This window comes from Rossellomorea aquimaris (genome assembly GCF_001877785.1).
In the GTDB taxonomy this organism is placed as follows: Bacteria; Bacillota; Bacilli; order Bacillales; family Bacillaceae_B; genus Rossellomorea; species Rossellomorea aquimaris_A.
In genome coordinates, this window is the sequence record NZ_MINN01000117.1 from 230685 (window position 1) to 346027 (window position 115343).

Below are 115343 nucleotides of genomic sequence, written 5' to 3' on the forward strand. Positions count from 1 at the left end.
CTGCATAAAACTGAAGCCGGCCCTCATTGAATTAGCCATCATCCCTAGCGTATCGATCAGCTGAGAGGGTAATGACTGCAATCTCTTTTTTCGTTTATTCTGCATAAAGACTTTAGGTAGCAAGTAGCCGACCGGCAGGCTTATGACGGTTAGGATCCAAGGGAACTGCAGCAGCATCAGCACGAATCCGGCCGCTCCCCCAACGATCAAGCGGATCGCCATGAATTCAGGGGGAGTAAGGGAACTCCCTGCCTGTACGAGCAGCATTTTTGTCTTATCGCCGAATTTTATGCCTTCCAGCGCCCGGGCCAATGCTGCAACCAATCTACCGCCTGCAGGTTTTTTACCAGTACCGGTCTCTTCCTTATTTTCTTCAATAAGGGGGGAAGAGGTCAGATACTTCTCTATCCTTTGACGATGACGCTTTTTTTTCATGACTGCCGAACCGATCAGGTAAAAGACGGTCGTAGTCAAGAGTAGCGTCGCAGCGGCCAGCGTGATCTGTTCCATCCTACCACTCCCCCCTGAACCAGGAAGGCGATACGGACAGTCCTTCTTCCTCCAGCTGGCTGATGAACTTCGGCCTGATTCCGGTGGAGAAGAATCTTCCCTGGCCGCTTCCGGTCTCTTTATACAAAAATAAATCCTGCAGGACGATGGTATCGCCTTCCATTCCCTGCACTTCTGTAATATGGGTGATCTTCCTTGATCCATCCTTCAATCTCACCTGCTGAACGATAAGATCCAGCGCATTCGCAATTTGTTCCCTGATCGCACGAACAGGCAGGTCATACCCCGCCATCATGACCATCGTTTCAATCCGGGACAGCATATCGCGAGGGGAGTTCGCGTGTCCGGTGCTCAAGCTGCCATCATGTCCTGTATTCATCGCCTGAAGCATGTCGAGTGCTTCCGCACCCCTGACCTCTCCGACGACGATGCGGTCGGGACGCATCCGGAGCGCGTTCCGGACCAGATCCCGGATCGTGATTTCCCCTTTTCCTTCAATGTTCTTCGGCCTCGCTTCAAGCGATACGATATGATCCTGGGACAGCTTCAGCTCGGCTGCATCCTCTATAGTCACGATTCGTTCATCTTGAGGGATAAAAGAAGACAGGATATTCAGAGAAGATGTCTTTCCTGACCCTGTACCCCCGCTGATAAAAATATTCATTCTCCCCATGACGCAAATCTTCAGGAATTCAGCCATATCGCTGTTCAAGCTGCCAAACTCGATTAAATCATCCACAGTAAACGGGGTCTCGGCAAACTTTCTGATCGTGACAGTCGGGCCAATCAAGGAAAGAGGGGGGATAATCGCATTGACACGGGATCCGTTCGGCAGGCGTGCATCCACCATCGGAGAGCTTTCATCCACCCTCCTTCCTATCGGAGAAACGATTTTTTCAATGACTCTCTGCACATGGGCGTCATCCCTGAACGTGACTGAACTCCGGATAAGCTTGCCGTCCTGCTCATAATACACCTGCTTCGGACCATTCACCATGATCTCCGAAATGGAATGATCCTCAAGGAGAGGGGTGATGGGACCATATCCAAGAAGTTCATCCTCCACGGATTCGATCAGCATCTGCTTTTCTTCAAAGGTCATGCGGCCGCCTTCTTCTTTGATAAACTCTTCACTTAACTCTTTAATGATCAGCTTTTCCTGTTCTTCACTATGTCCGGTTTGCTTTTTCAATTCTTCTATAATGAAGTGGTGGAGTCTCAAACCGGTCTCCCAAAACTCACTTGCTGCCTGTGCCCTGACTCTCCCCTTTTCAACCCGCTCCGCACTCGGGGATTCCTTTGTCACAACCTTATTGAATACGGCCATCTACACCCTCCCCTTCATCGGTACGAGGCTTCTCATTCTTTTAGACTTTTTTGAAGGCTCCTGCAGCTTTGCTTCCGCTGCTTCCACCGGCTTTTCTGCCAATGTGCGTGCAAGATTTAAAAAGCCTTTTCCAATCGGGGTTCTTGGCTGGGAAATCACCACGGGCGTCCCCAAGTCGATGGATTGTGATACCAATTGCCCCTGTTCAGGCAGGGAAGCAAAAATCGGAATATCCAGGACCCTTTCCATTTTATGCTGATCGATCTGTTTCCTGGCTGTCCGGGTTCGTATCACCTTTATCTTTTCATGCAGCTGAAAAGCCTCCAAGGCTTCAATGAAGAGCCGGCTCCTTTTAAGTACCGGGATTTCATCTGTCACAAGCAGGAGGCATTCGTCTGAACGCTCCAGACATTTCAAATGGATTTCCGACAGGTATGAAGGGGTATCGATGAGGAGTATATCAAACCTCATCCTCATTTCTTCAATCACTTTTTCTATATGGATCTCTGATATCATTTCAAAAAATTCAGGCCTTGAAGGCGCCGGCATTACCGACACACCGCTTTCATGGACAGCCAGATAGTTATCAATGGAATAACTGTGGCGCTCATATTCCTCTTTCACCCACTCATAAATCGTCCCGCCCGGTTTCTGATCAAGCTGTATGACGACGTCCCCAAACTGCAGATTCGCATCCAGCACGCCGACCTTTTTTCCCATCCTGGCAAAAGCCGCCGCCAGATTGACGACAGCAGCCGTCCTCCCGATCCCGCCTTTCGGACTGCAGACGGAGAGGACCCTGCAGTTTTTTGCCAGATGATAGCTGACCCCTTCTTCCCTAAGCTTTAAATATTTCACCGCTCTTTCAACTGCACCTTTTTTCTCTTCCAGATCCGAGGAGAACCGCAGGATATCAGATGCTCCGACATTCATGGCTTTTCGTGTATTTTCCATGTTATCCGGCACGATCAGGATGATATAAAGATAAGGAAAAAGAATGGACATCTCCTGACAGAGATCATATCCGTTTTGCAGCGTATTCGCCTTGATGAATAAAATGGAATGATCCGTGTCTTTGATCCGGTGAATCAGATCGTCCAAATGCGGGAATTGAAGAAGTTCATAGGAACGCTTCTGCAAAATCAGCTCGAGATCACCGGGCGCGGCATTCGTATCACAATAATAAAACCAATTGATCATTGTTCCTCACTCTCGCCTTCCTTAATGATTTCCCTTGTAAACGAAATGGCTTTATCCTCGACCGTCCCGTCGCCCTCTCCGCGCATCATGAAATAAAATCCGTCTTTATCCCTGGAAGCCAGGCTCAGTTCAACGCCTTGTTCCGGTGTCACTTCAACAGTGATGGTCTCATAGCGGAGAGCTTCATCTTCCCCGTCAGCCGATTTCCCTGAACCGAGCACTTTGACGTTTTGAAGGACGAGTTTTGCTGTCCGGAATTCTTTCTTTGTCTTTTCATCCTTTGCAGATTCATAAGCAATGATATCAATGTAAGAATTGGGCTCTACGTATCCTGAGACCCCTTGCTCCAAAGCGGTGACTTTTAACGACATAGCCCGTTTCCCTTCTTCCACCTCAAGCATTTTATTATTCATTTGGCGGCTTTCAATTCCTGGCTCTTTCTCTGCCTGCTTTTCATCCTCATTGTCCGCTGCTGCAGTAGTAGCCGCCGGAACAGGCGCTGAAGGCGGGAACACAACGACGTATGCAGCCAGGGCTGCAATGATTCCAAATAGTAAAGATAAGATCCATAATCGTTTCGTTTTCATAACATCCTCCCGCAGCATTTATTCAACCAATTTCACACCATAAAGTCCGTAATCGGGGGCTCCTTCATCCCCTTCCCCCGCGCCGATGGTCTTGATGAATTTTCCGATGACGCGTTTTGGTTCCCGGACATCCTCAAGCCAATAGGCAGCCAGACCGACAGCATTCAAGGTATCCCTTCCATTCGCACCGTCCCACGTGTCGATCACAACAATATAGATCACCCTGGAACATTTCCCGTCTGCCGTATCGGGGATTTGGCAATGGGGCTTCCCTGCATCTTGATCGATCAACGTTTGAAATGCGCTTTTTACCGGTCCCCATTTCTGCCCCGGCTCAGTGACCACAGTCTCAAGGCCGCCAACGGAAACTTCCACGCCGTTGATGATATTGTCTGCAAGATTCGCAGCCCCTCTTCCATCAAAAGCCAAATAACCGCAGTTCCCGCGATGACTGCCTGTCTTGTCGCATTTCAGTTCGGTATTATGAGGGAGCGAGTCCTTTTCGACTGCGATCGGGGTGATATGGAATCCTTTTTTAAGCGGCGCGGCAACAGCTTTAGCCGAGGCCTCTACCACTGTACTGTCAAATCCGAAGAACTTGGCAAATGTCAGCGGGACACTCACCTGCTGAGTGGCTTTGATAGACCGGCTGGTCGTCGCAATCGATCCCCCTTCCAATGTCTGTCCGTTTTTCAGGGCGAGATCCTTTGCCACTGTCACCGCAACTGCCTCCCCTTTGCTGGCAACCACCTGAACGCCTCCCAATACGGAAGCATCCAGCGCTTTCTGCAGGGAACTTTTTGCCGAATAAATCTTGCCGCCATCCAGGGCCAGACCGGTGAAACCCAGTAATACCACCAGGAAGAGCGCCGTCGTGACAGCGATATTACCTGTTTCATTTTTTAGTAAAAATATCATTCTCTTCATATCATTCAATCCTCATCACGGTCGTATCATCCACTTGAAGGGGACCGACCAGGGACCCTATGACCGGCGTCACAAACGTGATGGGATAAATAATCCTTACAAACGCTTCACCGCCGGCTTCCGAAACCTGTACCTGACCGGATGACAAGCCGATGCTTGTGCCATTCCTCACGGCTGCATCCACGGCATTTTTCCCGACGCTTGCAGCACGGGCCGCCTCCCTGCCGGCATGGTCCACGGTGAGGTACGCATGAAAATACCTTCCGAAGTCTATGATCCCGAAAATAAGGAGCAACAAAAGCGGCAGCACCATAGCATATTCAACGAGCGACTGGCCTTTTTCATTTCTCACATGGCAACACTCCATACAAACGTTAATAATGTACCAAGTACAATCGGGACTCCATAAGGGAACAGGATGGGAGATTCCATTTGAGGTTTAATGAGGATCCTTCCTTTTGTCCCCATCAGGAGGGCCGGAAATATGTAGAGGGATTTGAGAGATTGCAAGAGGCCCCTTTTTTGGATGATCAATCCGATCGAGATGAGTCCGCCTAAAAGTGCAACAGATACAAAGCTTTGAAGCGTGAACGACGCTCCCATAAGTGCCCCGACGGCCCCCATCAGTTTGACGTCCCCCGCTCCCATTCCTCCAAGTAAAAACGGGATTAGCAGAGTTGCGATACCGGCCAGCATCCCCAGGCTGCTAAAAAAAAATCCATCCCACCCCTGAGTAATGGAATAGAAGATGAGACCGGATAAGATGGCTGGAAACGTAACGATATTTAATATTTTCCTAGATTTCAGGTCCGTGATCAGGGAGACCAGCAGGGCTGAAACGAGAATGCTATAAATAAGAATCAATTTGGTTCACCTCTGGAATGTGGATTGGGATAAGCCCTGTTTTTTAGGCAGGGCTTTGGTTTACTATTCTTCGTTTGTTAATAATCCGCCGAATAATTCGTTAATTTCTCCTTCTAGAAGAGCTAGCGCTGCAACAACTATGACTACAACACCTGCAACCACCAACCCATACTCAGATAACCCTTGACCCTCTTCTTCCACTGCCAGCTGCTTTAGTTTGTTCATCATTTTAAATTCCTCCTATTAATTGTTTGATATATTATCCGGATGTTCTTTTTTAAGAACAACCTTATAGCTCTATAATAGTTCATTATAATGAACGTGTAAATACTTTATATTCAGAAAAAAATCGATAAATAACGACAATGTTCGCTATTGAGAATAATGGGTTTCTATTGTATATTGAGACTATATGCCTACAAAAGGAAGGAGTGAAGTCATGCCTCTACCGAAAGAAGACACACTATATCGAACGCTCCCCTATTCAATTATAGTGGCGGATACATTTGCCGCACGGTTTAAAGGGCTGATGTTCAGGAAGGATCCCATTGTAAATGAATGTCTGTTGATCGCTCCTTGCAATTCCATCCATATGTTCTTTATGAACTTTTCAATTGATGCTGTCTTTCTTGATGAACAGCATAGAATCATTAAACTGGCAAGAGATTTACAGCCCTGGTCAATAGTAAAACCGGTAAAGGAAGCCCGTTCTGTTTTAGAGCTGCCACCCGGGAGTATAGTAAAACTGGATTTAATGATTCAGCAGGTTATTGAATTGCCATAGGGACAGGGGGACAGGTCCACTGTCCCACCTCTCTCTCCCTTCTATTTAAACCCTGGCAATCACACTTTTCGAAACCCCCGTTATCCTTGATAACTGCCTGATTGACACCCCTTCTATTTCTTTCATCTCCTTTATTATTTGATTCCTTGTGGATTTGTCCAGTTGCTGCAACATGCTTATACTGGGTACGCCTGCAAGACTTAAAAGCTTCAGGACCTCAGCATCGGTTCTTCTGCTGATATAACTTTCTTCAAGGAATTGATCATCATTTTGCTGCTGCATATATTCTTGAAATAGGCTTTTGGAGTTTTGGAGGTTTGGTGAGAACAGGAGAAGCGGGGCTTGAGTATCTATGAAGGTTTCTTTTTTGAGGTATTCGTGGAAGCTTGTCCATTTGCTTTCGTATATATTAGCGGCGAGTCCGGCTTTCAGTGGGTTTTGGTGGATGTATCGAAGAACTTTTTTGAATGACATTTCGGTTTCAATCGTTTCGCTTTTGAACCTCTCTTGGAACAGATGTCCGCAGCGTTCATATTTATTATTATACCAGTATACATAACTTGAGCTGATTCTCTGGAGGCAGTCTGATATGCTTTCTCCATTTTCTTTCATCAAGAGATGCACATGGTTATCCATCAGACAATAACCATAAAGTTCATAATCACAAATATCTTTATACTTTTTCAGTCTCTTAAGGAATGCCCCCTTATCCTCATCTCCTTCAAAAATCATCTGTTTGTTGATTCCTCTCAGCATAATGTGGTAAATTCCTGTGCCACTCTTCCGTCTTTTCGTCCTTGGCAATGGACCATCTCCTTTGTTTGTTTTGGTGGGACAGGGGGACAGGTACCGCGTCCCGAAAAGGACAAGGTACCTGTCCCCTTGTACCACCTTAACTCTATTCGACATAAATAGAGAAAATCCTCTTTAATGGGACAGAGGGACAGGTTCACTGTCCCTCTGTTGTGCCAATTTAGCGATGTGCCTCTAAACAAAATGGGACAAGGTCCCTGTCCCCCCGTCCCACTATTCCAGTGCCTTCCTGAGTGGTTGTTTTAATGCTCCGGCCATTGTGCGGGAGTATAGGGTGGAGATATGGTGGTAATCGCGGTATACCAGGACGTTCCCGATTACTGGGGGACATGATTTATCATCACAGAAGTACTGGGATAGGTCGGCGAAGGTGACGTTTTCCGGGATCCCTTCGGTGTTTTCCCATGGTATGGCTTCTGATAATACTTTATCCCTTGGCATTGAGCAGTCTTCAATATCTTTCTTCTGCTCCACGCACGTCGGCGGGTCTCCTTCCATCGCCGGGTTGTCACGTACAGCAAACACTTCGGAGATCCCCTCAAGTTTTCTCCACTGCTCCATATACCCTTCAGGAACTTGATCACCGGCCCCGACATTTGCAGTTGTGAAGACCAGGTCAGGCGGATCTTTTTTCAACATTTCCAGCACTTTCTCATTCCAATCCATGCAAGAAGCATTCAACAACCCGTCAAAATCATCAGATGAAAAGCGGCAGGCATCCTTATTGTAGATTTCGATTTTCAGCTTCATTTTCTTGGCGAGCTCTTCAAGCGCCGGGTACCAGTGGCCTGAATGAGATCCTCCAACCAATGCGATCGTGTGAGCAGGGTTCTTTGTTTCACCCCGTGAACACTTCGTCACTCTTTCCTCTTCAATGCCTGAAAAACACTCCGGGTCATCGTAAAAAGCAGGCAGATCCTCTTTCACTGCCAGCGAAGATGGAACCGGCTTTTTACCCGGAGCCGGCTTCACGCCGTCTGAAATGGCCATGGCCCCGGGATATTTCTTTATGTCATATTCCTTATGATCCTGTCCGGTAACATAATAAGCCCATACACTATTGACGAAGAATAACGGGACCAGCAGACTCACTAGCACAACCGCAAGTTTTCTTTTAGATTGTTTGATATTGATATTCCGGATCGGTGTTTCAAGCATTTTTACCGATAGGAAGGATAACACAAATGCCGCTGCCATGAGCGCAGCTCCACCCAATAAAGGTACTTTTTCCACATCAAAATAAGCAAAGTAGAAAATCAGCAGCGGCCAGTGCCACAAATAGAACCCGTATGACATCCCGCCGAAATACAGGAACGGCTTGGAACCAAGCAGCTTATCCACCCCATACCGTGTGCTGTTTTCGGCTGCAATGATGACAAGGATCACACCTCCGGTAGGCAGCAGCGCTGCATAGCCGGGAAACACGGTTGAAACCGGAAGGAGAATCCCCGTGAAACAAATGACCGCCAAACCAAGCCACCCCATCACCGTACTCACTGATTTATTCAGTCTCAAGTAAGGCAGGAGAAGTGCCAGGATACCGCCCAGGCTGAACTCCCAAACCCGGGCAAATGTGTCGAAGTAGGCCCATGGCTGATTCACCGCAGTTTTGTAGATGGAATAACCGATCGATGAAGTGAAGAGTGCTGCGAGCACGCCCAGCATCGTCTTCCTCACCGGTGTCCCAAGCACTTTTTCCGCTAAAAAATATGCCAATAAAACCACAAAAGGCCATGTTAGATAAAACTGCCCCTGTAGAGATAACGCCCAGAAATGCTGAAGCGGGCTCGCCTGATTGTTCTGGGCCAGGTAATCCACTGCGCTATTGGCCAAATACCAATTTTCAAAATATAACGCCGAAGCAAAGATCTCCCCGATGATCTGTTTCCACTGGACCTGCGGCATGATCAAAATCGACACAACCGCAGTGAACAAGAGTACCGCGAATGCAATCGGAAACAATCTCCTTGCAAGTCCGAGCCAATAATCGATCAAGTGAATGCGCCCGGCCTTCTCCATCTTCGACAACAAAGAAGTCGTGATCAAATAACCGGAAACAATAAAGAAAACATCCACCCCGCCAGAAACCGACCCGACCCAAATATGATAAACAGCAACCAGAAACGCAGCAACCGTCCGCACCCCCTCAAGCTCTGGCCGAAACCTCTTCTCAGGCGCCCTCAAATCACCCATCCAAACCAACTCCAATCCAAAGGCGGGACAGGGGGACAGGTACCGCGTCCCACTGCACCGGCATGGGCAAGCACTTCTGCCCACTAAAATCCTTCTGTTTTCTAATTGATAACTGCGGCAGCCAAAATCCGGCCCCGCATTAAAGTTAGTACGTATTATAGTAAACGCATGTAAACGGTTGGCTTCACTCACGTTAGTTTTATGTAAATATTCGATTTCAGATCTCAGTATTCATTTTTGGCAATCAAGAGGGGATTTAACCATTTTTCGTGCGGGACAGGGGGACAGGTACCACGTCCCACCTTCCACCTCCCGCGTCACTTCAACAAAAACCATTTAAACATTCGGTTAACCCCATCCGCCCCTCTCTTACACCCTTAAAGAATTTCAATCAAACGTTTGTTTAAACGGGACAAGGTGCCTGTCCCCCTGTCCCAAATGTCGAAAAATATTTTTTGGCATGGCCTTCTGAAGCTATTCCCAATTATTTGCCGGGTCATTATAATTATTTCAGGAAGTGGTTTCCTATACTTATATTTTCTTGAAGGAGAAATGGACATGATTACGAAGAAGACTTTAACGGCTTCTGTATTGGCAACATCCCTATTATTTTCGGGGACTGCAATTATCCAGCCTGGATATTCGGTGGAGGCCGCTCAAACAATCAATTACCAGGTGGAGCTCGATAAATTCGCATCACATTATGCGACTATCATCCGTACACTGGAAAGCTATACAAAGAAAATCGATGCTGCAAAATCCGAGAATGAAATGATGGATCTGTACGATGGATACATGGGGTATTTTGACGCGGCACTGGAGAAAGAAGCTCCCGTTAATGTTAAAAACACAGCCATCGTACAATTGGATGAATACATTTATAGCAGTTTAATAGAAGTATATAACTCCGAAATCGATACCATTGATTTTTATAACGGCGATTTATCAGAGGAAGATTACAACGACGCCTTGGAAGCAATGGAGGCCAATGTCTCAGAGCAGGAAGCCCTGTTCAAGAAGACAGCAAAAAGCTACAAATCAAAGCACGGGGTGACATTCAGTAAAGATATGTATTACCTCCTTGATGAAAACCCGCCTGCAAAACCAGAACCACCGGGTAAAACCAGTACATATAAAGTTAAAAGCGGGGATACACTTTCCGCGATTGCAAAGAAATATGGTACGACCGTAAGCAGTTTAAAAAAGCTCAACAACTTAAAGAGCGACCGCATTTATGCCGGACAAGTATTGAAGGTTTCCGGAACTGCTGCTAAGCCAGTCAATAATGACAGCAAGGCTCCTGCAAAGACGACATCGTATAAAGTCAAAAAAGGCGACACCCTTTCTGCCATCGCCAAAAAATATAGGACCACCGTCAGCAGCCTGAAAAAACTCAACAACCTGAAAAGCGACATGATCTATGTAGGGCAGACACTGAAAGTTTCCGGGACTGCCGCTGCTGCCCCTTCACAGAGCAAGGGCACAGCACCAAGTAAGTCCAAAACCACTACCTACAAAGTCAAAAAAGGCGATACACTCTCTGTCATCGCCAAAAAATATAAGACGACCGTCAGCAGCCTGAAAAAGCTCAACCACTTAAAAAGCGACATGATCTATGTAGGACAGACACTGAAAGTTTCCGGGACTGCCGCCGCTCCTTCAAAGAGCAAAAGCACAGTACCGAACAATTCCAAAACCACTACCTACAAAGTCAAAAAAGGCGATACACTCTCTGCCATCGCCAAGAAGTACAATACAACCGTCAGCAAACTAAAAAAAGCCAACAAACTCATCAGCGACCGCATCTACGTCGGGGAAACCCTGAAAATCCAATAAAGGGACAAGGGGACAGGTCCGTTGTCCCGCTTTTGAAGCGGGACACGGTACCTGTCCCCTCGTCCCTATTTGAGAGGAAAGCGTACGGTGACGGTGGTGCCGATTCCTTGTTGACTTTCGTATTTGATGGTGCCGTTATATTTTCCTACAATGTTATAACAAATCATGAGGCCGAGTCCCGTTCCCTTGCTTTTTAATGAGTAGAAAGGAGTTCCGAGGCTATTTACTTCTTCTTGGGTCATACCTTTACCGTTATCCATCACTCTTATTGCCACATGTCCTTTTTCTTCTTCAACCGTTACGTAGACGGCTGTACCATATGGAGAGGCTTCAATGGCATTTTTAATTAAATTTATGAACAATTGCTTTAGTTCAATATGATTAGCATTTACATAACAACCTGCTTCTATAGAGAGATCAATATTGTTATCGTTCAATAATCCATACGTGTTCAATAATTCTGTTACATCTCTCATTACCATTTCAATATCCACAGAATTCGTTAACTTTTCCTGATCCGGTTTGGCCATGGCGAGGAATTGCGTAATCACATGCTCTGCCGTGTGAAGCTCATCGATCATCAAGGAGAAATTCCTTTTAAAATTTCCGTTGAGATCGGGATCTTCCTTATAATATTGTAAAAACCCCTTTACCACAGTAAGCGGGTTCCTTATTTCATGAGCTACGGCTGCGGCCATCTGCCCCGTCGTTTTCAGACGTTCAGCCTGCTGTATTTGTTCAAAATAGAGACGCTGCTTCTTCATTCTTTCATTCGACAAATGAAAGACATAATAAAGAATGACTTGACTCGCGATGAAATTCACAATGTTCTCCGCTATATCTGAAATGAGATAAGGATAGTTTCTCCCCTGATCGATGATGATAGTATAAATGAAAGTAAACGCAATCAACATTGCATTTAGAACCAGTGAAAAATAAAAAAGCTTTCGATCGAAAAAGAGGATGGAGAGTGCCGGGATAAAACAAAGCAGCACAAATCCAGACCATACCTCAGGATATAAGTAAAAGAGGCTGTATAAATAGCCCGTAGAAGCGAATACCGTTATATATCTCATTATAGTATTCTCATAGCGGGGATATAACAGCAGGCAGCCAGACACAACCGCCACCATCAGCCCATGTGCGATAAAACGCATATTCACTGTGTTATCAATCACTACACCCAGCACCATCAAAGCTATAATCACTGAAACTATCAAATAATAATTCTTCTTATGCAGCCCATCCTGAAATTCCTTCATTGCGTTCCCCCACCAGCTTAACTATCAATATCAATATCAATATCAATATCAATAGTAACTATCTTACAAAAACCGGAAATAGTCAATGGGGAGCCTGGTGGGACAGTGGGACAGGTCCCTTGTCCCACTCTGCTACTCTGCTACTCTATACTTCCCTACGGGACACCGTACCTGTCCCCTTGTCCCGTCCTACTCTGTTCTTCCCGCTGGGACACCGTACCTGTCCCCCCGTCCCGCCACAATACAAAAAGGCCAGTTCCCGAGAGAACTGACCTGTGGATTACGCTTTGGAGCGGGTGATGGGAATCGAACCCACGACATCAGCTTGGAAGGCTGAGGTTTTACCATTAAACTACACCCGCTTATATAATTGTAAATTGGCAGGGGCAGTAGGAATCGAACCCACACCAAAGGTTTTGGAGACCTTCGTTCTACCGTTAAACTATGCCCCTGTGATGTAAATGTAAATTATGCGTTATTCGCTCCGAGCGTTTGCTCCGCTTTTCGCTTCGCAAAGTTTAAGGAGGCTTCTTTTTACTCCGCTAACGCTCCGTAAAAAAAGCTATATGGAGGGGGGCAGATTCGAACTGCCGAACCCGAAGGAGCGGATTTACAGTCCGCCGCGTTTAGCCACTTCGCTACCCCTCCATGAGAGAATAAAAAAATATGGCGGAGGAAGAGGGATTCGAACCCCCGCGGGCTTTAACACCCCTGTCGGTTTTCAAGACCGATCCCTTCAGCCGGACTTGGGTATTCCTCCGTGTGATTAACTGCTAACTTACAAAATGAGCACCGTTATGTTTTGACTGCCTATATTAAGGCTTGCCTGCTTTTGCTTAGTGATGCTCCGCTTCGATTCATAAGGTGTATCCCTTTCGCTCTGGAGCTTGATGCTCCCCTTTCGCTTCGCAAAGGTTAAGAAAGGATTTTCCGCTGTCGCTTCGTGATGATTAAGGAAGAATCTTTTTACTCCGCTCACGCTCCGTAAATTTTAAGGACGAATATTTTGCTCCGCTGCGCTATGCAAGTTTATGGAAGGATCTTTTTACTCCGCTCACGCTTCGTAAAAAATCCATGGTGGAGGATGACGGGATCGAACCGCCGACCCTCTGCTTGTAAGGCAGATGCTCTCCCAGCTGAGCTAATCCTCCAGATTCATTCATAAAAAATGTCGTGGCAGAACCAATTGTCATGTTCTGTCTTTTTATCAAGACCTTTATTAATCTATCAATTCTTTGCCTGATTGTCAACTTCAAAAATAAAATACTGTCGATCATTTTTATCTATGAAAAATCCGGAAGCCTTTGAAGTGAAAATGGGACAGGGAATACCCGTCCCCACTGAGGCATCATAATTTGTCCATTAGAAGTATGATGCCATAAAAAGCTTGAGCTGACTGTATTTATGCCTGCTTAAATTAATGATGGTCGGGCAGTTTTTAAGCCGGACATTGTATGACTTCATGAATGTATCCTGTTCGATGGATTCTATCTTGTCTATAGGTACTAAATAGGATTGATGCGTCCGATAGAACATATCATCCTTCAGCATATCTTCCAGACGGTTTAGGCTTTCACTGCATACAATGACGGACTGATCATCCAGGTGGATGAGTGTTTTCTTCCCTTTTCTCTCTATGTACAAGATCAGGGAGGTATCTACCAGACGAAATCTCCCCTGTTCCTTCACCCCGATTTTTTTCATACGGACCCCGGTAGAATGTATTCTTTCCAATGTCTGTTTAAATCGTACCAGATTGATGGGTTTGGTCAGGAAATCTTCAGGGTAATATTTATAGCCCTGAAGAGCAAAGTCCGGATTAGCACTCATAAAGATGATTTTAATCGAAGGTGCTTTTTCTTTGATATATTGAGCGATATCAAAACCATTTGCTACAGGCATATTAATATCCAGCATAACAACATCCACTGCCCCTTTTTTATCGACTAAAGAGAATAGGTCAGTGACGTCTGTAGTCGAAAGAACCAGTTTCGTTTCAGGAAGTTTTTCAGTAATTTCCCCTACTTGCTCAAGAATCATTTCTTCATCATCAATCACAGCAATCTTAAGGTAAATAACAATCTACTCCTTTGATTGTTTTTGAGGCAGGTCAGGTTCATAAGCAAACCAGAAGCAGCTGCTGATAGAAGTGATAGAGTTGAAGAACAGGGCTGCTGTTGCAATCAAGTACGTCAAGATTTTCATTTTGAATTTTCCTCCTTCGTATATCATTTATATTGAAAACCCTCTCCATAGGAGAGAATTTTTTCCCAAGTAGCAGTTAATGTAAAGCTTTGTATGATCAAGGAAAGCCAGATGCATTGCTGAAAATCCGATATATATGGTAGATAACCTGCTGAAAAGAGAATTCCGAAAGTCAGCAATGACAAGATTTTTAACTTTTGCTTTTCCTTTGAATTAAACAGATCCTTTTTCTTGTGCAATACTGGTGCCCTCATAAAAATAATGAATGCACTGCAAATCAGCAAAACCAGTAATACCTCTGGAAACTTATCAAAAATAGTCGTGTGTGCTGCCAATAGAGACAGTCCGATCACTTGAAGCAGACTGATCAGTAAACATTTAAAATAGCTTTTTGCGTGGGCTCCGCCTGAAAACATGCGAAGTGCTGCACCGCTCACCAATATAATGAACGCCTCTGCCGCCACCCCCAGCGGAATAGCTGCAGCGACAGTCAGGAAAATCTGAATAAAGCCGGATATCATCCATTCAAGCCCATATCTGATTTCATCTTTTTTCTTTCCCAGATCGGGATTATGAAGAATGATTGCTTTCGTAACATTCACCGAAATCATATTAGGTGTAAAAATTCGCATGTTACCCTCCAATTGGGATTTTCACTACAAATGTGACGGAATGATCCACGATTTCCGGATAAATATACCCTTTATATTTATCTACAATGGATTGCACGATCGCCAAACCCTGCCCCTGATTTCCTGTCCCTTCCTTAGTGGAGAATCCCTCTTTAAAAATGCAGGTGATATTTTTTTCGAGTTCCTCAATATTTGCAGAATTACTGATTTCAAAGAAGTATTCCTGATCTTTTTTACCAATCGACACAGTCACATGTCTCTTACACTCTTCAACTGACTCCACCGCTTCAATGGCATTAAGAATGAGGTTACCCAAAATTTTATTCAATTCAAAAACCCTGCAGGGGATATCCTTTAACTGGTCAGAAATATGGTAATGAACAATGACATTCTTTTTTGAAGCCAGTTCCTTATAAGAAAGGAGCATGCCGGCAACAGCGTCGGAAGCAAGCGGCAGGACATCGCTGACACTTGATGTTTCCTCTAATACTTCATCCAAATAATCTTTACATTGATTGAAATGCCCATTATCCAACATCTTCTTGACAGCTAATAAGTGGTGCACAAAATCATGCCTTTGAAGTTTCACGCTGCTTATATATTGGGTCAAATCTTCTTCATACTGCTGATTCAAACGAATTGACAAAGACTCAAGATTCGAGTTCAGCAAATAGCGGATCACGTAGAAGATTAATATCGTGATGAATACTAAGAATACTGCAGACCAGACAGCCGAGGCAGAAGCTGAATGATGTTTAAAAACAATTGCGTAATAGAGGAACAACATACCGAATAATAAAAATAAAACGGAAAAAAATTTGGCATTGTTCCCTTTCCGCACTATGTTGTCATTGTGCGGCTGGATATGAAGATTGAACTTCTTGATAAGAAAATAAACGAGCAGCATGATCATCATGTGCGGAACAGCTACTAAAAGAATCGGCAATTCTGCAACGTCTATCGTTGTCATTGCCTGCAAAGGATACCAGAATAAGAAACTGATAAACTCTGAAAGAAGCAAAATAATCGCACCCGCCACTAACGCCAGTAAAGACTGGGGAATACCTGCTTGAACAATAAAAGTCAAAAGTATGCCAAGAGAAACAATTAAAATAAGCAAATAGACATAGGGTTCTGTGATCCCTTTCAGCATAGTCAAAATGACACTTCCATAAAAGCTTGCCACAAGCAGCGGATAAACCTTTCTTTTCACCGATATACCCATTAGCGTATACCCGACCAGTATAATCAAGAAGGTTTCTATCGTCCCGCCAAATAACTTAATGAATAAGGCCAATATACCCTCTCCTCGCCCTCGTTAAATTTACCATAATTTCAAATTTATAGTAACATAAATTTTTTCAATTATTTTTATTTTTTTACAAAATCGCACAAAATAAGAGCGGTTTCACACCATATTACTTAGTAATTCGACCAAATAGTCTTTAAAAACTTTTTTTCGGGAAACTTCTGTTAACATTTTAATTGTGAAGGACAAAGCGGAGGGGATAAATGTGAAAAGCCTGGAGGATTCCTTGCTGAATACAATTGAAACGACGATTATTAAAATGATCGCCAATGAAATGCCGAATAAAGAAATTGCCTCTGAATTGAATTACTCGCAGCGCACCGTGGAGTATCACATAAATAAGATTTCAAAGAAATTAGACGTACAGACAAGAGTGGGAATCATCGTCCAAGCCTATAGAAACAAGATCATTACATAAGGCGGTTCAATCCCCCATACACACAAGAAAACACACGTTTCAGTAAACGTGTGTTTTCTTGTGTGTTGGGATAATGATTAAAAGCTCGACACTTTAGCCCCTGACTGATCCTTCAAGAAAATTTCTTCCAGGGATGGTTCATCCACATTAATCCGGTATAAATCTATATTCTGTTTGGTAAAAGCCCGGACGATCTGCGGGATTTTCTTTTCAGATTCTATAACCATGGAGGTCACATTCCCCTCCGTTTCAATTTCTCTTCCGACTGTTTCAAGATATTGATTGATCAGATGTCTGTTGCCATTTTCCAGCGAAGAATGTTTGATTTCAACCTGGATTGAAGAAGAGTAATGAGCCCTTAAATCCTCCAGTGTCCCCTCATTTATGATTTTACCGTCTTTCATGATCGCCATGCGGGAACAGATTTTTTCAACTTCATTCAAATTATGCGAAGTCATGAAGATGGTCTTTCCCTCTTTTTTCAAGTTCAAAATCAATTGCTGGATGCTGAGCCCTGATTCTGCATCGACCCCTGAAGTTGGTTCATCCAGGAAAATCAGATCGGGATCATGGGCGATCGCCTGAGCAATGCCCAGCTTTTTCTTCATTCCAAATGAGAACTTCCCGGCCTTGATATTTGCATGTTCCAAAAGGCCGACACGGTCAAGGATCTCTTTCCCCTGGGATGACGTTATTTTCTTCCCGTTGATCTTAGCAAAATATTTTAAATGTCCAAGCGCCGTTAATGAATCATAAAACGTGGAGTAATCCGGCAAGACACCGATACGTGAATAGACTTTCTCGATATTGGTTTCCCCAAGCAGTTTAAAATCCCCGGCAGTCGGTTTTATGATCCCCGTGATCATATTGATGAAAGTAGATTTACCTGCACCATTACGCCCAAGGAATCCATATATCTGACCTTCCTCTACATGTAAATTGACATCGTTGACGACCGTCTTAGCACCGAATTGTTTCGTAAGCCCGTTTGCCTCGATCACATTCATTATAAATCTCTCCTCTTGAAAATTTCCCTTGCTATGACGAACAGGATGACGGCATAGACGAGATTGATTAAGATATAGTAGCTTCCCAGCGTTGAATAGTAATAGGGAGTAAAATACTTAAACCAGTTCGTATATATACTGTCTGCATAAATTGCCCAGAAGCTGACGGCAGGGAATATCAAGGCAAATACGATCCCAAAAAACATTGACATACCCGGCTTCGGCAGTACGATGGAAAAGATAAGGTTCAGCCCTAAAGCGACGGAGAGAAACAGCATGCAATCCACGACGCCAAGCCATAAGAATTCTTTTGAAACAAACGATACCAGAATATATGAGACCGTTATACAGAAAAGCCAAAACAGCCATACCCCAAGATATTTCCCTAATAGAATTTTGGTACGCGTTGTCTTCGTTACCAGAAACCTCATTGTCCTGCTGCTGATTTCACGGTTCATCACATCATGGGATAAACCTGCTATAAATAAGAACCCTAATCCAAATACAATCATTAACGTCCCTATTGCATATCCGTCAGTACCCCCGCCTAAATCGATTTGCTCAGCCACCGTTGTCATCAGGTCAGCAAGTAAAAAGCTGATTCCAAAAATAATGGCGATGACGACGATTGATTTCACACTCTTAAAATGCCCTTTAAATTCATTCATGCATATTGCCCACATTCATTACCACTCCTTTCTAAATCTAGTATACTAATGGTAAATTAAGATAAGTTTAACTCATCCTTAACATTACCTTAAAAAGGAGCAGAACGATGGAAAATGGAAAAATCCTGATTGTCGATGATGAATTAGAAATATTGAATATGATCAAACTGGTGCTGCAGAAAGAAGGTTTCAAATCAGTTGAAACCTGCATGACCGGAAAGGAAGCCATCCAGTTAGTTGAATCGAAAAACTATGACTTAATCATACTGGATGTGATGCTGCCGGATATGTATGGATATGATATCTGTTCGGTGATCAGAAAGACATCGAATGCCCCCATCTTTTTCATTTCGGCCCGCAACACCGACCTCGATAAGTTAACCGGGTTTACTCATGGAGGCGATGATTACATCACTAAGCCTTTCAATCCACTTGAAGTGGCAGCACGGGTAAAAGTTCAATTGAATCGTTATCTTGCCTCTCAAGGGAACAGGAACGACGGTGAAATACTTGATTACGGTCATTTTAAACTCGATACAAGATCTGCCGAACTATGGGTCAAGGATCAACATATTCCCTGCTCCGCTCAAATCTACAATCTGCTGTTGTTTTTCTGTAAAAACCCGGACAGGATTTTTACAAAGGAACAGCTTTATCATCAAGTGTGGAAAGATGACCTGATGATGGATGATAACACCGTCATGGTTCACATCAGAAAAATACGCGAGAAAATTGAAGAGAACCCGAGCAGGCCCTCTTTTTTGATAACGATCAGGGGGCTTGGCTATAAACTTGTGAGTGAAAAGAGCAAAAAGCGATGAATGTAAGAAAAAAATTGACCGTCCATTTCTTATCACACTTCATCCTTATGCTGGTCATCATCATCATCTTGATTACCACCGCACTGGTTACTATGTCATTCATCATTTCCCGATCAGAGATGAAATCGGATTTCACGCGTACGTCAGATGACTATTTGGAACATGCCATTGTGATAGATGAGCATGAAGTAAGAATGAATCAAGACGTGAAAGATTCGGTCAAGAAGAAAGACGGATGGCTGCAGGTCCTCGATCAGGATGGACGGGTTATCGGACAGTACAACACCCCGGATGATCTGCCTGAAGAATATAATTTGAGTGACATTCTGGTACTGGAGGAAATGCATTACAGAACGAAACAATGGGAAATCAACACAACTAGCGGCACAACGAGCACAATCATTTACGGGGAAAAAGTACAGAGTCATGAACTATTGGATAAAGTGACTTCTATGGAGGACTTTCCGGTCATCACCAATGAAGTAAAGAAATACCTGGATAAAAACAATGCCTGGATACAGGTCTATGATTCCGAAGGAGAAATCAGCGATTATTATGGTGCTCCGGACAGCCTAAACTATTCGTTTAACAAACTGGTTAATAGTTTACAAGAACCATGGAATTCAAGATATGATGTCTCACTTTACACACCTGAAACCAGCAGTTCTTTATACGTAATCGGAACAGATAATCCATACCATTCCCGCCAGTCCATAACAGATGGGATCGTCAATCAATCATTTATCAAGGGGTTCTTGATTGTATCAGCCATCCTTATTTCGTTGATCGTTATCCTGGGCTTGTGGTACGGAAAAAAATTCGGCGTTCCATTATTACATACCCTTAAATGGATCAATGATCTATCCCAAGGGAAACATGCAAGCCCCCTCAATAAGAAAGGCAAAAGTCCTTTACTGAATAAATCAGGCAGATTAAAGAAGAAGTATTCTTTCTTTAAGGATGTCGTTCACTCTTTGGAGACACTCACATCAAGTTTACAAAAGAACGAACAGCTTCAGCAAAAGATGGACAAAACAAGGGAGGAGTGGATTACCGGGCTCTCACATGATTTAAAAACACCGATCAGTTCCGTTTACGGCTACTCCACCCTTCTCGCCTCCGATTCCTATACATGGACGCAAAGCGAGATCAATGACTTCGGGAAAATCATACAAGAAAAATCCCACTATATGAGTGAACTGATCGAAGACCTGAACCTCACCTACCGCTTAAAGAACGATGCACTGCCTCTTCATAAAGAGAAAGTAGACGTCGTGCCATTTCTTCAAAGCTGGATGGTTCAGCATCAATCCAAAGAAAAGCCCATCCATCTTGAAACAGAGCATGATCATGCAGATCTTGAAATTGATCTAAAATGGTTTACAAGAATTATGAATAATCTGGTTGTGAATGCCATTAAGTACAATCCTGCCGGTACTGATATTGTTATCAGGGTCGTACAATCTTCGGCAGCTTCTGTCATAAGCGTCGAAGACAACGGTTCCGGCATCGACCCGGAAACCATCCAGAACTTATTCAACCGTTATTACCGGGGAGGTAACACAAAGGAAAGTGATAACGGCTCCGGATTAGGTATGGCAATTACGCATCAGTTAGTAGAAGCCCATGGCGGGAAGGTGGAAGTGATGAGTGAACTCAACCGCGGAACCACTATCCGGTTGGTTTTTCCCCGCGAACAATAAAGTCAATACTACCAGCCTTTTTTGTGAAATTCCTATAAGACAGCCTTTGCGGAAATACGCAACAATTGTCAAAATCTATTGAATATAACATTAACTGGAATTATGATGTAGTTAACCAAAGGCCTTTGGAAAAAATTATATTTGATGGAGGAATTTCACAATGTTCTCAGCAATCTATAACGCACTTAAAGCACTAGTAAGCAAGATCCCTTGGAGTAAAGTGGCATCATTCTTATCATGGGCATATAATTTAGCGAAAGCTGCTGCAGGTAAAACATATGCACAAGCTACTAAAATCTTGAATTACATTAAAGCAAACCCAGGGAAGATCGTTGACTGGTTCCTTAAAGGATACTCTGTTTACGAAATCATCAACATCATTCTTTAAGATTTCCCCCTTATAACATATAGAGAGAATACCAGCGAAAATGAACCTTTCGTCTGGTATTCTCTTCCTTGTTGGATGAGAAAACACGGTGTATGATAAATTCACAGACTAATTAATACCATTTTTACATATAAAGGGGAATTGCGATCTTGACTATCTTACATATGGAAGATGTGAAGAAGTATTATGATGGAGAGTGTGTCCTCTCGATTGACTCTCTTACAATCGATAAAGGGACGATATGCGGATATTTAGGTAAAAATGGCGCCGGTAAATCGACCACCATAAAGATCTTGACCGGGATCCTCACCCCCGATGAAGGGAATGTTTATTTCCGGCATGAACCAATAAACTATAAGAATCCGCAGCATAAACAGTACATAGGCTATTGTCCCGACTATCCAGCCGTTTTTGAAAAGCTTTCCGTAACTGAGCATTTACATTTCATTTCGTTCTTATACGGCGTGACGGATATTCATGAAATCGAGAGAAAAATAGACGCTCATCTCAAGCATTTTGAAGTGGAAAAATACAGACATACACTAATAAAAAATCTTTCAAGAGGCAATAAACAAAAAGTTTCGATCGTCTCTTCCGTCATGCACGAACCTTCATTGTTGATATACGATGAACCGACTCTCGGACTTGATCCCTTAAGCATCAGGCAATTTAAGTCATTTTTAAAGGAATACACCTCCAACGGCGGAACCGTATTTTTATCCTCGCATTCTTTGAATATTATAGAAGAAATAGCCGATTCAGTCACGATCATCAATAATGGTTCTCTTTTAAAGAAGAATATATCTGTCAGCCAGCTTCAAGGAAATCTAACAAGCGTAGAAGATTACCTTATCTCTGTGGTAGAAGGACGGGAATAATCGAGATGAATTTCATCAAGTATTTAACGTTTAAGTATAAACTGACAAGTCAAAAACCTAAACAATCAAAAAAGGATGTCCTCACTGACATAATCGGATTGTCATTTCTTTTCCTGTCTCTGACCGCCATATTATACTTTATCATCAATGTCCTCCCCGACGGGATGCAAGGGAACATGAGCAAATACATATTGGCGCTTTTTGCTTTCTTATGTTTGATTTCAGTGTCGGCTTCTGTGAAAAAGTTTTACAAAGAGTATTTTTTTTCCGCTGAACGCGAGATTCTGCTTGTTGCACCAATCAAGCATTCCCAGATCATCATGGCCCGTTTCTTCATTGTTGCAATCGAGGTCTTATCTATCAACATCATTTTCATACTTCCATTTATTCTGGCAAATTACGCCGCAGGTAACATTTCTTTGGCAATCGTTTTAGTGACGGTCCCTCAGCTCATAGGCGGTTCAATATTCTTCAGTGCGCTGGCCCATCTGCTCTTTGCAGCGGCTTTCATCATCTCGAAGGGAAAAGGACTGAAAACAGCTGCCTATTCCATCATGACCCTTGCATCTGTGGGTGTGATTGCTGTCATCGTGTATGCCGGGAATTATAAACAATACCTTCTTGTTCAAAATGACTGGACGGCTAAGGTTCTTTATGTTCTGCTGAAATATCCTTCCCTTCTATTGGAGGGTTCAGCCGGCATAGCATCTGTCATGAAAATCTCACTGTTCATTATGATCAATGCTTCATTGTTTATCCTGCCAGTTTACTTAATAATGGCATTCTGTTATCAAAAGGGCATGCTCACGATCTCTTCAAAAGACCTGGAGAAATCTTTTTACTCGAATAAGGCAACCGCCGTAATTCATCGATTCATAGATAATTACTTTCTTAGAAAAGACTTATTGTATTTAATCAGAACACCTAAGTTATTTTCAGTGTATGTATCTCCCTTGCTGTTTACCAGCGTGATAGAATTCAAGAATCACTTTGCCTCATCGGGGGTCACGCTGACCATCCTGATCAATGTTTTTGCCTTGATCATTACAACGATGACGTTGAATATTGTGCTTTCAGATGACAAAGATCATCAAGATCTTTTATATACAATCCCCTTCAATTATCATGAATTTTTGAAGATGAGGAGCCGCCTTATACACACTCTGTCTTTCTTGATATCAGGTACATACCTGCTCATCATCATGCTCTTACAGCAGGTTGATGCGGCTGTTATCCTTTTTGCGATGGGGCAGCTGTTCATCCTCACCTATATTTCTTCAAGAGTATACCTATCCCGTCTCATGAAAAGGAATTGTAAGAAGTATAATGGGTACAGATACAACGGAGAATTGGTAAAACCGCTTTTCTACTATCTATTTGTATGGAACATCCCAATCCTGATCATGTTCAGCATTTTACATGTATATGTAAAAGAACTAGTTGAAAACCAATCTCTATCCAACCTTGCTGTAACCATTCTGATCATCACCATCCTGCTCATCATCGGAATGTTATATAAAAGCAACAAAACAACGAAAACTACCATTAAACATGAGGTGAACAAAGTATGGCAAACCTAGAAAAAAAAGAAAACAAAACAATCGGGCAACGGATAAGCTTGGCATTCACAATTTTCTGCGTCGTCTTTCTTATCGCAAGATTCACCGGATTATTAGACCCTGTCATCGAATTCTTTAAAGGGTAATGGAACAAGGGAAGGGGACAGGGGGACAGGTACCTTGTCCCACCTCACAAAATAAAAAGGGACATAAGGACAAGTACCTGCCCCTATGTCCCTTCATTAAATTAATTTGTAAAAGGGAAGGGACAGGGGGACTGGTCCCCTGTCCCTTTATTAATTTCCACAGAATCCTTCCTGTCAGACATTACGAACCCTCATAAGTAATTGGCAGATCCTTCTCAATAACGGGGCTGTCCTCCTATCCCTCATCCATCTGGAAAATGGGACACGGTCCCTGTCCCCCCGTCCCACCTTCATCAATCAAATAATAGCTTACTTACTTCCACTTTGTCGTAGTAGATGGTTCCGGTTGAGTAGGATGTTGTGTAGCAGATGACTCTCATGGCGGCGGCGTTTTCTGGTGCTTCTGTTGTGATGGAGATGGCCTGCCAATTATTCAGGCCGGTGCTCGTATGGACCGGTTTGTCTGAGATCGACCTTCCTTCTTCATCGTAAAATCTCACCATGAAGCTTCCCGTTCCTTCTTTGATGAAGAGATTTGCGGATGATTCAAAAACTTCCCCCGGTTCTGCCTTGATGCTGTCACTCATTAAAGCAACCGATTTATTTCTCGCGGTATCCGTAAGCTTCAGGCTTTGTCTGCCATGAGAACGTTCTTCTCCCGATACGGTATACTTCGCCTGATCATCCGTGTTGAACATTGAGGTCCACCCCGGGATCCCGCCGTCATCGACCGGCCGTTCAAATTGATGATTCGTTACCGTCATTTCTTCTTTACCAGATACCTTCTTCACTTCCATTTTATGAAGCATCGTCCGGTTTTCCCTCGAAGAGTAGTATAGATTTCCGTCAGGGCCGACAGAAAAATCATATACCCTGGCAATCTGCCTGCTTTCCAACGTTTCTGGATCGATGGCAGTCAGGTTCCCGCTGAAATCAGCATATAGAAGTCCATCCGACCACTCAAGTTCAATTTTATTCCACGCTGAAAGCGGAAGGGAATCATACAGCTTCCTGCTTTTAACGATTTCGAGCGTGTCAGGATCCATCGCAAAAATCGCATCGATCGAAGCCCCCCATAATAGTCCATCCGGTCCAAACGACAATTCACCAATGGCTTCCGGCTTTTCAAGGCCTTCAACCATTAGGGAAACCTCCCTGATCACTTCTTCCGTTTCTGTATCCCACACGAAAATTTTTGCTTCTTCCGCTGTCGGATCGGCTCCCAGCCCGCCATTGATGGTGGTAGAGCCGTACACTTTCCCATCCCTGTAGACGAGGCTGTTCACACTCTGATCCTCCACGACGTTTCGGAAGACCTCCACTTGACTCCCTTCCGCCGCATTTGGGTCATAAACCGTCAAAGCACCTCCCAGCTCCCCATAGAATGGGATGCTTCCTATATAGGCTTTGCCGTCCCCTTCTGTGATCGAGCTGATCCGATTCTGCTCCTCTCCGATAGTAAATAACTTCCTCGGATTGGAATCGGATGGCTCAAGCGCAGGATCGAACTCCCTGATGTCTCCTTCAGGATACACACCGAAGAGCAGCTTATCACCGAATGTGCCGATGCTGTCGCCCTGGCCCATATTGTAGACTTTTTTCTCCTTAGTCACGGGGTTATAAATCGCTCCCTTGCCTGTCTGCACCCCGGTGATATAGAGATTCCCATCCGGGCCCGTCTCTATTTTGTTCATCACATTCGCCGTCCCTTCAGCCAGGACAGGGGTAGTGACCGTCTTCTTAGTCTCCAGATTCAGGAAGGTAACGAACCCGCTGAAATTGATGGTGACAAGACTTTTGCCCGGCAGCTCAGGAGTGCCGAACTCCACCCAGTCGACACCGCGGAACCCGCTTTTATACGTAATCCCCGTGTCCTCGACCTCCAAGGTCCCGAGATCGAAAGTCTGGAGTTTATTTTCCGTATTCATAAAATAAACCTTTCCGTCCTCCGACTGTTCCGGAACATGAAGTCCGCGTGCTTTCGGGATGACTGCATCGAGCCATTCCCCTTCTTCTGTATCATAGACATAGGCATTGCTGGAAAGCTCATATCTGGCGAAAAGATAGCGGTCATCGACCTTATCCAGATCATAAATATGGCCGGACTCACCGATGGATGCGGCAATGTCTTCTTTTTCACCAGTAGACTTATTGTAATGAATGATTTTCCCGTGGCCTGTTCCGGAATACACATCGTCCCCTATGACAGCCAGGGACCGGATATATTCTTGTGATGACTCGCCGATCATCCGGCCGTAATCATCTACAGATCCGTCAGCGGGATCATACTCAAAAACTTTCCCGCTTGGGTAGGTCCCCACATAGATCTTTCCTTGTTCTGATGTAATGGAAAACGGGAAGGTCTCACCGGAAAACCTTGCTACAACCTCCGCACTGTCTGCACCCGGCGTGTACTTCCACAGCTTGGCACCACCGCCGATCGTCGCGATGTACAGGTCTCCGTTCGGGAGCACTTCATGTGCCCATGTATTCTCCGCCCCCTCTAGCGGAATGACCCGCAGCAGTTTCTCAGATTTGATATCAATGACATTCAGCTGTGCCGGCAGTCCCTTGGTGGTGGTATACATCACCGGCTTACCATTTTCAGTCCCGACCGCCCCGTTGAAGATACTGATCGCATCCATCAGCGGAGTCAGGAGTTCCTCAGACTCCCCGAAATAGGTGGAATCCAGTTTACCGGAGGTCTCGGCCCCAGCCCGTTTTCCATTCAAAGCTCCTGGCAGCATCAGCAGCAAAACCATGATTGTGATGAAGACTTTCTTCATTAAATACCTTCCTCCCTTTCATTCAGTAATGGCTTATCCATTTCAACCATAATGATACGGAAGGAGAGGCATGAAACCAATATTATATTTAGAAAATTTTGTAAATCTATAGCTGAACTATAGAGGAACCCTTACCGTTAAAGGGTTAGGAAGCATTGACGTAAAAGGGTCTTTAATTTCCACTCCCCTTACCTCAGGTTCATTAGCAGATAAGCTGCGCGGCAACGTTCCTATTTGCCTACCAAAATCCGGAAAAATTCCAATCAAAATAACTCTACTAATCCAAAACTCCCAACCTGACGAAGCCCCCAATCCTATCCCACAATACCTTTCCCCTCCAATCCCCCCTCCTCCACACACCCAAATAAAGACCCAATCGGGACAGGGGGACAGGTACGTTGTCCCACCTTCCTTATTGAAGAACCTATTAGTATACTAGAGATGGGACAACGTACCTGTCCCCCTGTCCCACTATGATTTTTGTGAGGAGTTTTGAAATGGATTATTCGGCAATTGGGAAGAAGATAAGGGAGTTGAGGAAGGGTGCAGGTCTTACTCAGGGGGAGCTGGCAGAAGGGGTTTGTACGCAGGCTCTGGTCAGCCGGATGGAGAAGGGTGATATCTATCCGAGTGCTGCAGCCTTGTATCAAATTTCTTTAAAGCTGGGTGTCGATGTGAATTACTTCTTTGAGATTGGCACAACCCCGCGCCTTGACTATGTGTTAGAGGTAGAAAAGCAACTGAAACGTCTGAGGGTGAATTTCAAGTTTGATGAAATTCTTGAACTTGTTAAGACGGAGGAAAAGAACCCTCTTTTTTATAATGATCCTGAAAAACTGCAGCTTCTCTACTGGTACAAGGGAATCTATGCTTTTGAAGTTGAAAAGGATGAGGAAGCGGCCTTTTTTCTGCTTAACGAGGCTTTTTACCTGACAGCCAGCCAAAAGAAAGCCAGGACAGAAAGAGAGATGGAAATCCTGCTGAGCATAGGGACAATCCATTCTTCCCTGCATCAACACGACGAGGCCCTGGATTATTATGATCAAATTGAATCCAGTCTGAAAGCGACTGAACAATTATATGATAAAACCATCAAGCCCCGTTTGTTCTATAATATTGCACGGGTGCTGACCCGCCTCGGGCAATACGATGAGTCGACCGTCTATTGTAAAAAAGCCCTAAACTGGTGCATCGAAGAAGAGCTTCTTTGGGGACTCGGAGAACTGAACTATCAAATCGGGTACAACTATGAGCTGGTCAATGAAACGGAAAAAGCAATACTTTATTTCACTCGTGCCCTTCATATGTTCGAGCTTCGCGGCAACGAGAAAAACGTAACATTCCTCAATGAAAAAATGTCCCGTCTCTGAATGGCGGGACAGGGGGACAGGTCCCTTGTCCCTGGTCCAAGAGCCTCTAGGATGAAATGGGACGGGGGGACAGGTTCGTTGTCCCATTCTCCCAGGGTTATCATTCGATTTCATTCTCAAATAATAACAACTTGGGACACTGTACCTGTCCCCCTGTCCCGCAAAAAAGAAGCACGAGACCCGGCCCGTGCTTCCATTCATCCCTATTTCAAACTGCCTGCAAGTTCGGTAAAAATGACCCCAAGCGCATAAGCACCGGCATCCGGATGCCCGAGACTACGGTCGCCGACTGTTCCGGCACGCCCCATCCGGGCAACTATGTCCTTCGTCTTCTCTGCACCTTCAACGGCAGCTTCGGCTCCTTTTACAAAAGCTGTCTTAAAGTCGCTGCCGGCTTCAGCACTTCCAGTCCAGGCATCTGCACAAGGCACAAGTGCATCCACCAGGGTCTTGTCCCCGACTTCCGCGCCTCTTCCAAACGAACGCTCGCCAGTACGCTGAATGCCTTCGACTGCATCCTGAAGCATGTCCGCAAAGTCAGAAACGGTCATCGCTGATTTATCACCGACTGATTTACCTGCAGCGCGGAATGCCGAGCCCCATATCGGGCCGGAAGCTCCTCCGCAATACTCCATGATGACGATGGAACATGAATCCAGGAAGCTGCCGATCGTCAGATTTTCCTGTTCAAGGATCGAATGCCATTCACGTTTCAGCTGTCTGAACCCCTTGGCGACACTCATTCCGAAATCACCGTCACCGGCATGGGAATCCAGTTCACAGAACGGGACTTCGTTCTCGATGATCACTTCGCTCATTTTATCCACGAGGTAAATCATATTTTCCAACGTTACCTCGTCACCCTTGATCACTGCATATCCTGCCGGTGTCTCCACCTCAAACGAAACAGGTCTTTTCACTTCAACTTCATCCCCACTCTTGTATTCCACTGCAGGCACCGGCCCGTCAACTCTGAACGCAGGTGCCAGAGATTCCTTCGACAGTAACGTTTTCAGTTCATCATCCAGTTTCATCACCGTCAAGGAAAGCCCGTCCATATCAATGCTCGTCATATAATTGCCTGCAAATGAACGGTTGATGCGAATCCCTTTTTCAGACAAAATTCTTGCCGCCGCATTGTTGTATAGGTAAAGTTCCTGAAGAGGCGTCCCGCCAAAGCCGTTCACCAGCACAGCCACTTCGGAAGAATCATCCATCTTCAAATCTTTGAGAATGTCATCGACCATCCGCTCTGCCAGTTCATCTGCTGTCGCCATCTTGTCCCGCTTGATGCCGGGCTCTCCATGGATTCCGACTCCATATTCAATCTCGGCATCACCCAATTCGAAAGTAGGAGACCCGCTTGCCGGAACGGTGCATGAAGTCAAAGCGATACCGATACTCCGCACGTTGGCCGCTGCTTTTTCAGCGACGGCCTTAATTTCGTTCAGTCCCATTCCTTCTTCCGCAGCCGCCCCTGCGATCTTATGTACAAGTACGGTTCCGGCAACACCTCGGCGTCCGACTGTATAAAGGCTGTCCTCAACCGCGATGTCATCATCGACCTTCACATAATCAACAGGAATGCCATCCTCTTTAGCCATATGGGCGGCATTCTTGAAGTTCATGATATCACCGCTGTAATTCTTGATGATCAACAGGGTTCCTTTTTCATTCGCCGTTGCTTTGATCGCCTGGTAAACCTGAATCTGGGACGGTGAAGCAAATACGTCTCCGCATACCGCCGCATCGAGCATCCCTTTCCCGACGAGCCCCGCATGTGCCGGCTCGTGGCCGCTGCCGCCTCCGCTGATCAAGGTCACCTTATTTTCATCCAATTCCTTTTTCTTCATAATCTTATACTTTTCCAGAAATTCAAGCTCCGGGTGGGCAATCGCCATCCCCCTGCACATTTCCGTGACCAGTGTGTCTGGATGATTGATGATTTTCTTCATTTGAGCGTCCTCCTCTGATTTAGTACGCGTCTTGTTCATTCTTCATTTAGATACTTCTCTCACCCCTTAAAATCTACAAGGGGTATTCTCTGTCATCTTAAAATGAAAACGATTAAAAGTAAAAGAATTAGGCCTTGCGCGGGACAGGGGGACAGGTACACTGTCCCGGTACTAACTTGGTACAGGCGCTGTACCAAGTTAGTACCGCTGTACCTGTCCCCCCGACTCCCGCCCGTTTTGGGACATGGTACCTGTCCCCCCGTCCCACTTCCATTCGCCCCTCTCATCAAGTACAATTAAGCCAAGAGAAATTGCAAGGAGGACGCTGTGTGATTACGATTAAGGAAGTGGCCAGGAGGGCGAATGTTTCGAGCGCGACGGTTTCTCGGATGCTGAATGAATCCGGGTATGTGAGCGAGGAAGCGAGAGAAAGGATTCTTAAAGTAATAGAAGAAACAGGGTATGTGCCGAGCGAGAATGCGAAGTCGCTGCGGACGAAGAAGACGAAGGTAATCGGGGTGATCCTGCCGAAGCTCGGATCCGAGACGACGAGCAGGATGGTCAACGGCCTCGACCGGGTTCTGGCTGAGGAAGGCTACCAGATTCTACTGGCGAATTCGAATCTGGATGCCGGCAAGGAAATCGAATTCCTGAAGCTTTTGAAAAGCAGGGACGTTGAAGGAATCGTCCTGTCTGCCACCAATACGAACGAACAGCTGGTGGAGGAAATCCAGAAGCTGAAGGTGCCGTTCGTGGTCGTCGGCCAGGATATGCCGGGCACCCCGTCGGTTGTGTTCAATGAGATCATGGCAACAGGAGAGATGATAGATTACCTCATCGAAAAAGGTCATGAAAAAGTGGCGTTCATCGGTGTTAGCGAATCCGACCGTGCCGTCGGGCTGATGAGGAAGAAAGGATATCTTGCCGCCATGGAGAAACATGGACTCCCAATTGAAGAGAATTGGATCCAGACAGCTGTTTTCGATGTCGAATCCGGCTACGGGGCAATGAAAAACATCATGGAATCATCCTCCACTCTCCCGACTGCGGTGTTTGCCGTGACGGACCGACTGGCGATCGGGGCGATGAACTACCTGAAGGAAAAGGGACTCAAAATCCCTGAGGACATCGCACTTGCGGGGGTCGGAGCATCCGAGCTGTCCCAATATGTCACACCTCCCCTCACGACCATCGATTTTCAATACAACAAAGCCGGCCGGGAAGCAGCCAACCTGATCCTGTCGATGATCAATCAAAAGAAAATACCGACGAGTAAAATTGTATTAGACTATGGACTCGTGAAAAAAGATAGTGTATAATTTCAGTATGTAATCGATTTCATAACGTTATGTCGTATGTGGAATCGATTACACTACTAACTTTAACTATGTATTGGCATCTAGAGACCGGTACTTTTATTTTTATCTGGTGTGGAATCGATTACACATCCACCCCACCAGCACTCTTATTCTTTTTACCTATGTATGGGCATCCAATCAGCCGATGCATTTATTTTCAACCGATGTGAAATCGATTACACACATGAACAAAGGAGGAGAAACAATGTCAGAGAACAGAAAGATTGCAGAAGAAATCCTGGCCGGAGTCGGCGGCGAAGAGAATATCCTGTCTGTCGCCCATTGTGCCACCCGCTTACGAATCATGGTGAAAGACAAAGAAAAAATCGACCAGGAAGCAGTTGAAAACACGGATAAAGTGAAAGGCGCCTTCTTCAACTCGGGCCAATACCAGGTCATCCTTGGAACCGGAACGGTCAACCGCATTTATGAAGAAGTGAGGAACCTGGGAATCGCCGGTTCGACGAAAGCGGAGCAGTCGAAGGAAGCCGTGAAAAGCGGCAGTGCGTTCCAGCGCGCGATCCGCACATTCGGCGATGTCTTCGTACCGATCATCCCGGTGCTTGTGGCAACCGGTCTCTTCATGGGACTTCGCGGACTCGTCATGCAGGAGCAGATACTCGCACTATTCGGCATGACACCGGATGACATCTCGGAGAACTTCCTATTATATACGCAGATCCTGACTGACACGGCATTCATCTTCCTGCCAGCACTGGTCGCATGGTCGACCTTCAGAGTATTCGGCGGAACCCCGATCGTCGGGATGGTCCTCGGATTGATGCTCGTCAGCCCTTCATTGCCGAACGCATGGGGAGTCGCAGGCGGAGACGTGCAGCCGCTTGAATTCTTCGGATTCATCCCTGTCGTCGGCTACCAAGGTTCCGTCCTCCCTGCCTTCATCGCCGGGATCCTCGGGGCAAAACTGGAAAAGCAAATACGCAAGCGCACGCCTGAAGCACTCGATTTAATCGTCACGCCGTTCCTGACACTGCTTGTCATGATCACACTGGCATTATTCGTGATCGGACCTGTGTTCCACAGCTTGGAGAACGTCATTTTAAACGGTACAATCGCAGTTCTTGAATGGCCATTCGGCATCAGCGGATTCCTGATCGGCGGACTCAACCAGATCATCGTCGTCACCGGGATCCACCACATTTTTAACATGCTCGAAATCCAGCTGCTCGCGAAATACGGAAACAACCCTTATAACGCGATCATCACCTGCTCGATTGCAGCACAGGGCGGCGCGGCACTGGCAGTCGGCCTAAAAACGAAGTCCAAGAAACTGAAGGCACTGGCGCTTCCGTCTTCCCTTTCAGCATTCCTTGGCATCACAGAACCAGCCATTTTCGGGGTGAACCTGCGCTACGGCAAGCCATTCATCATGGCACTCATCGGGGGTGGAGTCGGAGGATTCCTCGCTTCCATCATGGGACTGAAAGCAACGGGCATGGCCATCACCGTCATCCCGGGAACGCTGCTCTACCTGAACGGGCAGATCCTTCAATATATCCTGATCAACGTTGTTGCGATTGCAGTGGCATTCGTGCTGACTTGGATGTTTGGATACTCAGATAAAAAAGAAGCTTGATTTTATAAAAAGTTGATAGAAGCAGGTTAGTGGGGTTCACTTGCCTGCTTTTCTTTTATAGGGGCCGTGTTTTGGCGTTTTAATGGCCGGAATTGGGCGTTTTATGGCCGGATTCTTGATTTTCTCGATTGTTTTTTGTTCAATCAGGCGTTTTGGTGCTTCGTTACGGCGTTCAAGCCTGTAATGAGGAATTTCCGGCTGGCCCCGAACGACCATGATCCGTTTTATTATCGATAATCGAAACTTTATTATCGAAATCAAAAGATTTATTTTCAAAAATCCGGGTTCTTTTATCGAAACCGTTGATCCTTTTATCGATTCGGATCCCATATCAGCGAAACCAATGTAACATTTTCAACTAAACCACTTATCGTCGATTCTTCCCGCGCAAGGGAAAATCTCTTTCACGAAAGGAATTTGACAAGCATGAACAGATACACCGAACCAAAGTACCGCACGATCCTCGATGCAAAAGAAAATGAGCTCGGGCAGCTGCAGGAAAAATCCGCGTCTTCCGCCTGGAAGCCTGCGTATCATATCCACCCCGGCTACGGGCTGATGAACGATCCGAACGGCCTCGCTTACTACAACGGGGAATACCATGTTTTTTATCAATGGTATCCATTCGGCCCCACTCACGGAATGAAGCACTGGGCGCACGTGAAATCAAAGGATCTGCTGGATTGGGATAGGCTTCCCACGGCCATCGTCCCTGTCGAAAACTACGAATCACACGGGGCCTATTCAGGGGCATCGATCGAAGTCGACGGGGAACTGTACCTTTACTATACCGGCAACATCAAATACAGCGCCGAGGAACGGTCGGCGAACCAGTGCCTCGCGATCATGGACAAGGATGGCGTGATCCGCAAGTATGAGCAGAACCCGATCATCGAGGGCGTTCCGGAGGGGTATACGGGGCATGTCCGCGACCCGAAGGTGTTCATGAAAAATGACACCTATTATATGCTGCTCGGTGCCCAGCGATCCAACCTGACCGGCGCCATCATCGTCTACGAATCAAGCAATGCTCGTGACTGGTCATTCAAAGGCGAGCTGGAGCTGGAATTGAACCTGCCTGACACCTGCTACATGCTAGAATGCCCGGACTATTTTGAATTGAACGGGCAGGATGTATTCGTGGTTTCACCTCAGGGACTTGAGGCCGGGAAACATGCCTATCAGAATCTTTATAATGTAATCTATGTTCTTGGCAAAATGGATATCGAAAACCTAACATTCAAGGTCGAGAGCCATCATGAACTGGACAAAGGCTTCGATTTCTACGCCCCTCAGACCTTTGAAGGAAAAAACAAGGAGCGCCTCCTGTTCGGCTGGGCCGGCATGGGCGAGATGGATTACCCTTCAGACAAGGAAGGCTGGGCGCATTGCCTGACGATTCCGCGAGAGCTTGATGTCGTGGACGGCAGGCTGATTCAGAAGCCGGCAAGGGAGCTTGAGAAACTTCGGTTGGAGCCGGCGGAAGGCGAGTTCAGTCTGGATCAGGGAAGTACAGGAATCAGTACCGGGTCTGATCAGTACGAGCTTGTACTTTCCTTGGAATCAATAGAATCTGAGATCTTTGGTTTGCAGCTGTGCTCATCTGAAGCTGAAAGACTTGTACTGGAGTTCAACCGCACGGAGCAAACCGTCACTTTAGACCGGGAGAATTTTGCGGACGCATTCGGCGCGGAGCATGGCTTTGAAAGAAGCTCAGACCTTGAAATCGGCGACTCTGTTGAACTCCAGATCTTCGTTGACCGCAGTATTGTGGAGATTTTTATCAACGGAGGTAAAACGGTATTCACTGCGAGGGTCTTCCCTCATAAGGAATCAACGGGGATCAAAGTGTTTGCGGACGGGAAAATGCGAGGTACGCATTCACACTATCGTTTGGTTAGTAATCAATCACTTTAAGGTGAATGGGACAGATAACTTGTCCCATTCTTTTTTTATATTCCTTTTAAATTGAAATTTTTACTAATTGTAGAAAAAAGTTGAATCTTGTACTATACTGTATGAAAACTATGATTAGTAGACTCATTGCTATCCAAAGGAGCAAATAATATATGATCACGTTATCTCTGATAATCGTCCTGCTCGCTTCTTTATGCACCTATATCGGTGTCAAGCTCATTATTCCCGTTGCAATCAAAATCAACTTTGTGGACAATCCCAACAACCGGAAAGTACATAAAAAACCCCTCCCTATGCTTGCAGGGGTGGTTTTTACAGGGATCACCCTTACAGGGATATTCTGTTTTTATCGGCTGGATTTTTTAACGTTGAACGAAACCCTGACGCTGGCGGCAGCCATTATTCTTTTAAGTACGATCGGATTCATAGATGATTACTATAAAACCAAGTCAAAAGACTTTTCACCCTTCCCCAGACTGCTGGTCCAAACCATCGCTGCATTCCTGGTCGTTCAATTTGGGGACTATGTATCGCAGATCGATATTCCTATATTAGGTTATATGGAGCTCTCGCCTGTCATAGGGAAGCTGTTTACAATGGTATGGATCATTTTCATCATCAATATAATCAATTTCATGGACGGTCTGGATGGTTTGGCAGGCGGAATGGCCGGTATATTTTCATTCACCTTCCTGATCACCTCATTATTGATGAATCAGCCCGTTTCTGCATTCCTGTCAGCCCTCATGCTGGGAGTTGCGATCGGCTATCTGCCTCATAACTTTTTTCCCGCAAAAATCATTATGGGAGATACAGGCTCAACATTATTCGGATTCATGATAGGGGCAATTTCAGTGATCGGAGCCATGAAGACCATCACTCTCATCACGATCAACATCCCTCTGCTCATATTGGCGATCCCCATTTTTGATACGATTTTTGTATTTTTAAAAAGATTACGGCAGGGCAGATCCATCTTTCAAGCCGATAAACTCCATTTACATCACAGACTGTTGGATTACGGGCTGTCACAAGTCCAAGTGGTCATGCTCATCTACTTACTATGCATCACCACAAGCGCCTCAGCCATATTCATATTGCTATCCTTATAGGGACAGGGGGACAGGTCCCTTGTCCCTTCCGAAACCAAGGATTCCCCTTTCCCCTGCAAAACGGGACGGGGGGACTGGTCCCTTGTCCCTCTGCCCCTGATAACCGTGCTTGATAATCAGTTTTTACATCTTTAATGGGACACTGTCCCTGTCCCCCTGTCCCACACAAAAGCCCGTCCCTTTTACACGAAGGGACGGGCTTTTATCATTTATTTGATTTCTTCCAATAACTTATAGGCTTCTTCTTTTGTCTTCACTTTGAGCAGCTTGTCGCGGTACTCTTCATCCATGAGCTGACGTGACAGGAGCTGAAGGATTTTCAAGTGCTCATTCCCTTCACTTTCCTTAGGGACGGCGATCATGAAGATCAGTTTCGCATCGGAACCGTCGAGGCTGTTCCAGTCCACGCCGTCCCTTTTGATTCCGAAGACGACACTTGGTTTTGTGACGGCGCCGGACTTGCCGTGCGGAATGGCGATGTTCATGCCGATTCCGGTTGTGCTTTCTTCTTCACGGTTCAGAATGGCTTCTTTGAATGCAGCGGCAGACGTGATACTGCCGGTTTTGTTCAGCAACTGGATCATTTCGTCGATGACATCGTCGCGGGACGACCCTTCGAGATCAATGTTGATCAGATCCAGATTTGTAATGTCTGTCAGTTGATTGATTTTATCTACTTCTGTAACTGTCCTCTCGATCTCTCCCTCAACCGGTTCGGGCTGAACCCCCTGACTTTCCATACTCTCTTCAGCACTTCCTGCTCCGGCCAAATCCAAAGATCCTTCTTCCTGAACATCCTTCTTCAACAAATTCACCACCACGGCCGTAACGAGCGAACCAACAATCACGGCAACAAAGAACATCAGCACATTATCGACCGCTCCAAGAACTGCGACGATCGGTCCGCCGTGGGCAACCCTGTCCCCTACATGGCCAAGCATGGCAATGACGGAACCCGTCATCGACCCGACCATGATGCTCGGGATCACTCGCAGTGGATCCTGCGCTGCGAACGGGATCGCCCCCTCTGTGATGCCGAACAGTCCCATCGTAAACGATGCTTTGCCTGTTTCCCGTTCAGCAGGCTGGAATTTCTTTTTACCGATGAAGGTCGCAAGTCCAAGACCGATTGGAGGGATACAGATGGCAGCCGCGATCGGCCCCATGATTTCATAGTTTCCCTCCCCGATCATGGCAGATCCAAATAGGAATGCGACCTTGTTGACCGGACCGCCCATGTCAAAGGAGATCATCGCTCCGAGGATGAGCGCGAGCAGAATGGAGCTTGTCCCCTGCATGCCTGCGAGCCAGTCCGTCAGCACGGTGAACACGCCCGCTACGGGAGCCCCGATCAAGAATACAAAGGCAAGACCTACGATGAGCGATGCGAACACCGGGATGATGATGATCGGCATGATTGGCTGGAGCGCCTTCGGTACCTTGATTTTCTTAATATAAAGGGCAACATAACCTGCAAGGAAACCGGCGATGATCCCGCCGATGAATCCAGCCCCTGCTTCACTATCGTAAAAACTTCCATTCGCCGCGATATAACCGCCGACTACACCGGGTGCCAGCCCCGGCCTGTCTGCAATGCTGTAGGCGATGAACCCGGCAAGGATCGGCACCATGAAGATAAAGGAAGCCCCTCCGATCGCTTCGATGCTTTTCCAGAACGAGTCGTCAGGAATGGCGAGCCCGCCCGGCGTCTTATCCCCTCCAAGTGTCAGCGCCACGGCTATCAGCAATCCGCCGACAACGATGAACGGAACCATGTAGGAAACCCCGTTCATCAAGTGGCGGTAGACCGGGTTCTCCTTCTTCTCACTCTTGCCCGCCGCTTCTGCAGAACTCGATTGATGGACAGGCACATCGCCGCTCATCACTTTCTTGATCAGCTGCCCGGGCTTGCGGATTCCGTCCTGCACCCCGGCAACCAACAATTTCTTGCCGTGGAATCGGTCTTTATTGACTGTTTTATCGGCGGCAATGATGATGCCGTCCGCTTCTTCAATGTCTTTCTTTGAAAATTCGTTCTCCACCCCGATCGATCCCTGGGTTTCGACTTTTAACTGGACGCCCATCTCTTTCGCTGCCTTCTCAAGGTTTTCAGCAGCCATATAAGTGTGGGCGATACCGTTTGGACATGATGTGATGGCTAAAAGTTTCATCTCTGTCTCTCCTTTTTCGTAATCGCTTACATTTACTATAACGCTTGATTGTCAGTTTAAAAGGAGCAACTTTTACCGGAGGCTGCGGTAAAATGGCAAAAATAAAAAAGGCTCTATACACCGCTATTGATTTCCGTGCAAGACTTCGCTTTCCGCGGGTAGCCCGTGAGCCTCCTCGGCAAGCCTGCGGGGTCTCACATAAGCTACTCTCCCCGCAGGAGTCTTCGTCTTGCACTCCAATCAACCGCTGGAAAGAGCTAATATCTAACTGTACATTCTACCTAAAAACCCGAACAGGTTTGCATGCTTTAAGGCAAATCAGTTCGGATTTTATCTCTTCAAAATCCATTAAATTTTGAAAGAAGCTGCAAGCGGTCCTTCTCTTTTAAAACAGATTGAATCCTGTCCGGGTCCTCACTTAACAGCGAAATCTCCCGGAACAGCCGCTTCACCTTTTCCTGTTTATCATCGCGGACTGCCAGCAGGAAGACCAGTGACACTTTCTCCGCACCCCATTCGACCGGTTCCGTCAGGGTTCCGATAGCGATGACGGACTGCCTGATATATTTGGGATTTCCGTGCGGGATCGCAATCCCTGCCCCCACTGTCGTAGCTGCCAGCCTTTCTCTGATCATCGCGCTTTCGGTATATTCCTTTTCCACATATCCCTTTCTAAAAAGGTCCAGTGACAGCTTTTTGATGATTTCATATCTATTCGTTTCCTGGAGATGAGGGAATACGAGGAACGGGTCTGTGCAGCTTAAAATCATCGATTTTCCGCTTGATTGCGGCGCTTTTCCGAGCTGACTGACCATTTCAACAAGCCGTTCCTCATCAACCTTATCAAATAAGGGAGACACCACAATATAAGGCTTCCCTGCAGCTTCCAGAGAGATCGTGCTGATGATAAAATCAACCGCGCGGCGCTTCAAGAAGGCCTGCAGCTCAGAATGCGCAATGCAGTCTTCCACCTGTACCGTCTGGAATTTCCGCTCAATCTTGGTTCTCAGCAATTGTGACATCCCGATCCCCATGTGACAGACGATGACCGCTTTTTTCACTGCGAGATGCTTATTTTTGAGCCTCTCCAGTGACGCCTGGAAATGCAGGGTCAGATAAGCTGCTTCCTCCTCAGGTATCTCCAGCGGCAGTGTTTGGTTCATCTCCTCGATTGCAAAAAGGATTTGATCAAACAGATAGGGATACATCTTTTTGATTTCCTGCAGCATTACGTTCGAAACCGGCAGCCCGTGCTTCAGCCGATTGAGGGTGGAATGCAGATGGACCCGCAGTCCCTCCAATAATTCTTCATCATGATTAAAATGAACCGCGTGCGTTCTGGACAACGAGTTAACCATAGCCGTGATGACTTTTGAAAGAAGTTCGTCAGTCCCGTCTGACTCAACCTCGTTCATCTGCAAAAATTTACCGCCAAGGAAGTGCAGCGTCAGATATGCCCTTTCCGAATCCGGAAAACGAATGGAAAAAGCCTGCTCCATTCTATCCAGTAATTCACCCGCCCAGCGGTATTCTTTATGCCCTTTTAAAGATTCGACCTCTTCATCCGGCATCGCAATGAACTGCTGGAGCTTGGTCCGCTTCAACATCAGAAGCGAGTGGAGGACAATCCGTTCAAAGGATTCGTCCGTGAAAGAGAGGGCATATTTCTTTTGGAGATCCCTCATCCAGGCGGTGATTGAAGAGATTTCATGAGGAGAGAACTGATTTTTAATAAAATCATTATTTGTATTCACAAGCTCAGGCAGGCGGGCCAAGGCCGAACGCTTATCCTTTTCCGTCCCCTCAAGCGTCAGTCCGATCCTCTGTTTCGTCTCCACAGTCAGATCAAATGAGCCCAGCCAGTTTCCAAGCAGGTCCAGATCTTTTTTTATAACAGACTTGCTGACATAAAATTCCGCTGCAAGTTCCCCAACCGTAACGGCACTCGGGCTCATCAGCAGCTCAAAGGCAATCTCGATCAGCCTGTCCTCTTCTTCCATGCGGTTTTCTTTTGTACCGTTTATATAAAGATCTCGATAGATCTTACTCTTATCGTTTTCATCCACTTCCAGGCAGACACCCAGCCCCGGCTTCCTCACCAGCGCCGCCGAAGAATACCCCTTCAGCTCCGCTTCAATCACTTTCAAATCATTCCTCACCGTCTTCTCAGAACAATTCAATTCTTCGGTGATGTCCTTCACAAGCAAGAACCGATTCGAATGACGCAAAAGAATGCCCACCATTTCCTGCTGTCTATCGTTCATGATTACACCTACTTTACGAGCCGCGGAGACAGATCCCGCGGCTCACTTCCACATCTTTTTCCTTTTAGTCGACCTGGAACCGCGGGGTCAGGTCCCTTGCCAGAACCACGGCAGAGAACCATAGGGACAGGCACGGGGACCACGCTGCAGAACCACGGTGACAGGCACCGTGGTACATTTCCCCTCCTTATCCCCTCTAATCGACGACTCTTGCCACCGGACCGTGACATTTCTGACAGGATCCCTTTAATGTGAACTGGGAATTCGTGTACTCGACTTCATAGTCCACGATTGTCGTCACCCCGCATTTCCTGCAAAAAACATTCGATTCAAGCTTCTTTCTTATTCCCGGTTCTAAGGATTTCCACCTTTTAAATGCTAATTCATCCGCCATGATTTTCACCTCGTAAAGTTCTTTTAAGGAAAAGTATATAGAAGTGGGGTGGGTGATTCAATTATTAGGGACAAAAACCATGGAGACAGGCACCGTGTTTCACGTTCTTAAAAAAACCGAAGGGACAGGTATGGTGGCTTAATCCACGATACCTGTCCCTCACTTTTCTATTTTAACAACCTTACAATCTGCTCCACCGTGGTGCGCACCTGCTCTCGGGAAACCTCTTTCAAAAGAGCCTTCTCAAGCGTCCGGCACTCGGTCTGAATGGAGAACACCGCGTCCAGATACTGATTGACTTCTTTCAAATCCGTATCCACCCGGCCGGCAATCCCAATCACTTTCTTGCCGTGCTTCTTGGCTAGCTTAGCGACCCCTACAGGGACCTTTCCCATAAGGGACTGGCGGTCGAGGCTGCCTTCCCCGGTAAAGATCACGTCGGCAGCTGCGACCTTTTCTTCCAGTCCGGTCAGTCCGGCAATTGTTTCAACACCTGATTGAAGCCTGCCTTTCAACCCGGCCACGATTGCACCGCCGAGTCCGCCGGCTGCACCGGAGCCTTCGACTGATTGGAGGTCGACACCGTACTTACTATTGAAAATTCCGGCCAGATTCCGGAAGGCTGCATCCAATTCAACAATATCCTCGTCTGTTGCCCCTTTTTGCCTGCCGAAAATATGTGCTGCTCCGTTTTCACCGTAAAAAGGGTTGGTGACGTCGCTGGCAATGGTAAAGGAGCATTCTTCAAGTTCGAGTATTTTTTCCTCATCCGTGAAGGAAGCCACCTTCAGTAACGGATTGTCTTCATTACCGATCAGAATGCCATCTCCATCATAAAACTTCCAACCAAGCGCCTGCAGCATCCCGACCCCGCCGTCATTCGTGGCGCTTCCGCCAAGCGAGATGACGATATTGCGGTAGCCGTTCTTAACGGCATCCTTAATCTGCTCACCAAGGCCATAAGTGTTGGTTTTCATTGGATTCCTCAGTTTAAAAGGGACAAGAGGAAGACCGCTGCTCCGTGCACTTTCAATAAAAACAGTATCCTCATCCAATACAGCATAGAGGGCTTTGATCCTATTCATAAGCGGATCATGAACAGAAGCTTCCCTTTCCTCACCGTCCATCCCGGCGAGCAGCGCATCAATCGTCCCTTCCCCGCCGTCCGCCATCGGGGAATTCTCTATCTGTGCATCAGGCATCGCCGCAAGAATCCCTTCCCTCGCAGCTTCCCCAACCTCAAACGCCGAAAGCGAATCCTTAAACGAATCAGCCGCAACCAAAAACTTCATCTCCACACACTCCTAAGGGACAGAGGGACAGGTACCGTGTCCCAAAATCCATCTTGAAAATAGGCAGGTGGGACAGTGTACCTGTCCCCGCGTCCCGCTTCTTTATTTAATCCACACAAATTGATAAGGTTCCAATTCAACCAGCCCACTCACTTCTTTTTCGCTTAATAAGTCGACTCCTGCTTCCGGCAGCTCAACTTCGACTCTGCTGGAATCAAGGTTCACGACAAACGTGATTTTTTCACCCGTTTCATCATTCACACGGTTCAATCCAAACAGGTTCTCACCAAGTTCCAGCACTTCCTGTCCCGCATAAGGAGAAAACGCTGATTCTTTTTGGCGGATCGCAATCATGTTTTGCAGTCCTCCGAAGATCCCTTTCCGGCGGGAGTCTGTTTCCAATTCTTCCAGAATGGTTCCGAGTTCAAGCTTCTCGCGGTTGATCCGGCGGTTGATGCCTGACTCTTCCACCCCGGCTTCGTAATTCTTGGAACCGAGCAGTGAATGATAGTAAATCGCCGGAACACCGACGAATGACAGGAGTATTGAGTGGGCAGCAAGCATTTTTGCCACTTCCATCTCCTCAGTTGTATCCTCACCCTTATTCACAAGCGCATCAGAATAATTAATATTCAGTTCGTAGACGGACTGACTGCCGTCACTATTCGCTTTATACGACACACGGCCGCCGTTTTCCTTCACTTTTTCAACAAGCATCTGCTTCTCACCCTCGGTCAGGATGCCTTCCGTCGGACGCATGCCGATTCCGTCATGACTGGCAAGGAAATTAAAATAAGTCGCCGTATCCGAAACCGTATCGATTGTCTTCGCCCATTCCGTCAGTTTGGCGCCATTATGAGTGGTCAACGAGTGCAATACGAGCGGCGGAAGCGTGAATTGATATACCATATTCGCTTCATCGGTGCCGTCTCCGAAATAGCTGATGTTTTCTTTATGGGGCACATTTGTCTCTGTAATGATTTGTGTATTCGGCTTGAAAAAGTCGACAACATCTCTCCAAAGCTTGATGATTTCATGAGCCTGCGGAAGGTGGATCGACGTCGTGCCCGACTCCTTCCAGATGAACCCGATCGCATCGAGGCGGATGCTTGTCCCGCCTTTGCTCACGTACTCCAAAAGGATGTCCGTCATCTCGACGAGCACCGGGAAATGGTGGAAATTGACGTCAACCTGGTCTTCACTGAACGTAGTCCAGGCCGTTTTCACTCCGTCTTTCCCTTCGTACTCATGATGAAGCGGCGACGTCCGCGGACGGACCACTTCACTTGCATCGAAGGAGCCATCTTTCGGAATAAAATAGTTTTGATATTTTTCATCGCCATTCAAGTATCCCTGGAACCACTCGCTGGACTTCGAAATGTGATTGGCCACGAAATCGAACATCAGCCGGTAATCATGAGATAAGTCATTGATGTCGTCCCAGTCACCAAGTTTTGAATCCACCTGACGATAATCAACGACCGAGAAACCATCATCCGACGTGTACGGAAACATCGGAAGGAGGTGGACATCCGTGACTGTTCCCTTCGCTTTTTTGTTTAAAAAAGAGCGCAGCGATTCAAGCGTCGGTTTTCCTTCTTCATAGATGCTGTCGCCGTAAGTGATCAGGTAGACGTTTACTTCTGAGACCGGTGCCGTCTTTTCGAAGGCATGGCTGCTCCATTTTTCCATCAGCTCTGTGAAGCTTGTTAGATATTCCTCTTTATACTCTTCGCCGTAAATGGATTTGAGTCTGGTTTCTATGTTAGTTAGTAGTTCGTTTTTTGTCATGGTTTCACCTTCTTTTGTTGTTTGTTCGACCGGATTGGGGTCAAAACCCTCTATTATTGGATATTGTTTTTATCTAAAAAGGGGGCTTCGAGACAATGGGACGCGGGGACAGGTTCACTGTCCCACTTTCAGGAACAAGGTTCATCCATGAATGGGACAACGTACCTGTCCCCCTGTCCCACCACGGCCGAGCCCCTGTCCCAAGCAAACTACGACAGTTTCAATGTCAAATGTCCTTTAGGTTTAATCTCAAGTTCACTTCCCGCTGCGGCCAGCACTTCCTCGGCCAAATTAACAACCGTAACCGAATCAAATATGCTGTCTAATTCAAACGTCTGCACCATATCAGTCGGATTGAAGAATCGGACAATGACTGAAGCGTCATCGTACGCTCGTTTGCAGCTGCTCATCACAACAGCAGGATTGCCCAGAACATGCAGCAGAGACACCGAATCGTCGAGCCCCTCAACCGGATATGGTATCTCAAACCGCTCGAGGCGTTCTTCAAATGTGTTCAATCTTTGCTTCTGGTACGAAACGTGACGGCCGACGAAGTGATCGGTTTCACCGAAAAGCATCTCAGGCTCATCGGTTCCGACATACACTCCGTATTCAAACTCCATCTTCTGCTTCATCTGTGCATCCGGGGTGTAAACCACTTTGTTGTTGATGCCGGACGCGCGGCCCGGGCGCCATGCCAGGTCGTCTCTTCCCAGGAGACCGACGCTTCTGAACAGGGACAAGGCCAATGAGCCGCCGACGACTTCGTATTCCTTGATACCGCGGGTGATGGCTGCAAATGTTACGCCATCACCGGCTACGCCTGCAAAATTCTCCAACGAGTAAATCGGCACCGGTGCTTCGGCAAAGCCGTTCTCTTTCCAATCCTTCATATAAGGATTATCCACGCTTCGCTCGATCAATCCGAAGCCTTGATCGGCAAATGACGACGCAGGATCGGCCGTTCCCGTATTCAATAGCACCCGCACGCGGTGGTCCTCGACCGAGTTGTCAATCGTATGCTGGACGCGCACGACTTTCTCATCTTTACGCAGCTCCAATGTCGTGACGATCACCAATGACTCGGAATTAACCTCGGACTGGCGATCTTCGAGATTCGCAGGAACAAGAGCTTCATGCTTGATCATCATTTTCCCGGACAGTGCCCCAGTCTCAACAGACAGCAATTCTCCTTTTTCAAGCAAAATCGGCCCGTCTCCCTCAAGAGGTGAGAAGTCATACGAATCACCGGCATCCGCCACATTTTCAAAGCGCAGCAGTTCAGGGATCTCCACACCCGTCTCTTTCCCAGTCAGCGTCACATTCCCATCCACAAACTCCACTTTCACAAATTCATTCTCGATCGAAGTCTTCGCAGCATCTTCCGAAAGCTTCCGCAAACCGTCTTCCACTTCCTCAACCAAATACGTCCGGTAACCAAGCGCAGGAACATCCTTCAATTCAGCCATCACCACCGTACGGTAATAGCCAGGCACCTCGACCTGCTTCTCGCCTTCCGCGGTCACGACGATCTTCTTCCCGCCGCTGATGTATTCTTGATCGACCGCTTCAACGGCCACCTCGGATCCGTCCATACCGCAAACCTTAAAATGACTCGATTTCGTAAACAGTACCGCCTCAACCGGACCGGCAAACACGCTCGCATTCGTATTGAAGAAAACAAACACATTATCCTGACCAACCCGGCGGCTGACCGCTTCCGTCATCTGCTTCTTCAAAATATTCAACAGCCCGTCCGCGATGCGGTTCACTTTCTCGAGTCGGTGCACAATGTCACGGTTCGTGTCATCGGAGTTGCAGCCGCCGATGCTGTCATGGGCGTGGACATCGAATAACTGCTTCCACATGCCGTCGAGCCATGCCTGAGGGTAGCGGAATCCAAGCGACTGACCGATGACCGCCAAAGGCTCCAGCACGTTTAAAATCTTATGTTCCACTTCATAATTCAGTTTCTTGATATCATAGCGCTGCGAACGGATCGTGTTGTGGATCCGGGACTTCTGGGTCGCCGTCAACTCGCCTTCGATTACATTTGAAAACGCAGCACCGTCTTCCCATGTGTCCTTCATGAACGTTTCGTAATCAGACAGCACAAACTCGTACTCCGAAGAGTCTTCGTTCAGCTTCTTGATCGTTTCAGGAAAATGTTCGCGTACAAGGACCTGGTCCCCGCCCGCCGGCAATAACAGGTTATCCGTGTTCGCATTCATTTCGGCCAGTTTCTCTAAAATTGGGAACAAGCGCTCTTCCTTGTATTCCTCCGATGCTTCAAGGAATTTCCCCGGGCCGTAGCCGAAGTAGATGTTGTTCGCATCCACGGTTTCGCCGTCAGGGGATTTCCATGTGAAGTTCAGGTCGCCTTTCAGCTGATCCGTATAGATTCCGCGCTGCAGCACGCTGTTGTCGATGCCGAATCCTTTGAAGATGGACGGCAGGTACTGGTTCTGTCCGAAAATATCAGGGAGATATCCGCAGTTCATGCTGTGGCCGAAGCTGCCGGATATCTTCGTTCCGTACAACAGGTTGCGGATGATCGATTCTTTATTTACCAATAGCGAATCGGTCTGTGTGTACCACGGTCCGATGAAAATCCGCTTCGCCTCCACCAGCTGCTTCAAGCGGTCAAGGTTTTCCTGGCGGACCTTCAGGTATTCCTCGACGACACTTGACTGCGCATCGAACACGTAGCCTGTGTAGTCTTCATCTCTTTCAAGGACGTCCAAAAGATGATCGAGGTTTTCCGCTAAGAGGACGTTTGAATCTTCTATTGTAAAATACCATTCGCGATCCCAGTGGGAGTGCGGTACGACGTAGACACGTTTCTTCATGATGTTCCCTCCAATAATAGATAAAGGAGTCCAGGTCAAAAACTCGACCCGGGCCCCCTTTTATGTTTTATCGACTATATTTGTGACAATGGCCATACGCGGCGGGCGGACCGGAAGTCCGGCCAAGTCCGTGCGCAGCACCTATCATCGTTCATTTTTTTTCAAAATAGCAAATCGGATAAAGATGTTCGCGAATGCGATGAAGCCTGCACCTACGACGAGTCCGATCAGGTATGCCCAGAGGTTTTCCACGAGCGGCCATCCCCATACAGCCGGAAGCGGATACCATTGGACGGCACCTAGAAGTACTGCCGTTACTGAACCAAGAATTGCACCGATGATGTTGATCGGGATCGTGATCAGCGGGTTGCGGAGCATGAATGGAATCGCTCCTTCACTGATGGCGATGAAGCCAAGCAGCAGTGATGTGTTTCCTGCGACACGCAGGTTGGCGTCGAATACGCGGCGGCCGACGACGTATTTGTCGATGACCGTTGCCAGCCCGAGCCCGATCGGCGGGATGACGATGGCCAGTACACGCGCTGTCAGCGGATAAATCTGGTCTGCAGCCAGGCCGATTGCGATGGCTCCTGCGGCTTTATTGATCGGTCCGCCAAGGTCAAAGGCTGTAGCTGCTGCAATGATGCTTGCGAGTACGACGTTGCCGGCACCCTGTGCAGCCGTGATCCAATCACTCAGTAGTGCATTCAATCCTCCGAAAACAGGATCGACGATGTAGAAGTTCAAGAAGAATATGGTCAGAACCGAGATCGCCGGGATGATCAGCATCGGCTTCATGGCGATCAGGTTTTTGTTGAGCTTGATTTTTTCATTTAAAAATTTCGAAACATAACCGGCCGTCAGTCCCAGGATCAACGCGCCGAGGAATCCGGACGGGATACCGCCTTCGACTCCCCAGAAGGTGTAGTGAAGTCCTGCTGCGAACACCCCTCCGATGAAACCGGAGACGAGTCCGACGCGGTCGGCGATCGAGTACGCGACGAAGGCACCGAAGATCGGATACATGAACTTGAAGATCATTCCCCCGAATTTATCGAGATGGTGCAGGATGACGAACAGTTCGTTAGAGTGGGTCGCATATTTGATGTCATGGATTTGATCAACGAGTCCGAACGGCATGGCCGCCAGTTTCGCTATCCCCATCATGAGCCCTGCCGCGACGAGGACCGGGATCATGTACGAGATACCCGTCATGACCGCCTGCGTGATTTCGGCGAGCAAGCCTTGCTTATTGCCGGAAGATGCATTGATGTCATCTTCATTTTCGTCACCCGCGACGGTTCCGTCCGGGTTCGTCAGTGCGCGGTTCAGGATGTCTTTCGCGTTCTTAAGCGGCTCGGCCACACGCGTCTGTACGTAAGGCTTGCCTGCGAAGCGCTCTTTATTTTTAGGCGCGATGTCGGTGGCGAATACGACCGCATCGGCTTCTTTTAAAATCGCTCCCTTATGGGCATCTTCAATCCCGTTCGCACCCTGTTTCTCGGTGATGACGCGGATTCCCATTTCGCGGCCGGCTTTTTCAAGCGCCTCGGCCGACATATATGTGTGCGCGATTCCCGCGGCACATGCCGTGATGGCAAGGACCGTTTTTGTATATTCCTGTGGTTCTTCCACCACTGTATCCCTGCTGTCTAAGGCTGCGAGGAATTCAGCCGGAGTGGCTGCGTTCATCAGATTATCGATGTACGCTTTGTCCATCAGCCTTGTGCTCAATTCTGACAGGACGCTCAAGTGAGTCGAGCCGGCTTCCGCATCCGGGATCGCCAGCAGGAATACGAGCTGGACCTTGTTGTTCGGGTCGATGCTTTCCCACGTATCGATTCCGTTTTTGAGCCTTGCTACGGCGAAGGCCGCTTTCTTGACCGAAGTGCTTTTCCCGTGTGGGATTGCGAGCCCCGCTTCAAGTCCGGTCGGGGAAATCTGCTCCCTTTCTAAAACCGCTTTCAAAAAATCTTCCTTGGAAGTAAGTATGTCTTTTTCATGGAGTGCCCCGGCGAGTTTCTCGAGGATCTCGTGCTTGGATGTTGAATCGACGTCGAACATGATAAGCTGTTCATCTGTCATTTTTCTTAGTTCCATGTGAGGTTCACCTCTCTATTATTAAAAATGAATGATATTTATGAAATCCCTTACAATCTAGTTATAACATAGCGAATCTTGTCGAAACGGTACATAAAAAGTATAATTGTACAGAATGAAAGCCTTGTCATGTTTCTGGTTGGGTATAATGAAACTACAATGAACGGTTTTATAAAGGAGCATTTATTATGGGGAAGGTATTGGATCGGTTCGCATCAAGCATCGGGGAACTGACGCATGCGGAAAAGCATGTATTATTTTACGTCGAGGAACATCTGGATACGGCAAAAAATCAGTCGCTCACCGCGATGGCCGAGAGCAACAGCGTGAGCACGACGACGATTGTGCGGATGTGCCGGAAGCTCGGGCTTGAAGGCTTCTCTGAGTTTAAGTTTGTCCTGAAAAGCATTGATGAAAACGTCGGCCCGGCCGAAAATATGCTCGACCGCTACAGCCAGGACATGGGGAGGACGCTGTCTTCGCTGCGGGTCGAGGAGCTGGAGAAGATCAGCGGGCAGATCGAACGCGCCGGCCGGGTGATGATTGTGTCGGTCGGTTTGACCAAAATGGTCGGGGAGTACTTCAGCAAGTTATTGATGCAGGTCAACAAGCCGACCTCGTATGTGTACGAATCGCATATCATCGATTTGCTACCGAATATGGTGCAGCCGAATGACCTGATCGTCTTCATCTCATCCAGCGGCGAGACGAAAACGATCGTCGGGGCAGCCGAGAAAATCCGCTACAAGAACGCCGATTCCCTCGCCATCACCAACTCGGCCGACAGCACCCTCGCGAAAATCACCCGAAACTCCATCAGCGCCGACGTCCAAAAAGTCCAATTTGCCGGGTATGACCTGACACCGCGGTCTACGATGGTCGTGCTCATCGATTTGATCTTTGAATTTTATTTGAAGACGGTAATGAAGTGAGCGTTGGGACGGGGGGACAGGTCCCTTGTCCCAATTTCTGCTGGCGGGTCGCGGTACCTGTCCCCCTGTCCCGCTCCCCCTGTCCCGCTCTAATCAAACGTTTGTTTAACCTCCTCCACCCTTGCAGCATCAAAGGTTGAGCCATTTAATCAAACGTTTGTTTAAATTCAAGAATCCCTTTCCGGGGAGGCAGTATCATCATCTGCCCTCAGATAACTTTTCTTCTTCCCCCGAACAATCTTCAAATAGTTTTCTTTTCCCAAAAAACCATAAATGAATTCCGCATTCCTATAAGCTTCTTCAATGATGGCACGGTCTTCGTTCATCTGCTCATAACATTGCCCCTGATAGTAATAAAAGTTCCCGAGCATGGAGATATTCTCGTTCTCCCTGGATTCATTTATCCCCTGAATGACGGTGGTCTGGGCTTCTTCATACTTCTTCATGTCGTAAAGGGTCTTTGCTTTATTGTATAGAATCCGGAGCCTGTAGATTTCCGGCTGCCTGAGCAAGGAGGGCATCGCCTCTTTCCATTCACCCTTCAAAGCTTTGTTGTAATAGAGTAAAGACGAGGTCAAATTATCGTTCTCGCCGTGAATGAGGGCCAGGGAATTCAATATTTTAAAATGTAGAAAGCCCTTGTGATTGAGCAGGGTATATTCCTCTTTTAACAGGTCCTTCAAGAGCGACACAGTGGACGGATAGTCCGCTCTTTTCAAACGATAGGAACTAATCGCGTTCATCCATTTCAAATATTGTTCGAACCATGTCCGGCTGCTGCTTTCCATCGTCCGCAGTTCTTTCTGAGTCAACCGGTGGATATCATTAAAACGCTGCTCGAAGGCCAGGTTTTCAATGAATGACACGGTTTCGTTTATGTAATCCACATTGTCATCCAAAACATACTGCAAAAAATGATTGATCGGTTTATTCAGTTTCAGCGAGAGAAAAAAGACCGTTTCAAGAGCAGGGGTCGTCTGTCCCCGTTCAATCAGGCTTAAAGCTGCCTGTGTACACACATCCTGCGCCAGCTCTTTCTGCGTCATGGCATTCTGCTTTCTAAGGCGGCTGATTTCCTTCCCCAATTCCACATTTCCCATACTATCCCTCTTCCCGTTCAGGATTTCGTTTAGGTAAAGTATGGATTAAATTTCTATAAATTTCATCTAAAAATATTAAACTACTTATATTTTATTTGTTTTGAATAAAGCAGGATGTATAGTTTGGGCATGTTCAATCTCCGCCGAAATAAATTACCCGCTCAGGAGTGATAATCATGAATCAACCCATCCTAAAAAAAGCTATTCTCTACCTGCTTGGTATGGTCATCGGACTTACGATAGGCTTCACCATCTTCATCCCGATTTTAGAAGACACAGCAATCGGTCTTCTGATTGGATTCTGCCTTGGGGTGATGACCGGAATCTCGCTGCAGCCCCTTGCTAAGAAGAACTGGCTGTGAGCGAGGGGGACAGGTACTCTGGCTCTTTTTGGGGATTCGTCCGCGGGTCTCTTTGCTCGCGTTTGTTCATCATTCTAATCAAACGTTTGTTTTAAATCCAATTAGAACACAAAAAAGGGCAAAGCCCCTCGCCCAGGATGCTTTGCCCTTCTCTTATTCAAACATGCGAAACAATCAAATCCAATTTCCCTTCAACCTCAAATGTCTCAACATCCGCCGGCAAAATAAAATGGTCGCCTTTTTTCAAAGGATACGTTTCTCCACTTACCTTCAGCGTCCCTTCACCATCCAGCACACTCGCCAGTTGGAAAGGCTGATCCTGCACAAACGAAGCATATCCATCAACCTGCCATTTGTATACTGAAAAATACTCCGCCTCTACAAACTTCGTCACTTCAACCCCGTCGCGCTTCTCGACTTCAGGCTGTACGGCCGCATTCTGGTGAGGAATTGTCGCTGCTTCGATCGATTTCTCAATGTGAAGTTCACGTGTATTCCCTTCAGCATCGCGGCGGTCATAATCATACACACGGTACGTTGTATCGGAGCTTTGCTGCGTCTCCAAAACAAGTGTCCCCGTGCACAAAGCATGGATTGTCCCGCTCGGCACATAAAAGAAATCCCCCGGCTTCACCTGTATGCGGCTAAGCAGCTCGTCCCACTCGCCGTTTTCAATCTTGGCAGCAAATTCGTCCTTCGTCTGAGCCGTATGACCAAAAACCATCTCGGCATCCTCATCACAGTCAATGATATACCAGCACTCTGTTTTCCCGAGCTCGCCGTTCTCATGTTCCTTCGCATATGAATCATCCGGATGAACCTGCACAGACAAATCAGAGTTTGCATCGAGAATCTTCGTCAGTAAAGGAAATACCGGCGACGTGTGTCCTCCGAATAATTCACGGTGCTCGTTCCAGAGCTCGCCGATCGTCTTCCCGGCAAACTCCCCGTTCACGACCGTACTCTGCCCATTCGGATGACCTGAAATTGCCCAGCATTCACCTGTCTTATCAGACGGGATATCATAGTTGAATTGATCCTTTAACGCCGTACCTCCCCAGATTCGCTCTTGGAATATGGGCTGTAGAAATAGTGGTTGGTTCATAAGTTCCTCCTGAATCCTCCCTCGCGAAAGGGACGTGAAAAATGATTACTGATGATTGTACTACTATCTTTCTTACTTTAAAAGGGGAAAGGGAAGCTCACCTTAGAATCGGTGGGTCAAGGGGCCTGTCCCAACTACCAAACTGCAAACCATGCAAAACCTATGATTCACAACGGGACAAGGGACCTGTCCCCATGTCCCACTCTATTTAACCAATCCAATCGCCCCCGCAAGCCCGGCATTATCCCCCAGCCCCGGCGCCACGATATACTCATCCATCCTCTCAAGGATCTGCTCATGCTGCACATACCCGTTAAGGATCTCTTTCACCTTTTCCCTCACAAGCGGATATAGCTGCTTCTGCTTCATGACCCCGCCGCCTACGATCACCTTTTTAGGGGATAAAATAAGAATATAATTCGCTATGGCATGTGCCAGATAGTGGGCTTCCATTTCCCATACTTCAGGGGAACCCTCCAACTCATGGCCTTTCTTCCCCCATCTGTCCTGGATCGCAGGACCTGCAGCCATTCCTTCCAGACAGTCTCCGTGGAATGGACAGCGCCCGGCAAAGGTGTCATCCTTATGACGCCTCACCATGATATGGCCCATCTCCGGATGAGTCAGGCCGTGGACGAGCTTCCCTTCAGCCAATGCCCCGACACCGATCCCGGTCCCGACCGTCATATACAGACAGCTGTCCAGTCCCTCAGCCGCTCCCCACAAGCTCTCGCCAAGGGCAGCTGCATTCACGTCCGTATCGAAACTGACCGGCACGTCGAAATGCTTTTTCAGCTCACCCACAAGGTCAAACTGTGCCCAATGGGGTTTCGGCGTACTTGTGATAAAACCGTATGAAGAACTTGAAGTGTCTAAGTCAACCGGTCCGAACGACCCGACCCCCAGCGCCTCGATTTCCTTATCCTTAAAAAATGCCACGACCTCTGCCATCGTTTCCGCCGGCGTTGTCGTCGGGATGGAAATCCTCTCGGAAATCACCCCGTCTTCATTTCCGATTCCGCAGACAAATTTAGTTCCGCCTGCTTCGATTGCTCCAATAATCATCTATGTATCCTCCAATCTTGAAAAGTCTATTCTATTATTAATAGTAATCATAACTTATCGGATTGACAAACCTTGATGAGAAAAAATCGGCCTCCGTTAAAGCAAAAAAGACCCGAACCCCCGTCTTCTAACCGGTGTTCAGGCCATTGCAGCTCACTTATCTAATGGGACTAAAATGTGCGTAATGTAATTTATGTTTTTGGACTTGGGTGTTGTGGGACAAGGGACCTGTCCCTGTGTCCCCAGCCGCCACTCGGATCCGACGGCTATTTAACAATTTCATATTGTCTAAGGGTATGCTCCACCATATTATTGGAGGTGAAGTTCCTTACGACTCTTTGACGGGCGGCATCGATGATCGCCTTCCTTAGATCCCCGTCGGATTTTAATGTTAAGATTTTTTCACAGAAGGTTTCAGGGCAATGATTGTCGACCATCATTCCCGTTTCCCCGTCTGCGACGGCTTCCGAAATTCCTCCCCTGTTAATCGTTACCACCGGAGTGCCTGTAGCCATAGCTTCGAGGATGACCATAGGGAATACCTCCCTTTCTGAAGTAAGCAGGAGCAGATCCATTGATTGGAGAAATTCCTGGGGATCCTTCACTTCACCCAGCAATGTTACCCGGTCGGAGATTCCCAGCTTTTGAATGTTTTCTTGGATAGATTCCCGTTCGGGCCCGTCCCCGGCAATATAAAACTGCAGATCTTTTTCCTCTTTCAAGGAAGCGGCAATTTCCAAGAACAAGCCATGATTTTTTTCCGGGGACAACCGTGCCAGTATACCGACATTGAATACGTCAGGCTGAGGCTTTCCCATGAAAGGAAATTTATCTAAATCAACACCGTTATAAACGGTGGTGATCTTTTCTTCTTTGACCCCATATTGAAGGAGCACTCTTTTCTCATACTCACTTACCGTTATGATGCCGGTCACACAATGATTCATCAACGATGAAAATAATCCGGGGAATTTTTCAAGAGCCGTGATATTATGCTTGGTATAGACGATTTTTATCTTTGGTTTGCCGGCAAGCTTTCTTAACAAAACAGCATACAGGACCATCCGCAGGCTGTTGGCATGGATGACGTCAATTTCCTGATGATTGATACAGCGGTAAAGCCGCCAAATATTAAGAATGTGGTTCTTCCTGGATAATTCCATATAATTAGGCTTATTGGCGATTTGCCCGCTAAGTTCCCCCCCGCCCGCAGCGGTATAAAGCTGAAGGCCATGAACGGTCATTTTATTTTCCAGTTTGATGAAATAATTTTCGGCTCCGCCCATGGTCAATTTATCCGTCAGCATCAATACGTTCATCTCATTTCCGCCTCCTTTACCGTATGTACGTTTTGATGGTTCAAGCTTTCATAAGAAAAATAAGCAGACAAGATTGCGAGAAATAATAAGAACATGTCATTGAAGATCAAGGATAAAAACATCATCTGAAGAATGAAACCCAGGAAAGTCAAAAAGAGGAATGGGTGCTTCCTATGAAAATCGGCTTTGAAAATTTGAACAAATACGGTGAGGACAAATATGACATAGATAAGCAGTCCGCTAAGCCCCGATTCTGTCAGGACTTCCAGGAATGTATTGTGGACGACAAGTTGATCACCGTATTCAAAAGCGTTGTAATCGGCGAAGTTGCTTGCCCCGATCCCGAACAAAGGATTGGAGATGAAGAAATCCCACGCCCTTCCCCATAACTCAAACCTCCCGCTCCCCCCATCATTGGAAAAATCCTGAAACCTGTTCTGAAGGATATCCAGGACACGAAAACCGAGAATATAGCTGATCACCCATCCTATACTCAGGAAAGAACAAGCCGATAAGAACAACCGCCATTGGTTAGCAGGTTTGTTCAGGAAAAAATAAACGATGAAGATGATCATCAAAATCAATAATCCGCCTCTGGAAAACGTGAGTACACTCGTTATTAAACACAAAAGGAAACCGATATTGTTTTTCCACGAGCCGCGTTTGCATAAATAGAAAGTAAAAAAAAGCGTATTATAAAACACAAAATAGTTTGGGTCCTCAAGCATTCCGATTAACCTGGGATAATCCCGGTCAAACCAAGCCCCATAACGTATCACTCCGTCTCCCAGCAAGGAAAAGCCATTGCTTTTCAGTCCCCACACGTAAAGGAGAAGACTTCCGATATTAAATAGAAGGCCGGCATTCGCAATCCCATTTTCCAGTTCCTCCTTTTGAAACAGACCAAGGATCCCTTTCATCAGGATATAAAAAAGGACATAAAGAATGATTCCAAACATTGCTCTCAGGCTGGAAGAAGCATACAGGGAAAAAGCTCCGGAAAATACATACACCGAATAGAAAAGAAGAAGCATCACTTCAAATACCTGCAGTTTTTGAAATCGAAAGGAAGCCGCAAGCAGCAGGACAAGGATTCCTGTATAGATCATATATGGCTTGAACGCGAAGCCGACATAAATATGATACTTGCCCAGCATGACTGAAAAAAGCAATAGAAACAGGATCAGGCTGCTGCGCGGTACGTTGGATGTATCAGGATGCAGCATCATGTGCCTCCTTTCCGGATTTCGATTTCCATTTGCGGTATATCTCCAGGCCCTTCCCTCTCCATTCCCTATCCAGTCCTGCAAGGGAAAGAATAAGGATTAAATGGACGCTGACAGCAAGAAACGGGTAAGAAGACAAGAATGATTCCACAGCCAAAAGACTGATGAAAAAGGCAGCCAGATAGGGTAGGACGGCTCTTTTCAGCAGGATCATCCGATCCGGATGCCAGAATACTAATCCGATCAGCAGGATCAATTCTATGAGAACTCCGGCTGCCGCTGCCCCTGTCAACCCGTACAACCGGCTGAACAGGGTATAAAAAATCACTCCCGATGCCACCGCAATACCCTGAATAATCATCCTTCTCGACTGGAGCGCCTTTGTCGTCAATCCATCCCCCAAAGCGATGCTCACGCCCTGAAAGACCATGACCAGGGACAATATCTTCAATAAAAGCGCAGCCTCGATCCATCTCTCCCCAAACAAAAGCGTAATGACAAATTCAGAAAGATGGTAGAAAGGAATGGCTGCCAACATACCGGCAAGCCCCATCAATTTCACTTGAGAGATGCTCTTCCTCACATGCTCCCAATGGTCCCCGGCCTCGAATAAACGGAATAAAACCGGGTAAAAAGCGCCGGCGATGATAAATGGCACTTGCTGCAAAGCTTGCGGGATCCTGTAGGCTACTGCGAAATACCCCACTTCTTTCCAGGTAAGTGTCTGCTCCAGGATAATCGGACCTATCTGCGGAAGAAGGATAAACAATAAACCGGTCACCATAAAGGGAATCCAGTTCTTGCGAAGACCTTTATAAAATGGCGCTTTGAAGGAAAATCTCAGATGTCTTGCTGTCAGGAATATCCCAAAGCAGCCAGCCAAAAAATAGGCAGATCCATATAAGAAAAAGACGATCATCGGATTTATATTAAACCACTTCCCGATCAAGATAACGGAGATCAGCAGGCCCGCGGAGACAATCCGGATCAACCCGGAATATTGCATCTTCTCCAGCATCTGAAAATAAACAGTACTGATGCTTTGCATGGATATCCCGGTCAAAAGCGGAAGAATCAGTGAGTAAGAGAGGTAAATCAATTCTGTGTCTCCCCGGTACATCCAATGGATGATCAGGAATCCAATCACCATGGCTGAAAGCATCAACCCCATGCGGAGCTTAATAAATGAGGCCATGATTTCAGAAACAGGAGCTTCTTTTTTCGCCCCTTCACGGAGGACAATCTGGTTCAGGCCGGCTTCCGACAAATAGGCCATGATCATGGCAAATGCGAGCAGCACACTGAATTTCCCATAATCATCTGTACTGATAAACGAGGCAAGAACAATCAATGCGGCTGCATTCATAATGGTTGCAAGTGCGGTACTGTAAAATAAGTGAAAGACATTCTTTACAATCGAATTTCCATTCTGCCTCATGATGGGTACCCCTTCTGCCTTTTGAGATGAGTCATCCTTGATAAACCACCCCGATTACTTTACATCCTGCCTTTTCAAGTTTGGCCTGTATTTTTCTTATATCTTCGATTTTATCTTTTTGCCGGAGCACCAGCACTGCTTCCCTGCATCCTTCAGCAAGCAGTTCCATTTCAACACCTGAATGGAAGGAGGGAGCAGAAAAAATAATCCGATCATAGGACTCCTGCCAGTAAGCGACATGGTTCATGAATGAGGATGAAAGCCAGACATCAATCGGCTTCCCTGCAGAATGATTGGTCAAAAGGACATCCAGCCCCTGCACAAAAGTCGGCAGAATGGTTTTAAAAGGCTCCTGATTGATTCCGTCAGGCTGCTCCATATGGAACCATTCATGAAGCGAAGGTCTCTTCAGATCCCCTTCCACAAGAAGGACTTTTTTTCCTTGCATCGCAATAGCGGCTGCCATTTCTGCTGTGATCATAGCTACAGACTTTCCTGCAGGAATCGACGTGACCATCAGTACTGAAGGATCATGCTTCTCTACTTTGCTGCTGATCACCTTCATCTCGTCGAAGCAGACAATCCCCTTCTTTTTCGGCTTCTCTCCGCAGATGATATCCTCAATGGGACTTTGCATGGATTTCTCCTCCTTTTCCCACATTCCCTTTCAGCTCGCTGAACTGTTTTCGGTAGATTTTCGGCAGAGTGTCTTTAGTGGCTGTCACCGTACCCAACACCGGCAGCCCCAATTCCTTTTCGATTCGGACGCTGCTTTGTACGGAGTCGTCCCAATGATCTTTTAACAAAGCCGCTCCAATCCCGAACAATAATCCCGCCATCACTCCTATCAACATATTTACGACTGGATTCCCCACTACTTCAGGTTTGTTTGTTCCTTCTTTTTTATTCAGCACCGTTATATCTTCCATTGCCATGGAACTCTTCATCTTTTCGACTGAACTGGCAGCCAGGAGGTGAGCAAGCTCCCTGGACCTTTCCCTATTGGTATCCCGTACGACAATAGAAATAATCTGAGAATCTTCCTTATTTTGCACCGTGACTTTATCTTCCAGCTCTTCCTGTGACAGATCGAACTGATCCTGCACGGATTCCAAAACAATCGGACTGGTAATAAAATCAACAGTTGAAGCAATCAGCCTGTTAATGGTCTGGGTATCAATGTATACCTCCCCGTCATGACTGAAATTCCCTACCAGAATATATTCTTTTGCTTCATAAGTGGGTTTCAAAAAGAAAAAAACAGCTGCACTGCTTACTGATGAAATGCAAAGTGCGGTGATAAGGATGGTGGCAAATCTCCGTTTTAATATACGGAAGAATGCTTTTAAATCCATTTGTTCTCTCATCGAATCACCCCCTCGAACCTGCAAGGGATGCCTGCTGATAAAAGCGGACCGTTTCTCTCAGCCCCTCTTCCAGGGAATGGCCTGGTGACCAGCCCAGCATTAATTGTGCACGTTCATTCTGCAATACACTTGAACGTATGTCCCCTTCCCGGACCGGTCTTAAAAGAGGCTGGACCGGCTTCTCGATGATCATCGCCAGCTGATTGATGATTTCTTGAATAGAGACTTCCTGCCCCGCCCCTATATTAAGGATTTCTTTACTTCCGCTCGTCAACGCAGCAACGTTTGCTCTTGCTACATCTTTGACAAAAATGAAATCCCTTGTCTGTTTTCCGTCCCCAAATATAATAGGTTCTTCACCCTGGATCAATTTCTCGATAAAGATGGAGACGACCCCGGCTTCCCCGCGTGCATCCTGCCTTGGTCCATAAACGTTGGCGTACCGTAAAATGGAATAGTCAAGCTGATGGGTATCCCCATAAATCTGGATACATTTCTCTGCATGTCCTTTGGTTAATCCATAAAAGGATATCGGCAGAAGCGGGTGGGCTTCATCAACAGGAAGATAGACCGGATTTCCATATACCGCTGCCGTGGAAGCAAATACAACTTTTTTAACATTATGCCGGACACATGCTTGCAGGATATTGAGTGTCGCCAGGATATTTTCTTCACAATCATATAAAGGGTCTATGAAAGAATGACTCACTGAAACTTGTGCAGCCTGATGAATGACATAATCGGGCTTTTCTGCGGCAAAAAGATCATCCAGATCCATTCGGACATCCTGCTTATAGAAACGCACAGCAGGAGGAAGGTTTTTCTCATACCCTGTCACCAGATTATCCACGACGGCGACATCGTACCGGGATTCGATCAGTGCTTCTGCAATATGCGAACCTATAAAGCCCGCCCCGCCTGTTATTAACACTTTCATGGCCATCTTCCTTCCGATTTTTTTTCGTAAGCTATCCAACACGGACCGATCACTCTATCGGGGTTGAGAAGTGGTTATCCCGCCCCTCGTCCATGACCCTGTCCTTCGATAGATTCAGTTTCAAAAGATTCCCCGATGATTTTCCGGTCAACTCTATCAAGGGTTGACTATCTTTTAAGAGATGAGCGTCCCAGACCATACCTTCTATCATGTTATTTGATCCCGATAGAATCACTGCTTTGTCTGTCCGCTCTGTCAATTGGATCTGCAGGTTTTCAAACATATTCCCCGATGCTTCATTCGGAACGGTAACATCACTTTTTACATGGATACAGACAATGCAGTCATCCAATGTCATGTTGATGAACCTGTTGCCGTTTATGAAATTGAAGTCCTCCCCTCCCTCGGGAGGCGCAGCCTGTAAAAGCACTGCCGTATGAAACCCGCTCACATTCACCCCTGACACATTCACAAAGCTGATAAATTCTCCGGATGTTCCTGCGTTAAATGAGATTCCTTCCCCGCGATTGCTGCCGCTGGAGTTATACAACGTCACATTTTCGATATGAATCCGATCAGCCGTCCAGATCTGTTCTTTCCCGCTTACATAAATTGCAGCACCTCGGAATTCGGGGTTTGTGATTTCAATGGTCCCATTCTTAATCGACGTTTTTTGCTCTGCCTCCAAAACGTTAAAATCCCCTTCAGCCAAAAGCTTCGTGGCCATCCCCATTTCGAGGGTGACCCCCTCTTTCAATCGAAGGCCCCGTTTTAATAAGTAGGATTTCCCCAGTAATTTGACAGGCAGTTTTTCATGTTTATAGCTATAATCGATGGCTGCCTGGATGGCTGAAGAATCATCCTGTTGATCATTCCCATCCGCTCCAAACGCCTCCGCCCTGATACTGCCATCCTCATTGAACGTTTCCTTCGATAATAAGCCGATCAACAGCACTGCCGCTGCCGCAAGCAAGACGATGATTGCAATATATACAAACTGCCTCTTCATTTCCATTCCCCGCCTATGAATAGTTCGAATAAACCGGTCTGTTCATCGCCCCGTCCAAGCTGCCAGCTTTTCTCCGATGGGCCATTAGATGTTTGCCTGTGCGGATGACGATCAGTTTCATATCACTCCGCGCCTCCCAGGAAAAGTTCTCCCCTTCTGGAATCGCAAGGCTGGTTCCAATGCCGGCGATGGAAAATTCATCATTAAGGACCAGGGTCCCTTCTCCTTCGATGACCGTCCACACTTCCTGGTTCCCCCTGCCCCGGTCAATTAAATTTCTGCCGGCGGTCAAATGGATTTTTTCCATAAGGGTTTCTTCCCCTTCACCCTTTTTGCTATACTCAAGGACTCTGCTCCACCCCCACCGGTATTCTTGATACATCGGACCCTCTTGAAAAAGGGAAACGTACTCCTTGATTTTGTGGCTGCTCTTTTTCTCCGTCACCAGCAATCCATCCGGGCTTGCGGCTACTACAATATTCTCCACTCCATTCAATAGGATGGGGATTTCCAATTCATTGACGATACAAGAATTCAGTACATCCTTGCTTATGACCCCATTTCCGATTACCGGGGTTTCCATTTCATCAGTCAGAGTGCTCCACGTTCCAAGATCTTTCCAATAACCTGAATAGGGAATGGCAATGATGCTGCTTGCCTTCTCGACTACTTCATAATCGAAGCTGTTCGATTGGAGCTGATCGTAATACGCCAGTAAAGCATCATACTGGGTGGGGATATTTTTACGTTTGAGCAGCCTAATGATATATTCCAGCCGGAAACCAAATACGCCGCAATTCCAGAGGGCCTGCTGATGGATCAGCTTTTTGGCCGTCGCCTCACTCGGTTTTTCGCAGAACTTGCTTACATGGATAAAGTCCCCGGGCATTCTGTTCGCCGGAACAATATATCCATATTTTTCAGATGGATAGGTCGGAGTCACCCCCAGAAGAGCCAAATCAGCAGCACTTTCGTCCAGACCCCGTTCCAGCTCCTTTATCGTTTCAAAAAAGTGGTCTTCTACAAATGGATCGACAGGCAGCACTCCTATGACCTCGTCTAAATTGCATCTTTCCACGGAATATAGATATACGGCTGCCAATGCGATTGCGGGAAACGTATCCTTCCGCTCAGGTTCGACGACCACGGGGATCTTGGCACCGAGCTGGTTATGGAGCATTTCCACCTGGGAACTGCTTGTTGCTACAATCGCCTGATCAGCAAGGTCAGCTTTTCTGAGCTGCCTCCAGACACGCTGGACCATTGACTCCATCTTTCCTTGTTCATTTTTCAGAACTTTAAGGAATTGCTTGGATCTTGCATCATTGGAAAGCGGCCAAAGCCGTTTCCCTGAACCTCCTGATAACAGCACAATCCGCATGCAGGCACCTTCCTTCCTTATTGAACGAGCACTTTTTTCACTTCTTCCGATGCTTCAGGGAGCCTATTCATGACAGCACCCCTCCAGGATTGGATCAATCGTGCACAGTTTTGCTCCCAGGAGTAATTCTCACGGACAAAAGCTTGACCCTTCACAGCATATTGTTCTTGTAAATACGGGTTATCAATTAAACGTTTAACAGCAGAAATCATTTCCTCGTTACTCCCTGCACAAATCAGTTCATCCCCCCGCCTTCCTGCAATCCCCTGCAATGCGATCGGGGATGCGATAGTCGGGATTCCGCACGCCATCGATTCCACAATTTTGTTCTGCATCCCCGTGCCTGATTTCATTGGATAGATACCGATTTGAGCCTTCAGCAGAACGCTGCATAGATCTTCAACGAATCCGGTAACAACCACATTTGCCTTTCCATGCAGGGCTTTCACTTTTTTCACTGGGTCCTTGCCTGCGATATAAAATCGGTACTCAGGATATGCCTGATGAATATGCGGCCAAACCTCTTTTACAAAATCAACAACCGCTTCGACATTTGGATAGTATTGCATGTTTCCGTGAAAGAGGATGATTTTTTCCTTAGGGATGGAGGAATAGTGGGATAGATGTTGTTTCGTGATGAAGGTTCCATTCGGGTTTACGATAATCTTGCTGTCATTCAGGTGTTCCTTATCACTTTCAGAAACGAGCATCACTTGGTCAAACCTCTTTGCTATCACTTTCTCATATCGTTTCATCAGCTGTGATTCAAGCTTGAATATCGGCTTCAGCCACTTACTCCCCGACCTTGCACGCCGCTCCATATTCAGTGACAAAGCATCAATCAGGTCGATGCATTTCGGGCCTTCGATATCGAGAAAATACTCGGCAGCCCTGGCAGTCTGCACGTGTATCATTTCCGGGTTAATCCTTTTATAAATCTCGATCACGCGCTTTTTTACTTTTGGATGAAAAAACAGGTTCACTTGAATGGGTCTGGAGTTATAGATCGTTTTTAACGATCCAAGCAGCATTTCTATTGGGTGGATGTTAAATAGGATGACCTCTTTACAGTAAGGGGAGAGCTTATCCTTAATGAGTTCCCCTTCCTGCCTGGATTTCACAAACGTGAGCAAGCAGACTTGGCACCCATTCGCTTTCAGTTGTTTGATCTGTTCCCACGCAATCAGCTGATCCCCTTTAGTTGGCGGGTACGGCGGCCTGGGGGACATATACATGACTTCCATAAATGTTCCTCCTATTATTTATCTGGCACCTTCACCAGTCACCACAACTTTTATAGTCAAAATAAGGATTTTCAAATCGAAGATAAAACTTCTCTTACGTATGTACTCCAAATCGTAAGCGAGCTTTTCTTCGGGGGTTACATCGTATCCTCCGTTTACCTGGGCCCAGCCGGTCAGTCCGGGCTTCACTGCAAGCCGCTTGATAAACCCCGGGGTTTCCTGATTGAAAATCTCTGTGAAAACAGGCCGTTCCGGTCTCGGGCCGATAATGCTCATATCTCCTTTCACCACATTAATAAGCTGAGGAAGCTCATCGATCCTTGTCTTTCGGAGAAACTTGCCGATTCTTGTCACCCGGGGATCATTAATGCCTGCCCATCTTGGTCCATCCTTCTCGGCATCCATTTCCATCGTGCGGAGTTTTATCAACTGAAAATATTTCCCTTTCACTCCCACCCTCTCTTGGCGATAAAACACCGTACCTTTCGAATCCATTTTAATCAGGATCGAAAAAATAATGAAAAGCGGCATTGCTGCTGCTAAACCGGCAATGGACAGAACAATATCAAATACCCTTCGGACCGTAAGATATGGAACGGATGACAAAGAATTGTTTCCTAAAAAGAACTCTTCCTCATTCGCAGGAATCCTCTTCAAACCTCTTATATCATCGACTTTAAGCGACAAAAACTTCACCTCTCTTATCAGCATCTAAAATAGGACCACATCTTTTTTGTTCACTATAAAGAACATTGTTTGACAGTATCTTAACAGATTTTCAGTTTATTAGAAATAGTTTTTTAAAAATTTTTTCCATATTTAACAAGAATGGTGGATCGATCTGCCCTCTGCCTGTGGAATTGATTGATACCCGCCGTGAAATTCAAGCGGAATGAAACTGTATCGAAACCGGGATTTAAACATGAAATATTGAAGTCCGGAATGGTCACTATTCCCATTTTAACTTGTCGATATTCGGCACCTTTTTTATTTTTCATGAATAAGATAGTACAAGCTTAGAATAGTCTTGATCCATATTATAGTAAGGAGAATAAAGGAAAGCAGGGAAAAAGATGAATGAAGACATCTATGTAGAAAATTTCAGCGGCGGGAATGACTCCCTTAAAATACAGGCTGCCATTAACTATGCCAGGAACAATGCAGGAAAGAACGTTAAATTGGGTAATAGAGATTATGTCATTACAGCCCCAATCATCATTAAGCAAGGGGTCAAATTACTGTTTGATTATGGAACAAAGTTTGTTGTCGAGGGGAATTTTCGTGTAGTGGAAATCCAACAGAATGCCTCATTGGAAGGGGCATATATTGCGATCAATGACCCGGCATTTGATTCCGAGGTCATTTATTTAGATGGCAAATATAAATATTACAATACATGGAATCGAACACACATACGGGATATTAATATTGTCAACTGGCACAGCAGTCACAAAGGGATCGGCCTATCATTATTTTCCGGCGGTGCAGGCCATGAAATTTCTTTCGTTCACTTTGAAAACATCAAAATAGCAGGATTGAAAACAGGTATGAAACTGGTTGCGAAGCGTCCGGCTTCCGGGATGTCCTGGATCAATGCAAACCGGTTTCTCAATCTCTCTTTGGATGATTGTATCGAAATGATCACCATGACGAGCAGCTCTACAATCCCTTATGAAATCAGCGGGAACCGTTTTAGAGACCTCCAAATCCAGCCGACCTCCATAACCACTAAAATTTTAAGGGTTTGTGGTCAATTCAACCATTTTGATGGAATGGTTTGGGATATTTCATCCATCCCCCACAATAACCCTGTGATTGACCTTACCTCTTACAGTATGGATACCACCCTCAATATCCCCTCCGTACCCAACGGGCGGATCATCGATAATGGATCCCGGAATAAAGTAAACCTTTAAAGTATTATGGGGGGAGGGACACCGGGACAGGGACACCGGTTCTTTTGGGGAGAAAAAACCATGGGGAAAAACCATGAAAAAAAACATGTGGACAGAAACTGCGGTTCTTCCCGTCAACCGGGGGACGATACCACAGTTCCTGTCCCTTTTCGTCCTATCTTCCCTTGGTCCTCTATGCAGACCGGGACACTGTTTGGCCCTCTCAATGCAGACCGGGACACTGTACCTGTCCCCCTGTCCCACCTTGACAATGTTTTAAATCTTCAGATAACATATTTATAATGAATAAATGTATAAATATGAGAGGAGAAACCTATGGGAGATGTGATTCAGTCATTATGGGGAAAGATGTGGGGGATGCATCATAAGGCGAAGAAGACGTTGATGATGAGCGGTGATGCGCCGACTCCAACTGCAGGAACAGGGACAACGAAAGGAAAGCTGAACAATGTAAACCCGGAGAAAAAGCCGAATTATACGAAAAGGCAAAAAGCAGGGTTGTTCTTGGGTCCGGCTTTGTTTTTATTCATTCTGCTGTTTTTAAGTCCTGATGGGATGTCAAAGGGAGCACTTGCGGTGCTGGCGGGTACAGCGTGGATTGCGACCTGGTGGATCACCGAGGCGGTGCCGATTCCGGTTGCTTCATTGCTGCCCATCGTATTGTTCCCGCTGACGGGAGCGGTGGATTCTGCAGGTGCCATCACAAGTGCGTATGCGGATCCCAATATCTTTTTATTCATGGGCGGCTTCATGATCGCCCTGGCGATGGAAAAATGGAACTTACATAAGCGGATTGCGATGAACATTATCCTTGTGATGGGGACAAGCACGGAACGGCTGATTTTAGGATTCATGGTGTCCACTGGCTTTTTATCCATGTGGATTTCTAATACGGCGACGGCCATGATGATGATGCCGATCGCGCTGGCCGTCATCTATCAAGTGCAGGATTCAATGAAAGAGAAAAAAGAACAAACAACGAACTTCAGCAAAGCGATCATGCTCGGGATTGCATACGGAGCATCCATCGGCGGGCTAGGGACGTTGATCGGGACACCTCCGAACACGATTTTCGCCTCCGTTGTGAAACAACTTTACGGCATTGAAATTTCCTTTGCGAAGTGGATGATGTTCGGGGTGCCGCTCGCGGTGATTCTGTTAGGGGCTACGTGGTTCTACCTCGTAAAAGTCGCGTTCCCGACGAAGATCAAAGAACTGCCAGGCGGCAAGCAGGTCATCGAGAAGGAAAAGAAGGCGTTGGGAGTGCCGGGCTTTGAAGAACGCCTTATCTTTGCGGTGTTCGTCTTTACAGCGTTCTGCTGGATCACACGCACGTTTATCTTAACGAAATTCATCCCTAACCTGGATGATACGATCATTGCCATTCTCGCAGGGATCATCCTGTTTTTATTGCCGGCAAAAAGCAATGGGGAAACACGCATACTGGCTTGGGCAGACGCGAAAAACCTTCCATGGGGCATCTTGCTTCTATTCGGAGGGGGCCTCGCAATTGCTGCAGGCTTTAAAGAAACCGGACTGGCAGCATGGATCGGGGAGCAATTGACCGTCTTACAAGGCGTTCAGTTCATCATTGTGGTGGCGATGGTAACAGCACTCGTTATCTTCCTGACGGAGCTGACATCGAATACAGCAACGGCTACGATGATGTTCCCGATCATGGCTTCACTGGCACTCGCGCTTAACGTTCACCCATACAGCCTGATGATCGCAAGCGGCGTTGCGGCATCATGTGCCTTTATGATGCCCGTGGCGACACCGCCGAATGCGATTGTATTCGGATCCGGCATGATAAAGATCGGCGATATGGTGAAAGCCGGGTTCTGGATCAACATATTCTGCATTGTTTTTATTACACTGATGATTTATTATGCTCTTCCTGCGGTTTGGGGAATTGATTTGACGACGTTTCCGGATGGGCTGGAGGGATAATTTTTAAGACGTTCTAAAGGGGATTCCTCCAATTTAGAACGTCTTTTTTTGAGCGCTTAAAAAATTAGTTCACAAGCCGGCCCCCCGTAAAAGCCATTGCACTTTCCCGTTTTAACATCCAATAATTTGAAACAAATGATGACCATTGACCGTATATTCAACTAAACAATAAGAAGTGGTGGATGATCATGAAAAAATGGCGTAAGAAAATGAAGGAGAAGAGAACCAGAAGACGAAGCCAAGGAGAGCATTTCTCTCTGGTTGATTTTCTGCTTGAGATTCTGATATGGATACCGGAGATTCTCATTTTCCCATTCAGGCTGGTATTTTGGTTGTTCAGGGGGCTGGGCAAGCTGATCGGCGGGATATGGGATTTCATAAATTAAGCACGGCGGCTGCGGTCGATTCAATAAATACCGATATGAAACACCTACATGCTGAATATACTCTAAAAAATGACAACATTTCAGGAGGGACAGCCATGAACACTTATATCGAAGTGGAACCAGGGATCGAATTATATGTAGAGGATACCGGCAGCGGGGAACCGATAGTATTTATACCGGGGTTTACGTTTACGACTGAAGTCTTTTCCGAGCAGGTGAAGCATTTCTCAAAAACCCGCCGTACGATTGTAATCGATCCCAGAAGCCACGGACGGTCCACCATGACGGTCCATGGGAATGACTATGTGACGCACGGGACCGATTTAGGGAAAGTATTGAAGCAGCTGAAGGTTGAGAATGCCACGCTTGTCGGCTGGTCATTCGGGTGCCTGACGGTTTGGGAGTATATCCGGCAGTTCGGCACGGCCGGTATTAAATCCCTCGCATTCATTGATATGCCCCCAAAATCTCTATCCGTGCAACAGGACCGGGAGTGGGTGGAAGGCCCGCTGGATGACATGGCTGCAGCCTATACGAATTACCTCCGGAACCCAAAAGGACAGCGGGATTTCATTTCTGCCTACGCCGCAGGAGTCATGGTCCAGCGGGAACTCAAAGATGATGAACTCAATTGGATCGTCGACCAGTCATTGAAAACCCCTTACTATATTGCCGCCAACCTGTTCTCTTCCGGTCTCTTCTCAGATTATCGGGTCGAGGCGGCCGAGAGCAGTGAAGCAGTTTCGACTCTGTATGTTGTCGCCGAGCACTGGGCCGAAGCGGCGGTCTCAACCGTAAGCAAGCTGGCTCCCAAAGCGTCGGTGGAAATATTGGGAGGACATCTTATGTTTTGGGAGCATAGCGGGAAGTTTAATAAGCTTGTTGATTCGTTTTTGGAAGGGCGGGGATGACAGTTTTTCTCTTACGCTGCTGTGTTGGAAAAAATATAAAAACCACCTTGTGTAGGATTCCAAGGTGGTTTTATCTATACCTTAACTCTTAAGTGGGACAAGGGACCTGTCCCCCCGTCCCGCTTACACAGCGATTTGTTTTTGGGGGGTGTGGTCGGGTTGTTTTGCTTTTTTGGTTTTTTTCTTTCCTGCGACGGTTACGATGTATTGTCCCCACGGCAGTTTGTTGATAAGTTTTACAATGATGATGGATCCCACAACGGTAATAATGAATGCTGCCGGGATCCAGCGGGTTCTTTCGAGCAGGAATGGTGCATTCTGCTGAATGAGATACAGGGTCAATGGGTGAACAAGATAAATTCCCATTGAAAGATTTCCCAACTCAATGATTTGATTTCTCAGCTTCTCCAGATTGCCCATCAGGAAATAGACGCCTATTATACAAATAAAGAAGATAGGCATAATGATCAAATTAGCTATTCTTGTAGATGAATAGAAACCGAACACTTCGTATTCATAAATTCCTGCCCCCAGCAGCATGAACGCAATCATCAGGCAGAACTTTGCGTTTTCTTCCACCAGCTTTATGATGGAATCCCAATAATGAACCAGCAGGCCGCCAAGCATAAAGAAGAAAATCCAAAACAGTAAAGATGAGCGGTCTTGAATAAAGATGTTCACTAGTTCATTTCCCGTTTCAAATGGACGTCTTAAATGAAAATAATTAACAAAGAACGCCAGTATGGTCAAGGCAATCATCGACTTTTTCGATTTTAAGAACTGCAGAAATGGAAAGAGCACGTAAAATTGAACCACTACCATCATAAAATATAGATGATAATAACCGTCACCCAAGAAAAAGTGAGTAAGGAAGTAACCCATTTCCCGTCCATTCTCCTGCCAAGGAAATGAATAGTCAATTACCAGCAAATAAACAAAGCTCCACACCAAAAATGGAATAACCACTTTAGTGAACCGCGAAGAAACAAAGCGATTTAGTTGAAACCCCCTGTTTATTGCCTGGTTGTATAATAGAAATCCACTGATGATGGCAAACATCGGGGTCCCCACACGTGTGACCTGATTCAGGAACAGCGTGGCCCAGTTAAACGTTTGATCATTCATATGATAGTTCCTTGCTGTCACGTGAACCATCACCACTAATAAACAGGCAATCGCCCGTATAAAATTCAACTCATAGAAATATTTCCTGGAAGCCTGATTCTGTATCGATCCTGTTGTCTTCAACACATATTACTCCTTCGTTTTACATTTGTTTTCACATTTTAACAAACCTATAGTATTGTAGCATATTTCCCTAACATATAAAGGGAAAAATTTGGGACAAGGGGACAGGTACACTGTCCCCTCTTCCCCGCTGTCTCAAAATAAAAACTGGCATCATATGGGAAAAATTCACAAAAAGAATATAATAGTCTTATAGTCTTATGTATCTGTAATCTATTTGTGGGTTTTCAGATAAATTCAAAGTGGGTTTCAGGGAGAGATTTTATTGAGGAATATCACGGCGGCGGCGGTTATTTATTCTTCATTTGGCCCTGTTTTATATTTCACAAGGTTTTGGGGTTTTTACGGGCTGAAAAGCAGAAAAGTGGGCGTCCCTCTTTTTGATAACTGTTCAGTAATATACGAGACCGAGTCATAGAAAAGTCAGAAGTTTAATTGAAAGTGCTACGGAAAGTGCACGCAAACGAGGAAAGGAAGCATCAGAATTTCATGAAAATCAAAACAAATGAAAAAGCAGTCATCTCTTTCATATTAGGTATTGTTTCATTATTTCTTATCCAAATCGGACTCATTGTCGGAATTATTGGTGTCGTGATCGCAAGAAAGAGCTTAAATGAAATTAAATCACGCAGCGAAAACGGCAGAAGTTTCGCCGTTGCCGGTCTGATCATCAACATTCTCGGGATAGTGATCCAGTCTTCGCTCACCATTGCCGGTTTGATCGGCTATATGGCAGTATTCTACTAGGTTTGGGACAGGGGGACAGGGACACTGTCCCACCTATCCATCCACCTCAACTTTTAGAAATTTAATAACTCTACCAAACCTACAAAACTCAAACTTCCCTCCCCAAACAAATCCCTACTATTAAACCAGTATTTATCATAAAATAGAACTACTGTGCAGCCGGATTGGGACAATGTACCTGTCCCCCTGTCCCGCAAAGTGAGGTGAAATGATGAAAAGAAGGGTTGCTTTAATCATATTTTATTTGCTTCATATAATCTTCCCGCTGCTTGTTGCAGCGTCGATTGTGCTGGGGTTTTTCAGTCATTTTTATTACTTTTTTTCTGCGGCCGCGCTGCCTGTTGTTTGGCTTGTACTCGATATCATTCTCTTAAACTCCATCCGGCGTCTTTGGGGCCTGCATCTGGTGATCGGACTGACGCTTGCTTATGTGGTGTTCAGGTATTCCGTGAGCATTTTCTTTATGATGGGCGCAAAGACACTCCCATTTTAAACTTTATACTTAACCCGGATTGGAGGTAAACCATTGATTAAATCACCCTTATTATTGGCAGCATCATTCGTTCTGTTTCTCATTTCTTTCCTCTTGAGGTTCCCCTACACCTCTCTCAAAGCACCTGAAATGGAAATCATCCTGACGAGACATCTCAACCTTGCCTTTCATCTCTCCATTCTTTCACATGTATTGATGATCGCAAGTGTGACCGTTCTTTGGTTCGCCCTTAAAAGATTCCAATTGCTAGCCGTAACCATCGCGTTTGTCTTCGTCCTGTCCTCTCCCGCACTGTCCGTGGACTTATATCAGAAATTCATGGCAGAAGGGGTTGAAAAGGTAAACTATATCGCAGACGACAGCGTATGTATGTTTGACGTCCCTGACTGGGATAACCCGAGGACCATGACCGCCGAATGCGAAATGACTTTTGAGAACACCGGCGATGAGAATCTGACATTCACATACAGCTTCGATGAAAACAACTATAAACCGGTCCCTTTCCTTAATCAGGGAGCTCCGTTCCACGCCGAACTAAAAGCAAAAGAAAAGAAAACCATCCGCTTCAGTACGATGATCGAAGCCCCCGAGGGAGCCGACGGCCACATCGGAGGCGTCCAGGGCCCGCGCATCATCTTGTATATGGGGAAGGGACAGGGGGACAGGGACACTGTCCCAGAGTAGATCGAGGAAAGAGGCAAGGGAAAAATCAAGGGGACAGGCACCACGGTCTTTAAACCGCAGTTCAATGTCCTCTTGGTTTCCTTTTTTAATCACCATTCTTCCCTCATCATTAGATAACCTCCGGGTGGAATCTTCCAGGTCTTCCAAACACTTGTCCACCAAGGGCTTATTTGGCATGCCTTCTTTTGTCCCCTTCGCCCTTGATGAACACTTCACAAACCATTGGCGTGTTTGTCAAGAGCGACTGCGGCGACCAAGAACCTTACTTTTGGGCTTTTGGGTTAAAGATAGTGCCCTTTACAATTTTCAATAAGTTTTTTGACAATACCCCCTTTTCCAAAATATGTTATCCCGTTCGATTTTTTCTCTATGATAAAATAGAAAATATAACCAAAGGAGTCTGGTAATGTGAAATACATCATGATCGGGACGGCTTGTCTGATGGTCATCGGGATCATCGCAGGCACGTATTTTTTTGAAAAAGAGCCACATGTAACTCAGCCGGAGACACCTGAAATAAGTGATCCAGGTCCCCCTCCACTTCAAGCGGTGAATGAAGCTGCCACTGTCGGATACTCGCTTCAACAGGAGCAGCTGCAGACCACCTACAACAATGGAGAGAAGTGGATTCAAGTTCCCGTGGAAAAAGAGAATCTATTCCAAGGGGAGTATTCCGGGAGTGAGGACGAGCTGATAGAGGATAGTTATATTCTGACAGAAGATCTTGCTGCCTTCTTATATGCCCGTGACTATTCCGTCGATAAAAGCGTCCGATTGCTTTTTTCAAAGGACAAAGGGGAGACATGGGAAGATGCCCAGGTCACAGCTTCTTCTCCGCCCATCCGTTTCAGGAAAGTCGGCTTTCTCAATGAGTCCTCCGGTTATGTGATTCTTTCAGCCGACAGGACGATGTCACAGGAATTGACAACTGTTTATTTGACGAAAGACGGAGGGGAATCGTGGAAGGAGACGCCACGCCCCGACACCACGCGGCTCATTTATGACGGGGGATTTGTTGATGAAGACACTGGCTTTCTGTCGTTCGGGATCCTCAACCCGGAAGAACCGGATCTTCATGTCACACAAGACGGGGGAAATTCGTGGAACAAAGCAGCGATGGAAATCCCGGATCAATATAAAAGGATCTTTGTCATGGCGGAGGTCCCCTTCAAAGAAGGTGACCACCTGACAGCCTGCGTCAAACAAGGTCCGAACGGTGATTATAAAGGCGGAAAAGTGAAAGGGAAATTCATCTCTGAAGATCAGGGACGGACCTGGTCATTCCAGGAGGAGGTACAGCCAGATGAAACCGACTAAAAAAAGAAGTGGGCGTCTACTATTCATCTTATCCATCATCCTGTTCATCTTCCAGATGGGATACCTGTTCCTGCACGCCGCATATAACTTGGAATATATCGATAATCGTCTATTCTATGTAGTCAATATCCTGATTGTGGCGGGCACGGCAGCTTCTATCTTCCTCCTCTTTGCCATTCCGAAAATGTGGAAGATCATCTCATCCGTAACAGCGATTATTCTCATCCTCCTTCAAGGGGGCCTCATCCTGAACCATGGTCAGCAGACCAAACAGATTGTAAGCTTTTCACCCGATATGAAAAATCAGTTCGTCTTAAAAGAAGACAGAAAAACGGGTGAGGCCGTTTATTATAGAACCTATTACCGGATCTTCGCACGACCGAAAGAAGTCCTTCCCTACGAAACTCAAGGGAAATTCAAGTTAAAATGGCTTGAAAATGACATCGCGACGTTGACCTACCGTGCATCTGACAACAGCATTCACCAGTACATCGGTACATACGGCGCAAGAGATTCGGGCATTTCTTATTCCTATGTCGGCCCGACAATTCAGGGTCAGTGGGAAGGAAACGATGCAAGAATCGACAGCAGGCCAGAAGGAATCTCCATCAACTACAACGGGAAATCCGGACAGTATAGCTGGGACAACGTCGTCCAATTCGGTACCATTGCCATCGTCCTTTTGAGGGCCGGTGAGGCGGAATGGACAATCGGATTGAATGAAAATTTTCAAAGTCACTCGAATGATCCGAAGCCTCCCTCTGGAGAGATTACGTTGTATCGGGCGAGTATGGATCGTGTCGAGCCAGTCAAACTTACATTCATTGAATAGCAAGAATCCGGGATCGATTACTGATCCCGGATTTCTTTTTATTTGGGTCGTTCGGCGAGTATTGAAAACCAGGAGGGAAAAACCAAGCGGACAGGTCCCCCGGCCTTTAAACCGCAGTTCCTGTCCCCCCTGGCTTCACTATCTCCCTGGCTTCAGAATACGGGACAAGGGACCTGTCCCCCCGTCCCCCTTCCCCATCACAACCCGCACCACTTCCTCCACAAATACCGGTGTTTTCACGAAGGCGCTTTTGATGTGAAGGCGTTCGGTCCGTTTGTGGGCGTCTTTGCCGAAGGGGCCGACGTTCAGGACGGGGCCTTCGAGTTTGTGCATTTCAGCGAACGGGATGGTGTAGGTGGTGTCCCACACCGGGGTGTTCTTTTCATAGACGGCCCAGCCTTTGTTTTCGTCCTTGTAGTTCACATAGCTCAAATCCGAGATTCCGTTAAAGTAATGGACCTGTTCGACCGGGAGTTCAAAGTGCTCCTTCCCCGATTTCACGAGCGCCGCCATACATTCTTCCACCAGTGGATGGCTGGACGTGTTCACGGGCGGATAATAAGGCGGGGTGAACATGATGACCATCGCCGGGGCGAGTTCCTGGCAGTTGATCATCAGGGTATCGGCGATGCGGAACGACTTTTCCCGGTCGTCCCCTTCATGGACCGCGATATCATGCTTGAGGGATTCGATATACTCCCGGCCGAGCTTCTTCTCCGCATAAGCCACAAGCTCAGAATAGCGGAGCACGCCTACTTCCCCCACCGACGGAATGCCTTCCCTTTCACACAGCTCGCGGTACCACTGATTGCACTCTGCCGCCGCGGACAGGGCGACCTGCTCGAATGCATTCATGACATCGGCAGCCGTCTTCTTCATCGTAAACACATTGTAGAGGGCAACGGTCCCGAACGGCGTCTGCGCTGAGTAGTTCAACCTGAGATCGTCCTGCTGCAGTGTCACCGGAAGCGGTGTCCCTTCGCCGAGATCGGCTTCCTTGAACATCGGATTCCATTCCATCTTCCTCGTCAAAAATGAAGCGATGAACGGTGAGGTGATCCCGCTGAGCGGCTCCCCCACATGCGTTTCCCTCCCATAGAACAAGGCGGAGGGCATGATTTTCCCGATTGTTCCCGAATAGACCTTATACGCCGTATCGGTCGGATTTTGGGAAAACACCGGCTCCCCGTTCAGGAACAACGTATAGTCAAAGCCGTGCTTCTCCTTCAATTCATTCAGGTAGACTACAGCAGCACGCATCCCTGAGGAATTCACTTCTTCATCCGGCACCGTCACCAGGACAAGATTGACCGGCCAGCCTTCATCGGCGGCTTTTTCAATGAGCTGCATGTGAATGGCCAGTCCTGCCTTCATGTCCATCGTCCCCCTGCCCCACAGGTAGTTCCCCGATTTCAGGTCCTCCTGTGCATCCGGGTAAAGCTCATCGATGTAGTTCTCAAGCTCCCTCGTCAACTGTTCGGGGCTGAAGGCGAGGGCTTCAAGTTCCCCGTATTCCTCCGTGCCGACTGTATCGAAATGACTGATCAGCACGATGGTCTTCTCCGCCTTCTCATGTTTATAAAGAGCCGTAAAAAAACGCCTGCCGTAATCTGCATCCCCGAGATGAAGATGAGCGGGGTTCTCACGGAAGTAAGGAACACCTTTCATCTTTTCATATACTTTCCCGGCAAATTCGATTTCCCCTTCTGTCAGCGTACGGCTGTGCCAGCCGACCAGTTCACAAAGCAGGGCCCGCAGCGAATCAGGTGTCCCCCACTGTCTCATGATAAAACCTCCTTATCTTGTAAAAACGATATATTCAGCCAGCTCTCCAGCCTGTTCATCGCTTCCTTCAATAATTCCATGCTGTAGGCAAACGAAATACGGATGTAGCCTTCCCCAAACTCTGTAAACGAGCTTCCGGGAACAACAGCCACCCGCGCTTCCTTTAAAAGCCGATTCGCAAATTCCAGCGAAGGCATGCCAAACTGTTTAATAGAAGGAAAAATATAAAAAGCCCCTGTCGGCATGACCACATCAAAGCCCATCAGCGTCAGCCGCCTGTAAACATAATCCCGTCTTTCCCTGTACGCGATATTCATCTGTGCCGGCACATGCCGGTTATTGTTCAATGCCTCGATCGCCGCGTATTGTCCAGGGACAGATGCACAGACACCGTTGTACAAATGGACTTTCAGGACATGCTCCATAATCGGAGCCGGCCCGAGGACATACCCGATTCTCCAGCCCGTCATCGAGTGGGATTTGGACAGGCCGTGGATGAGGAAAAGCCGCTCCTTCAATTGAGCATACGAGGCAAACGTATGATGCCCCCCTTCAAGCGTATTCTCACTGTAGATTTCATCCGAGACGATGTACACATCGTATTTTCCAATCAATGCAGCCAATTCGTCCATCTCCCCCTTATCAAGGGAAACCCCCGTAGGATTCGACGGATAATTGAATAGAATCGCCTTTGTTTTTCCCGTAATCAGGGCTTCCAGCTTTTCAGGGGAAGGTTTGAATTCCGTCAGGGAGGTGTCCAGATAGACCGCCTTCGCCCCGCACATCGTGATGATCGGCTCGTACCCTGAATAAAGCGGTGCGGGAAGGATCACCTCATCCCCTTTTTCCAAAATCGTCCTGAACACCGAATCCAGCGCTTCGCTTGCCCCGGTCGTCACGATAATTTCCGTTTCGGCTTCATAGTCAAGCTCATATGCCTCTGCAAAAAAATTCCTGATGGCCATTCGCAATTCGAGCAGACCCGCATTATGCGAGTAAATGGTCTGATTCGAAGCAATGGCAGAAATCCCGGCTTCCTTCACCGCTTCCGGTGTGGGAAAGTCAGGCTGGCCTATGGTCAAATTGATGGCATCCGGATAGTGGACGAGCTGATTGGAAAACTGACGGATACCCGGGATGACCAACCCTTGTGCTGCTGTATTGATGGATAACGACATAATCTTTCACACACCTTTCACCACGTAAACTACTTCATCAACCCCGGCAGCCATAGGGTATGCGGCGGGAAGAATGTAATGACAAGAAGACAAATGATCATCGACACCAGGAACGGAACGATCGCCCATGCAATTTTCTCAAACCGAACGCCGCCGACACTCGAAGCCACAAACAGATTCACCCCAAGAGGAGGGGTGATGAACCCGATGGCAAGATTGGCAACCAGGATGACGCCGAAATGGATAGGATCCACTCCCACGGCGGTCACGATCGGCAGCAGGATCGGCGTCAGCACGACCAGGGCGGAGATCGTATCGATAAACATCCCGACAACCAGCAGCAGGATGTTGATCGCAATCAGGATAATGAACGGATTCGTGGACAAGTCGGTCAAAAAGGCAGAGATATCGCTTGGAATCTGTTCCAGCGTCATGAAATATGCGAACGAAACGGAGAGACCGATGATGATCATCGTAGTCGCGTTGATGACCACCGCTTCACGGAAACATTCAAATACGGATGACCACGTCAGTTCCTTGTAGACGAAGAGACCGACTATCAGAGAATAGACCACGGCCACCACGGCGGCTTCCGTCGGGGAGAATACGCCCCCGTATATCCCTCCCAGAATGATGACCGGAATCAATAACGCCCACTTGGCATCGTTCGCCGCTTTCAGGACATCCTTAAAGCGAAACGGCATCGCGGCCTCCGGTTTGTAGCCCCTTTTCCGCGAAATGATATAGGCGGTAAACATTAAGCCCCCTCCAATCAAAAACCCTGGAAGAATCCCCGCAAGGAACATGCTGCCTACGGATACACCGCCGATGACACCGTACAGAACGAACGGGATGCTCGGGGGAATGATGACCCCGATCGACCCGGCGGATGCCGCTACGGCCGATGCAAAACCGCCTTCATATTTCCGGGCCATCATCGCAGGAATCATGAATCCGCCGATCGCTGCCACTGTCGCAGGACCTGAACCGGAAATCGCTGCAAAAAACATACATGCGACGATCGTTACCATCGAAAGCCCGCCCGTCATCCAGCCGACCATCGCGGTTGCCAGGTTCAACAGTCTCTGCGACACGCCGCCCTTCCCCATCAGGATTCCCGCAAGCATAAAGAAAGGGATCGCGAGCAGCGGGAAAGAATCCAATGACGTGAAGGCTTTCTGCGTGATGATATTCAAAGGGAGGGTCGAACCGAAATAAATCGCCACAAGCGATGAAACACCCAATGATATGGCAATCGGGACACCGATTAACAAACAGACGGCAAGTGAGCCGAATAACAAGGCTACGATCATACCCTCACCTCCCTTGAAGGCGGTTCATCGGCATTCCGCCAGATTCCCGCCAGCTGCTGGAGAAGTCTGAGCGCCATTCCCGCCCCTCCCAAAGGGATTGCAAGAAACGGCACCCACATCGGCAGCTGCATCGCCGGGGTGACCTGTCCGTTTTGGAGGCTCGCCAGAACGAGCTGCGTCCCAAAGACGGCAAGAAACAGCGCAAGCAGGAACCAGATGAGCAGAGCGGCCGTATCAATCACTTTCCTGGCCGTGCCTTTAAACAGTTCGATAAAGCTTTCGATGCGGATATGCTGTCTCTTTTTCACTGCATAACTTGCTCCGATCCACACTTGAAAGATATGTATATAACGGGCCATTTCCTCCGTCCAGCTCGGTGCAGAAGAGAACACATACCGTCCCACCACCTGGCTGAAAATGAGTGCCACCATCAGGGCAAGCGTCAAGACCAGTATCGTTTCTTCGAATACGTCGAATTTCTTTTTCATCTAAGAAGCCCCTTTCTAAGAAAAGCGCAAGCGCCTTGATCAGACCCGGCAAGCGCGGGAGGTCCCCCCTATGAAAACGCTCTTTGACTTCATAGGGCGGACCGGAACGTCTCGGGGGGCCAGGCGCCGGAGCTGGATCATTCTCGAATTTTTTTCTAAAAAAGCAAGGAATCAAAGTGAACCTTGATCCCTTGTTTCATCCCGGTGTCAGTTATTCGCTTCCAACGCCTTGTCCACTAAATCCTTGCCGATGCGTTCTACATATTTGTCGTAAACGGATGATGCCGCATCACGGAACTCATCCCTCTGAGCATCCGTTAATTCGTTCACCTTCATCCCGTTTTCCTTCAGCTTGTTCAGGAATTCCACATCCTGCTTCTGAGCCAGGCCGCGCTGCTCTTCCCGGTACTCCTCGGAGGCTTCGGTCACAAGCTTCTGCAAATCTTCAGGAAGATCATTATAGAAATCATTGTTCATCAACAAAGCCGTTGCCGCGTACACATGGCCCGTCATGGACAGATAATCCTGTACTTCATAAAATTTGTTCGTGTAATAAAGGGATACAGGACACTCCATCGCGTCGTATGTCCCTTGCTGGAGAGCCGTGTACAATTCACCGAATGCAAACGGCGATGCATTGGCGCCAAATGCTTTGAACGTATCGGTATGAAGAGGGTTTTCAAGTGTCCTGAATTTTTGTCCCGCTATGTCTTCAGGGCTTTCAATCGGCCCTTTGTTATTCGACATGTGGCGGAACCCGTTTTCCCCAAAGACAAGTCCCTTGATGTTGTTCTCTTCAAGATCCTTCATGAGCTCCTGCCCAAGTTCCCCGTCCAGTGCTTTATAAGCCGCTTCATTGTTGTTGAAAAGGAACGGAAGGTCGAACACCATGAACTTTTCGTTAAAAGAAGCAAGCGGAGCCACGGCAGGGATCGTCATTTCGATATTGCCCAATTGGACCGCCTCGATCGCTTCCCGGTCAGACCCATACAGCTGTCCGTTAGGATACAGTTCCACCTTGAGGCGGCCATCCGATTCTTTTTCAAGCTTTTCTTTAAATGTCACTGCGGCTACGTGGGACGACTGCTCTTCCGGTACAAGATGGGCAATCCGGATCGTATACGTTTTATCCCCGCTGCCGCTTCCAGATGAACTGCTTGGACGACCGCAAGCGGACATCATCAGTACAGCCATCACCAATAGAATCAAGTATTTTTTCATTTCGTTTCCTCCTCCAGATAATAGCCTTTCATTCTCCGTACAATATTCTTCATGTGACCGGTCATCTCCCTCTTGGCCTCTTCGATCGCACCGCTTTCCAATGCATTCACGATGCGTGTATGTTCTTCATATGCTTCCCTGGCACTTAACTGCAGCGTATGGGACAGTACCAGGAATGCCCTGTTCACCCCGGTATTGACGGAATGAATCAATGCCCTCAGCTTGGGGTTGGGGTTCGAACCGGCCAATAGCAGATGGAATTCCCGGTCGAGATCAATGAATTTTTCATAGGACCCGGCCCCTATTGCAGCTAATTGAGCATCCAGGTTCTCCCGTATCCCCTCAAGCACCTCACGATTCATTGGAAAAGTCGCTTCCAGGTTGTACACTTCCAGGAGCGTCCGGATCTCCATGAAATGCATCGCATCTTCCTCTGTAAAAGAGGCAACCGTCGCTATTTTCTGATCGGATACTTCGACCAGCCCTTCCCCCGCCAGCCTTGTGAGTGCCTCACGGACAGGTGTCCGGCTAATTCCGAATTCCTGTGCAAGCTTCTTTTCAGGAAGCTCCTCCCCCGGTGCCAGTTTCCCCGAGATGATGTCTTTCTTGATCAGGTTAAAGGCCTGTTCAGCCAGTGTTTCTTTTTTGATCACCCTCGGCAAGTGATTCCCTCCCTGTTCAACGGCAGGATAACCGTTTTATTTTTATAAGAATAAAAGTTGCATAGAGTATGTATATGGAATCTAAGGTGTGAGTCATTGTGAGAAAATGGACATGATGAGAGTTTTTCCTTGTGGTTTTAGTTCTTTTGTTGAAAATACTGGTGGGTTTTTCAGCATGATGTATGGTGGTATACCGTATACACCCATGATAATTTATGCTATTCTGTTTGTAAATATAAAATTTAGAATTTTTTAAAAATGAAGGGAGAAGCTGGATGAATATAGAATGGATAGGGAAACTCCAAGATTTGATAGGGGAAGAACGGGTCAATACGAGCGAAGGGGATCTGTTCCGGCACAGCCGGGACGAATCGTTTCACGAGCCGGTGCAGCCGGATACCGTGGTGTTTCCGGAATCGACGCAGATGGTCAGGGATATTGTAGAATTCGCGGGGGAGAATAAGCTCCCGATCACCGCTTACGGGGCGGGATCCGGGCTTGACGGAGCTGCCATCCCGGTTTCCAAAGGGATTTCCATGAATTTTGAATGGATGAAAGACGTCATCTCCTTCAATCCTGATGACTTGTCCATCACGGTCCAGCCCGGCATCACACGCCTCGAACTGAATCATGAAATCAACCGGCAGGGTCTCTATTTCCCGATCGACCCCGGGGCAGATGCCTCGATCGGCGGTATGACCGCAACGAATGCAAGCGGCACAACCGCGGTCCGCTACGGATCCATGCGCGATCAGATCTTGAACCTGGAAGTGGTGCTTGCAGACGGCCGCGTCATCAACACCGGCAGTTCAGCCAAAAAATCATCCAGCGGATATCATCTGAACGGCCTGTTCACCGGTTCGGAAGGGACACTCGGGATCATCACACAAATTACGCTCAAACTCCACGGCATCCCTGAACACGCGGTCGCAGCCCGCTGTACATTCGACACACCGAAACACTGCGCCGCAGCAGCCCAGGCGGTGCTTGCAAGCGGGATCCCCGTTCTGAGGATGGAGCTTGTTGATGCCCCGAGTATCAGACAAGTAAATGCATATGGGGATTATCGCTTTCCAGAAGAGCATTCCCTATTCTTCGAATTCGCCGGCACACAAACCTCCACCGAAGAAGAAGCGGTGTTTGTGGAAGAACTAATGCAGGATATGGGCTGCAGGAACTGGGAACGGGCAAGCGGATCTAAAGAACGGGCGGAGATTTGGAAAGCAAGGCACGAACTCTCCTACGCCTTCCGCCACATCAAGGGAACGGAGGTGATGGGATCCGACGTGTGCGTCCCCCTGTCAAAGCTCGCCGGCATGGTCGATTTCGCCCGCAGCGAAATCGAAGCATGCGGCCTCCTCGGCAGCGTCTTCGGCCATGTCGGAGACGGCAACTTTCACACCATCATTGTGTATGATCCCGCCATCCCTGAAGAGAAAGCGGCAGCCGAGAAGATAAATGAACAACTCATCCTGAAGGCAATCGAAGCCGGCGGAACATGCACAGGAGAACACGGCGTCGGACTTGGAAAGATGAAATATCAAAGAATGGAGCACGGGGAAGCAGTTGATGTCATGAGGTCGTTCAAACAACTGCTGGATCCGGAGGGACTCTTGAATCCGGGGAAGATATTTGATTAAGGGACCGGGGGACAGGTCCCTTGTCCCAGAATAATTGTCCAGTCCTTAGATAGGGACGAGGGACCTGTCCCCCTGTCCCCTTTCCCATGCGGCATCTTCTCCGCCTGGATCCACCCATACCTCTCCAGCCGCTTGATTGACAGCTGAATCCGCGATACAGAGTATCTGTCAACCTTATTCCCGCTATAAAACCATAGATAGTCTCTCAGATTCCCCAGCGATGCTATGTACTGACCCTTCTCCAGAAATCTTTCACCCTCATATCCCGCTTCTTCCTTCGAGTGCGTAAGAATCCATAAATAAATCCGCAGATCCTCGGTGTGACGAAAATTCGTTTCCTGAATCAATCCATTCGGTTCCAGGAACAGGGACAAGGGGACAGGTCCGTTGTCCCAACCTAAACGTCCATTCCTAATAACAGATGGGACGGGGTACCTGTCCCCTTGTCCCTCCCCTCTGTAAATGCCTTCAACTCCGCCTCCAGCTTGGCCTTCTCCGCTTCAAAATCGTCATCTTGAACCTCTTCCTCAGTACTCTCTCCATCCGTAAACCATTCCGGAAGTTTCTCCGTCCTCACCGGTTTCCTCCGCTGGCCAACCGTCTTCTCTTTGACGACCTTTTGAAACATCTTCATGAACTCTTTCTCCTCGGCACCTTTCACGTTCTTGACCCCTTCTTGTTCCCAATTCTTCAGGATTGCCTCCACATAACTCCAATACTGTTTCCCCTGTTCCACAGCCTTCTTCATCGCTTCGACCACCAGGCTGTCCGACAGCTTTGCACACCAGCCCCTGATTTTCTCTTCGATATGCGATCCCATCTTGCCAAATCCATTTTCCGTAAAAAAATTCAGTGCACCATCACGCGCGCTTTGTTGTTGTTTATTTTTTCTTTCTGAAGAACTCTCTGAAGATCTCTCTGTATACGTCCCCTCCCCCGCCGGATGTGCCCCTTCCTCCTGCCGGGACATGCCCTCCTCCGAAGCGTCCATGCCGGTACGTCCCAACGTATCATCAGGGCAAATGGAAACCAATTCACTGACATGGCATTTTCCGCTCATGAGCTTATTCACATTCCCGGCAACAGGCTGCACATACATGACATTACTCAGCACAATGCTCGACGTCGTAATCGTCCTGAACTCCCTGATCAGCAAATGATTCTCCACCAGGAAATCCACCGCTTCCTTCACCTGCCTCTTCGTAAACCCATATGTATCGGAAAATGCCTGGTAACTCTTCTGCAGCATATCTCCTTTAAACTTGGTCCGTGTCCCAATCACATCGCCGCTCTCGTCCCGGACAAGCGTCGGACGATACCAATACAGAATATCCGCCAGCAGCGTGATCGCCACAAAATGTGCCTTCCCGCTCGCAAACGTAATGTTCTTGTACCACAAATGAGGAACCAGATTCCCCTCGATTTTCATTTCCCCTACCTGATCGACTACTTTACATCCTGATCTCATAAAAAAATTCCACCCTTCTATATCTAGTCACTTACTAGGTATAAAGAAAGATGGAAAATGGACACCCTGTTATGAAATTATTTTAATTAAACGTTTATTTAATCTTTCAGATGGCTTTGCGTCGGGATTTTAAGAACTTAATCAAACGTTTGTTTAAATGGGACAAGGGGACAGGTTTACTGTCCCACTAAAATAATTGCACCACCCTAATGAGTGGGACAAGGGACCTGTCCCCCTGTCCCGATCTCCCCGTCCCGATCAGATCCTCAATTTATTCTTTTCATACAAATTCTTATATTTAGCAACGATTCTTTCTACTGTAAATCCGTATTCTTGATATAGATCCTGCGCCGGGCCTGAGGCTCCGAATTGATCGATGGTTACTGCTTCACCATAATCTCCGGTATATTCCCTCCAGCCGAGTGAGGAACCCATCTCAATTGCAAGACGTGTTTTAATGGCAGGATTCAGTACACTTTGTCTATATTCTTCTGATTGCTGCTCGAATCGATCCCAGCTTGGCATGCTCACTACGGAGACAGATAGGCCATCTTTTTCAAGTTCCTTTTGGACTTGGAGAGCAATCGAAACCTCTGAGCCTGATGCCAGTAATAAACCTGCAGCGTCTTCTTTGCCGCATACAATATAGGCACCTTTTCTTACTCCATCTCCCACTTCAGACTCATCATTTGCCAGTGTCGGCAAGTCTTGACGAGTAAGGACCAGGGCTGTTGGTCTGTCTTTACTTTCCATCGCAAGCTGCCATGCCGCAAGGGTCTCTTTCGCATCGGCCGGACGAATCATCGAGATTCCCGGCATTGCACGGAACGAAGCAAGCTGTTCAACCGGCTGGTGGGTTGGGCCATCCTCTCCCACAGCTATACTGTCATGCGTAAACACGTACGTAACCGGTAATTTCATCAGGGCAGCAAGCCTGATTGCTGGCCTTAAGTAATCTGAGAAAACAAAGAATGTTGCCCCAAATACTTTTAACCCGCCATGCAGGGCCATTCCATTAAGAGCTGCGCCCATTGCAAACTCACGGACCCCGAACCAGATATTCCGGCCGGCATAGCTTTCGATCCCAAAGTTTCGCTCAGTGTTCATCAGCGTTTTATTTGAACTGGCTAAATCGGCAGATCCACCTATAAACTGCGGCACCCTTTTCGCTATTTCATTCAGTATTTTCCCTGAGGAGGCTCTTGTCGCCATTTTCTCGCCGGTTTCAAATTCCGGCAGCGAATAGATCCCACTTTCTGAAAGATCACCTTTTAAAGCTGCCTCAAATTGCCGGGCCAGGTCCGGATATTGGTTGTTATACTCCTCGAACATCTCATTCCATCTTATTTCTTTTTCCTCACCTGACTCACTTAACTGATTAAAGTGCTTCGAAACTGATTCCGGAACATGGAAGGTTTCATCATACTCCCACGCATAGCTTTCCTTCGTCAATTTCACTTCTTCCTCACCAAGCGGAGCCCCATGCGAAGCAGATTTACCGGACTTATTAGGCGAACCGTAACCGATTCTTGTTTTAACCTCGATCAGCGTCGGTCTATTTTCTTCAAGCTTTGCTTCTTGAATAGCTCTTTGAATCTCAATAACATCATTACCATCTTCTACGCGCAATACCTGCCATCCGTATGCCTTGAACCTTTCCCCTGCATCTTCTGAGAATGAACGATCCAAGTCACCATCCAGTGAAATATCATTGGAGTCATACATGACGACTAATCTGCCCAGTTTAAGGTGACCGGCAAGCGACGCTGCCTCGGCAGATACTCCCTCCATCAGATCTCCATCACCACAAATGCTATACGTATAGTGATCTACAATATTGAAGTGATCCCTATTATACGTCTCAGCTAAATGCCGCTCGGCCATTGCCATCCCAACAGCCATGGCAATCCCTTGTCCCAGAGGGCCTGTAGTCGCTTCCACACCAGGGGTATGACCAAACTCCGGATGACCAGGGGTTCTACTGCCGAACTGCCTGAAATTCTTTAAATCATCCTTGGTCAATCCATAGCCAAATAAGTGCAATAAACTATACAGCAGCATGGAGCCATGCCCCGCAGATAAAATAAAACGGTCCCGGTTGAACCAGTTTGGATTATGAGGGTTATGATTCATCTCTTTTGCCCACAGCGTGTAGGCCATTGGAGCCGCACCCATCGGCATTCCGGGATGTCCCGAATTTGCTGCTTCAACAGCATCAATAGAAAGAGTACGGATTGTATTAATGGATAGCTGATCAATTAAACTGCTTGTCTTTGTTTGCATGCCTTCACTCCCAATCTCACATTTTATAACACTATATTATCAGCATAAAAACGCAAATTCAATTATAATTTGTGCGTTTTTATAATTGTTAATGAGTTTTTCAAGTTTTCTGATATGAGTGTAAGTAGTTAAAAATTACGAAGAAATATTACCGGCATACTAGATAATGTGGGGCAAAATTAACTTCGGAGCATAAGAAATGGGCTAGGATAAAAGTGTTTTAGCCTAAAAAACCCGAACTAATTCGCCTCTTATATGGCAAGTTAGTTCGGGTTTTGTTGATTAAATGTTACTTTTGGGTGTTAGCTTCTCTCCAGCGGTTGATTGGAGTGCAAGACGCAGACTCCTGCGGGAAGAGTAGCTTATGTGAGACCCCGCAGGAACGCAGTGACGAGGAGGCTCACGGGCTACCCGCGGAAAGCGTAGTCTTGCACGGAAATCATTAGCGGTGTTTAGAGACTACACTAAAATGTTTTTCAAAATACTCAACAACCCTCACTGCTCTTTCAAATCAATCAACAACTTAACAAGTTTCGGATCGCCGATATAATTCTCGATCGTGATGATTTCATTGTTTTCAAAAGAAAGCCGCGTTCGATCATAAAGGTTTTTATGAACGACAATGATGTCTGAATCACTTGGGACATCTTCAATTCTGTAGTGCTTCACTTCGATGCCCTCAATGTTCTCTTTTTGCAGCTTTTTCCTGAAGGTCGTTGCCCCTAAAGCACTGCTTCCGGCACCGGCATCACAGGCAAAAGAAATTTTATTTATTTTCTTTTCAACCGCGGCCTCAGGAACAGCAGGCTGATTAAAAACTTGTTTTCCTTCAGACTTCATCGTTTTAGACTTTTCAATGGACTCTGTCAAGGCAGCTTCATCGTCACCTTTACGGTCCAGCTTCAAGATAAGCGATGTCACAAGGAAGGAAACGACTGTTGCGACGATGACACCCAGTATGATGCCCAGGAAGTTCCCTTTAGGTGTTAATGCCAAATAGGCGAAAATCGAACCCGGACTCGGGCCGGCCACCAGACCGGAATTGAACAGCTGGAACGTAGCGATTCCAGACATCCCGCCGGCGATCATACCAAGGATTGTAAGTGGTTTCATTAATACGTACGGGAAGTACAATTCATGGATACCGCCAAAGAAGTGGATGATGATTGCACCAGGTGCAGTCCGTCTGGAAATTTTGTTCCCAAATACAGTAAAAGCCAGAAGCAGACCCAGGCCTGGTCCAGGGTTGGACGCTACAGTAAAGTAGATGGATTTACCCGCTTCAAGTGTTTCCTGCATACCAAGAGGATAATAGATCCCCTGGTCGATCACATTATTTAAAAACAGAACTTTCGCCGGTTCATTTACAAGAGACAGCAATGGCAGGAAACCGGTTTCGACCAATGCCTCAATCGCAGCCGTAACCATTTCGTTAGCCGCTTCGATCACCGGCCCTATCACTGTATAAGAAAGAAGTAATAATAAAAATCCTAAAATACCAATCGAGAAGTTGTTAATGACCATTTCAAATCCGGCAGGTATTTTATTTTCCAGCAGCTTATCAAATCGTTTGATCACCAAGCCGCCAAGAGGCCCGATAATCATTGCACCCAAGAACATCGGGATATCAGAACCGATAATTAATCCGATTGCCCCGATCGACCCCATTACGGCACCTCTTTGCCCGCCTACCATTCTTCCGCCGGTATAAGCTAAGAGAAGCGGCAATAAGAACGTAATGGTCGGTCCGACCAATTCTGCAAGATATTCATTAGGCACCCAGCCTGTGGGTATGAATAGCGCTGTCAGGATCCCCCATGCGATGAAGGCGCCGATATTAGGCAGCACCATATTGGTCAGGAATCCACCCATTGCCTGTATTTTCGCACGGGCTGACGGCTTTGATACAGAAGTCTGTTCCACAACACTTTCAGTTGACATACAATTCCCATCCCTTCTATTTAGATGTAATAAAATTGCATTCGTAACCCCAAAGTAAAGTAATCCGATTAAACTTTGGAGAGGAAAAACCCTTTTTTATAAAAAATTACTCAACATCCCTGATCAGCCTGAGGATTTCGTCCTTGCTTTCAGCATTCTCCAAGCTGGTCTTAACATCTTCATCCGCCAACACAGAAGACAGGTCCGAGATTAAATCCAGATGACCTGAACTGTCGGTTGCTGCTAAAACAAGCACAAGATTGACTTCCTTATCTTCCGGATAAAGGACCGGCTTATTCAGCTTCAACAAGGAGACCCCATTCTCTTTCACACCGCCTTTATTCTGGGCATGCGGCATGGCGATCCCTGGTACAATCACGATATAGGGACCAAATTCGTGGATATTATTGATCATATCCTCGACATAACTTTCATCGATATTCCCTTGAGTCAATAAAGGCTCGGCAGCCGCCTTGACTGACTCCTCCCAAGATGATACTGAATCCATGAAGTTGATCGTGTTCTCTAGATAATTACTGAGCATCGTTCCAATTCCTTTCTTTAGTCAATTAATACAGACGTTACATTTTCTTTCAATTTAAAATAATTCTCTTTTAAACTAGTAAGAATCCTATCATCCGTTATTCCAGTATAATGTCTGATTGCCTGTTCTACGCCGTGTTCACGGATGAAATCCTGCAATGCGGCAGATTCCCCGTCTTGAGGATCATCATAGATAAAACCGGCAGAAATGGCTACAGCCAAATAATCACTTGGCAAGTCCAGCTCTGACAGCTCCCGCATCGGCTTCACCAAACGTTCATCATACCCCAGTTTCCTGATAGGGGATCTTCCTACTCGGAAAATATTATCACTAATATTCTGATTTTTAAATCGAATTATTGTTTTTTTAATATAATTTTTCATTTCTTCCTGGCTGACGTTGTGTTTCTTTAAGAAGTATTGAGCTGTTTCATTCATGACTCCTCTGACAAACTGCTCAATTTCAGGCCTCTGAAGCGCACTCTGGATGGTTGATTCATTGTAAAGATAGCCAATATAGGCGGTTGCTGCATGCCCCATATTCACTACAAATAGCTTTCTTTCAATATAGGGTTTTAATTCTTCAACATATGTCGCCCCTTCTATTGAAGGGAGTTCATGATTGGCCAGTTCCTTTTGGTTGATCACCCACTCATACACAGGTTCAACAATCGCAATTTGATCCTGCTCATCTTCCCTCGACAGCGCAAGCCGGTCTATTGAAGCGTTTGGAAAGCCGGCCAATGTCAGAATCTCATCCATCTCTCCCGGCGCAACCAGTTTCTCTATTTCAGATTTCAAAGTTGAAGATGCGTTTATCGCATTTTCATTCGCAATAATGTCCAGCTTGTTTTTGTTCTTTTTTATCCTTCTCAAAAGCCCTTGGGATAATACAGGTGCAATCCGGGACAGATTATTGACCCCGACTGAGGTTGTAATGATATCTGCATTCTCGATTTGTTCAATGACTTCTTCTGCTTGAGTTAAACTGTTCAACGCTGAAACAGGAGAGATGGATTCGACTGTACGGGCATCATCCAGGATTTCAACAAGGTATCGATTATTCTGGTTGAATTGATCAACTGCTTTTTGATCAACATCGACAAAACAAACCTCGTATCCTGTTTTGTTAAGGAAATACCCGATAAATCCCTTTCCTATATTTCCGGCCCCAAAATGAAGTGCTCTCATCTTTCTCCTCCTCTAAAAAAACGATTCACTATTCCAAATTGGCGTGATACTTCCACAGACTAGGCATGTCTATATTTTGTTCGCGGATCAGCATCAAGGCAATGGAATCGCCCAACAATAGCAGGCTCTGTTCAAATAAACTCGTCATCGGCTGAACAGAAGGAATTTCATTAGGCAAATGCAGTTTCGTACGGACTGGAATCCTTACAAAATGATCACTGTATTCCTTCATGGAGCAGTCCGGGTTTGCCCCGATATGTGCGACCCTTGCATGATATTGCTTTGCTTTTTTAGCAATAATCAGCGGGAATGCAGATTCTCCGCTTCCTGAACCCACTATCAACAAATCATTTTCAGTGATTGCCGGTTCGGTGATCTGCCCTACCACATACGTATCGATACCAAGGTGGGCCAATCGTTTAGCAACCGCTTCCAAAGATAGAAGAACTCTTCCCACTCCCACAAAAAATACTTTTTCTGCTTTTTTGATCTCCGCTACTAATCCCGCTACACTCTCACTGTCAACCTGGCCTAATGTATTGGATATCTCATGTGCAATTTCATTTTGAACCTGATGATAACTCATTATCTCACTGCCTCCCCTAAAGAAATCCCCTCGGCTATACGCTGCTCCATGATCTGTTTATTTTCGGCCAGACTATTTCCCTTGACGAATAAACTTGTGCTCCCCGCCACCAGGATATCCGCACCGGCTTCCACTAAGGCAGGAATCGTATCCAAGGACACCCTTCCATCTACCTCTATCCTCGTTTTCAATCCGGATTCTTCAATCGTTTGATAGAGGTCCTTTACCTTTTTCACTGCATAAGATATCTGTTTTTCTGCCTTATCCGTTGCAAAGCCGGGATTGATCAGCATTAATAAAACGGTGTCGCATTGAGGAAGGACATAATCCAGAACCGATAACGGGGTTGCCGGGTTCAGGGCTACACCAACTTTTGCTCCGCTGTTTCTGATTAAATTGATATAACGGTCGATATGCACGCTGCTCTCGATATGGAATGTTATCTGTTCGACACCAATATCAATCATCTCTTGTATGAAAAACTCATTGTCATTTGCCATGATGTGCACATCAAAATCCATATTCGTGATTTTCCTCAATTGTTTAACGGTGTCGATTCCAAGCGGCATGCTGGGACTGAATGAACTGTCGATGATATCTATGTGCAGCGTGTCTATTCCCGCGTTTTCAATCTCTCTTACACTCTTCTCCAAATTCAGCAGGTCCGCACACATGATGGATGGAGAAATCGTTATCTTTCTATTTTGCATGTTAATGCCTCCTTCTTCTGTTTTTTATCATTATAAAGCGATTACAAACAAAAGTAAATACATAAACTGCACGTTTATATTAAATTAATGCATGTTTATAATTGTTTGGTGTAATTTCCATTAGTTGTGGTACTATTTAAATATAAAGATAAAATCCATATATAAATAAGGGTGAAAACCATTGCTAAAACTTGAACGTCAACAAAAAATTCTGGAAATATTGAATGAAGAGCAAAAAGTGATCGCAACCGACCTAAGCCAGCGACTTGCCGTTTCAGAAGATACCATTCGCAGGGATTTGAAAGAACTCGACAATAAAGGATTGATCAAGAGGGTTCACAGCGGAGCGTTACGGATCGGCCCGCCGGTAGTGGATTTCACCACCAGGCAGCACGTAATGAATGAAGTGAAAATGGATCTGGCAAAGAAAGCATTAGAATTTATAAGAGATGATATGGTTCTATTGATAGACGGAGGAACGACAAATCTGCACCTCGTCAACCAGCTGCCGTTAACGTTAAAAGCAACAGTCGTCACAAATAGTCCTCCGATTGCCAATGCTTTAATGAATCATCATGATATTGAAGTGATCATGATCGGCGGCACTCTGTTTAAAGAATCGATGGTGAACCTAGGGATTGATACGGTGGAGTCATTAAATAATCTGAGGGCCGACTTATACGTAATGGGAATCCATAAAATCGATCCCAATATCGGAATCAGTGTTCCCAGCTTAGCCGAAGCCGCGGTTAAAAGAAAAATGGTATCCATATCAAATGAAGTACTCGGCATGGTGACATCCGATAAATTAAATACGTTCTCTAATCACATCGTCTCTCCTCTAAACGTTTTAACCTATCTGATCACAGATACGATCCAGCCTGAAATCACGAGATTGTATGAGAGTCAGCAGATAACGGTGATCAATGATTAAAGTTAAAACGGGGACGGTTCCCACTCTACCGAGCGGGAACCGTCCCCGTTTAATTCGATTAACTTGTCTGGTTTCCAAAAGAAGGAAAACGCAAAGCCGGGTCAGATGGTCTTAAAACCGCTGTTCCCGGCCCCGCGGTTGTCTGGAAACAGGAAGCACCGGTGCTGATCTACCGCTTCCTTTCACGAAGGGCTTTTTCACGTCCCGATGATCAAACTTTTAAAAACAATAAATCAACCTATATCACGGCCAGTCCAGCCTTCTTATTGTGGAAAAAAGCTAAGGGGGGTCACACGGCTCATCCTTTTCTTCTGAACCATGGGGACAAGGAGTCATAGGAAAAGGTACAGTAACCCAACTATATTTTCAAAGCGGGTCACTGCACCTGCACTCTTCCGGTTCACCTTTAGCCAAACAACACCGATTACACGATTTCTAATGAATCATTATGTGTGTTGACAATTAAATCGTCTGGATATTTAAATCGTCTGGATATTGCGCGTCATTGGCAAGTACTTGAGTTTCGTTTGTTCCTCCATAAGAAGCAAGAGCGATCAATGCAGTTAGAGTGATTAGTAGTTTTTTCATATTTAGAACTTCCTTTCTATATTTCAATGTAGTTTAACAAATAGTGAGTAGCCTTTTTATACATCTTTTTTTCTTTATATATTTTTACAACTTCAAGTAAAAAGTGTTTATAATCATCTTTGTCACCACGGGTGCTGAAATATTCCAAAGCAGTATTTTCTAGAAAAGTGAGGGTTTCATTTTGGGTTGAATTCGTGGAGAATTTGTAATTTAAGTAAGTGAATTTTATTTGATATTCTTTTTTGTCCAATTCTTCAGACATTCTGATTCCTTCTTGAATTGCATGGTTAACCTCTGTTTCGTCACCCATATTTAAATGTAAGAAAGCTTGTACATAGACGTAATAAGTAATCAAATAATCTACGCTGACTCCGATGCTTTTCCCCTTCATTTCTAATGTTTCCAAAAGAATGTTATATGATTGTTGGTACCTCTCTTTCTTAAAATAGGCATATCCCAGATTATGTTTCAGCATAGCGACGGTATTGACTTCTTTTTTCAGTTTCTTTGCCTGCTGCAGCAAGACTTCGATTTTTTCTATTGATAGGTCATATTCACCAAGCAGGATATAATTGATTGAAATGATGATATTTATTTTAAATAATTTATTATAATCTATTAAATCGCTGTATAAGACCTCAGCCTTATGCAGATACTCAAACGAGCTGATATAATTCCCAAGGCGGCTTTGTACGATTCCGAGCAGATAATACAAATCAGGTTCATTGATTTTGAGTTCTTGATCCAAATCAATTGCCTCATGCAAATGATGCTCAGCCTTTTTCAACATATCCCGCTCTCTGTACAGGTAACCTGAAAACTTATGGTAAAAATACAATTGCTTTGGTGTAAACAAGTCTATTTTTTGATCTATATCTTTATGTATTTTGATGGATTCTCCCACATCTTTCTTCTGGATAAAATATCTTAGTTTAAATAATTCAAAAAATATCGCAGTTTCATAGTTGCTGCTGTAACGAATCTTTTTTTGTACGTTGTTGTATAATTCAGCACACTGACTTAAGTCCTCCTCACAGACCTTTTCGTACCATTCAAAAAGCAAGTCTAATAATTCTTCACTGTCACTAGTCAGATCCTCTTGGGAAATACCCAATCTGGAACATAGTAAGTTTAGTGTTTCATCATTAATTTGCGAATCTAATTTCCCGTTTTCAAGTTTACTAAGATAAGTAATTGAGCATATACCATTCGAAAGTTCTTCTTGTGTTAATCCACTTTCTTTTCGTTTGAATTTTATGGCTTTTCCTATGTTCATATTATCCTCACTCTGTGAATTGGTTAGGATAATCTTACCATAATTGGGAATAAAATAACTGGGTACAAACTACTGTTTTTTGTCTGCTTTACGTCCATCATATAGATTTTAACGATTTCGTTCTTTTCAGACTCTACTATTGATCCCAGTGTGTAAAGCTGCAAATTATGCGAAAAGATCCTTGTCAGTAAACCATTACTATAGCAACGACATAATTATCTTTGTGCGAAAAACTTAATTTGATATTTTTGTATCCCATTTTCTTCAATCTGCTTTTGCCATTGTTATGGAGCTCAATACGGGGTTTTGATCCTTTCTCCCCTATTATCTCTATGTCTTTCCATTTAATATTGTCCTTGCTTATAAAACCTGTCCCTAAAGCTTTTGCTGCTGCCTCTTTAGCACAAAACCTGCTTGCATAATACTCTCCCTGTTTCCCGGGGGCTAATCTGTCAGCACTGGAGATTTCTCTTTCAGTGAACAAGAAGTCCATATATTTTCTATTTTTCACTATTTTTGATAGGCTGCTTTCAAGTGTGAAATCTATTCCTACTTCCATCTTTCACCTGCTCATCACTTCTTTGAATTTTGAATTCAGCTGCTTGTTTTTCTTTGCTTTTTCCTTCCCAAGTAATTCATGCTCTTCCTTCGTTTGCGTCCACATATAGGCATTCCTTACTTTCCCGGCTGTAAAAGAATCCCCCTTTATTTTGATAGCCAAACCGTCAAGTGAAACTTTCGAGCGCAGAAGTTCATTACCTTCCAGAATTTGATTGAGGACAGTTTTCATATTTAATTGATCATAAAGATAATCGTACATCTTCACTAACGCCAGTAAACCGTATCCAATTCTATATTCCGGTAATATTCCTATTGAAAGTTCGCATGTCCTGTTGATCCAGTCAATGCTTGATATCCAGCAATATCCCACGATTTTATTTTTGTTTGTTTTTATCACATAATATCTTTTAGAGTCTTGATTATTCTCGATACTATCTTCATGAAGCTCTCTTATTTTATTTCTGTCAAATTGCATTGAAAGATGATTTAGGTTTTTCTGAATGTGGTAATCATATAAAAGGGAGATTCTATCTTCAATGTGCTCATGTTCGAAATGTTCAATAAATATACCTTGTAACATTGCTTCACTCCTCTAAAGATAAATGGTACATTGCCTGATCTTTATATGTTCCATTCCAAAAAATACTTTCCCTGGAATGTCCCAGCATCGAAAAACCAATCTTTTTAAATGAACTTAATCGATTATCGTTCATCTCTTCCACTTTAATAAAACATTTCGTATTAAAAATAGATTGCATGGTTGAAATAAAATCGTTAATCATCTCTTCTTTTCCTTCTGATGAATCGTCAATAAACAAGGTCTCGATATATGCCAGCTCTTTATTGTAAGGATAAAACTGGATAAGGAATAATGACTTCACCCCTGTTTCATCGGATGCAGCATACACTTGAATATCATTTTCATTAATCTTCTTACATATTAAAGATTTGTTATCCAACAAAGGGTTAATTGAAAAAAAAGTAGTGTTTAATTTTGAAAGTGAATTCAAAAGCTCCTGAGATGCAGATAAATCAACCTTCAGAGTCTTCATTTGCTTTACCATCCTTCCAGTCACGATGCAATAAAGAAAGAACTGCCCGGTCCCTCAGTTGACCGTTCCAATAAACATGGTTGGGTATGACTGCTTCTAAGACAAATCCTTTATTCTCCAAAATGCTGATTTCTTCGATATTACTAGTACAGATATAACCATAAACTTTATTCATTTGTATCGTTCTGAAGGCAAAGTTCAATGCCTCATCCATCATTTGATCTATGTCGACTTTCTCAGGGGAAGCGATGGAAACCTGGACTAATGCAGAGCGATTTATGTAATCCACATTTTTGAATAAAACAAAGGAATGATGGGACCCAATTAATAAAATCCGGCTGTCATCATTCTCAGCAGGAGCTGTATCCGGGGCCGGGTAGTACAATTGAGGAAATTCATCATTATTCAGATAAAGAATTTCTTCTGGAATCCAATTCCACTCAATGTCTTCTTTGTTCTTTTCCCTATAACCTGCCAGCATACTGATCCTCCCTTGAATTGAAGCGATTAATCGTACTTTCCTCCAGTTGATTCTTCTTATCTTCCCTGTGACTGTTAAACGTTTTATGCAAACGAACTTCTCCATTGTTCTCACCATTGATCGTAACTAAATTCGGAAGTGTGCCCTCGACTTCAAACCCGCATTCATTGAAAATGCTGAGATACTTTTCATCCTTCTCATAGGCCTTAACAGCCAATTTATTTACTTTCACCTTCACTGTATAGGCCTGAATAATGGCAGAAAGTATAGTACCCGTCTCCTCTATATTGAATTCTTTAGATACCCGGAAATCGATACCATAGTGGCCTGCTGCTTCCATAACTTCTCCACATTCCACCAGACCAGCAACTTCTCCATTGATTTCTATTAAAATTGCGTCATTCACACTTGATAAAATTTCGCTTTCACTTAAATAATCGGGCATGAATGTCTTAAAATAAAAATCATTTTCAAAGTACAATTTACAGACTTCTTCTTTCTTACTTTCGTTGTAAGGGATTAAATTAATTTTCATACATCCTTCCCTCTCCTTTTTCAATGATAGCATCAGATGCATATTCCTTTTCCAGCACCTTCCAGGTGTAGATCACACATATGACACCAAATAAATTGACCGCAAAAAATGTCCAGTAAAAGTAGTTCAAATCATCAAAAAGTCTGGTTAAATACCACCCTAAGGTTGTGATAATCGCGAAGTACGCAGTATTCAGAACTAAAGCAATGACCCCTTTATTAATTTGTTCCAAGGTGGTAATAGTCATCAGTACAATCCCCATGATTATATATGAAGGCGAGACAATTGAAATGAAGTCATTAGCGTAGCTGAACGCAGTCTGATCTTTCACCATCGTATTGATAATCGCTTCACTGAAGATGTAAATGGCCGCTGTAAGTACGAAGTAAAATAAGGCAGTATATGCAACACCCTTTTTGTAAGCTTCAAAAACCCGGGGATGATACCTGTCCCCGCCGCCGATATTATTGTTCATAATGATCCCGAGGCTTCCGCCAATAGCTATCCCTGGTACAATAACGAACGTTTGAATGTAGTAGGCCACACCAAAACCCGACACTGCTTCAACACCGAATGGAGCAACAATCTTATTAAAGAAAAAATTGCTTATGAAAATAATCAAGTAGGAAATGGAGATCGGCAAGCCGACATTCCTTAAAAACAAAACAGCCTGTTTATAAAATGCAAAGTATTTACGATTGAGTTGGAGAATTTTCTTCTTGAATAATACAATGCTGACAACTAAAGACGTAAACACAGAACTTATTAAATTGGCATAAACGATGGAGTAAATACCTTTATTCAAATAGAATGCAAGTACGTAAACGAGAGTAACATTTAGTAATGCATAAACAATATTGAATACCATAGATAAGTTGACATTTCCATACCCTCTCAGTCCGGAGGTCAATACCATCGTCAATATGACAAGTGCATTCACAAGAAACATAGCCCTTAAAAAGCTGATGAAATCACCTGTTATTTCAGTTGGGACTTTATAGAAATCAGCAATGAAAGGCGCCAATGCATAAATGAATACCGCTAATAGAAGGGAAGAAATCACACTTATGAAAATGAAGTTCAAGATACCCTTTCTAATCGTTTCGTAATTCTCACTTCCTTTAAGCCTGGATATTAAAACCTGATGGCTGATCTGGAAGGCCTCCGTAAATGCAATGGATAAAAATGCAAACGGAGTATATAAAGATCGTATGTATATTTCCTCGCTCCCGACATTTCCCATAAACGAAATGTTTGCCAGTTGTACAATCATTGTTACCATCGAAGCAAGAATGAGCGGGATACTGGTCTTGAAGATTAATGATAAAATTTTATCGTTCTGGAAGTCCAATGCCTTTTTCATTTAAGATTCCCCCCCTATACCAACATTGCAAAAGCATACACGGTGCTGGTGGTCAGTAGAAATTAATGTAACGCTGCCGCTGATACTTCCCCGTCCCAATAGTTCCGTAAATGTAATCCAGCTATCATTCGATAAAAAATCAATATCCCTTTCATTTTCTCTCACAAATAACTTTTCTTTAAAGCTAAGACCCCCTGTTGGTACAGTACTTTGAATGAGTACATATTCCGAATCGATGTCTTCAGAAAACTCATCATAAAAACTGTTGATTTCCGAATAAAAAGCATCTGGGTCATGTTTTCCATTATGATGTGAAACCTTACTCATAATACAGTTCACTTTTATGCCCTCAGACCGATTCAACGTTATTCCAACCGAAGAGCCCCCTATTATTTGGTTAAAAGAATTCCTATTACCCCCTATGGGGCTTTCCGTAATCAAAAACAGGGCATTGCCTTTAAATAGATGATCGATTAACTTGAGGCCTTCCAAGCCGGAAACATAATCTAAATGTGTCATTCCCAAAAAGTTGGTGTATTGAAAATTTGAATGTTCCAGAATGGGGGCAAGCGGTGAATTCAACGTTCTGTAATCTGGTTCGTTTTGTGCATAAAATATATATTCGAAATCTGTATGGAATTCCTGTGAAACGTTCAATCCCAGTTCCAGACTCGTACAATAATCTTCAGACAGGCTGTTCATTGTCGTTAAACTGGTCCCGTAATATTCATTCACTAAATATAATGGCTTTAGAAATTGATCCACTTCGTTCATTTCAATATCATGACGTAAATCAGTGGATATATTCGTGGATTGTTTGAGAGTATCTATATACAAATTTGAGGGATAGTATTTATCTGACACTGGCTATCTTCCCATTGTTAAAGTTCTGGAATAAGTTCAGTCTTTGTATATTTGAAGTACCCTCCATGAATTCAAAGGCCCTGGCATCCCTGAACCACTTATTCAAATAAGGATGCTCCAGCAAAGCGTGAGGCCCGAATAGATAAAGTGAATATTCCGTCATTTTTTCCGCGAGTTGGACAGCTTTTATTTTGGCCATCGAGCTGCTGTAACCGCTCGTCGGATCCTTATCTACTTCCCGGGCAGCTTCCCTGATTAAATGCCTGACAGAAATGATTTCCTCCTTGAATTTTTCAAGAGTCCGCTTTTGCTCAATGGTAAAGCTGCTTCTATTCTCCTCTGTATAATCCATTGCCGCCTGGGCAATGCCCAATCCCAGGGCCGCTACTCCCGGACGCATCTTGTTAAACGTTTGGATCGCTCCCCATAAGCCTCTTCTAGTCGGTTTTAAATGCTTTGCCAGAAGTTCTGCATCGCTGATTTCCACATGATCGATTTTAATGTGGGAAAGTTCAGCGCCTTTTACTCCCAATGTTTCTAAAGGTTCTGCAGAGAACCCCTTTTTACTTGTCTCAATGAATACACTTCTTAAACCCAATGGACCTTCGGCAGCCTTCAAAAAAATGACCCCTAATTCTGCTCTTGCCCCATTACCAATGTATTTCTTCTCTCCATTTATTATGTACCCCGCTCCATCCCTAAGCAGCGTTGAGCTTATATCAGAAGCATCCGATCCTTTTTGAGGTTCTGTAAGAGCAAAAAAAGTCCATTTGGGAGATGAGGTTAATGCTGTGTAATATCTTTCTTTCTGTAAATCGTCACCCATATCGTAAATCACCTGGCCGGACAAAGATGGTCCCGGTGCCCCCAATAAGACTCCGACATCCCCATATGCAAGCTTTTCAAGGGCAATCACCCTTTCCAATACTTTTATGCCGTAGACTTTGTATTCGTTATCAATGGTTAACGGCGTATTATTATATTCCTCGGGAATCATAAGGTTTGATAAGGTTTTCACTCCCTGCAAATCTAACAAATCTTCTATTTTTTCTTTACCCCTATCAACTTCCAAGCCTTTTCTCCGGAATTCGGATGCCTGTTCCTCCATGATCCTTTCCAATTTTATAATCTGTTGATCATTCATACATTTATCACTCCATATATTTGTTGAATAACTCTGGAATTAAAGTAAACATCCATTACACCATCACGTATGTAACCGGATCCCCCGCAAAGCTTGATTAATGATTCGTTGGATTGAGTGATTCTTTCATGAAGAAGTATAAGACGCAGAGGTGTTAATTTAAGTTTACTTATGTCAAGGAGCAGTGAGTGATACTCGGTAATGAATTGTGCAATATCGCTTTTTATCAGCTGCATCTTCAATTGCTCGGTTTCCCCTATATATCGATTGTTTAAATAGTTAACCGCCTGATCCAATATCTTTAAAGACAAGCCCATTCTTATCTGCACCCAGACATTCAGGACCTCTTCTTGAGTCGGGCCGAACTCTGCGTTCTTTTCATTTTTCTGTGCCTTTAATTTCATTATGACCAGCGCCGGATTCATGATGCCGATTGAATCCATTAAATCAATGCCAGTATCATCAACATGTGCCAATGATTCGAGTTCTGCCTTATTATGTTCTTTCTGACTGAGTTCTTTTGTAGTCAGGCAATAACCGTTTAAAAAATAGATATCTTTACCCAAGACATTTTTTTCAGCTAAGTAAGAGATGGTGTCTGCCAGACTATTTTTTCGGGAATATTCGATAATACCTTTATCTGTTTTCACTTTTCCTTCCGTCATCACGCTCATATAATCCCCCTCACACCCTTATTAAGCATGCACCAAAATAACAACCTAACCCCACTCCAACCCATAGACACAAGTCTCCGGGAACTATCTTGTTATTGCGGAGGGCAAAGTTGAAATTCAGTTGTGCATCAGTACAGTATGTATGTCCAATTTCGTTTATTTGTTCAGTCAGTATTTTTTCTAAATTAAAATCCCGTTCCTCAGAAAAATTTCTCCACGTTGTCTTGTTTACATTATGAGGAACAACCCAATCTACATCATTCAAAGTCAGACCTGCTTCATCGAGTATATGGTCAATCAGTTTGTTCAGATTTGGCATATAGGACTTATTGAAGTTCTTCAGCTCACTTGAATCCGAATAGATCCCGTTATGAAACCTTGTGTCTGCCAGCGTGGCAGTCGATAGAATCGTATTTTTTTCTGTATAATTACTTATGAACATGGCAGATGCAGCATCACCGATTACCGATGACTTGGTTAAGTGTCTTGCCTGCGGCATAAAGTTCGTTTGATCTCCACATAATATTAAGACTTTTGATTCTTCGCTTTGTTTCAATAAAAAATCTTTTGCCACTTCAATTGCCTTATAAATGGAAGCGCAATTAAGATGTGAAATACCATAACGATCGATATGTTCCAGTTGGTACCTCGATGCAACTTTATGTAATAACTCATAATTAGAAGGAACCTGAGGGATGATGGTATGTGCATATAATATAAGTTTGAGATTTTCCGCTGATTCCATATCCAGAAGATTTTCCAGTGGAATCGAGAGTGTCTCTTCCAATCTTTGTCCATCTTTCACAATAGGCACATGGTTCAGGCCCAGGATCCTTGTCATTAACTTCGTTTCAGACCCGCGCCCGCCCACTCTGGTTATGATTTCTCCAACTGATTCTCTATCTTCTGGTAAATAGGTTGATAGATTACTGATTCCTATGGTCATAAATATACCTCTTTTCATTTCCTGCCATAAGATTAATCGCACTTGCTTTATTTAGTTGGGGATCATAATGAATCAACCAAATATTCTTTTGAAGAATATCCCGATCACTCGAGTATAATCTGGAATACTCATATAAAGCATTTGATGTTCTGAAACCGTTAACAGCCAGTCTGCAACGTACTTCCCCCCGCAATTCCTGATTGCTGATCACTGCAGTGTCTTTAAAAGCCCCCAGGGCCTTTTCAATATCTTCAACACTGAAGTTTTCACTTAATTGAAAAGAAAGGTTTTTCTCTATAATATGAGAATTTTTCTCAGCTTCATTTTTTGACAGGGTAATCGCCATACCTCCATCACTATAGTGCGTATCCCCGCTTTCGTGGTAAGGCAGGGTGTTTTGTTCCAGTACAATCAACAGTGCTTTAGTAAAATCAGCATTTTCCATCATTTTGGCTGCTACTTTCAATGCACCAAAGCCAATATCCAAACCATAGTCCGACATGGCGAAACATAAGCCTTCCAACTTATATTTTTCCGTTAAATAGCCGATCAAAGAATAGGAAGGATCTATATTCGGCGTATCATACGCAATTAGAATCAAATCGAAACGATGGAGCTCTTCCAGGGTGAATCGATCTAATAATTTGGAACTGATATCGATGAAATCATTTTGAAGGCCCTTCAAGAGGGCCTTCTCATTAAATGGCAGATTATATTGATTAAGAAGATCTTTTTGGAATCGGATTAATTCTTTATCTTCCCGATAGGGTTTTGATTGACCCAACTCTATATGAGAGATATCTTCTAATATGATTTGATTGCTCAATATACTTTCTCTCCCATATGATTCAAGGCATAATCTGCTAACGTATTGACCGATTCAAAATGTTCTGCTCTTAAGTCTTCTGGATCGATAGATAATTCGGGAATATTATCCTCAAGCGCCATCAATAATTCAATAATCGAAGTTGAATCTAAATCCAGGTCTTCGAATAACTTTGTGCTATCCGTGATTGTTTTGTCTTCATCGTTTAATACATCGTTAATTGCCACTTTTACCAACTCAATCATTTTTTCTTTGTTCATTATGTTCACCTCCTTACGCCGGCCGGTTCCGGCATATTGACTTCATGTAAGCATTGTCTTTCCAGTATTACTTCCGTGTCATCTCTTTGGCGTATTAAATACTGATCCCCTTGATATGTCAGGACTTCCGCCGGAAAACCGTGGCTCAAGAACCCTGTAGGCGAAGCTGTAGGTCCATATGCCCCAGAGTTCAGTATCCCGATCAGGTCTCCCTGGCTGACAAGCGGCAGCTCTAACTTCTTCGCAACGGTGTCATTTGGCGTACAAAGCGGGCCGGAAATATTGTAAGTCATGCGTTCGGTATTCCCATCTTTATTTGTAAGCAATGTAATAGGGAAGTTCCTTTTGACAAAAGAACCAATACCCACTGCCGCCATATGATGATTGGTTCCCCCGTCGGCGACTATGAAATTTTCATCTCGGGATCGTTTTGTGTACAATGCTTTGGTGATATATATTCCTGATTTGGCAGTTAAATATCGGCCTAATTCCATCATCAGCCTGGTAGCGGGATGTTTCTCCCGGAAATCAGAAATAAGTGGATTCATCATTTCTGTAAGTCTTTCAATATTTATCTCCGTTTCTTTATCAAAGTATGGCACACCCAAGCCTCCACCGATATCCACCATTTTCAGCTCGATGTTTAATTTCCGGGACAATTCTTCCACATTACTCAGGATTTTTCTGGTGTTTTCAAATACGACATTCTCATCTAATATCCTGGTTCCCATATAAGTATGAAAGCCGATGATTGTTACGTGTGTAAACTGACTAAAGTAAGCTTCAGATTTATTCATCAGAATCTCATCGTCAATGCCAAATTGCGTTGATTTACCACCCATTGTGAGTTTGGAGCCTTTGACTGTGAATGAAGGATTGATTCTAAGTGCAATATTCACCTTTTTGTTAAGTTCACCCGCAATCGTGTTTATCAGCTCGAGTTCTTGGAATGACTCACAAACGATTGCATAAATACCTTCATTTATACACCTTTCAATTTCTTCACGTTTTTTGCCCGGACCCAGGAAAATGATGTCCTCTGGGTTCGTATTACATTTTAAGACTGTCGATAGCTCTGCCAGTGATGATACTTCTGCCCTGGCACCTAAATTTTTCAAGAAGGAATAAATGGATATATTAGGGTTTGATTTTAAAGAAAAAAACAATTCAAGAGAGGGATGCAGTTTGTTTCTTAATTCATCATAATTCTCTTCCAATACCTCACCTGAGTACAGGTAGAGTGGCGTTCCATACTTTTGTGCAATTTGTTCAAAGTTAATATGTTGATCTAATATCATATTGACACCCCTGTAATAGTTGATAGCCTGTTCTTGAATTCGTCTTCAATAAATTGTAATCGTTCAATATTGGTTTCAATTATCATAAAGTAGAGACGCCCATCGTTATGTTGATTCATGTCTTTTCTCGTCGCATTGACCGTGGCGAAATTCGTTACCAATAAACCTTTCTTCGACTCTTTGCTATATAGAAGATCACCGGCAGCGAAAAGAATATCTTCGAAGTTAAGTTGATTATAAGTGGAAATATTAATCTTTTTTGCGATTGCCGCATCCTTATCGGAAACGCATACTTCCTGAATAAGTGTTTGATATGTACTCATATTAAATCTTGCGTTTATCTCCAGATTCGGATATATCTTTCCATCACTGGATAGAATCGCATCCACACCTGCCACTCCAAAATATCCGGCTTCATGTAAGAGCCCGCCAATCTTAACAGCGGCTTTCTTTAGCAGCTCCAATTGTTTGGCATCAAGTCTGGAAGGGATAATATGTCCTTGATGAACACCGTTTTCAACAATTGATTCTTTTGCAAAATTAAAATCCACATAACCCTCTTTGGAAACGATGAATTGATAATTAATATCGCAGGCCTTATCAATCCATTTTTCTATCACCATGGATAATTTTGTTGATCCATTTCGTTGGGATGACTTCTTAAGAAGCTTTAAGTACTGGTAGAATTTTTTTTCTGAATCAATTACTACAATCCCTTTCCCGGATACACCCATCGCTTCTTTTATGACCAATTTCCCTCCGTTATCCAATACATGTTTCAATAATGAAAATGAATCCTCCAACTCCTGGATTGAGTTACATGAGGCCCCTGGTATTTGCTCTAAATTCGATCTTTCATTAATCATCCGGCTGAAAATTTTACTGTTTACATCGGCGGATATTTCTGCTGAAGGTGTCGCAAGAGGAATACCTGTCAGTTCCGACAGGCGTTCTTCTAACTGTGAAGTACCAAAAGGCATTAAATAAACGTTGTCTTTACCAAAAGACTTAAGTCTTTCAATCGTTTTCGGGCATTTCAATATGTTCTCTGTAATCGTCAGGGATGGATCATTTTCTTCTACATATAGAAGGTTTGGCAGCCGGAAACCCTGTTCATTCAGATACGTTTTATAATGGGGATCTACAAAGTCCTTCAAAATTACATAATCCTGTTCGGCAGCCAGAAATATTCCTAACTCTTCCATCCTGTTTACAATGGATGATGAGTTACCCAATGAAATATTCGGTAAAGATACCAGCTCTTTATGCTGCCACTTCTCTTCGACTTCAAAATTATTTATGTATATGAATGTTGCTTGTTCATCATTAACCAAGAATTTTTTTAATTTCCTGTCGAATGTTGTTTTAGTCAAATACACGACAATCTCTCCTTAATGTTGAAATACTGCTGCTGAAAAAGTGGCTCCAAGACCCACTGTAACGAATACATAATATTCACCTTTACGGATGCTCCCTCTCTCCAGCATTGTATGAAGGTTAAGAAAAGGGTCCGAGCAATAGCAATGGCCGATTTCAGAAATATTGTCCAGGAAGTATATTTCTTTTTTTAGTGGAAGTGCGTCAATAACCTTTAACCATGAAGACCGATTTACGTTATGCGGTATAATATGATTGATGTCTCCCATTCCAAGGTTTGCTTTTGATATAGCTCCCTCGATTGTCTTGACAAGTGTATCTGTGTATTCTTTCTCAAACTGTTTTAGCTGCTTGTCATTAAGATTAACCCCCGAGTGATAAGCACCAAGAATCATCCGATTTGTCGAAAGCAGCTGGTTTCCTTTACTGTTTGCAGAAATCAGGCAGCATGCCGAGCCCTCTCCCATAACTGTGGTATTAGGGATTAGTTGGGCTTTGGGTGTGAATGGCTTCTCACCAGTTAGCAGCAGGACTTTATCCCGGCTGTCACCAATCAGGTGTTTAGCCACTTCTATTGCGGTGATAGCTGAAGAACAATGATGATGAGTGATAGAAAATGACGTTGCATTCTCTAATCCGAGGGTTTTTTTAATATTTTCAAGGATATTGATTGGATAAGGTGCAACGGTTGTTATGGTGTGGGCATATATAATATATTTGATATCTTTTCTTTCTACTTTACTAAGCATCTTTTCGATTGGATTTATCAACATTTCTTCAAGGCTTTGGTCCGGTTTGTACCTCACCTTTTCAAGACCATGAAATCGAGTCAATAATGTTAATTGGAATCTATTTAAATTCAAACGTTCAGATAAGTTCGAAATATATACTTCATTATCGGGTAAGTATGTTTCAATACCCTCAATACCTAACATAAAGATCCACCTTTGAATAATAAAATCTCATAAGGCCCTATCATAAGGGCCTCATAAGTCTTGCGTTAAGTAAAATCGTTCATTATACTGCTTTAGCTAATGTCTTATCCACTGCTTTGGCTTCGCGAACTACTTTTGTCATGTTATTCACCTCCTGTTTCTTTGTCTATATTCACTTTAACAGCCAGACCACCCTTTTTGTATTGAGAAAAAAGCGAAATTTCAGTCAACTAACGCCCCGATAAGCATCCAATTTTCTCAATATAAAGATCTACTTTTACAATGGAACTTATAGTCAATTTATGCTAGTAAGAAGCGTCCCCATGATTCACTCTTCTCCAGCCGCTTGATCGCCCGCTGTCCCAATAATATAATTGCGCTACTCTAACTCGCGGGACGAGGGACCTGTCCCCCCGTCCCAATCCACCTATACCTTTATGCTCATATTCCGATAGTAAAAATAAACACCTGCATTGCAAAGGAGAACGTGATGTTACTATTCCTGCATTTCTTAAAGAAGAAAAAAGAAAACGTCAAACCTATACAAACAAGAAAACCTACCGCTAAGTCTATAAAGAAGACTTCAGAAGAAATCGCAGCCAGAAAAGGGGAGCTTGGAGAATATAAGATAGACATCCAGCTTGATCAGCTGCCTAAGGACTGGCGTTACTTGAACGACCTTCTTGTAAAAAACGCGAAGTCGAAGTCAGGATATTCCCAAATTGATCATGTAGTCTTGACTCCCTACGGCATCTTTACCATTGAAACGAAAAATTATCAGGGTACAATATATGGCGGAAAAGACCGGAAAACGTGGCTGGTCAATGGAAAATTTAAAATGATGAATCCATTTGTTCAAAATTACGGGCATATTGCCGCATTGAAAAAACTAATTGATGAAAAATACCACCCCTTATTCATCTCAATGGTTTCCTTCACAAAGAGATGCACTTTTAAAGTTGGCCTGGAGTATCGTAAAATTTCATCCAATGAATTGATTGTCTATGATATCGAATTGTCTGAGTTCATTCACAGAAAGATTTCCATCTTGAAACTTCAGCACAAAGAACCTCTACTAAGCAAAACTGACCTTACCACTATTCACCATTGTTTTAATCGAGCGAATATAACTGATTCAATGATTAGAGAGGAACATAAGCTCAAACTAAGCACGCCTGAACTAACGAAAGGGGATACCAACTCCTCTGCTGCCTGTGTGACGTGCAGAAAACCCGTTTCGTCAAAAGTAAAGGCGTATTGTCTGTCACAAAGGCGGTTCGGAGGAAAAATATATTGTTATGAGCATCAGAAGACTAGGTAGAGGGGGGCTTGTCCCATAGATTCACTTTAACTCTGGAAAAGGGACAAGGGACCTGTCCCCTTGTCCCAAAAGACACGGTACCCGTCCCTCATGCCTAGATTCCCATACTCGCTCATATAGTAAAGTAATCATCTGAAAAAGGGGTGAACGATATGAAGAAAGTGATTTCTTTGACGTATTTGTTCGGGGTTGTGTTTCTTTTGGCAAGTGCACTTTATTTTTTCGCTTCTAATTGGCAGGTGTTTTCCCGGCTTGAGAAGGTGGCTTTGGCGGGAGGTTTGATTGTGTTGTTCTACGGGGCGGCTTTTCTGTTGGACCGTGTGTTGAAGGGGGCGCATTTCCTTTCAAACTGGCTGCTGGTCAGCGGGGTGATTTCGTTTGGCTTGTCCGTCGCTCTTCTTGGGCAGCTGTACAATTCCCACGCGGACAGTTATTTATTGTTTCTTGTCTGGTCGATTCCCGCCCTCCTGTTCAGCTTGTACACGAGGTACAGCGGTTTTTACGCGTTGACCCATATCCTCATCCATCTGAAAATCTACTTTTATCTGTTCCCTTCGTCCCCATTCGGGCACTGGACACCCGCCCATACTTGGATCGCGTTCGGAGTCGGAATCATGAACACTCTCTTGTTTCTGATCATTAAAAAAGGGTGGATCTCTTCAAAGCCGCTTTTTTATCTCAGTCTCGTCTCTGCCAATCTCCTCTTTATGATTACGGCATTCAATGACGGGTATCCCGTTTTCTTCTCCCTCTTTTATATCGTCATCCTGGGAGTCGGGGTGTACCGGTACATTCATAAAGAAACGGCCATCTTCATCATCCTTTCGATGTTCGGCACGGCCTTTATCATTAGTAAAATGTTCGAGCTGATGGCACGGTATGTGTCCAGCCTCTTCTTTGTCGGCCTCTTATTCGCCGCGATCCTGTTATTGGCGGGAAGTGTTTTCCTCGTGAACTATTTACGGAAGCATCCCTCCTCCCGGCATTGGACAAAGACGATCTTCGTTGCCAGCGTCACGACCATCGCCTCTGTTTTCATCGTGGCATCAGTCTTCGGTCTGCTTTCTTTACTCATGGTGGACGTCTCAATGGTCGGATTATTCCTATTCGCAACAATTCTGCTCGTCATTCCAAGCGCGCTGACCAGCTGGCCTGCCCCTGTAAAATATTCACTCACCATGACCGGCATCGTCATCGGTATGACGGCAAGCACCTTTGATAACTTTTCATATGCGATGTTCTTCGTTCTCGCCTTTGTGTTTTATCTTGAAAAAAGGCCCGCTGCGAAAGTTGTTTTGTACTTTTTATTTCAATTGAACCTGGGAATCTTCTTCGCCCAAATGCTTGAACTAGGCGCCCATCCCCTCCTGGCGGTGATGCTGCTCTTGAATAGTGCCGTGTTCCTTGCAACATTTAATAGACACGTCATCCAGTATGGAGCGTTTCTCATTGGGTTCCTTGCCTTTTTCTCATTAACGGTCATCGATCTCTCCCTGGCGCTTCATACGGCCTACACCGCTCTGTTCTTTCTGACCGCAACGGGCTGCATCTATTTCTATAAAAAACGCGACCTTACCTTCTATTGGGCTGCATCCCTTGTCTTCTGGTTCATGCTCATCATCCAGCTGTATTACGATCTTGCCTGGAAGCTCGTCCATAAATCCCTGCTCTTAGCCATATTAGGTGTCCTCTTCATGATGACGGCTGCATACCTGGACAGAAAGGCCGGCCACGATCTGCAATCCCGTTCGATGCTTTCCGGTAAAAAGCTCGGAATCCTCCTCATCATCTTCCTTCAAGGAGGATGGATCGGTTATGGGGTCTATTCAAACGAAACCCTTTTACAAAACGGGCAAACGATCCTATTGGAGCTTCAGCCTGTCGACCCGAGATCCCTCCTCCAGGGGGACTATGTGCAATTGAATTACACCATTTCCCAGCTCGAACGGACCTCCATCGACGACAACGGGCCCATCACCATCGTGCTGCGAAAAAATGCACAAGGCATCCACGAATATACAGGTGTGTATAGCCTGGACGGAAAATGGAACACCCCTTACGAAAAGAAACACGGCGACGTCCTCCTGAACGGCAAGGTCACAGGCTCTTGGGACCACACCACCCAGGTCACTTACGGAATTGAACACTTCTTCATACCTGAAGGAACCGGGTTGGATGTGGAAGGGAAGGTGAAGATTGCTGTGGTTAAGGTGAGTGATAAGGGGGATGGGATGTTGGTGGAGTTGCGGGACTAGGGGACAGGTCCCTTGTCCCGCTAAACCAAAGGAAAAACCAAGGAGTCAGTAACAGCCGAAATCGTATGAACGGTTCTGCTGCCCCCTCCTTATAATAAAAAGCGGGATGTTAGCTGGCCTAGTTCCATGTTTATAAAAAGAAAGCAAGAGAACCATCCATCCCCTTGCTTCCCTATAAATTAATATTTTCTTAACTCATCTTCTAAATCTACAATTAATTTATCAATATCTAACAATGCAGAGTCTGCATTGTTCCAAAATATTGAAGGTTTGATGCCATCTATCTTCATACCAGGATACCTGCATAAAGTCCTCAAGCTCTATCTGTTCTGCTTTATAATCATTCCACTCATCAACTGCACATAAATTTGCAAATTCTTTTTTCGGCCAAAAGGGCATTAGAGTATTTCCATTATCATCTTCCAATATTGCCCATCCATCATAGTACAATCCCCACACTTCCTCAAAGTCCGTTACTTTCTTTATAAAGTATTCATACCTTTTTGAAGCAGGGAGATTACTAACTACTTCAATCTCTTTGATATTCAATAACATTACCTCCTCTGTTTTCCCTTCTTACCACAGCCATCTATGCCTTAAATCTTTCTCAATTTGCTTAAAGCTATCGTCATTCGAGATTAGCCCTATCCATTGTTGTATACCTTCTCTAAACCTATCTTTTCATTTCATGAGGCATTCCTTTTTCCATATATATCAGTAGTTAAGAAATAGTTCATATGTAATAACAATTATAAATGCATATACTATTGTGTAATATATTATGACTGTATAGATTAAAGGGTTTTGATCCGCTTGTTAAGGCAGCGCGTTCCAAGAGGAAAGGTGCAGTGATCCCTAAATCAAATGTACCTGTAACCGGTAAACTTTATAGTAAAATAGTACTTACAACATTATAAAATTATGGTAATATTTTTACCGGGGCAAAAATTATGGTTAATTTGTCAAAATTCAAATCGGGGGTTAAGATATGTGGGATTTAATTGCATTCATAAGTTTATTAGCTGTTCCAGTATTCTTGGTTATAGCTATTGTATCGTTAGTTAAGAAAAAAGGCACAGCGAAAAGGAACTTTCTTTTCTCAGGGTTAGCTTTTGTTTTATTTATTGTAGGGATTAGTAATGCTCCTGCCTCTTCCAGTGAAACAGTTAGCACTAAACCGAACGATGATACTTCTTTAGAGGAAAAGAAGGAAGTAGATACTGAAGTGAAAGCGGAGACAAAAGCCGAAGAAGAAGTTAAGATGACTCCACAAATGGAAATGACAGGGAAAATACAGGAGTTAATAAGTACAGAACAAGCTTTTGATGCAGGTTCATACATAAAAGGGGATATTCCTGAGGGTGAATATGCGTTTATTCCTTTTGAGGGCAGCAGTCAATATTATGCTGAGAAGGATAGCTCCGGAAACATCGTTGATAACGAAAATTTTAATAGTTTTGGATATGTATATGTTCATGGTATTGGCAATATTGAAAATGGCGGCGTTTTAATAAATCCTTCCGCTTATGAAACGCTGGGAGTAAAAAGTGCAAAAGAAATATATCAAATTATGAATCAAGTTGAAGATGACTATAAAGATTCCGCCTGGTACAAAGTCGGAGTTGACATACCTGCAGGACAGTATGTCATTGAAAGTTACGGAGAAGGCTATGTTGCGATCATGAGCGGACCTGTTGGAAACAATGATATAGTAGACAACGAGATATTTAATGGCAGATATCAACTGACTGTCAACGATGGGCAGTACTTAAAAATCTCACAGGGTTTTATTTCTGAATAAAAACCAAGGGGAAAAACTAAGGGGACAGGAACCGCGGTCTTTAAAACCGCAGCTCCTGTCCCCTCGGCTTTCCCTCCATAAACAACTGCAGCATAAAATCCCCAAACAATAACCGGCCGCCGTTGCGGAATAGTTGTGAATGGATTGTTTTTGGGACGTTCCTGAAAAGCTTTTAGATCGGGATTTTAGATGTTTTTTTGTTTCTTTAAGAAGTGTTGCAGGACTCCCGGGTAAAAAAGGCAGCACCCCAGGTTCTCCAATATTTGGAGGACATGGGGTGCCACAAAATGATTATTCGGGCAAGATGACGATGGCGTCTCCGACTGGCCTTTCGCCGGAAGCATCAGACGGCTGGGTGACCAGTTCACCGCCAACTGCCATGGTAGTAGAGCCTCCGCCATCAAGGTTCATGGCTTCAACAGCCCCTAAACTTTTCATCAGCTTTGCACTTTCCAGGAAATTCATACCGATACTGTTATCGGCACGTCCATCGACCGTTACAAATAACAGGTTGCCGTTTTCTTTGATGCCGGCCAGTGTTCTGGGGTGGCGCTTGAATGCGAAGTTGTATAAGAAATCTGTACTCCAGTAGAATCCTTCATCTGCAGAATGGATACTGATTTCCCCGTTTTCTATCAGACGAGGACCGCCATTCACCACACTTTTCATTCCATCAGCAGCAGCCTGCTCACCGTCAATGATTAATCCTTCATCCACATTAACGGTCATCCCCGGCTGAGCATGAGCTTCCAACCATGCAACTTTCGTACCTGTAGCAGCGATAACTGCGCCGTTCCCGGGGATCACTCCACCGCGCTCTCTCATCTCAACCACTTGACCATCTGCGTTCAAAACGACCTCTAAACCCTCACCAGCCGGTGTTTCTCCACCGAACACCGGCTTGTATACAATCAATTCGCTGTCGTCGGTGCAAGTGACGTCATGCATAGGTTCTTCCGTCGGTTCATCTCCACCAGTACCGCCGCAGCTGCGGATCAACCCGGGCTTCCGATTCATTCCATCCAGGATGGCAGCAGCCCCATCGGATGATTCAGCCTTTAATTCAGTTGCAACTTCCGCAATATCAGCCGGTCCAGATTCCGGAAAAATTAAGCTGGTCCGGTCGCTGACCGATTCACTCACTAATTCTCCTTCGACCATCGATATGCCGGCAAGGTCCCCCGTAGTCCCATCGCTTGGTCCCATCACAAAGTATCCTCCGTTGACAGCAGCTAATGCTCCGGTACGTTCGGAAATTTCTGTTACTTTTTCTTTTCCTTTTATCACTCCCTGGGCGAGGGAGGAAGTGACCTCTCCTTGGAAGGTATCCGGATCCACCTCAATTACATGGATGGACCAGGGGCCAGTTGTCCTGGTACCATCAAATGCAGTAAAAATTGTATTCGCTGAAGAATAACCATCATTCTCTAATTGAACTTCCAGCTCTCTGGCTTTTTCCTCTTCCTTATATTGGCCCACGCGCACCAGGTAAGCGATCCGATGTGTTTCAATATCGTTGTATTTGTTGTCTTTGATCTGAGTGACGTAGGCCTTATAGCCGTCGGATTTCAAGCTCTTTACTAAATCCCTGCTTTGTTCCTTCGTTTCCATCAATGCAATCTGAACCGTATATACATCTTGTTTAGATGAGTCACCACGCTCCATATGTGTGTAGGTGACTCCTGGAGCCATTTCCTCCAGTTCATAACTTTCCTCCATTCTTGGAGTTTCCACACCCATTTCCATATAGGCTGAAGCAGTATTTCCAGAAAAGCCGCCAATCAACAACAATAAACTTAACGGGATACTCTTCAAAGAAGTGCCGGCTACCCTTTTTTTGCTCATTCCATCTACTCCTTTTCTATAAAATAGTAATATTCGAATATTACTTCTATATCAGAAGAGGATAATCCTATACAAAAGGCAAAAAAAGGAAATAAGAACCATCAAGATTAGACAAAGAGTACCCACAGGAATGTCTGAGCTCCCACTCTCATAGACTTATAGAAAAGAAGGGAGCTGGTCTAAATGCTTGAGTGGAGTGCTGTTATTGCAGCCGTCGCGTTTACCATTCTCGTCATCTATTTGATTATGACATTAAGAAAAGTAATGACAACACTTGCTGAAACGAACAAGACGCTGTCTGACACCCGGACAGCTGTGAATGGCATTACAGAAGAAGCAGAAGAACTGATTCATACAGCCAACCAAATTTCTGATGATGTAAAAGGAAAAATGAAAGCCGTCGACCCTTTGGTTGAGTCCGCTCATGATGTGGGGGAAATCATACACAATGTTACCAGTTCGGTAAAGAGAACCGCTTTGCAAAAGACCCCACCCAAAACCATTCATGCGCATGAAAGCAAGCCTGTCCAAATTAAATTGAAGTAAGCAAAAAGAGGCCGGGCGATCCGGCCTCTTTTTATTTGGTTGGGGTCTCACGCGAATTATATGTCTACGCTTGATTACGACTAGTTCTCCCTACTTGCACACATAATTGGGATGGTTCTACTTTAATTAGACATATGGGAAAGTAGAGTTGGAACCGTCTGCGGTTTACCCATAACACAAACGGTAAACAACTTGTCATTTACTGGTACATTTGTTGGCGTTAGGTGGTAAATTGAATGTCAATGGTAGTACATTTCATTGTCTGTTATCAATTAAAAAGTTTTGATAGTGACTTTGATATTTTTCCATATTTATGAAAAAGGAAGCACGAAAACCGTCCCTTGCTTCCAAGGTAGCGTTATATTTTATGAAACTTTTAGTTTTCCATTTCATTCATCAAGTACACATGACTGAAAGTAGCAATAAATACCCACAATTATTACATTTTATCGTACAATAAATATTTATCCACAGAGAAAACCGGTGATATTAATACCGTTTTCATGACATTTCATTACATTTATTTTACAAACATGTTAAATTAATTCCGGAGGTGGAAATATGATACATATAAAAAAGTTATGTATTCAATTCTTTTTTCAGTAGTTGTATTATCTCAAACTACTATTGTTTCAGCAGAAGAAAGCTCGGCAAAATTTGAAAGTGATAAGGAAGGTATTATTGCTCCCAACGATAATTCCGACTCATTAAGTACAGAACAACTTGATAATTCTTTATTAAAAATGGGTATTATACCTGGAACAGTTAATAAAATGTCACTAGAGCAGAAAAGGGAGATTGTTAAAAAAGGTGGTAAAGCTTTCTCTCCTTCAATTAAAAAAGCTACTAAAGTTTATAACAGCTTAAGTGGGAAAAAAATTCCCTATACAGAAGGTAACATTGAGAAAATAAAGAAACAAAAAATAAAGGATATAAAAAGGTATAATGAACAAACAGGGAAATCGATGTCTATTTTAGAATTACCAGGTAACAATAACAAACTGGAAATTGTAAAAAAAGAAGAGATTTCAGATGAAAGTAATAGTGAAATTATCCCTGAAGAAAATAAAAATCAATTTTTCGCTACTTCTTCAATTGAAGATCAGTATGGAGTTCTACCTCCAGCTGATACTGTAGTAGACGGCGATATGATTCTAGACACACAAGTTATTTATCAAGGACCTTATGGTGCAGCTAGCATGGAATATAAATATTCAAGTTACCTTACGTGGATCAACAAGCCATTTAATACAAAAACTGACGCGTTAGTAACGGCGTTTGACGAGGGTGCGGTCCCTATAGAAAATACTTTCTTTGCACAATATATTCAAAGATCTGCTACGCCTGATGGACAATCCCTTGAAGATGTAAAAAAATTAGAGCCAGATGCAGACTCTTTTGGTGTATATGGGCATGGAGTCAAATTTAAATTAGGTGATTACCAGCAACATTCAGTTTCTATGATGAGAAGTGTTAAAGTCAGTACTAGT

105 protein-coding genes and 5 tRNA genes (2 of these 110 cut by a window edge) are annotated in these 115343 nt (G+C 45.2%); 31 read left to right on the forward strand and 79 right to left on the reverse strand.

Going from position 1 to position 115343, the window contains the following annotated elements; translation table 11 throughout:
• The 8 genes from BHE18_RS17760 to BHE18_RS23000 all read right to left on the reverse strand — a co-directional run.
• On the reverse strand, nucleotides 1–510 hold the 5' portion of the coding sequence (locus BHE18_RS17760) for a type II secretion system F family protein (protein WP_071619846.1). It extends 459 nt beyond the left edge of the window; the window shows 510 of its 969 coding nt (coding positions 1–510); the start codon lies at nucleotides 508–510; its stop codon lies off the left edge, out of view.
• Nucleotide 511: 1 nt separating this feature from the next.
• Nucleotides 512–1837: a CpaF family protein gene (locus BHE18_RS23335; RefSeq protein ID WP_071619847.1), complete on the reverse strand. Its 1326-nt coding sequence runs from the start codon at nucleotides 1835–1837 to the stop codon at nucleotides 512–514.
• The gene (locus BHE18_RS17770) at nucleotides 1838–3037 is read right to left on the reverse strand and encodes an AAA family ATPase (protein ID WP_071619848.1); all 1200 of its coding nucleotides are present in this window, start codon (nucleotides 3035–3037) and stop codon (nucleotides 1838–1840) included. It abuts the gene before it with no gap.
• Entirely contained in the window at nucleotides 3034–3624 is a 591-nt protein-coding gene (gene cpaB / locus BHE18_RS17775) for a Flp pilus assembly protein CpaB (RefSeq protein ID WP_071619849.1), read from the reverse strand. The genes BHE18_RS17770 and cpaB overlap by 4 nt, the downstream gene beginning before the upstream one ends.
• Nucleotides 3625–3642: 18 nt before the next feature.
• The gene (locus BHE18_RS17780; protein WP_071619850.1) at nucleotides 3643–4551 is read right to left on the reverse strand and encodes a Tad domain-containing protein; all 909 of its coding nucleotides are present in this window, start codon (nucleotides 4549–4551) and stop codon (nucleotides 3643–3645) included.
• A gap of 1 nt (nucleotide 4552) precedes the next feature.
• Nucleotides 4553–4903 carry a TadE/TadG family type IV pilus assembly protein gene (locus BHE18_RS17785; RefSeq protein ID WP_071619851.1) on the reverse strand — a complete coding sequence of 117 codons (351 nt, stop codon included), beginning with the start codon at nucleotides 4901–4903 and terminating at the stop codon, nucleotides 4553–4555.
• Complete coding sequence (locus tag BHE18_RS17790) at nucleotides 4900–5415, reverse strand: A24 family peptidase (protein WP_235860367.1); 516 nt, start codon at nucleotides 5413–5415, stop codon at nucleotides 4900–4902. The genes BHE18_RS17785 and BHE18_RS17790 overlap by 4 nt, the downstream gene beginning before the upstream one ends.
• Before the next feature lie 63 nt (nucleotides 5416–5478).
• Nucleotides 5479–5643, reverse strand: coding sequence for a Flp family type IVb pilin (locus BHE18_RS23000; RefSeq protein ID WP_141771926.1), 165 nt, complete (start codon nucleotides 5641–5643; stop codon nucleotides 5479–5481).
• Nucleotides 5644–5854: 211 nt separating this feature from the next.
• Here BHE18_RS23000 and BHE18_RS17795 point away from each other — a divergent pair, with 211 nt between their 5' ends.
• The gene (locus tag BHE18_RS17795) at nucleotides 5855–6199 is read left to right on the forward strand and encodes a DUF192 domain-containing protein (protein WP_071619852.1); all 345 of its coding nucleotides are present in this window, start codon (nucleotides 5855–5857) and stop codon (nucleotides 6197–6199) included.
• Between the two features lie 45 nt (nucleotides 6200–6244).
• Here the strand turns inward: BHE18_RS17795 and BHE18_RS17800 are convergent, their stop codons facing one another.
• Together BHE18_RS17800 and BHE18_RS17805 are read right to left on the reverse strand one after the other, a co-directional pair.
• Entirely contained in the window at nucleotides 6245–7003 is a 759-nt protein-coding gene (locus BHE18_RS17800; RefSeq protein WP_071619853.1) for a transposase, read from the reverse strand.
• A 222-nt stretch (nucleotides 7004–7225) separates the two neighbouring features.
• A complete protein-coding gene (locus BHE18_RS17805; RefSeq protein WP_071619854.1) occupies nucleotides 7226–9205 on the reverse strand; it encodes an acyltransferase family protein in 1980 nt (659 codons plus the stop codon).
• 558 nt (nucleotides 9206–9763) lie between these two features.
• On the opposite strand from BHE18_RS17805, the gene BHE18_RS23875 reads away from it, so the two are divergent.
• Entirely contained in the window at nucleotides 9764–11041 is a 1278-nt protein-coding gene (locus BHE18_RS23875) for a muramidase family protein (protein WP_071619855.1), read from the forward strand.
• A gap of 65 nt (nucleotides 11042–11106) precedes the next feature.
• Here BHE18_RS23875 and BHE18_RS17815 read toward each other — a convergent pair whose 3' ends face one another.
• The 10 genes from BHE18_RS17815 to BHE18_RS17855 all read right to left on the reverse strand — a co-directional run bounded on the left by BHE18_RS17815 (nucleotide 11107) and on the right by BHE18_RS17855 (nucleotide 16437).
• Complete coding sequence (locus BHE18_RS17815) at nucleotides 11107–12303, reverse strand: sensor histidine kinase (protein ID WP_071619856.1); 1197 nt, start codon at nucleotides 12301–12303, stop codon at nucleotides 11107–11109.
• 288 nt (nucleotides 12304–12591) lie between these two features.
• A tRNA-Gly gene (locus BHE18_RS17820) sits at nucleotides 12592–12665 on the reverse strand.
• A 16-nt stretch (nucleotides 12666–12681) separates the two neighbouring features.
• Nucleotides 12682–12755 (reverse strand) — tRNA-Trp (locus BHE18_RS17825).
• Between the two features lie 115 nt (nucleotides 12756–12870).
• Nucleotides 12871–12951 (reverse strand) — tRNA-Tyr (locus BHE18_RS17830).
• Between the two features lie 19 nt (nucleotides 12952–12970).
• Nucleotides 12971–13063, reverse strand: a tRNA-Ser gene (locus BHE18_RS17835).
• Nucleotides 13064–13378: 315 nt separating this feature from the next.
• A tRNA-Val gene (locus BHE18_RS17840) sits at nucleotides 13379–13454 on the reverse strand.
• Nucleotides 13455–13665: 211 nt separating this feature from the next.
• The gene (locus tag BHE18_RS17845; protein WP_083573870.1) at nucleotides 13666–14361 is read right to left on the reverse strand and encodes a LytR/AlgR family response regulator transcription factor; all 696 of its coding nucleotides are present in this window, start codon (nucleotides 14359–14361) and stop codon (nucleotides 13666–13668) included.
• A 24-nt stretch (nucleotides 14362–14385) separates the two neighbouring features.
• Nucleotides 14386–14508, reverse strand: coding sequence for an AgrD family cyclic lactone autoinducer peptide (locus tag BHE18_RS23005; protein WP_171910744.1), 123 nt, complete (start codon nucleotides 14506–14508; stop codon nucleotides 14386–14388).
• A gap of 23 nt (nucleotides 14509–14531) precedes the next feature.
• Nucleotides 14532–15140: an accessory gene regulator ArgB-like protein gene (locus BHE18_RS17850; RefSeq protein ID WP_071619858.1), complete on the reverse strand. Its 609-nt coding sequence runs from the start codon at nucleotides 15138–15140 to the stop codon at nucleotides 14532–14534.
• 1 nt (nucleotide 15141) lies between these two features.
• Nucleotides 15142–16437 carry a sensor histidine kinase gene (locus BHE18_RS17855; protein WP_071619859.1) on the reverse strand — a complete coding sequence of 432 codons (1296 nt, stop codon included), beginning with the start codon at nucleotides 16435–16437 and terminating at the stop codon, nucleotides 15142–15144.
• 217 nt (nucleotides 16438–16654) lie between these two features.
• Here BHE18_RS17855 and BHE18_RS17860 point away from each other — a divergent pair, with 217 nt between their 5' ends.
• Complete coding sequence (locus BHE18_RS17860; RefSeq protein WP_235860368.1) at nucleotides 16655–16867, forward strand: response regulator transcription factor; 213 nt, start codon at nucleotides 16655–16657, stop codon at nucleotides 16865–16867.
• A 77-nt stretch (nucleotides 16868–16944) separates the two neighbouring features.
• Here the strand turns inward: BHE18_RS17860 and BHE18_RS17865 are convergent, their stop codons facing one another.
• Together BHE18_RS17865 and BHE18_RS17870 are read right to left on the reverse strand one after the other, a co-directional pair.
• On the reverse strand, nucleotides 16945–17874 hold the full coding sequence (locus BHE18_RS17865; protein WP_071619860.1) for an ABC transporter ATP-binding protein: 930 nt from the start codon (nucleotides 17872–17874) through the stop codon (nucleotides 16945–16947).
• Nucleotides 17874–18557, reverse strand: a complete 684-nt coding sequence (locus BHE18_RS17870; protein ID WP_071619861.1) for an ABC transporter permease — start codon at nucleotides 18555–18557, stop codon at nucleotides 17874–17876. Before BHE18_RS17870 ends, BHE18_RS17865 begins: the two co-directional genes overlap by 1 nt.
• Nucleotides 18558–18649: 92 nt before the next feature.
• Here BHE18_RS17870 and BHE18_RS17875 point away from each other — a divergent pair, with 92 nt between their 5' ends.
• From BHE18_RS17875 to BHE18_RS17895, 5 genes are all read left to right on the forward strand, one after another.
• Nucleotides 18650–19363, forward strand: coding sequence for a response regulator transcription factor (locus tag BHE18_RS17875; RefSeq protein WP_071619862.1), 714 nt, complete (start codon nucleotides 18650–18652; stop codon nucleotides 19361–19363).
• Nucleotides 19360–21066, forward strand: a complete 1707-nt coding sequence (locus BHE18_RS17880; RefSeq protein WP_071619863.1) for a sensor histidine kinase — start codon at nucleotides 19360–19362, stop codon at nucleotides 21064–21066. Before BHE18_RS17875 ends, BHE18_RS17880 begins: the two co-directional genes overlap by 4 nt.
• A 160-nt stretch (nucleotides 21067–21226) precedes the next feature.
• On the forward strand, nucleotides 21227–21454 hold the full coding sequence (locus tag BHE18_RS17885; RefSeq protein ID WP_071619864.1) for an AMEP412 family response elicitor: 228 nt from the start codon (nucleotides 21227–21229) through the stop codon (nucleotides 21452–21454).
• 149 nt (nucleotides 21455–21603) lie between these two features.
• Nucleotides 21604–22332, forward strand: coding sequence for an ABC transporter ATP-binding protein (locus BHE18_RS17890; protein ID WP_071619865.1), 729 nt, complete (start codon nucleotides 21604–21606; stop codon nucleotides 22330–22332).
• 5 nt (nucleotides 22333–22337) lie between these two features.
• On the forward strand, nucleotides 22338–23912 hold the full coding sequence (locus tag BHE18_RS17895; protein ID WP_071619866.1) for an elicitor-associated permease-like protein: 1575 nt from the start codon (nucleotides 22338–22340) through the stop codon (nucleotides 23910–23912).
• 418 nt (nucleotides 23913–24330) lie between these two features.
• Here BHE18_RS17895 and BHE18_RS17900 read toward each other — a convergent pair whose 3' ends face one another.
• Nucleotides 24331–26823, reverse strand: a complete 2493-nt coding sequence (locus BHE18_RS17900) for a WD40 repeat domain-containing protein (protein WP_071619867.1) — start codon at nucleotides 26821–26823, stop codon at nucleotides 24331–24333.
• 497 nt (nucleotides 26824–27320) lie between these two features.
• On the opposite strand from BHE18_RS17900, the gene BHE18_RS17905 reads away from it, so the two are divergent.
• A complete protein-coding gene (locus BHE18_RS17905) occupies nucleotides 27321–28193 on the forward strand; it encodes a helix-turn-helix domain-containing protein (protein WP_071619868.1) in 873 nt (290 codons plus the stop codon).
• Nucleotides 28194–28396: 203 nt separating this feature from the next.
• On the opposite strand, the gene dhaK is transcribed toward BHE18_RS17905, so the two are convergent.
• Nucleotides 28397–30148 (reverse strand): dihydroxyacetone kinase subunit DhaK, encoded by a 1752-nt coding sequence (gene dhaK, locus BHE18_RS17910; protein ID WP_071619869.1) that lies wholly within the window; start codon nucleotides 30146–30148, stop codon nucleotides 28397–28399.
• Nucleotides 30149–30477: 329 nt separating this feature from the next.
• Here dhaK and BHE18_RS17915 point away from each other — a divergent pair, with 329 nt between their 5' ends.
• Nucleotides 30478–31467, forward strand: a complete 990-nt coding sequence (locus BHE18_RS17915; RefSeq protein WP_071619870.1) for a LacI family DNA-binding transcriptional regulator — start codon at nucleotides 30478–30480, stop codon at nucleotides 31465–31467.
• 244 nt (nucleotides 31468–31711) lie between these two features.
• Complete coding sequence (locus BHE18_RS17920; protein WP_071619871.1) at nucleotides 31712–33103, forward strand: sucrose-specific PTS transporter subunit IIBC; 1392 nt, start codon at nucleotides 31712–31714, stop codon at nucleotides 33101–33103.
• A gap of 36 nt (nucleotides 33104–33139) precedes the next feature.
• Here the strand turns inward: BHE18_RS17920 and BHE18_RS17925 are convergent, their stop codons facing one another.
• A complete protein-coding gene (locus BHE18_RS17925; RefSeq protein WP_141771929.1) occupies nucleotides 33140–33379 on the reverse strand; it encodes a hypothetical protein in 240 nt (79 codons plus the stop codon).
• Nucleotides 33380–33529: 150 nt separating this feature from the next.
• Between BHE18_RS17925 and BHE18_RS17930 the strand changes: the two genes are divergently transcribed.
• Both BHE18_RS17930 and BHE18_RS17935 read left to right on the forward strand, forming a co-directional pair.
• The gene (locus BHE18_RS17930) at nucleotides 33530–35020 is read left to right on the forward strand and encodes a glycoside hydrolase family 32 protein (RefSeq protein WP_071619873.1); all 1491 of its coding nucleotides are present in this window, start codon (nucleotides 33530–33532) and stop codon (nucleotides 35018–35020) included.
• 152 nt (nucleotides 35021–35172) lie between these two features.
• Nucleotides 35173–36132 (forward strand): glycosyltransferase family 4 protein, encoded by a 960-nt coding sequence (locus BHE18_RS17935; protein WP_071619874.1) that lies wholly within the window; start codon nucleotides 35173–35175, stop codon nucleotides 36130–36132.
• Nucleotides 36133–36341: 209 nt separating this feature from the next.
• Here BHE18_RS17935 and BHE18_RS17940 read toward each other — a convergent pair whose 3' ends face one another.
• The 7 genes from BHE18_RS17940 to BHE18_RS17975 form a co-directional block, all read right to left on the reverse strand.
• The gene (locus BHE18_RS17940; RefSeq protein WP_071619875.1) at nucleotides 36342–38303 is read right to left on the reverse strand and encodes a fructose-specific PTS transporter subunit EIIC; all 1962 of its coding nucleotides are present in this window, start codon (nucleotides 38301–38303) and stop codon (nucleotides 36342–36344) included.
• A gap of 338 nt (nucleotides 38304–38641) precedes the next feature.
• Nucleotides 38642–40567, reverse strand: coding sequence for a BglG family transcription antiterminator (locus BHE18_RS17950; protein ID WP_071619877.1), 1926 nt, complete (start codon nucleotides 40565–40567; stop codon nucleotides 38642–38644).
• Between the two features lie 196 nt (nucleotides 40568–40763).
• A complete protein-coding gene (locus tag BHE18_RS17955; RefSeq protein WP_071619878.1) occupies nucleotides 40764–40961 on the reverse strand; it encodes a hypothetical protein in 198 nt (65 codons plus the stop codon).
• Nucleotides 40962–41128: 167 nt separating this feature from the next.
• On the reverse strand, nucleotides 41129–42253 hold the full coding sequence (locus BHE18_RS17960) for a glycerate kinase family protein (RefSeq protein WP_071619879.1): 1125 nt from the start codon (nucleotides 42251–42253) through the stop codon (nucleotides 41129–41131).
• 102 nt (nucleotides 42254–42355) lie between these two features.
• Complete coding sequence (locus BHE18_RS17965; RefSeq protein WP_071619880.1) at nucleotides 42356–44044, reverse strand: alpha-amylase family glycosyl hydrolase; 1689 nt, start codon at nucleotides 44042–44044, stop codon at nucleotides 42356–42358.
• Between the two features lie 209 nt (nucleotides 44045–44253).
• Complete coding sequence (locus BHE18_RS17970) at nucleotides 44254–46893, reverse strand: glycoside hydrolase family 38 C-terminal domain-containing protein (protein ID WP_071619881.1); 2640 nt, start codon at nucleotides 46891–46893, stop codon at nucleotides 44254–44256.
• A gap of 144 nt (nucleotides 46894–47037) precedes the next feature.
• Nucleotides 47038–48993, reverse strand: a complete 1956-nt coding sequence (locus BHE18_RS17975) for a fructose-specific PTS transporter subunit EIIC (RefSeq protein WP_071619882.1) — start codon at nucleotides 48991–48993, stop codon at nucleotides 47038–47040.
• A 188-nt stretch (nucleotides 48994–49181) separates the two neighbouring features.
• On the opposite strand from BHE18_RS17975, the gene BHE18_RS17980 reads away from it, so the two are divergent.
• Complete coding sequence (locus BHE18_RS17980) at nucleotides 49182–49925, forward strand: MurR/RpiR family transcriptional regulator (protein ID WP_071619883.1); 744 nt, start codon at nucleotides 49182–49184, stop codon at nucleotides 49923–49925.
• A gap of 167 nt (nucleotides 49926–50092) precedes the next feature.
• Here BHE18_RS17980 and BHE18_RS17985 read toward each other — a convergent pair whose 3' ends face one another.
• On the reverse strand, nucleotides 50093–51025 hold the full coding sequence (locus BHE18_RS17985) for a helix-turn-helix domain-containing protein (protein ID WP_071619884.1): 933 nt from the start codon (nucleotides 51023–51025) through the stop codon (nucleotides 50093–50095).
• A gap of 176 nt (nucleotides 51026–51201) precedes the next feature.
• Here BHE18_RS17985 and BHE18_RS17990 point away from each other — a divergent pair, with 176 nt between their 5' ends.
• Nucleotides 51202–51387 (forward strand): hypothetical protein, encoded by a 186-nt coding sequence (locus BHE18_RS17990; RefSeq protein ID WP_071619885.1) that lies wholly within the window; start codon nucleotides 51202–51204, stop codon nucleotides 51385–51387.
• Nucleotides 51388–51544: 157 nt separating this feature from the next.
• On the opposite strand, the gene manA is transcribed toward BHE18_RS17990, so the two are convergent.
• From manA to BHE18_RS18050, 12 genes are all read right to left on the reverse strand, one after another.
• A complete protein-coding gene (gene manA / locus BHE18_RS17995; RefSeq protein ID WP_071619886.1) occupies nucleotides 51545–52492 on the reverse strand; it encodes a mannose-6-phosphate isomerase, class I in 948 nt (315 codons plus the stop codon).
• 204 nt (nucleotides 52493–52696) lie between these two features.
• Nucleotides 52697–53557, reverse strand: coding sequence for an ROK family protein (locus tag BHE18_RS18000; protein WP_071619887.1), 861 nt, complete (start codon nucleotides 53555–53557; stop codon nucleotides 52697–52699).
• Nucleotides 53558–53823: 266 nt separating this feature from the next.
• Nucleotides 53824–54876 (reverse strand): glycosyltransferase family 4 protein, encoded by a 1053-nt coding sequence (locus BHE18_RS18005; protein WP_071619888.1) that lies wholly within the window; start codon nucleotides 54874–54876, stop codon nucleotides 53824–53826.
• Entirely contained in the window at nucleotides 54873–56102 is a 1230-nt protein-coding gene (locus BHE18_RS18010) for an O-antigen ligase family protein (protein ID WP_071619889.1), read from the reverse strand. The genes BHE18_RS18005 and BHE18_RS18010 overlap by 4 nt, the downstream gene beginning before the upstream one ends.
• Complete coding sequence (locus BHE18_RS18015) at nucleotides 56089–57540, reverse strand: oligosaccharide flippase family protein (RefSeq protein ID WP_071619890.1); 1452 nt, start codon at nucleotides 57538–57540, stop codon at nucleotides 56089–56091. Before BHE18_RS18015 ends, BHE18_RS18010 begins: the two co-directional genes overlap by 14 nt.
• A 31-nt stretch (nucleotides 57541–57571) precedes the next feature.
• Nucleotides 57572–58177 carry a tyrosine-protein kinase family protein gene (locus BHE18_RS18020; RefSeq protein ID WP_071619891.1) on the reverse strand — a complete coding sequence of 202 codons (606 nt, stop codon included), beginning with the start codon at nucleotides 58175–58177 and terminating at the stop codon, nucleotides 57572–57574.
• The gene (locus BHE18_RS18025) at nucleotides 58161–58907 is read right to left on the reverse strand and encodes a YveK family protein (RefSeq protein WP_071619892.1); all 747 of its coding nucleotides are present in this window, start codon (nucleotides 58905–58907) and stop codon (nucleotides 58161–58163) included. The genes BHE18_RS18020 and BHE18_RS18025 overlap by 17 nt, the downstream gene beginning before the upstream one ends.
• Nucleotides 58908–58911: 4 nt before the next feature.
• Complete coding sequence (locus BHE18_RS18030) at nucleotides 58912–59844, reverse strand: NAD-dependent epimerase/dehydratase family protein (protein WP_071619893.1); 933 nt, start codon at nucleotides 59842–59844, stop codon at nucleotides 58912–58914.
• Nucleotides 59845–59893: 49 nt separating this feature from the next.
• Nucleotides 59894–60853 (reverse strand): hypothetical protein, encoded by a 960-nt coding sequence (locus BHE18_RS18035; protein ID WP_071619894.1) that lies wholly within the window; start codon nucleotides 60851–60853, stop codon nucleotides 59894–59896.
• A gap of 13 nt (nucleotides 60854–60866) precedes the next feature.
• Nucleotides 60867–62234 (reverse strand): sugar phosphate nucleotidyltransferase, encoded by a 1368-nt coding sequence (locus tag BHE18_RS18040; protein ID WP_071619895.1) that lies wholly within the window; start codon nucleotides 62232–62234, stop codon nucleotides 60867–60869.
• A 17-nt stretch (nucleotides 62235–62251) separates the two neighbouring features.
• Nucleotides 62252–63478, reverse strand: coding sequence for a glycosyltransferase family 4 protein (locus tag BHE18_RS18045; protein ID WP_071619896.1), 1227 nt, complete (start codon nucleotides 63476–63478; stop codon nucleotides 62252–62254).
• Nucleotides 63479–63496: 18 nt separating this feature from the next.
• A complete protein-coding gene (locus BHE18_RS18050; protein ID WP_071619958.1) occupies nucleotides 63497–64126 on the reverse strand; it encodes a sugar transferase in 630 nt (209 codons plus the stop codon).
• Nucleotides 64127–64551: 425 nt separating this feature from the next.
• Between BHE18_RS18050 and BHE18_RS18055 the strand changes: the two genes are divergently transcribed.
• From BHE18_RS18055 to BHE18_RS18075, 4 genes are all read left to right on the forward strand, one after another.
• A complete protein-coding gene (locus tag BHE18_RS18055; protein WP_235860369.1) occupies nucleotides 64552–65394 on the forward strand; it encodes a hypothetical protein in 843 nt (280 codons plus the stop codon).
• Nucleotides 65395–65709: 315 nt separating this feature from the next.
• On the forward strand, nucleotides 65710–67344 hold the full coding sequence (locus BHE18_RS18065; protein ID WP_071619898.1) for an SLC13 family permease: 1635 nt from the start codon (nucleotides 65710–65712) through the stop codon (nucleotides 67342–67344).
• Nucleotides 67345–67532: 188 nt separating this feature from the next.
• Nucleotides 67533–67730 (forward strand): hypothetical protein, encoded by a 198-nt coding sequence (locus tag BHE18_RS18070; protein WP_071619959.1) that lies wholly within the window; start codon nucleotides 67533–67535, stop codon nucleotides 67728–67730.
• A gap of 95 nt (nucleotides 67731–67825) precedes the next feature.
• The gene (locus BHE18_RS18075) at nucleotides 67826–68641 is read left to right on the forward strand and encodes an alpha/beta fold hydrolase (protein WP_071619960.1); all 816 of its coding nucleotides are present in this window, start codon (nucleotides 67826–67828) and stop codon (nucleotides 68639–68641) included.
• A 123-nt stretch (nucleotides 68642–68764) separates the two neighbouring features.
• Here BHE18_RS18075 and BHE18_RS18080 read toward each other — a convergent pair whose 3' ends face one another.
• On the reverse strand, nucleotides 68765–69889 hold the full coding sequence (locus BHE18_RS18080) for an acyltransferase (protein WP_071619899.1): 1125 nt from the start codon (nucleotides 69887–69889) through the stop codon (nucleotides 68765–68767).
• 489 nt (nucleotides 69890–70378) lie between these two features.
• Between BHE18_RS18080 and BHE18_RS18085 the strand changes: the two genes are divergently transcribed.
• The 5 genes from BHE18_RS18085 (at nucleotide 70379) to BHE18_RS18105 (ending at nucleotide 73962) form a co-directional block, all read left to right on the forward strand.
• On the forward strand, nucleotides 70379–70636 hold the full coding sequence (locus BHE18_RS18085) for a DUF4190 domain-containing protein (protein ID WP_071619961.1): 258 nt from the start codon (nucleotides 70379–70381) through the stop codon (nucleotides 70634–70636).
• 208 nt (nucleotides 70637–70844) lie between these two features.
• Nucleotides 70845–71129, forward strand: coding sequence for a hypothetical protein (locus BHE18_RS18090; protein WP_141771930.1), 285 nt, complete (start codon nucleotides 70845–70847; stop codon nucleotides 71127–71129).
• A 33-nt stretch (nucleotides 71130–71162) separates the two neighbouring features.
• Nucleotides 71163–71813 (forward strand): hypothetical protein, encoded by a 651-nt coding sequence (locus BHE18_RS18095; protein WP_071619901.1) that lies wholly within the window; start codon nucleotides 71163–71165, stop codon nucleotides 71811–71813.
• 408 nt (nucleotides 71814–72221) lie between these two features.
• Nucleotides 72222–73130, forward strand: coding sequence for a WD40/YVTN/BNR-like repeat-containing protein (locus tag BHE18_RS18100; RefSeq protein ID WP_071619902.1), 909 nt, complete (start codon nucleotides 72222–72224; stop codon nucleotides 73128–73130).
• On the forward strand, nucleotides 73117–73962 hold the full coding sequence (locus tag BHE18_RS18105; protein ID WP_071619903.1) for a hypothetical protein: 846 nt from the start codon (nucleotides 73117–73119) through the stop codon (nucleotides 73960–73962). The genes BHE18_RS18100 and BHE18_RS18105 overlap by 14 nt, the downstream gene beginning before the upstream one ends.
• A gap of 138 nt (nucleotides 73963–74100) precedes the next feature.
• Here BHE18_RS18105 and BHE18_RS18110 read toward each other — a convergent pair whose 3' ends face one another.
• The 6 genes from BHE18_RS18110 to BHE18_RS18135 all read right to left on the reverse strand — a co-directional run bounded on the left by BHE18_RS18110 (nucleotide 74101) and on the right by BHE18_RS18135 (nucleotide 80600).
• The gene (locus tag BHE18_RS18110) at nucleotides 74101–75747 is read right to left on the reverse strand and encodes a M20/M25/M40 family metallo-hydrolase (RefSeq protein ID WP_071619904.1); all 1647 of its coding nucleotides are present in this window, start codon (nucleotides 75745–75747) and stop codon (nucleotides 74101–74103) included.
• Nucleotides 75744–76925 (reverse strand): aminotransferase class I/II-fold pyridoxal phosphate-dependent enzyme, encoded by a 1182-nt coding sequence (locus BHE18_RS18115; RefSeq protein ID WP_071619905.1) that lies wholly within the window; start codon nucleotides 76923–76925, stop codon nucleotides 75744–75746. Before BHE18_RS18115 ends, BHE18_RS18110 begins: the two co-directional genes overlap by 4 nt.
• A 29-nt stretch (nucleotides 76926–76954) precedes the next feature.
• Nucleotides 76955–78238 (reverse strand): TRAP transporter large permease, encoded by a 1284-nt coding sequence (locus BHE18_RS18120; protein ID WP_071619906.1) that lies wholly within the window; start codon nucleotides 78236–78238, stop codon nucleotides 76955–76957.
• Nucleotides 78235–78726, reverse strand: a complete 492-nt coding sequence (locus BHE18_RS18125) for a TRAP transporter small permease (protein ID WP_071619907.1) — start codon at nucleotides 78724–78726, stop codon at nucleotides 78235–78237. Before BHE18_RS18125 ends, BHE18_RS18120 begins: the two co-directional genes overlap by 4 nt.
• Before the next feature lie 207 nt (nucleotides 78727–78933).
• Entirely contained in the window at nucleotides 78934–79947 is a 1014-nt protein-coding gene (locus BHE18_RS18130; RefSeq protein ID WP_071619908.1) for a TRAP transporter substrate-binding protein, read from the reverse strand.
• A complete protein-coding gene (locus BHE18_RS18135; RefSeq protein ID WP_235860375.1) occupies nucleotides 79944–80600 on the reverse strand; it encodes a GntR family transcriptional regulator in 657 nt (218 codons plus the stop codon). The genes BHE18_RS18130 and BHE18_RS18135 overlap by 4 nt, the downstream gene beginning before the upstream one ends.
• A 284-nt stretch (nucleotides 80601–80884) precedes the next feature.
• Between BHE18_RS18135 and BHE18_RS18140 the strand changes: the two genes are divergently transcribed.
• Entirely contained in the window at nucleotides 80885–82249 is a 1365-nt protein-coding gene (locus tag BHE18_RS18140) for an FAD-binding oxidoreductase (protein WP_071619910.1), read from the forward strand.
• On the opposite strand, the gene BHE18_RS18145 is transcribed toward BHE18_RS18140, so the two are convergent.
• The 8 genes from BHE18_RS18145 to BHE18_RS18180 all read right to left on the reverse strand — a co-directional run bounded on the left by BHE18_RS18145 (nucleotide 82246) and on the right by BHE18_RS18180 (nucleotide 90971).
• On the reverse strand, nucleotides 82246–82596 hold the full coding sequence (locus tag BHE18_RS18145) for a hypothetical protein (protein WP_141771931.1): 351 nt from the start codon (nucleotides 82594–82596) through the stop codon (nucleotides 82246–82248). The two genes, BHE18_RS18140 and BHE18_RS18145, sit on opposite strands and share 4 nt — an antisense overlap.
• 50 nt (nucleotides 82597–82646) lie before the next feature.
• Nucleotides 82647–83717, reverse strand: coding sequence for a DnaD domain-containing protein (locus tag BHE18_RS18150; RefSeq protein WP_071619912.1), 1071 nt, complete (start codon nucleotides 83715–83717; stop codon nucleotides 82647–82649).
• A 258-nt stretch (nucleotides 83718–83975) separates the two neighbouring features.
• Entirely contained in the window at nucleotides 83976–86000 is a 2025-nt protein-coding gene (gene tkt / locus BHE18_RS18155; RefSeq protein ID WP_071619913.1) for a transketolase, read from the reverse strand.
• Nucleotides 86001–86495: 495 nt separating this feature from the next.
• Nucleotides 86496–87941 carry a PTS mannitol transporter subunit IICB gene (locus BHE18_RS18160; RefSeq protein WP_171910745.1) on the reverse strand — a complete coding sequence of 482 codons (1446 nt, stop codon included), beginning with the start codon at nucleotides 87939–87941 and terminating at the stop codon, nucleotides 86496–86498.
• Between the two features lie 106 nt (nucleotides 87942–88047).
• Entirely contained in the window at nucleotides 88048–88485 is a 438-nt protein-coding gene (locus BHE18_RS18165; protein WP_071619914.1) for a PTS sugar transporter subunit IIA, read from the reverse strand.
• Between the two features lie 17 nt (nucleotides 88486–88502).
• Nucleotides 88503–89675, reverse strand: a complete 1173-nt coding sequence (locus tag BHE18_RS18170) for a mannitol-1-phosphate 5-dehydrogenase (RefSeq protein WP_071619915.1) — start codon at nucleotides 89673–89675, stop codon at nucleotides 88503–88505.
• A 28-nt stretch (nucleotides 89676–89703) separates the two neighbouring features.
• Nucleotides 89704–90261 (reverse strand): 6-phospho-3-hexuloisomerase, encoded by a 558-nt coding sequence (gene hxlB / locus BHE18_RS18175; protein WP_071619916.1) that lies wholly within the window; start codon nucleotides 90259–90261, stop codon nucleotides 89704–89706.
• On the reverse strand, nucleotides 90261–90971 hold the full coding sequence (locus BHE18_RS18180) for a ribulose-phosphate 3-epimerase (RefSeq protein ID WP_071619917.1): 711 nt from the start codon (nucleotides 90969–90971) through the stop codon (nucleotides 90261–90263). Before BHE18_RS18180 ends, hxlB begins: the two co-directional genes overlap by 1 nt.
• A 181-nt stretch (nucleotides 90972–91152) precedes the next feature.
• On the opposite strand from BHE18_RS18180, the gene BHE18_RS18185 reads away from it, so the two are divergent.
• Nucleotides 91153–91905, forward strand: coding sequence for a DeoR/GlpR family DNA-binding transcription regulator (locus BHE18_RS18185; RefSeq protein ID WP_071619918.1), 753 nt, complete (start codon nucleotides 91153–91155; stop codon nucleotides 91903–91905).
• 462 nt (nucleotides 91906–92367) lie between these two features.
• On the opposite strand, the gene BHE18_RS23805 is transcribed toward BHE18_RS18185, so the two are convergent.
• From BHE18_RS23805 to BHE18_RS18265, 17 genes are all read right to left on the reverse strand, one after another.
• Nucleotides 92368–92493 carry a hypothetical protein gene (locus tag BHE18_RS23805; RefSeq protein WP_268876376.1) on the reverse strand — a complete coding sequence of 42 codons (126 nt, stop codon included), beginning with the start codon at nucleotides 92491–92493 and terminating at the stop codon, nucleotides 92368–92370.
• A gap of 16 nt (nucleotides 92494–92509) precedes the next feature.
• Nucleotides 92510–93769 carry a helix-turn-helix domain-containing protein gene (locus BHE18_RS18190; RefSeq protein WP_071619919.1) on the reverse strand — a complete coding sequence of 420 codons (1260 nt, stop codon included), beginning with the start codon at nucleotides 93767–93769 and terminating at the stop codon, nucleotides 92510–92512.
• Nucleotides 93770–93953: 184 nt separating this feature from the next.
• Nucleotides 93954–94328: a holo-ACP synthase gene (locus BHE18_RS18195; protein WP_071619920.1), complete on the reverse strand. Its 375-nt coding sequence runs from the start codon at nucleotides 94326–94328 to the stop codon at nucleotides 93954–93956.
• Between the two features lie 3 nt (nucleotides 94329–94331).
• Nucleotides 94332–94910, reverse strand: coding sequence for a GNAT family N-acetyltransferase (locus tag BHE18_RS18200; protein WP_071619921.1), 579 nt, complete (start codon nucleotides 94908–94910; stop codon nucleotides 94332–94334).
• A 4-nt stretch (nucleotides 94911–94914) separates the two neighbouring features.
• Nucleotides 94915–95382: a hypothetical protein gene (locus tag BHE18_RS18205; RefSeq protein WP_071619922.1), complete on the reverse strand. Its 468-nt coding sequence runs from the start codon at nucleotides 95380–95382 to the stop codon at nucleotides 94915–94917.
• Nucleotides 95363–95863, reverse strand: a complete 501-nt coding sequence (locus tag BHE18_RS18210; RefSeq protein WP_071619923.1) for a GNAT family protein — start codon at nucleotides 95861–95863, stop codon at nucleotides 95363–95365. The genes BHE18_RS18205 and BHE18_RS18210 overlap by 20 nt, the downstream gene beginning before the upstream one ends.
• Nucleotides 95847–96398 (reverse strand): hypothetical protein, encoded by a 552-nt coding sequence (locus BHE18_RS18215; protein WP_071619924.1) that lies wholly within the window; start codon nucleotides 96396–96398, stop codon nucleotides 95847–95849. Before BHE18_RS18215 ends, BHE18_RS18210 begins: the two co-directional genes overlap by 17 nt.
• Entirely contained in the window at nucleotides 96388–97761 is a 1374-nt protein-coding gene (locus BHE18_RS18220) for an MATE family efflux transporter (protein WP_071619925.1), read from the reverse strand. The genes BHE18_RS18215 and BHE18_RS18220 overlap by 11 nt, the downstream gene beginning before the upstream one ends.
• Nucleotides 97762–98625, reverse strand: a complete 864-nt coding sequence (locus tag BHE18_RS18225; protein WP_071619926.1) for a hypothetical protein — start codon at nucleotides 98623–98625, stop codon at nucleotides 97762–97764.
• On the reverse strand, nucleotides 98615–99769 hold the full coding sequence (locus BHE18_RS18230) for an acyl-CoA dehydrogenase family protein (RefSeq protein ID WP_071619927.1): 1155 nt from the start codon (nucleotides 99767–99769) through the stop codon (nucleotides 98615–98617). The genes BHE18_RS18225 and BHE18_RS18230 overlap by 11 nt, the downstream gene beginning before the upstream one ends.
• A complete protein-coding gene (locus tag BHE18_RS18235; RefSeq protein ID WP_071619928.1) occupies nucleotides 99766–100443 on the reverse strand; it encodes a hypothetical protein in 678 nt (225 codons plus the stop codon). The genes BHE18_RS18230 and BHE18_RS18235 overlap by 4 nt, the downstream gene beginning before the upstream one ends.
• 10 nt (nucleotides 100444–100453) lie before the next feature.
• Nucleotides 100454–101389, reverse strand: coding sequence for a 3-oxoacyl-[acyl-carrier-protein] synthase III C-terminal domain-containing protein (locus BHE18_RS18240; protein ID WP_071619929.1), 936 nt, complete (start codon nucleotides 101387–101389; stop codon nucleotides 100454–100456).
• Nucleotides 101370–102215, reverse strand: coding sequence for a hypothetical protein (locus BHE18_RS18245; RefSeq protein WP_071619930.1), 846 nt, complete (start codon nucleotides 102213–102215; stop codon nucleotides 101370–101372). Before BHE18_RS18245 ends, BHE18_RS18240 begins: the two co-directional genes overlap by 20 nt.
• Nucleotides 102212–102475, reverse strand: coding sequence for an acyl carrier protein (locus BHE18_RS18250; RefSeq protein WP_071619931.1), 264 nt, complete (start codon nucleotides 102473–102475; stop codon nucleotides 102212–102214). Before BHE18_RS18250 ends, BHE18_RS18245 begins: the two co-directional genes overlap by 4 nt.
• 5 nt (nucleotides 102476–102480) lie before the next feature.
• The gene (locus BHE18_RS18255; RefSeq protein WP_071619932.1) at nucleotides 102481–103773 is read right to left on the reverse strand and encodes a type III PLP-dependent enzyme; all 1293 of its coding nucleotides are present in this window, start codon (nucleotides 103771–103773) and stop codon (nucleotides 102481–102483) included.
• Entirely contained in the window at nucleotides 103770–105107 is a 1338-nt protein-coding gene (locus BHE18_RS18260) for an ATP-grasp domain-containing protein (protein ID WP_171910746.1), read from the reverse strand. The genes BHE18_RS18255 and BHE18_RS18260 overlap by 4 nt, the downstream gene beginning before the upstream one ends.
• 57 nt (nucleotides 105108–105164) lie before the next feature.
• Nucleotides 105165–106085, reverse strand: a complete 921-nt coding sequence (locus BHE18_RS18265) for a 3-oxoacyl-[acyl-carrier-protein] synthase III C-terminal domain-containing protein (RefSeq protein WP_071619934.1) — start codon at nucleotides 106083–106085, stop codon at nucleotides 105165–105167.
• Between the two features lie 490 nt (nucleotides 106086–106575).
• Here BHE18_RS18265 and BHE18_RS18270 point away from each other — a divergent pair, with 490 nt between their 5' ends.
• Nucleotides 106576–107406, forward strand: a complete 831-nt coding sequence (locus BHE18_RS18270; RefSeq protein ID WP_071619935.1) for a nuclease-related domain-containing protein — start codon at nucleotides 106576–106578, stop codon at nucleotides 107404–107406.
• Between the two features lie 152 nt (nucleotides 107407–107558).
• A complete protein-coding gene (locus tag BHE18_RS18275; protein ID WP_071619936.1) occupies nucleotides 107559–109661 on the forward strand; it encodes a GDYXXLXY domain-containing protein in 2103 nt (700 codons plus the stop codon).
• A 222-nt stretch (nucleotides 109662–109883) separates the two neighbouring features.
• On the opposite strand, the gene BHE18_RS18280 is transcribed toward BHE18_RS18275, so the two are convergent.
• Entirely contained in the window at nucleotides 109884–110210 is a 327-nt protein-coding gene (locus BHE18_RS18280) for a DUF2750 domain-containing protein (protein WP_235860371.1), read from the reverse strand.
• A gap of 439 nt (nucleotides 110211–110649) precedes the next feature.
• On the opposite strand from BHE18_RS18280, the gene BHE18_RS18285 reads away from it, so the two are divergent.
• Entirely contained in the window at nucleotides 110650–111462 is an 813-nt protein-coding gene (locus BHE18_RS18285; RefSeq protein ID WP_071619937.1) for a hypothetical protein, read from the forward strand.
• Between the two features lie 291 nt (nucleotides 111463–111753).
• On the opposite strand, the gene BHE18_RS18290 is transcribed toward BHE18_RS18285, so the two are convergent.
• The gene (locus BHE18_RS18290; protein ID WP_071619938.1) at nucleotides 111754–113307 is read right to left on the reverse strand and encodes a phosphodiester glycosidase family protein; all 1554 of its coding nucleotides are present in this window, start codon (nucleotides 113305–113307) and stop codon (nucleotides 111754–111756) included.
• Nucleotides 113308–113490: 183 nt separating this feature from the next.
• On the opposite strand from BHE18_RS18290, the gene BHE18_RS18295 reads away from it, so the two are divergent.
• Both BHE18_RS18295 and BHE18_RS18300 read left to right on the forward strand, forming a co-directional pair.
• Nucleotides 113491–113853 (forward strand): DUF948 domain-containing protein, encoded by a 363-nt coding sequence (locus BHE18_RS18295; RefSeq protein ID WP_071619939.1) that lies wholly within the window; start codon nucleotides 113491–113493, stop codon nucleotides 113851–113853.
• Nucleotides 113854–114434: 581 nt separating this feature from the next.
• A protein-coding gene (locus BHE18_RS18300; protein ID WP_071619940.1) for a hypothetical protein crosses the window boundary here: on the forward strand, nucleotides 114435–115343 show its 5' portion. It continues 177 nt past the right edge of the window; the window shows 909 of its 1086 coding nt (coding positions 1–909); its start codon is at nucleotides 114435–114437; the stop codon falls past the right edge of the window.

What these genes read in the sequence shown, in the direction of transcription:
- BHE18_RS23335 (WP_071619847.1), bottom strand. Translation starts at nt 1,837, where the DNA reads ATGGCCGTATTCAATAAGGTTGTGACAAAGGAATCCCCGAGTGCGGAG.
- BHE18_RS17770 (WP_071619848.1), bottom strand. Translation starts at nt 3,037, where the DNA reads ATGATCAATTGGTTTTATTATTGTGATACGAATGCCGCGCCCGGTGAT.
- cpaB (WP_071619849.1), bottom strand. Translation starts at nt 3,624, where the DNA reads ATGAAAACGAAACGATTATGGATCTTATCTTTACTATTTGGAATCATT.
- BHE18_RS17780 (WP_071619850.1), bottom strand. Translation starts at nt 4,551, where the DNA reads ATGAAGAGAATGATATTTTTACTAAAAAATGAAACAGGTAATATCGCT.
- BHE18_RS23000 (WP_141771926.1), bottom strand. Translation starts at nt 5,643, where the DNA reads ATGATGAACAAACTAAAGCAGCTGGCAGTGGAAGAAGAGGGTCAAGGG.
- BHE18_RS17795 (WP_071619852.1), top strand. Translation starts at nt 5,855, where the DNA reads ATGCCTCTACCGAAAGAAGACACACTATATCGAACGCTCCCCTATTCA.
- BHE18_RS17805 (WP_071619854.1), bottom strand. Translation starts at nt 9,205, where the DNA reads ATGGGTGATTTGAGGGCGCCTGAGAAGAGGTTTCGGCCAGAGCTTGAG.
- BHE18_RS23875 (WP_071619855.1), top strand. Translation starts at nt 9,764, where the DNA reads ATGATTACGAAGAAGACTTTAACGGCTTCTGTATTGGCAACATCCCTA.
- BHE18_RS17815 (WP_071619856.1), bottom strand. Translation starts at nt 12,303, where the DNA reads ATGAAGGAATTTCAGGATGGGCTGCATAAGAAGAATTATTATTTGATA.
- BHE18_RS23005 (WP_171910744.1), bottom strand. Translation starts at nt 14,508, where the DNA reads ATGAAAATCTTGACGTACTTGATTGCAACAGCAGCCCTGTTCTTCAAC.
- BHE18_RS17850 (WP_071619858.1), bottom strand. Translation starts at nt 15,140, where the DNA reads ATGCGAATTTTTACACCTAATATGATTTCGGTGAATGTTACGAAAGCA.
- BHE18_RS17865 (WP_071619860.1), bottom strand. Translation starts at nt 17,874, where the DNA reads ATGAATGTGATCGAGGCAAACGGGCTTACGAAACAATTCGGTGCTAAG.
- BHE18_RS17870 (WP_071619861.1), bottom strand. Translation starts at nt 18,557, where the DNA reads ATGTGGGCAATATGCATGAATGAATTTAAAGGGCATTTTAAGAGTGTG.
- BHE18_RS17875 (WP_071619862.1), top strand. Translation starts at nt 18,650, where the DNA reads ATGGAAAATGGAAAAATCCTGATTGTCGATGATGAATTAGAAATATTG.
- BHE18_RS17880 (WP_071619863.1), top strand. Translation starts at nt 19,360, where the DNA reads ATGAATGTAAGAAAAAAATTGACCGTCCATTTCTTATCACACTTCATC.
- BHE18_RS17885 (WP_071619864.1), top strand. Translation starts at nt 21,227, where the DNA reads ATGTTCTCAGCAATCTATAACGCACTTAAAGCACTAGTAAGCAAGATC.
- BHE18_RS17895 (WP_071619866.1), top strand. Translation starts at nt 22,338, where the DNA reads ATGAATTTCATCAAGTATTTAACGTTTAAGTATAAACTGACAAGTCAA.
- BHE18_RS17900 (WP_071619867.1), bottom strand. Translation starts at nt 26,823, where the DNA reads ATGAAGAAAGTCTTCATCACAATCATGGTTTTGCTGCTGATGCTGCCA.
- BHE18_RS17905 (WP_071619868.1), top strand. Translation starts at nt 27,321, where the DNA reads ATGGATTATTCGGCAATTGGGAAGAAGATAAGGGAGTTGAGGAAGGGT.
- dhaK (WP_071619869.1), bottom strand. Translation starts at nt 30,148, where the DNA reads ATGAAGAAAATCATCAATCATCCAGACACACTGGTCACGGAAATGTGC.
- BHE18_RS17920 (WP_071619871.1), top strand. Translation starts at nt 31,712, where the DNA reads ATGTCAGAGAACAGAAAGATTGCAGAAGAAATCCTGGCCGGAGTCGGC.
- BHE18_RS17930 (WP_071619873.1), top strand. Translation starts at nt 33,530, where the DNA reads ATGAACAGATACACCGAACCAAAGTACCGCACGATCCTCGATGCAAAA.
- BHE18_RS17935 (WP_071619874.1), top strand. Translation starts at nt 35,173, where the DNA reads ATGATCACGTTATCTCTGATAATCGTCCTGCTCGCTTCTTTATGCACC.
- BHE18_RS17940 (WP_071619875.1), bottom strand. Translation starts at nt 38,303, where the DNA reads ATGAAACTTTTAGCCATCACATCATGTCCAAACGGTATCGCCCACACT.
- BHE18_RS17950 (WP_071619877.1), bottom strand. Translation starts at nt 40,567, where the DNA reads ATGAACGATAGACAGCAGGAAATGGTGGGCATTCTTTTGCGTCATTCG.
- BHE18_RS17955 (WP_071619878.1), bottom strand. Translation starts at nt 40,961, where the DNA reads ATGGCGGATGAATTAGCATTTAAAAGGTGGAAATCCTTAGAACCGGGA.
- BHE18_RS17960 (WP_071619879.1), bottom strand. Translation starts at nt 42,253, where the DNA reads ATGAAGTTTTTGGTTGCGGCTGATTCGTTTAAGGATTCGCTTTCGGCG.
- BHE18_RS17965 (WP_071619880.1), bottom strand. Translation starts at nt 44,044, where the DNA reads ATGACAAAAAACGAACTACTAACTAACATAGAAACCAGACTCAAATCC.
- BHE18_RS17970 (WP_071619881.1), bottom strand. Translation starts at nt 46,893, where the DNA reads ATGAAGAAACGTGTCTACGTCGTACCGCACTCCCACTGGGATCGCGAA.
- BHE18_RS17975 (WP_071619882.1), bottom strand. Translation starts at nt 48,993, where the DNA reads ATGGAACTAAGAAAAATGACAGATGAACAGCTTATCATGTTCGACGTC.
- BHE18_RS17980 (WP_071619883.1), top strand. Translation starts at nt 49,182, where the DNA reads ATGGGGAAGGTATTGGATCGGTTCGCATCAAGCATCGGGGAACTGACG.
- BHE18_RS17985 (WP_071619884.1), bottom strand. Translation starts at nt 51,025, where the DNA reads ATGGGAAATGTGGAATTGGGGAAGGAAATCAGCCGCCTTAGAAAGCAG.
- BHE18_RS17990 (WP_071619885.1), top strand. Translation starts at nt 51,202, where the DNA reads ATGAATCAACCCATCCTAAAAAAAGCTATTCTCTACCTGCTTGGTATG.
- manA (WP_071619886.1), bottom strand. Translation starts at nt 52,492, where the DNA reads ATGAACCAACCACTATTTCTACAGCCCATATTCCAAGAGCGAATCTGG.
- BHE18_RS18000 (WP_071619887.1), bottom strand. Translation starts at nt 53,557, where the DNA reads ATGATTATTGGAGCAATCGAAGCAGGCGGAACTAAATTTGTCTGCGGA.
- BHE18_RS18005 (WP_071619888.1), bottom strand. Translation starts at nt 54,876, where the DNA reads ATGAACGTATTGATGCTGACGGATAAATTGACCATGGGCGGAGCCGAA.
- BHE18_RS18010 (WP_071619889.1), bottom strand. Translation starts at nt 56,102, where the DNA reads ATGCTGCATCCTGATACATCCAACGTACCGCGCAGCAGCCTGATCCTG.
- BHE18_RS18015 (WP_071619890.1), bottom strand. Translation starts at nt 57,540, where the DNA reads ATGAGGCAGAATGGAAATTCGATTGTAAAGAATGTCTTTCACTTATTT.
- BHE18_RS18020 (WP_071619891.1), bottom strand. Translation starts at nt 58,177, where the DNA reads ATGCAAAGTCCCATTGAGGATATCATCTGCGGAGAGAAGCCGAAAAAG.
- BHE18_RS18025 (WP_071619892.1), bottom strand. Translation starts at nt 58,907, where the DNA reads ATGAGAGAACAAATGGATTTAAAAGCATTCTTCCGTATATTAAAACGG.
- BHE18_RS18030 (WP_071619893.1), bottom strand. Translation starts at nt 59,844, where the DNA reads ATGAAAGTGTTAATAACAGGCGGGGCGGGCTTTATAGGTTCGCATATT.
- BHE18_RS18035 (WP_071619894.1), bottom strand. Translation starts at nt 60,853, where the DNA reads ATGAAGAGGCAGTTTGTATATATTGCAATCATCGTCTTGCTTGCGGCA.
- BHE18_RS18040 (WP_071619895.1), bottom strand. Translation starts at nt 62,234, where the DNA reads ATGCGGATTGTGCTGTTATCAGGAGGTTCAGGGAAACGGCTTTGGCCG.
- BHE18_RS18045 (WP_071619896.1), bottom strand. Translation starts at nt 63,478, where the DNA reads ATGGAAGTCATGTATATGTCCCCCAGGCCGCCGTACCCGCCAACTAAA.
- BHE18_RS18055 (WP_235860369.1), top strand. Translation starts at nt 64,552, where the DNA reads ATGAATGAAGACATCTATGTAGAAAATTTCAGCGGCGGGAATGACTCC.
- BHE18_RS18065 (WP_071619898.1), top strand. Translation starts at nt 65,710, where the DNA reads ATGGGAGATGTGATTCAGTCATTATGGGGAAAGATGTGGGGGATGCAT.
- BHE18_RS18070 (WP_071619959.1), top strand. Translation starts at nt 67,533, where the DNA reads ATGAAAAAATGGCGTAAGAAAATGAAGGAGAAGAGAACCAGAAGACGA.
- BHE18_RS18075 (WP_071619960.1), top strand. Translation starts at nt 67,826, where the DNA reads ATGAACACTTATATCGAAGTGGAACCAGGGATCGAATTATATGTAGAG.
- BHE18_RS18085 (WP_071619961.1), top strand. Translation starts at nt 70,379, where the DNA reads ATGAAAATCAAAACAAATGAAAAAGCAGTCATCTCTTTCATATTAGGT.
- BHE18_RS18090 (WP_141771930.1), top strand. Translation starts at nt 70,845, where the DNA reads ATGATGAAAAGAAGGGTTGCTTTAATCATATTTTATTTGCTTCATATA.
- BHE18_RS18105 (WP_071619903.1), top strand. Translation starts at nt 73,117, where the DNA reads ATGAAACCGACTAAAAAAAGAAGTGGGCGTCTACTATTCATCTTATCC.
- BHE18_RS18110 (WP_071619904.1), bottom strand. Translation starts at nt 75,747, where the DNA reads ATGAGACAGTGGGGGACACCTGATTCGCTGCGGGCCCTGCTTTGTGAA.
- BHE18_RS18115 (WP_071619905.1), bottom strand. Translation starts at nt 76,925, where the DNA reads ATGTCGTTATCCATCAATACAGCAGCACAAGGGTTGGTCATCCCGGGT.
- BHE18_RS18120 (WP_071619906.1), bottom strand. Translation starts at nt 78,238, where the DNA reads ATGATCGTAGCCTTGTTATTCGGCTCACTTGCCGTCTGTTTGTTAATC.
- BHE18_RS18125 (WP_071619907.1), bottom strand. Translation starts at nt 78,726, where the DNA reads ATGAAAAAGAAATTCGACGTATTCGAAGAAACGATACTGGTCTTGACG.
- BHE18_RS18130 (WP_071619908.1), bottom strand. Translation starts at nt 79,947, where the DNA reads ATGAAAAAATACTTGATTCTATTGGTGATGGCTGTACTGATGATGTCC.
- BHE18_RS18140 (WP_071619910.1), top strand. Translation starts at nt 80,885, where the DNA reads ATGAATATAGAATGGATAGGGAAACTCCAAGATTTGATAGGGGAAGAA.
- BHE18_RS18150 (WP_071619912.1), bottom strand. Translation starts at nt 83,717, where the DNA reads ATGAGATCAGGATGTAAAGTAGTCGATCAGGTAGGGGAAATGAAAATC.
- tkt (WP_071619913.1), bottom strand. Translation starts at nt 86,000, where the DNA reads ATGCAAACAAAGACAAGCAGTTTAATTGATCAGCTATCCATTAATACA.
- BHE18_RS18160 (WP_171910745.1), bottom strand. Translation starts at nt 87,941, where the DNA reads ATGTCAACTGAAAGTGTTGTGGAACAGACTTCTGTATCAAAGCCGTCA.
- BHE18_RS18165 (WP_071619914.1), bottom strand. Translation starts at nt 88,485, where the DNA reads ATGCTCAGTAATTATCTAGAGAACACGATCAACTTCATGGATTCAGTA.
- BHE18_RS18170 (WP_071619915.1), bottom strand. Translation starts at nt 89,675, where the DNA reads ATGAGAGCACTTCATTTTGGGGCCGGAAATATAGGAAAGGGATTTATC.
- hxlB (WP_071619916.1), bottom strand. Translation starts at nt 90,261, where the DNA reads ATGAGTTATCATCAGGTTCAAAATGAAATTGCACATGAGATATCCAAT.
- BHE18_RS18180 (WP_071619917.1), bottom strand. Translation starts at nt 90,971, where the DNA reads ATGCAAAATAGAAAGATAACGATTTCTCCATCCATCATGTGTGCGGAC.
- BHE18_RS23805 (WP_268876376.1), bottom strand. Translation starts at nt 92,493, where the DNA reads ATGAAAAAACTACTAATCACTCTAACTGCATTGATCGCTCTTGCTTCT.
- BHE18_RS18190 (WP_071619919.1), bottom strand. Translation starts at nt 93,769, where the DNA reads ATGAACATAGGAAAAGCCATAAAATTCAAACGAAAAGAAAGTGGATTA.
- BHE18_RS18195 (WP_071619920.1), bottom strand. Translation starts at nt 94,328, where the DNA reads ATGGAAGTAGGAATAGATTTCACACTTGAAAGCAGCCTATCAAAAATA.
- BHE18_RS18200 (WP_071619921.1), bottom strand. Translation starts at nt 94,910, where the DNA reads ATGTTACAAGGTATATTTATTGAACATTTCGAACATGAGCACATTGAA.
- BHE18_RS18205 (WP_071619922.1), bottom strand. Translation starts at nt 95,382, where the DNA reads ATGAAGACTCTGAAGGTTGATTTATCTGCATCTCAGGAGCTTTTGAAT.
- BHE18_RS18210 (WP_071619923.1), bottom strand. Translation starts at nt 95,863, where the DNA reads ATGCTGGCAGGTTATAGGGAAAAGAACAAAGAAGACATTGAGTGGAAT.
- BHE18_RS18215 (WP_071619924.1), bottom strand. Translation starts at nt 96,398, where the DNA reads ATGAAAATTAATTTAATCCCTTACAACGAAAGTAAGAAAGAAGAAGTC.
- BHE18_RS18220 (WP_071619925.1), bottom strand. Translation starts at nt 97,761, where the DNA reads ATGAAAAAGGCATTGGACTTCCAGAACGATAAAATTTTATCATTAATC.
- BHE18_RS18230 (WP_071619927.1), bottom strand. Translation starts at nt 99,769, where the DNA reads ATGAATGATCAACAGATTATAAAATTGGAAAGGATCATGGAGGAACAG.
- BHE18_RS18235 (WP_071619928.1), bottom strand. Translation starts at nt 100,443, where the DNA reads ATGAGCGTGATGACGGAAGGAAAAGTGAAAACAGATAAAGGTATTATC.
- BHE18_RS18240 (WP_071619929.1), bottom strand. Translation starts at nt 101,389, where the DNA reads ATGACCATAGGAATCAGTAATCTATCAACCTATTTACCAGAAGATAGA.
- BHE18_RS18250 (WP_071619931.1), bottom strand. Translation starts at nt 102,475, where the DNA reads ATGAACAAAGAAAAAATGATTGAGTTGGTAAAAGTGGCAATTAACGAT.
- BHE18_RS18255 (WP_071619932.1), bottom strand. Translation starts at nt 103,773, where the DNA reads ATGATATTAGATCAACATATTAACTTTGAACAAATTGCACAAAAGTAT.
- BHE18_RS18265 (WP_071619934.1), bottom strand. Translation starts at nt 106,085, where the DNA reads ATGTTAGGTATTGAGGGTATTGAAACATACTTACCCGATAATGAAGTA.
- BHE18_RS18270 (WP_071619935.1), top strand. Translation starts at nt 106,576, where the DNA reads ATGTTACTATTCCTGCATTTCTTAAAGAAGAAAAAAGAAAACGTCAAA.
- BHE18_RS18275 (WP_071619936.1), top strand. Translation starts at nt 107,559, where the DNA reads ATGAAGAAAGTGATTTCTTTGACGTATTTGTTCGGGGTTGTGTTTCTT.
- BHE18_RS18285 (WP_071619937.1), top strand. Translation starts at nt 110,650, where the DNA reads ATGTGGGATTTAATTGCATTCATAAGTTTATTAGCTGTTCCAGTATTC.
- BHE18_RS18290 (WP_071619938.1), bottom strand. Translation starts at nt 113,307, where the DNA reads ATGAGCAAAAAAAGGGTAGCCGGCACTTCTTTGAAGAGTATCCCGTTA.
- BHE18_RS18295 (WP_071619939.1), top strand. Translation starts at nt 113,491, where the DNA reads ATGCTTGAGTGGAGTGCTGTTATTGCAGCCGTCGCGTTTACCATTCTC.